General features: G+C 65.5%; 100 protein-coding genes and 2 tRNA genes (2 of these 102 running past the window's edge). 49 read left to right on the plus strand and 53 right to left on the minus strand.

What is annotated here, in order from left to right:
- Positions 1-661, plus strand: partial view of a hypothetical protein gene (locus AC1MEQ_RS02910; protein WP_479793774.1) — the 3' portion only. 425 nt of this gene lie to the left of the window's left edge; 661 of the gene's 1086 nt are visible here — the last part of the coding sequence; its start codon lies off the left edge, out of view; it ends in the stop codon at positions 659-661.
- A gap of 168 nt (positions 662-829) precedes the next feature.
- On the opposite strand, the gene AC1MEQ_RS02915 is transcribed toward AC1MEQ_RS02910, so the two are convergent.
- Positions 830-1921 carry a branched-chain amino acid aminotransferase gene (locus AC1MEQ_RS02915; protein ID WP_479793776.1) on the minus strand — a complete coding sequence of 364 codons (1092 nt, stop codon included), beginning with the start codon at positions 1919-1921 and terminating at the stop codon, positions 830-832.
- A 69-nt stretch (positions 1922-1990) separates the two neighbouring features.
- Positions 1991-3049 (minus strand): 3-isopropylmalate dehydrogenase, encoded by a 1059-nt coding sequence (locus AC1MEQ_RS02920; protein WP_479793777.1) that lies wholly within the window; start codon positions 3047-3049, stop codon positions 1991-1993.
- Positions 3050-3170: 121 nt separating this feature from the next.
- Between AC1MEQ_RS02920 and AC1MEQ_RS02925 the strand changes: the two genes are divergently transcribed.
- Entirely contained in the window at positions 3171-4358 is a 1188-nt protein-coding gene (locus AC1MEQ_RS02925; RefSeq protein ID WP_479793779.1) for a sensor histidine kinase, read from the plus strand.
- Complete coding sequence (locus tag AC1MEQ_RS02930; protein WP_479793781.1) at positions 4359-5045, plus strand: response regulator; 687 nt, start codon at positions 4359-4361, stop codon at positions 5043-5045.
- 29 nt (positions 5046-5074) lie between these two features.
- Here AC1MEQ_RS02930 and wecB read toward each other — a convergent pair whose 3' ends face one another.
- The 11 genes from wecB to AC1MEQ_RS02985 form a co-directional block, all read right to left on the minus strand.
- Positions 5075-6241 carry a non-hydrolyzing UDP-N-acetylglucosamine 2-epimerase gene (gene wecB, locus AC1MEQ_RS02935; RefSeq protein ID WP_479793783.1) on the minus strand — a complete coding sequence of 389 codons (1167 nt, stop codon included), beginning with the start codon at positions 6239-6241 and terminating at the stop codon, positions 5075-5077.
- A 45-nt stretch (positions 6242-6286) separates the two neighbouring features.
- The gene (wecC, locus tag AC1MEQ_RS02940) at positions 6287-7597 is read right to left on the minus strand and encodes a UDP-N-acetyl-D-mannosamine dehydrogenase (RefSeq protein ID WP_479793784.1); all 1311 of its coding nucleotides are present in this window, start codon (positions 7595-7597) and stop codon (positions 6287-6289) included.
- A 243-nt stretch (positions 7598-7840) separates the two neighbouring features.
- Entirely contained in the window at positions 7841-9028 is a 1188-nt protein-coding gene (locus AC1MEQ_RS02945; protein WP_479793786.1) for a glycosyltransferase family 4 protein, read from the minus strand.
- Positions 9029-9165: 137 nt separating this feature from the next.
- Positions 9166-9960, minus strand: a complete 795-nt coding sequence (locus tag AC1MEQ_RS02950) for a DUF6270 domain-containing protein (protein ID WP_479793788.1) — start codon at positions 9958-9960, stop codon at positions 9166-9168.
- 16 nt (positions 9961-9976) lie between these two features.
- Positions 9977-11572, minus strand: a complete 1596-nt coding sequence (locus AC1MEQ_RS02955; protein WP_479793790.1) for an NHL repeat-containing protein — start codon at positions 11570-11572, stop codon at positions 9977-9979.
- Positions 11573-12428: 856 nt separating this feature from the next.
- A complete protein-coding gene (locus AC1MEQ_RS02960) occupies positions 12429-16784 on the minus strand; it encodes a glycosyltransferase (RefSeq protein WP_479793792.1) in 4356 nt (1451 codons plus the stop codon).
- Between the two features lie 102 nt (positions 16785-16886).
- Positions 16887-17675: an ATP-binding cassette domain-containing protein gene (locus tag AC1MEQ_RS02965; RefSeq protein WP_479793794.1), complete on the minus strand. Its 789-nt coding sequence runs from the start codon at positions 17673-17675 to the stop codon at positions 16887-16889.
- Positions 17668-18555 carry an ABC transporter permease gene (locus tag AC1MEQ_RS02970; RefSeq protein ID WP_479793796.1) on the minus strand — a complete coding sequence of 296 codons (888 nt, stop codon included), beginning with the start codon at positions 18553-18555 and terminating at the stop codon, positions 17668-17670. Before AC1MEQ_RS02970 ends, AC1MEQ_RS02965 begins: the two co-directional genes overlap by 8 nt.
- Positions 18548-20233 carry a glycosyltransferase family 4 protein gene (locus AC1MEQ_RS02975; protein ID WP_479793798.1) on the minus strand — a complete coding sequence of 562 codons (1686 nt, stop codon included), beginning with the start codon at positions 20231-20233 and terminating at the stop codon, positions 18548-18550. Before AC1MEQ_RS02975 ends, AC1MEQ_RS02970 begins: the two co-directional genes overlap by 8 nt.
- A gap of 1171 nt (positions 20234-21404) precedes the next feature.
- Positions 21405-21746: a hypothetical protein gene (locus AC1MEQ_RS02980; RefSeq protein ID WP_479793800.1), complete on the minus strand. Its 342-nt coding sequence runs from the start codon at positions 21744-21746 to the stop codon at positions 21405-21407.
- Between the two features lie 836 nt (positions 21747-22582).
- Positions 22583-23746: an LCP family protein gene (locus AC1MEQ_RS02985; RefSeq protein ID WP_479793802.1), complete on the minus strand. Its 1164-nt coding sequence runs from the start codon at positions 23744-23746 to the stop codon at positions 22583-22585.
- Positions 23747-23908: 162 nt separating this feature from the next.
- Here AC1MEQ_RS02985 and AC1MEQ_RS02990 point away from each other — a divergent pair, with 162 nt between their 5' ends.
- Both AC1MEQ_RS02990 and AC1MEQ_RS02995 read left to right on the plus strand, forming a co-directional pair.
- Positions 23909-24658 carry an ABC transporter ATP-binding protein gene (locus tag AC1MEQ_RS02990; protein ID WP_479793804.1) on the plus strand — a complete coding sequence of 250 codons (750 nt, stop codon included), beginning with the start codon at positions 23909-23911 and terminating at the stop codon, positions 24656-24658.
- A 1-nt stretch (position 24659) separates the two neighbouring features.
- Positions 24660-27275, plus strand: a complete 2616-nt coding sequence (locus AC1MEQ_RS02995) for an ABC transporter permease (protein WP_479793806.1) — start codon at positions 24660-24662, stop codon at positions 27273-27275.
- An 85-nt stretch (positions 27276-27360) separates the two neighbouring features.
- Here the strand turns inward: AC1MEQ_RS02995 and AC1MEQ_RS03000 are convergent, their stop codons facing one another.
- Together AC1MEQ_RS03000 and AC1MEQ_RS03005 are read right to left on the minus strand one after the other, a co-directional pair.
- Positions 27361-30021 carry a hypothetical protein gene (locus AC1MEQ_RS03000; RefSeq protein ID WP_479793808.1) on the minus strand — a complete coding sequence of 887 codons (2661 nt, stop codon included), beginning with the start codon at positions 30019-30021 and terminating at the stop codon, positions 27361-27363.
- A 408-nt stretch (positions 30022-30429) separates the two neighbouring features.
- On the minus strand, positions 30430-31044 hold the full coding sequence (locus AC1MEQ_RS03005) for an ATP:cob(I)alamin adenosyltransferase (RefSeq protein WP_479793810.1): 615 nt from the start codon (positions 31042-31044) through the stop codon (positions 30430-30432).
- Positions 31045-31145: 101 nt separating this feature from the next.
- Here AC1MEQ_RS03005 and AC1MEQ_RS03010 point away from each other — a divergent pair, with 101 nt between their 5' ends.
- Positions 31146-32846 carry a BCCT family transporter gene (locus AC1MEQ_RS03010; protein ID WP_479793812.1) on the plus strand — a complete coding sequence of 567 codons (1701 nt, stop codon included), beginning with the start codon at positions 31146-31148 and terminating at the stop codon, positions 32844-32846.
- 70 nt (positions 32847-32916) lie between these two features.
- On the opposite strand, the gene AC1MEQ_RS03015 is transcribed toward AC1MEQ_RS03010, so the two are convergent.
- Both AC1MEQ_RS03015 and metG read right to left on the minus strand, forming a co-directional pair.
- Complete coding sequence (locus AC1MEQ_RS03015) at positions 32917-33456, minus strand: GrpB family protein (protein WP_479793814.1); 540 nt, start codon at positions 33454-33456, stop codon at positions 32917-32919.
- A 32-nt stretch (positions 33457-33488) separates the two neighbouring features.
- A complete protein-coding gene (metG, locus tag AC1MEQ_RS03020) occupies positions 33489-35048 on the minus strand; it encodes a methionine--tRNA ligase (protein WP_479793816.1) in 1560 nt (519 codons plus the stop codon).
- A 115-nt stretch (positions 35049-35163) separates the two neighbouring features.
- Here metG and AC1MEQ_RS03025 point away from each other — a divergent pair, with 115 nt between their 5' ends.
- Positions 35164-35889 (plus strand): GNAT family N-acetyltransferase, encoded by a 726-nt coding sequence (locus AC1MEQ_RS03025; RefSeq protein ID WP_479793818.1) that lies wholly within the window; start codon positions 35164-35166, stop codon positions 35887-35889.
- A gap of 312 nt (positions 35890-36201) precedes the next feature.
- On the opposite strand, the gene AC1MEQ_RS03030 is transcribed toward AC1MEQ_RS03025, so the two are convergent.
- The 6 genes from AC1MEQ_RS03030 to ilvD form a co-directional block, all read right to left on the minus strand.
- On the minus strand, positions 36202-37164 hold the full coding sequence (locus tag AC1MEQ_RS03030) for an alkaline phosphatase family protein (protein WP_479793820.1): 963 nt from the start codon (positions 37162-37164) through the stop codon (positions 36202-36204).
- Positions 37165-37303: 139 nt separating this feature from the next.
- Positions 37304-38899, minus strand: a complete 1596-nt coding sequence (gene serA / locus AC1MEQ_RS03035) for a phosphoglycerate dehydrogenase (protein ID WP_479793822.1) — start codon at positions 38897-38899, stop codon at positions 37304-37306.
- A gap of 291 nt (positions 38900-39190) precedes the next feature.
- Positions 39191-40216, minus strand: coding sequence for a ketol-acid reductoisomerase (gene ilvC / locus AC1MEQ_RS03040; protein ID WP_479793824.1), 1026 nt, complete (start codon positions 40214-40216; stop codon positions 39191-39193).
- 55 nt (positions 40217-40271) lie between these two features.
- Positions 40272-40790 (minus strand): acetolactate synthase small subunit, encoded by a 519-nt coding sequence (gene ilvN, locus AC1MEQ_RS03045; protein WP_479793826.1) that lies wholly within the window; start codon positions 40788-40790, stop codon positions 40272-40274.
- Positions 40791-40794: 4 nt separating this feature from the next.
- A complete protein-coding gene (locus tag AC1MEQ_RS03050; protein ID WP_479793827.1) occupies positions 40795-42675 on the minus strand; it encodes an acetolactate synthase large subunit in 1881 nt (626 codons plus the stop codon).
- A 271-nt stretch (positions 42676-42946) separates the two neighbouring features.
- Positions 42947-44650 (minus strand): dihydroxy-acid dehydratase, encoded by a 1704-nt coding sequence (ilvD, locus tag AC1MEQ_RS03055; RefSeq protein ID WP_479793829.1) that lies wholly within the window; start codon positions 44648-44650, stop codon positions 42947-42949.
- Between the two features lie 101 nt (positions 44651-44751).
- On the opposite strand from ilvD, the gene AC1MEQ_RS03060 reads away from it, so the two are divergent.
- From AC1MEQ_RS03060 to AC1MEQ_RS03070, 3 genes are all read left to right on the plus strand, one after another.
- The gene (locus tag AC1MEQ_RS03060) at positions 44752-45249 is read left to right on the plus strand and encodes a hypothetical protein (RefSeq protein ID WP_479793830.1); all 498 of its coding nucleotides are present in this window, start codon (positions 44752-44754) and stop codon (positions 45247-45249) included.
- 367 nt (positions 45250-45616) lie between these two features.
- On the plus strand, positions 45617-46033 hold the full coding sequence (locus AC1MEQ_RS03065; RefSeq protein ID WP_479796026.1) for a DUF6318 family protein: 417 nt from the start codon (positions 45617-45619) through the stop codon (positions 46031-46033).
- Between the two features lie 6 nt (positions 46034-46039).
- On the plus strand, positions 46040-47062 hold the full coding sequence (locus AC1MEQ_RS03070) for a hypothetical protein (RefSeq protein ID WP_479793832.1): 1023 nt from the start codon (positions 46040-46042) through the stop codon (positions 47060-47062).
- Between the two features lie 44 nt (positions 47063-47106).
- Here AC1MEQ_RS03070 and AC1MEQ_RS03075 read toward each other — a convergent pair whose 3' ends face one another.
- Positions 47107-48057 carry a 2-hydroxyacid dehydrogenase gene (locus AC1MEQ_RS03075; RefSeq protein WP_479793834.1) on the minus strand — a complete coding sequence of 317 codons (951 nt, stop codon included), beginning with the start codon at positions 48055-48057 and terminating at the stop codon, positions 47107-47109.
- Between the two features lie 173 nt (positions 48058-48230).
- On the opposite strand from AC1MEQ_RS03075, the gene AC1MEQ_RS03080 reads away from it, so the two are divergent.
- From AC1MEQ_RS03080 to AC1MEQ_RS03105, 6 genes are all read left to right on the plus strand, one after another.
- Positions 48231-48303, plus strand: a tRNA-Lys gene (locus AC1MEQ_RS03080).
- A gap of 67 nt (positions 48304-48370) precedes the next feature.
- Positions 48371-48856, plus strand: coding sequence for a thioredoxin-dependent thiol peroxidase (bcp, locus tag AC1MEQ_RS03085; protein ID WP_479793836.1), 486 nt, complete (start codon positions 48371-48373; stop codon positions 48854-48856).
- 79 nt (positions 48857-48935) lie between these two features.
- Positions 48936-49017: transfer RNA gene (locus AC1MEQ_RS03090), tRNA-Leu, on the plus strand.
- 109 nt (positions 49018-49126) lie between these two features.
- The gene (locus AC1MEQ_RS03095; protein ID WP_479793838.1) at positions 49127-50989 is read left to right on the plus strand and encodes an ABC transporter substrate-binding protein; all 1863 of its coding nucleotides are present in this window, start codon (positions 49127-49129) and stop codon (positions 50987-50989) included.
- A gap of 78 nt (positions 50990-51067) precedes the next feature.
- On the plus strand, positions 51068-52561 hold the full coding sequence (locus AC1MEQ_RS03100) for a malate:quinone oxidoreductase (RefSeq protein WP_479793840.1): 1494 nt from the start codon (positions 51068-51070) through the stop codon (positions 52559-52561).
- Between the two features lie 504 nt (positions 52562-53065).
- On the plus strand, positions 53066-53536 hold the full coding sequence (locus AC1MEQ_RS03105) for a hypothetical protein (RefSeq protein ID WP_479793842.1): 471 nt from the start codon (positions 53066-53068) through the stop codon (positions 53534-53536).
- 492 nt (positions 53537-54028) lie between these two features.
- On the opposite strand, the gene AC1MEQ_RS03110 is transcribed toward AC1MEQ_RS03105, so the two are convergent.
- Together AC1MEQ_RS03110 and AC1MEQ_RS03115 are read right to left on the minus strand one after the other, a co-directional pair.
- Positions 54029-54823, minus strand: coding sequence for an ABC transporter permease (locus tag AC1MEQ_RS03110; RefSeq protein WP_479793844.1), 795 nt, complete (start codon positions 54821-54823; stop codon positions 54029-54031).
- Entirely contained in the window at positions 54823-55779 is a 957-nt protein-coding gene (locus tag AC1MEQ_RS03115; RefSeq protein ID WP_479793846.1) for an ABC transporter ATP-binding protein, read from the minus strand. The genes AC1MEQ_RS03110 and AC1MEQ_RS03115 overlap by 1 nt, the downstream gene beginning before the upstream one ends.
- Positions 55780-55924: 145 nt before the next feature.
- On the opposite strand from AC1MEQ_RS03115, the gene AC1MEQ_RS03120 reads away from it, so the two are divergent.
- From AC1MEQ_RS03120 to AC1MEQ_RS03140, 5 genes are all read left to right on the plus strand, one after another.
- Positions 55925-57385, plus strand: a complete 1461-nt coding sequence (locus AC1MEQ_RS03120) for a sensor histidine kinase (protein WP_479793848.1) — start codon at positions 55925-55927, stop codon at positions 57383-57385.
- Entirely contained in the window at positions 57382-58080 is a 699-nt protein-coding gene (locus AC1MEQ_RS03125) for a response regulator (protein ID WP_479793849.1), read from the plus strand. Before AC1MEQ_RS03120 ends, AC1MEQ_RS03125 begins: the two co-directional genes overlap by 4 nt.
- A 126-nt stretch (positions 58081-58206) precedes the next feature.
- Positions 58207-59352: an LLM class flavin-dependent oxidoreductase gene (locus tag AC1MEQ_RS03130; RefSeq protein WP_479793851.1), complete on the plus strand. Its 1146-nt coding sequence runs from the start codon at positions 58207-58209 to the stop codon at positions 59350-59352.
- A complete protein-coding gene (locus tag AC1MEQ_RS03135) occupies positions 59345-59800 on the plus strand; it encodes a MarR family winged helix-turn-helix transcriptional regulator (protein ID WP_479793853.1) in 456 nt (151 codons plus the stop codon). Before AC1MEQ_RS03130 ends, AC1MEQ_RS03135 begins: the two co-directional genes overlap by 8 nt.
- Before the next feature lie 76 nt (positions 59801-59876).
- Positions 59877-61523: an ABC-F family ATP-binding cassette domain-containing protein gene (locus AC1MEQ_RS03140; protein WP_479793855.1), complete on the plus strand. Its 1647-nt coding sequence runs from the start codon at positions 59877-59879 to the stop codon at positions 61521-61523.
- Between the two features lie 79 nt (positions 61524-61602).
- On the opposite strand, the gene AC1MEQ_RS03145 is transcribed toward AC1MEQ_RS03140, so the two are convergent.
- Positions 61603-61959, minus strand: a complete 357-nt coding sequence (locus tag AC1MEQ_RS03145; protein ID WP_479793857.1) for an SPW repeat domain-containing protein — start codon at positions 61957-61959, stop codon at positions 61603-61605.
- 161 nt (positions 61960-62120) lie between these two features.
- Between AC1MEQ_RS03145 and AC1MEQ_RS03150 the strand changes: the two genes are divergently transcribed.
- Positions 62121-64019: a hypothetical protein gene (locus AC1MEQ_RS03150; protein ID WP_479793859.1), complete on the plus strand. Its 1899-nt coding sequence runs from the start codon at positions 62121-62123 to the stop codon at positions 64017-64019.
- A 108-nt stretch (positions 64020-64127) separates the two neighbouring features.
- Positions 64128-64841, plus strand: coding sequence for a response regulator (locus tag AC1MEQ_RS03155; RefSeq protein ID WP_479793861.1), 714 nt, complete (start codon positions 64128-64130; stop codon positions 64839-64841).
- A 57-nt stretch (positions 64842-64898) separates the two neighbouring features.
- Here the strand turns inward: AC1MEQ_RS03155 and AC1MEQ_RS03160 are convergent, their stop codons facing one another.
- Both AC1MEQ_RS03160 and AC1MEQ_RS03165 read right to left on the minus strand, forming a co-directional pair.
- Positions 64899-66053, minus strand: a complete 1155-nt coding sequence (locus AC1MEQ_RS03160) for a sensor histidine kinase (protein ID WP_479793863.1) — start codon at positions 66051-66053, stop codon at positions 64899-64901.
- 40 nt (positions 66054-66093) lie between these two features.
- On the minus strand, positions 66094-66330 hold the full coding sequence (locus AC1MEQ_RS03165) for a hypothetical protein (RefSeq protein WP_479793865.1): 237 nt from the start codon (positions 66328-66330) through the stop codon (positions 66094-66096).
- Positions 66331-66676: 346 nt separating this feature from the next.
- Between AC1MEQ_RS03165 and AC1MEQ_RS03170 the strand changes: the two genes are divergently transcribed.
- Positions 66677-68245, plus strand: a complete 1569-nt coding sequence (locus AC1MEQ_RS03170) for an NYN domain-containing protein (RefSeq protein ID WP_479793867.1) — start codon at positions 66677-66679, stop codon at positions 68243-68245.
- A gap of 79 nt (positions 68246-68324) precedes the next feature.
- Here AC1MEQ_RS03170 and AC1MEQ_RS03175 read toward each other — a convergent pair whose 3' ends face one another.
- The 5 genes from AC1MEQ_RS03175 to AC1MEQ_RS03195 are packed head-to-tail and all read right to left on the minus strand — an operon-like array spanning position 68325 to position 74313.
- The gene (locus AC1MEQ_RS03175) at positions 68325-69494 is read right to left on the minus strand and encodes a cysteine desulfurase family protein (protein ID WP_479793869.1); all 1170 of its coding nucleotides are present in this window, start codon (positions 69492-69494) and stop codon (positions 68325-68327) included.
- A complete protein-coding gene (nadC, locus tag AC1MEQ_RS03180) occupies positions 69491-70459 on the minus strand; it encodes a carboxylating nicotinate-nucleotide diphosphorylase (protein WP_479793871.1) in 969 nt (322 codons plus the stop codon). The genes AC1MEQ_RS03175 and nadC overlap by 4 nt, the downstream gene beginning before the upstream one ends.
- A gap of 8 nt (positions 70460-70467) precedes the next feature.
- Positions 70468-72204 (minus strand): L-aspartate oxidase, encoded by a 1737-nt coding sequence (locus AC1MEQ_RS03185; protein WP_479793872.1) that lies wholly within the window; start codon positions 72202-72204, stop codon positions 70468-70470.
- On the minus strand, positions 72201-73499 hold the full coding sequence (gene nadA, locus AC1MEQ_RS03190; protein WP_479793874.1) for a quinolinate synthase NadA: 1299 nt from the start codon (positions 73497-73499) through the stop codon (positions 72201-72203). Before nadA ends, AC1MEQ_RS03185 begins: the two co-directional genes overlap by 4 nt.
- A 52-nt stretch (positions 73500-73551) precedes the next feature.
- Positions 73552-74313 (minus strand): NUDIX hydrolase, encoded by a 762-nt coding sequence (locus AC1MEQ_RS03195; protein WP_479796028.1) that lies wholly within the window; start codon positions 74311-74313, stop codon positions 73552-73554.
- Positions 74314-74500: 187 nt separating this feature from the next.
- Here AC1MEQ_RS03195 and AC1MEQ_RS03200 point away from each other — a divergent pair, with 187 nt between their 5' ends.
- A complete protein-coding gene (locus tag AC1MEQ_RS03200; RefSeq protein ID WP_479793877.1) occupies positions 74501-74656 on the plus strand; it encodes a hypothetical protein in 156 nt (51 codons plus the stop codon).
- Between the two features lie 54 nt (positions 74657-74710).
- Here AC1MEQ_RS03200 and AC1MEQ_RS03205 read toward each other — a convergent pair whose 3' ends face one another.
- The gene (locus AC1MEQ_RS03205; RefSeq protein ID WP_479793879.1) at positions 74711-76012 is read right to left on the minus strand and encodes an MFS transporter; all 1302 of its coding nucleotides are present in this window, start codon (positions 76010-76012) and stop codon (positions 74711-74713) included.
- 104 nt (positions 76013-76116) lie between these two features.
- Here AC1MEQ_RS03205 and AC1MEQ_RS03210 point away from each other — a divergent pair, with 104 nt between their 5' ends.
- The gene (locus AC1MEQ_RS03210; RefSeq protein WP_479793881.1) at positions 76117-76515 is read left to right on the plus strand and encodes a VOC family protein; all 399 of its coding nucleotides are present in this window, start codon (positions 76117-76119) and stop codon (positions 76513-76515) included.
- Between the two features lie 1404 nt (positions 76516-77919).
- On the opposite strand, the gene AC1MEQ_RS03215 is transcribed toward AC1MEQ_RS03210, so the two are convergent.
- Positions 77920-78936 (minus strand): DUF6615 family protein, encoded by a 1017-nt coding sequence (locus AC1MEQ_RS03215; RefSeq protein ID WP_479793882.1) that lies wholly within the window; start codon positions 78934-78936, stop codon positions 77920-77922.
- A gap of 283 nt (positions 78937-79219) precedes the next feature.
- Between AC1MEQ_RS03215 and AC1MEQ_RS03220 the strand changes: the two genes are divergently transcribed.
- The gene (locus AC1MEQ_RS03220) at positions 79220-83350 is read left to right on the plus strand and encodes a hypothetical protein (RefSeq protein WP_479793884.1); all 4131 of its coding nucleotides are present in this window, start codon (positions 79220-79222) and stop codon (positions 83348-83350) included.
- 552 nt (positions 83351-83902) lie between these two features.
- Here the strand turns inward: AC1MEQ_RS03220 and AC1MEQ_RS03225 are convergent.
- Positions 83903-84424: an Lrp/AsnC family transcriptional regulator gene (locus AC1MEQ_RS03225; RefSeq protein WP_479793886.1), complete on the minus strand. Its 522-nt coding sequence runs from the start codon at positions 84422-84424 to the stop codon at positions 83903-83905.
- 108 nt (positions 84425-84532) lie between these two features.
- Between AC1MEQ_RS03225 and AC1MEQ_RS03230 the strand changes: the two genes are divergently transcribed.
- Genes AC1MEQ_RS03230 through AC1MEQ_RS03245 form a run of 4 tightly spaced genes read left to right on the plus strand, consistent with a single transcriptional unit; the run spans position 84533 to position 87803 of the window.
- On the plus strand, positions 84533-85588 hold the full coding sequence (locus AC1MEQ_RS03230) for a thiamine pyrophosphate-dependent enzyme (protein WP_479793888.1): 1056 nt from the start codon (positions 84533-84535) through the stop codon (positions 85586-85588).
- Complete coding sequence (locus AC1MEQ_RS03235; protein ID WP_479793890.1) at positions 85581-86648, plus strand: alpha-ketoacid dehydrogenase subunit beta; 1068 nt, start codon at positions 85581-85583, stop codon at positions 86646-86648. The genes AC1MEQ_RS03230 and AC1MEQ_RS03235 overlap by 8 nt, the downstream gene beginning before the upstream one ends.
- Entirely contained in the window at positions 86641-86970 is a 330-nt protein-coding gene (locus AC1MEQ_RS03240) for a biotin/lipoyl-containing protein (protein WP_479793892.1), read from the plus strand. Before AC1MEQ_RS03235 ends, AC1MEQ_RS03240 begins: the two co-directional genes overlap by 8 nt.
- A gap of 2 nt (positions 86971-86972) precedes the next feature.
- Complete coding sequence (locus tag AC1MEQ_RS03245) at positions 86973-87803, plus strand: alpha/beta fold hydrolase (RefSeq protein ID WP_479793894.1); 831 nt, start codon at positions 86973-86975, stop codon at positions 87801-87803.
- A 386-nt stretch (positions 87804-88189) separates the two neighbouring features.
- Here the strand turns inward: AC1MEQ_RS03245 and AC1MEQ_RS03250 are convergent, their stop codons facing one another.
- From AC1MEQ_RS03250 to AC1MEQ_RS03260, 3 genes are all read right to left on the minus strand, one after another.
- The gene (locus tag AC1MEQ_RS03250) at positions 88190-88696 is read right to left on the minus strand and encodes an RES family NAD+ phosphorylase (RefSeq protein WP_479793895.1); all 507 of its coding nucleotides are present in this window, start codon (positions 88694-88696) and stop codon (positions 88190-88192) included.
- Positions 88697-88806: 110 nt separating this feature from the next.
- Positions 88807-89418, minus strand: coding sequence for a hypothetical protein (locus tag AC1MEQ_RS03255; RefSeq protein ID WP_479793897.1), 612 nt, complete (start codon positions 89416-89418; stop codon positions 88807-88809).
- A 39-nt stretch (positions 89419-89457) separates the two neighbouring features.
- A complete protein-coding gene (locus AC1MEQ_RS03260) occupies positions 89458-89619 on the minus strand; it encodes a hypothetical protein (RefSeq protein ID WP_479793899.1) in 162 nt (53 codons plus the stop codon).
- A gap of 41 nt (positions 89620-89660) precedes the next feature.
- Between AC1MEQ_RS03260 and AC1MEQ_RS03265 the strand changes: the two genes are divergently transcribed.
- The 4 genes from AC1MEQ_RS03265 to AC1MEQ_RS03280 all read left to right on the plus strand — a co-directional run bounded on the left by AC1MEQ_RS03265 (position 89661) and on the right by AC1MEQ_RS03280 (position 93388).
- On the plus strand, positions 89661-90398 hold the full coding sequence (locus AC1MEQ_RS03265; RefSeq protein ID WP_479793901.1) for a mycothiol-dependent nitroreductase Rv2466c family protein: 738 nt from the start codon (positions 89661-89663) through the stop codon (positions 90396-90398).
- Positions 90399-90418: 20 nt separating this feature from the next.
- The gene (locus tag AC1MEQ_RS03270) at positions 90419-90892 is read left to right on the plus strand and encodes an SRPBCC family protein (protein ID WP_479793903.1); all 474 of its coding nucleotides are present in this window, start codon (positions 90419-90421) and stop codon (positions 90890-90892) included.
- A gap of 124 nt (positions 90893-91016) precedes the next feature.
- On the plus strand, positions 91017-91475 hold the full coding sequence (locus AC1MEQ_RS03275; protein ID WP_479793905.1) for a hypothetical protein: 459 nt from the start codon (positions 91017-91019) through the stop codon (positions 91473-91475).
- Positions 91472-93388: a M64 family metallopeptidase gene (locus tag AC1MEQ_RS03280; protein ID WP_479793907.1), complete on the plus strand. Its 1917-nt coding sequence runs from the start codon at positions 91472-91474 to the stop codon at positions 93386-93388. Before AC1MEQ_RS03275 ends, AC1MEQ_RS03280 begins: the two co-directional genes overlap by 4 nt.
- Before the next feature lie 75 nt (positions 93389-93463).
- On the opposite strand, the gene AC1MEQ_RS03285 is transcribed toward AC1MEQ_RS03280, so the two are convergent.
- Positions 93464-93724 carry a type II toxin-antitoxin system RelE family toxin gene (locus tag AC1MEQ_RS03285; protein WP_479793909.1) on the minus strand — a complete coding sequence of 87 codons (261 nt, stop codon included), beginning with the start codon at positions 93722-93724 and terminating at the stop codon, positions 93464-93466.
- Entirely contained in the window at positions 93721-93984 is a 264-nt protein-coding gene (locus AC1MEQ_RS03290) for a type II toxin-antitoxin system Phd/YefM family antitoxin (RefSeq protein WP_479793911.1), read from the minus strand. The genes AC1MEQ_RS03285 and AC1MEQ_RS03290 overlap by 4 nt, the downstream gene beginning before the upstream one ends.
- A gap of 238 nt (positions 93985-94222) precedes the next feature.
- Here AC1MEQ_RS03290 and AC1MEQ_RS03295 point away from each other — a divergent pair, with 238 nt between their 5' ends.
- From AC1MEQ_RS03295 to AC1MEQ_RS03325, 7 genes are all read left to right on the plus strand, one after another.
- Complete coding sequence (locus tag AC1MEQ_RS03295; protein WP_479793913.1) at positions 94223-95788, plus strand: fumarylacetoacetate hydrolase family protein; 1566 nt, start codon at positions 94223-94225, stop codon at positions 95786-95788.
- A 10-nt stretch (positions 95789-95798) separates the two neighbouring features.
- On the plus strand, positions 95799-96458 hold the full coding sequence (locus tag AC1MEQ_RS03300) for a GntR family transcriptional regulator (RefSeq protein WP_479796030.1): 660 nt from the start codon (positions 95799-95801) through the stop codon (positions 96456-96458).
- 58 nt (positions 96459-96516) lie between these two features.
- Positions 96517-98019 (plus strand): 5-carboxymethyl-2-hydroxymuconate semialdehyde dehydrogenase, encoded by a 1503-nt coding sequence (gene hpaE / locus AC1MEQ_RS03305; RefSeq protein ID WP_479793915.1) that lies wholly within the window; start codon positions 96517-96519, stop codon positions 98017-98019.
- 47 nt (positions 98020-98066) lie between these two features.
- Positions 98067-99164, plus strand: a complete 1098-nt coding sequence (gene hpaD / locus AC1MEQ_RS03310) for a 3,4-dihydroxyphenylacetate 2,3-dioxygenase (RefSeq protein ID WP_479793917.1) — start codon at positions 98067-98069, stop codon at positions 99162-99164.
- Positions 99165-99369: 205 nt separating this feature from the next.
- Positions 99370-99540 carry a hypothetical protein gene (locus AC1MEQ_RS03315; RefSeq protein WP_479793919.1) on the plus strand — a complete coding sequence of 57 codons (171 nt, stop codon included), beginning with the start codon at positions 99370-99372 and terminating at the stop codon, positions 99538-99540.
- 170 nt (positions 99541-99710) lie between these two features.
- The gene (locus AC1MEQ_RS03320; protein ID WP_479793921.1) at positions 99711-100091 is read left to right on the plus strand and encodes a hypothetical protein; all 381 of its coding nucleotides are present in this window, start codon (positions 99711-99713) and stop codon (positions 100089-100091) included.
- 519 nt (positions 100092-100610) lie between these two features.
- Positions 100611-100736, plus strand: a complete 126-nt coding sequence (locus AC1MEQ_RS03325; protein WP_479793923.1) for a hypothetical protein — start codon at positions 100611-100613, stop codon at positions 100734-100736.
- A 39-nt stretch (positions 100737-100775) separates the two neighbouring features.
- Here AC1MEQ_RS03325 and AC1MEQ_RS03330 read toward each other — a convergent pair whose 3' ends face one another.
- The 4 genes from AC1MEQ_RS03330 to AC1MEQ_RS03345 form a co-directional block, all read right to left on the minus strand.
- Positions 100776-102236, minus strand: coding sequence for an MFS transporter (locus AC1MEQ_RS03330; protein ID WP_479796032.1), 1461 nt, complete (start codon positions 102234-102236; stop codon positions 100776-100778).
- Between the two features lie 187 nt (positions 102237-102423).
- Positions 102424-103317, minus strand: a complete 894-nt coding sequence (locus tag AC1MEQ_RS03335; RefSeq protein WP_479793925.1) for a phosphotransferase — start codon at positions 103315-103317, stop codon at positions 102424-102426.
- Positions 103318-103347: 30 nt separating this feature from the next.
- Positions 103348-103956 (minus strand): TIGR03086 family metal-binding protein, encoded by a 609-nt coding sequence (locus AC1MEQ_RS03340; RefSeq protein WP_479793927.1) that lies wholly within the window; start codon positions 103954-103956, stop codon positions 103348-103350.
- Positions 103957-104097: 141 nt separating this feature from the next.
- Positions 104098-104556: an SRPBCC family protein gene (locus tag AC1MEQ_RS03345; protein WP_479793929.1), complete on the minus strand. Its 459-nt coding sequence runs from the start codon at positions 104554-104556 to the stop codon at positions 104098-104100.
- Positions 104557-104649: 93 nt separating this feature from the next.
- Between AC1MEQ_RS03345 and AC1MEQ_RS03350 the strand changes: the two genes are divergently transcribed.
- Positions 104650-105318, plus strand: coding sequence for a phosphoribosyltransferase (locus tag AC1MEQ_RS03350; RefSeq protein ID WP_479793931.1), 669 nt, complete (start codon positions 104650-104652; stop codon positions 105316-105318).
- On the opposite strand, the gene AC1MEQ_RS03355 is transcribed toward AC1MEQ_RS03350, so the two are convergent.
- Positions 105315-106178, minus strand: a complete 864-nt coding sequence (locus tag AC1MEQ_RS03355; protein ID WP_479793933.1) for a YflT domain-containing protein — start codon at positions 106176-106178, stop codon at positions 105315-105317. The two genes, AC1MEQ_RS03350 and AC1MEQ_RS03355, sit on opposite strands and share 4 nt — an antisense overlap.
- A gap of 116 nt (positions 106179-106294) precedes the next feature.
- Between AC1MEQ_RS03355 and AC1MEQ_RS03360 the strand changes: the two genes are divergently transcribed.
- From AC1MEQ_RS03360 to AC1MEQ_RS03370, 3 genes are read left to right on the plus strand one after another with little or no spacing between them, the layout of a single operon-like run.
- Positions 106295-107584, plus strand: coding sequence for a magnesium transporter MgtE N-terminal domain-containing protein (locus tag AC1MEQ_RS03360; protein ID WP_479793935.1), 1290 nt, complete (start codon positions 106295-106297; stop codon positions 107582-107584).
- Positions 107577-108206, plus strand: coding sequence for a DUF1003 domain-containing protein (locus AC1MEQ_RS03365; RefSeq protein WP_479793937.1), 630 nt, complete (start codon positions 107577-107579; stop codon positions 108204-108206). The genes AC1MEQ_RS03360 and AC1MEQ_RS03365 overlap by 8 nt, the downstream gene beginning before the upstream one ends.
- A 1-nt stretch (position 108207) precedes the next feature.
- Complete coding sequence (locus tag AC1MEQ_RS03370) at positions 108208-109341, plus strand: Mrp/NBP35 family ATP-binding protein (protein ID WP_479793939.1); 1134 nt, start codon at positions 108208-108210, stop codon at positions 109339-109341.
- Positions 109342-109392: 51 nt separating this feature from the next.
- Here AC1MEQ_RS03370 and AC1MEQ_RS03375 read toward each other — a convergent pair whose 3' ends face one another.
- From AC1MEQ_RS03375 to sigE, 3 genes are all read right to left on the minus strand, one after another.
- The gene (locus AC1MEQ_RS03375) at positions 109393-109782 is read right to left on the minus strand and encodes a sec-independent translocase (protein ID WP_479793941.1); all 390 of its coding nucleotides are present in this window, start codon (positions 109780-109782) and stop codon (positions 109393-109395) included.
- A 92-nt stretch (positions 109783-109874) separates the two neighbouring features.
- Positions 109875-110819 carry an anti-sigma factor family protein gene (locus AC1MEQ_RS03380; protein WP_479793943.1) on the minus strand — a complete coding sequence of 315 codons (945 nt, stop codon included), beginning with the start codon at positions 110817-110819 and terminating at the stop codon, positions 109875-109877.
- Positions 110819-111376 carry an RNA polymerase sigma factor SigE gene (gene sigE / locus AC1MEQ_RS03385; protein WP_479796034.1) on the minus strand — a complete coding sequence of 186 codons (558 nt, stop codon included), beginning with the start codon at positions 111374-111376 and terminating at the stop codon, positions 110819-110821. The genes AC1MEQ_RS03380 and sigE overlap by 1 nt, the downstream gene beginning before the upstream one ends.
- Before the next feature lie 217 nt (positions 111377-111593).
- Between sigE and AC1MEQ_RS03390 the strand changes: the two genes are divergently transcribed.
- Positions 111594-112229, plus strand: coding sequence for an O-methyltransferase (locus AC1MEQ_RS03390; protein ID WP_479793945.1), 636 nt, complete (start codon positions 111594-111596; stop codon positions 112227-112229).
- A 98-nt stretch (positions 112230-112327) separates the two neighbouring features.
- On the opposite strand, the gene AC1MEQ_RS03395 is transcribed toward AC1MEQ_RS03390, so the two are convergent.
- The 3 genes from AC1MEQ_RS03395 to AC1MEQ_RS03405 all read right to left on the minus strand — a co-directional run bounded on the left by AC1MEQ_RS03395 (position 112328) and on the right by AC1MEQ_RS03405 (position 113733).
- Positions 112328-112495, minus strand: a complete 168-nt coding sequence (locus AC1MEQ_RS03395) for a DUF3117 domain-containing protein (RefSeq protein ID WP_479793946.1) — start codon at positions 112493-112495, stop codon at positions 112328-112330.
- 105 nt (positions 112496-112600) lie between these two features.
- A complete protein-coding gene (locus AC1MEQ_RS03400; RefSeq protein ID WP_479793948.1) occupies positions 112601-112945 on the minus strand; it encodes a DivIVA domain-containing protein in 345 nt (114 codons plus the stop codon).
- A 2-nt stretch (positions 112946-112947) separates the two neighbouring features.
- Entirely contained in the window at positions 112948-113733 is a 786-nt protein-coding gene (locus AC1MEQ_RS03405) for an LOG family protein (RefSeq protein WP_479793950.1), read from the minus strand.
- 120 nt (positions 113734-113853) lie between these two features.
- Here AC1MEQ_RS03405 and AC1MEQ_RS03410 point away from each other — a divergent pair, with 120 nt between their 5' ends.
- The gene (locus AC1MEQ_RS03410; RefSeq protein WP_479793952.1) at positions 113854-114633 is read left to right on the plus strand and encodes an amino acid ABC transporter ATP-binding protein; all 780 of its coding nucleotides are present in this window, start codon (positions 113854-113856) and stop codon (positions 114631-114633) included.
- Positions 114634-114694: 61 nt separating this feature from the next.
- On the plus strand, positions 114695-115343 hold the 5' portion of the coding sequence (locus tag AC1MEQ_RS03415) for a glutamate ABC transporter substrate-binding protein (RefSeq protein ID WP_479793953.1). The gene runs 173 nt beyond the window's last position; only the first 649 of its 822 coding nucleotides appear in the window; it begins with the start codon at positions 114695-114697; the stop codon falls past the right edge of the window.

Raw genomic sequence — 115343 nt, forward strand, 5'->3', positions numbered from 1 at the left:
CGGGCATATCCAGTTCGCAACGGGTCGCCCATTATTCATCGATAGACGTCATTCCATTCGTGATTTTGGCGACAGCTGGCTCCTCAATGCCGTCGGTGTCTCCGTTCTCGGCATAACCACGGATGGCCAGTTTGTCGTGGTCATGCAGTCCATGAACAATGACAGCGCTCGAGGGCTTCTCGCGCCGACCGGCTCCGGTTCTTTGGAGCCGCAAGACTACCAAGGCGCCTCAGAACTGCCCGCTTCGACCCTTTTTGCCAACGGTGCACTGAGGGAAGCCAGAGAAGAAGCTGATATCAGAGCAGCAGACGTAGAAAAGGTCATCCTATTGGGTTTCGGTCGCTGGCTAGAAAAGGCCGCGAAGCCGGAAGTGTTTTTTGTTGCTTTCCTGACGATTGACTCCCACGAGATTAATCGGCGCCGTGTCCCGCAGGCAGACAAGGCCTTCACACAGTGGGCAAAACCTATGCGTTTCCACATCGACGACATTACTAATTGGAATCCCGAAAAGGTATCCGACCTTGTTGGTCAAGAGGTCGCAGATCGTTTATCGCTCCCGCTCGACGCCTGCCTCTACCTACTCGCAAAAGCAGTTCGCCGAGGTAGCGGTGGGGTGCCGGAAATGCTGAGGACCAGACTGTTGTCAACAACGCCCGAATAGTTTGCGGCTAGGATTCCGTGACCAACTAGCCGCTCGTCAACTGCCGTTCCTGCCAATCCGAAATGGGGTAATCAGTAGGTGCTCCATGCTGCACGACTCGCATTTCCCGAACGCAGTACTGCCGACGCACCATCACGGTGCGCCGGCCAGAGCCTTCGAGGGTTGCTACTACACCAGACGCGTCAACCAACCGCGGGTATCCTCGTTGGTGCCGGTCTGGATGCCCAGAAGCTGTGTGCGGATGCCCATGGCCACGGAATCCGGTCCCGGCTCCGGGCTCGTTATCGTTTCGTCTGCGGTCTTTAATTCCCCGATGGGGGTGATGACCGCAGCAGTCCCGCAGGCGAAGACCTCCGCCAGCGAGCCGTCTTCCGCTGTCTGCCGCCACTCATCGATCGTGATCTTCCGCTCCTGCACGGTCAAGCCTCGTTCCTGGGCCAGCTCAAGAACCGAGGAGCGCGTGACCCCGTGCAGGATGTTGCCATTGAGTTCGGGGGTGACCAACGTCCCGTCCTTGAAGACGAAGAAGACATTCATGCCCCCCAGTTCGTCGACGGCGTTGTCATTGGTTGGGTCCAGGAAGAGGACCTGCTTGCAGCCGTGGGCCTCGGCCTCGAGCTGGGCCGCCAGCGATGCGGCATAGTTGCCACCACACTTGGCTTCACCGGTGCCACCGTGTCCGGCACGTGCATAGTTCGTGGACAGCCAAATGGACACCGGCTTGAGCTCGCCACCGAAGTAGTTGCCGGCCGGTGAGGCGATGACCCGGTAGGAGACTTCACGCGAGGGGCGCACTCCGAGGAATGCCTCCGTCGCGATCATGAAGGGGCGCAGGTAAAGCGCTTCTCCGTCGCCCGAGGGGACCCACGCCTCATCAACGGCAGCCAAGCGCTTCAGGGAATCGATGAACACACTGGTCGGCAGTTCGGGGAGAGCCAGCCGACGCGCGGAGGCGTTGAACCGGGCCGCGTTGGCTTCCGGACGGAAGGTCCAGACGCTGCCATCGGCGTGACGGTAGGCCTTCAGCCCTTCGAAGATCTCCTGGCCATAGTGAAGCACTGCGGCAGCCGGATCCATCATGATCGGCCCGTACGGTTCGATCCGGGCGTCATGCCAGGTACCCCTGCCTGAGGCATCCTGGGTCCAGTCGACGACTGCCGTGTGGTCGGTGAAGTAGTCGCCAAACCCGGGATCTTCCAGGATCTTGGCGCGCTCTTCGGCGCTCTTCGGGTTGGTGGAGAGCTGTTGGGAGAATTCCATGGTGCCTGCGCACTTCCTCTGCAATGTGTTCGTGCCGCTCGTCACGCGCGGCGCTCTATCAAGCCCAGCTTATGACAGGGCCAGCGCGATCGCATCGCCGATCTCGGCCGTCGTTCGCGAATCAGTCAGCTCCGCGCGGGAATCGATGTCCTTCTCGACTGCAGCCGCAACGCGACGTGCCGCATCTGCCAAGCCCACGTGCTCGAGCAGAAGCGCTGCAGAGAGGATGGCGGCCGTCGGGTCGGCCTTCTGCTGCCCGGCGATGTCTGGGGCCGAGCCGTGGACGGGTTCGAACATGGATGGCCCCGTGCCCGCCATGTTGATGTTGCCCGACGCGGCGAGGCCGATGCCCCCCGTGACGGCTCCTGCCAAGTCCGTCAGGATGTCACCGAACAGGTTGTCGGTGACGATGACGTCGAAGCGCGCGGGGTCGGTGGTCATGAAGATCGTGGCGGCATCCACGTGCATGTAGTCATGGGTGACATCCGGGAACTCCGTGGCAACCGTTTGCACGGTGCGGCGCCAGAGGTGCCCCGCATGGACCAGTACGTTGTGTTTGTGGACCAGGGTGACATGGCGACGCGGACGTTCGGTGGCACGGCGGAACGCCTCGCGGACGACGCGCTCGACGCCGTATGCCGTGTTTACGGATACCTCGGTCGCGATTTCGTGCTCGGTGCCGACGCGTAACGCTCCCCCATTTCCGACGTACGGGCCCTCGGTGCCTTCGCGGACAACCAGGAAGTCGATGCTGCCAGGGGCTGCCAGCGGGCTGGGTACGCCTTCGTAGAGCTTGGCGGGGCGCAGGTTGACGTAGTGGTCGAGGCTGAAACGGAGCTTGAGCAGCAGCTCGCGTTCGATCAGCCCGGACGGTATGCGCGTGTCTCCTGGAGCGGCACCGACGGCCCCGAAGAGGATGACGTCGTGCGCGCGAAGAGCCTCCAGGGTCTCGTCGGTGAGCGTCTCCCCCGTGGCCAACCAGTGCCGGGCCCCGAGTTGGTAGTCCGTAATGCGAAGCGAGTGCTCGCCGTTCTCCGTCGCCTTCTTCAACACCTTGATGGCTTCCGCAATGACCTCCGGACCAATGCCGTCACCGGGGATTACCGCCATATCAATCACTTTGCTCATACAATCCAGATTAAGCCTGCGTCCACATCCCGGACAAACCGTCTCAACATTCAAGACGAGGGCGGTCGCGACATACCTGGGCATGACGCGTGGTCCTGGGATCAAAAAGTAGAGTGACACCATGACTCCGCACCGCGCCGTCGACCGCTGGCTTCGGGACAACCCCCGCAAGGTCGATACGATCACCGGCTTGATGGCGTGGCTGCTGTTTGGCATCGCCCCGGTCATCATGGCCGGCTTCGGACACGGTCCCATTGAATTCCTCTGCGTGACCCTGCAGCTCCTGCCGTTGATCTGGCGACGTTCGCATCCAGCGCGGAGTGCCGCTGTGATCGTCTTTGGCTGCCTGGTCCAGTTGGCCTTCATCCCGACATTCCTCGGTTCCCAAGTTGCCGTGATCATCACGGTCTATGGTCTGGCCAAGTACGGGAAGCGCTGGCAGTCCCTGGCCGTCCTGGCCGTCGGAATCGGCGGCGCGATACTAGCCACCCTTCGCTATGGCTCATCCGCTGGGCCCCCGAGCATCCAATCGTTCCTGATGAATTTCGTGGGGCTCTCGCTGCTCGTCCTGGTGTCCTGGACCTTTGGGGACCTTGCGCGGACCCGACGCTTGGCGTTCCAAGCCCTAGAAGACCGGGCCGCCCGGCTGGAAGTCGAGCGCCAACAGGAACGAGAGCTGGCAGCCTCTGATGAACGCGGCCGCATTGCGCGCGAGATGCACGACATCGTGGCCCATTCGCTGTCTGTCATCATCACGCAGGCCGACGGCGCCCGATACGCCGGTGAGAAGGACCCCGAGATTGCCAGGGCGACCCTTGGCACCATCTCAGAAACTGGGCGCAAATCCCTGCGGGAAATGCGCCGACTGCTGGGTGTCCTGCGTGGAGATGAGCAGGCTTCCACCCGCCCCCTGCCCACGTTGGAGGACGTGCCCGAACTGTTGGAAGCCACTCGGAAGGCCGGCCTTGAGGTCGGCTACTTAGTAAAGGGCTCCCGCCGGCGGGACGTGCCGCCAGGTGCCGAGCTCACGGGCTACCGCGCCGTCCAGGAGGCACTCACCAATACGATCAAGCACGCCGGTCCCGCGGCCCGGGCCGATGTCCGGCTGGAGTGGACCAGCACCGGGCTGGAGCTGGAAGTCGTCGACGATGGCCGGGGCGCGGCCGCAACAGAGGACAACGTCGGGGCCCAGCAGGGCCTGGTCGGCATGGCTGAACGTGTGGCGCTCTACGATGGACGTATCGAGACGGGGCCACGGCCCAATGGCGGATTTTCTGCCAGCATCTTCATCCCCTACACCGAGGACTAAGTGAATACCGAGAGCACCAACACGATCACCGTAGGCCTGGTCGACGACCAGCTCCTGGTCCGCAGCGGCTTCCGGATGTTGATCAACTCCCAGTCCGACCTCGAGGTGGTGGCCGAAGCTGCCAATGGGCGTGAGGCTCTGGCCTCACCCGCATTGGCGCACGCCGACGTCGTGCTCATGGACGTGCGCATGCCGGAGATGAACGGGATCGAGACGACGGGAAAACTGCTCGACGGCGGTTCTGGCGGGCCGCGTGTCATTGTCCTGACGACCTTCGACCTGGACGAGTATGCGCTGGCCGCCATTCAGGCCGGAGCGAGTGGTTTCCTGCTCAAGGACGCTCCGCCCGAGGAACTGCTCGAGGCCATTCGGACCGTGTACCGGGGTGATGCCGTGATCGCTCCGTCCACGACCCGCCGCCTGCTGAACCACGTGGCGCCGATGCTGCGCCGACCAGCGGCGGGCGCGTCCGTACACAAGGCGGCGGTGGCGTCACTGACGGCTCGCGAGAGGGAGGTCTTCGAGCTCATCGCCCTGGGCAAGTCCAACCCGGAGATCGCCGCCGGACTATTCCTCTCCGAGGCCACGGTCAAGACGCATGTGGGGCGCATCTTGGCCAAACTGCAGGCGCGCGATCGCGTCCACGCCGTCGTCATCGCCTACGCGACGGGGATCGTCTCGCCTTAGCAGCTTGACCAGAGCAGCCGGCCCTGCGCTTAGACGGGGTTGGAGGCCAGCTCCTCGACATCGAAGTCAGGCATTCTCGTGCCCACGCCGAGTAGTTCGGCAATGGCCGCCACAGTACGCTCGGCCGCATGGCCATCGCCATAGGGGTTCACCGCGTTGGCCATCTCGTCGTAGGCTGCCCGATCGTTCAGGAGGGTGCTGACCTCGCCAAAGATCCGATCCTCATCGGTGCCAATGAGCTTGACGGTTCCGGCGTGGACGGCTTCCGGCCGCTCAGTGTTATCGCGCATGACCAGGACGGGCTTACCGAGTCCCGGGGCCTCTTCCTGGACTCCGCCGGAGTCCGTCAGAACCACCTCCGCGGCAGCGAGCATGCGGGTGAACTCTCCATACGCGAGCGGCTCCGTGACCGTGACATTGGACTTGTCCTGGATCGCCGGAAGCAGCGCTTCGCGGACGGCTGGGTTCTTGTGCGCCGGAAGGATGAAGTGCACTTCAGGTTCGGCATCAGCCAACCGGGCCAGGGCGCGGCCAATACCGCGCATTGCCTCGCCCTGGTTTTCTCGGCGGTGGCTGGTAACCAGGACCAGACGCTTGCCCTCTTCCGTCAGATGTTCGAGGGTTTCATCCTTGAACGGAACCCTGCGCTCGACGACTTCGAGCAGAGCGTCGATGACGGTGTTCCCGGTGACTACGATGGTCGCAGGGTCGATGGCCTCCCGCATGAGGTTGTCCCGGCTGGTCGAGGTGGGTGCGAGATGAAGGCTTGACACCTGCGACGTGATCTTCCGGTTTGCCTCCTCCGGGAAGGGGGAAAAAATATTGAAGCTGCGAAGACCCGCTTCGACGTGGATCACCGGAATGCCCCGATTGAAGGCGGCCAAGGCGCCGGCGGTCACCGTCGTGGTGTCGCCCTGGACGATGACGGCGTCCGGCTGGTCCTCGGCGAAGAGGGCGTCCAAGCCCTCGATGGTTTTCGTCAGTACACTGTTCAGCGTTTGGCGAGGTTTGATGATGTTCAGGTCGTGTCTGGGGGTAATCCCGAACAGCTCATTCACTTGGTCCAACATTTCACGGTGCTGTCCCGTGACGGTCACGATGCATTCGAACTTCTCCGACGCTTCGAGAGCCTTCACGATGGGCGCCATTTTGATGGCTTCAGGACGCGTGCCATAAATGGGCATGATCTTCAGCATGTGGCTGCTTTCAGTGGGTGAGGACACGTTTGGCGCGACCTGCAGCTAGTGGGCCACGATGGCGTGGGCGGCCTTTTCCGGCATGCCCGGAATGACAGCGACATCGCCTGTGGTGCCGCCCGGACGGTCCCAGATGCCACGGGTATCGATCACTCGCTTACCGGCCAATGAAACTGTTGGAACCGTCTTGAACTGGTCATGGTCAACTAGGAGCAGCACAACGTCAGCCAGTTCCAATGCAGCGTCCAGCTCGGCCAGCTCGATGTTTGGCCTGCCATGAAGCGCCTTCGGCAGTTCCTCGATGTGCGGCTCGACGACAAGAATGCGCGCCGAGGCAAATTCCTCGGCTATCCGGGAAGCAATGCCAATGGCAGGCGACTCCCTCAGATCGTCAATGTTGGCCTTGAACGCAAGACCCAATACAGCCACGGTTGCTGCGGAACTCGTGTCCTCGAGGGCCTTCTCGACCTTGCGAACGACCCAGTTTGGTTTGCCATCGTTAGAATCACGCGCCTGCTTGATGAGCTTGGAGTCTTCCGGTGCAGCCGCGACAATGAACCAGGGATCGACGGCGATGCAATGGCCGCCGACACCCGGTCCGGGCTGCAGGATGTTGACGCGTGGATGGCGGTTGGCCAGTTCGATCAGTTCCCAGACATTGATGCCGAGCTTGTCGGAAATAATCGAGAGCTCGTTGGCAAACGCGATGTTGACGTCGCGGTAGGAGTTTTCTACCAGCTTGGCCATTTCAGCGGTTTTGGCGTCGGTGAGCAGAATGTCGGCATCGCAGAAATTCGAGTAAAGGTCCCGGGCCGCTTCGGCAGCTTCCGGAGTCAGGCCCCCGACGATGCGGTCGTTGGTGACCAGCTCGACCATGACACGACCGGGCAGGACACGCTCGGGGCAATGCGCCACCTTGAGCGTGTCAAGGCTGAGATCCGGGCGAGCTGCCAGGATGCGGTTCGCCATGTGCTCGGTGGCGCCGGGAGGGGAGGTGGACTCCAGGATCACGAGTTCATCGCCCTTGAGCTGCGGGGCGATCTTGTCGGCGGCAGCCTCAATGTAGGAAAGGTCTGCCGAATGGTCTGCATTGAACGGGGTGGGAACAGCAACGATGTATGCGTCGGCCTCTGGCGTTTCAAGGGAAGCCGAGAGAGTGCCTTGAGCGACTGCGCCAGCGACAAAAGCTCCCAAGTCCGGCTCGACGAAAGGCACCTGTCCCGCGTTGACGGCGTCCACGGTCCTCTGGCTAACATCAACCCCTTTGACGTTCAGACCATTCGCCGCCAGAATTGCCGCAGTCGGCAGCCCAATGTAGCCCAATCCAATGACTGCTACCTTATTGATTTCCGCCATAGTCCCTCATTCAACTTGATGCTTTGCAGGAGTAAGCGTTCTGTTCACTGTGCGAGTGTGAGGGACTACTCGTCCCTGTGTGGGTGCCTACTACTGCTGAAACTCTCCGCAGTGAGCCTACCATTTACCCATAAGGCGGACATATCGGGCGTAACCAATCGGGCTGAAAGCGGAAGATTTCAGCAGCAGAAGGCAGTTCGCGACTGCAGGATCGGCGATCTCAAGAGTGTTGCTTGAGCGGATTTATGAAGTCGTTTTCGTCGCGGCTTCGACGAGTGATTTCATGTATTGCTCGGCCAATAACTGCATGTCGGCATGGTTCAATACCCAGTCGCGGCCTCGGAGGTTGGTCGACAATCGATCAGGTTCGGCTGCAAGTTCCGACCACAAGGCTGCGACAGCTTCGGGTTCTGCCTCCACGACGTCTCCGCTGCCAGTCTCTTCGATGATTTTTGCCGCTTCCCCGCGAAGTATCGCTGTTATGTGACGGCCGGAAGCAAGGATTTCGAAGGTCTTCGACGGCACGGTCCAGGTGAAGCTGGGCCAATCTGCTCGAAGCGATACCACGCAGGTGTCCGCCCATTCATAGTGCCGCGCAATGCTTTCCCCATGGACCACAGTCCAAAAGTCGACATTGGCACCGGTCTTTCTCGAGATCTCCTCCAATCGTTCCTTGGCAGTGCCCGAACCAACGAAGCGGACGTCGGCGGCGGAGCCGGCAATTGCAGCCGCACGGACGACAACATCGAGCCCCTGGCTTTCCCCGTGGTTCCCCATATAGAGCACCCTGAGAGGGCCTCCATGTATCCGTCGAGGTGACACCGTGGGCAAACGCTCCTTACTGATCCCATTGGGAACAGTGACAGCTTTACGTACTCCCCGTGTCATCAATTGGAGGCGAAATCCCTCGGTGACCGTCACCACCAACTCGGCATTCCGCTGGATGCGGGTCATGACTGCGTCCAGGATCGAGGTAGCAGCGCTTGCGGCCACGCGAGAGTCATGCGCCAGATCCGGCCAAGCATCCCGCATTTCCACTACTAAGGGCTTCCTGCGCAAATGCGCGATCATCCACCCTGCTACGACGTGGGGAAGGCTGGGGATCGTCACGACCACGAGATCGGGGCTGGGCGCAAATAGCGCCCGCGGGACACTCAGAGCTGCTGTGATGCAGTGTCGCATCAAGCGACCGCTACGCGAATGGGGTTCCAGAAAGGCGGGGAACCGCCGAATGACTTCTCCAGAGGGGCCGACTTCGGAGGCGAAATCGAGAAGATGCGTTCGGCGTCTGTTTTCGGGGGCGTCGAAGGCCACAGGATGGGGCGCAACAACGTCGATGTCCCAACCATGCTCCCGAAAGACACGGGCAAAAGCGGTCCACCGACGTTGAGGTGGCGTGCTCTCCGGCCAATAGGAATGTGAGACCAACATGATCCTCACCAGAATGTCCCCCCAAAATTTCCTGCGGTGGTGGTTTTGCCGCCCTACGTTGATGTCGGCAAGTCGATCAGCATGCCTGGCCAACTTTACGACTGACAAGGACTACGGCCACTAAGGTTTCCTGCACGTCACTGGGACTGTGCGTGATTTCCGGTGCCAGGGCGGTGTATCGGCTTCGCCTGCCGCGGCGGTATTCCCCTCACTATTCCTGCCATCCATTCGTAGGCTTCCGGAATGTAGTGGTACGGGGCGGGACCCCATTGGTGGTTGTCGTCTGATAACACAACGGCGTCGGGGAAGCGTTCGACACGTATTCCCAGATCACGCAGATACTCGTAGTAAGGGCGATACAGGACATTCATTTCGTCGGGTGTGTGATTGCGGAACCCGGCCAGCTCGACGCCACTTCTCGTCCTACTCGCCCAAGGCGTTTCAAAGACAATAGTCCGTTCGAGAGCCTCTTCGCTCTGCAGTACTTTGAGCAATTGCCGAGCACCAAAACTCCACAATTTGAAATGTCTGTCCGTTGCAAAGCGGATGGTCGGCTGTTCCGACGTCAGGGAACGAGCCAGTTCGCTGCGCGCCAGCTCATTCGTCCGTGTCAGAAAGCCGTCTTGAAACTTACGGACGCCGAAACGCTCGACAACCAAGTCGAAAATAATGGCATCACATCGCGCCAATGACTCACGAAGCGATGGAAAAAGAGAAGATTCGACGTCGCCGCGAAGCTGTCGCTGTTGAAATTGCGAGTTCAGTTGAGTGGCTTTATGCGGAACCCTGATTGGTTTGTGGGCTGCGCTGACCAGCGATTGGCGGGCGACGTAGCCTTCCAATGTGTACTCAGACTTGAGTGCTTCATAGCTGTCCCGGGTAACGCACCCCCCGTAGGCGAATAGTCCCTTCATTCCGTCCTTTCGGGTCATCGAAGGCTTAGTAATACTACTTGGTGAATTGCTTCCCGAACGACCACCGGAAAACTGTCGACCCGCGAGAGTAGTAGAGCTCACCGTCCCCGCCTAGTACTAGATTGTTGCCCTTCGCTATGTTGCGACGCTTCAATGTGTCCTTGTCAATGAGGAAGATTTTTCCTCTGGCGCTGCCTGCCAGCCGATCTCCTAGATCGACGAGGTTGCGGCCCCGCGCGTATGACTTCATATCCTGGGCCTTTGAGTACCTTGCCTTCTGTTTGACGTTGAGGGTTCGCGGATTCATCTCAAATACCGCATCCACACTCCATCCCCACAAACGGCCCGTTCCGTCGATCAACAGTGACGAGACCGTGGCGTCTCCGGGCATCGGAGTCGTGGATCGAAGCGTTTTACCGGTCCGAACATCAAGAAGTAGCACTGTCCCTTCCCCTAGCTCAGCTTCGCTCCCCAACCCTCCCGTGCTCCCGGTGCCGACATACAGATATTCCTGCGTGTGGGCCAGTGTCAACGGAGTCCGTCCAGGACTCACCTCGGTCAGGACCTTTTCAATCCCCCCGTCGACCCTCAAGAGTGAAACTGCACCACCGGTCTTCCCGTAGACAGGCATGGTGGCAACCGCAAAACGGTCCTCGGTAAGCGGCTCGATAGCAAGAGGGCGGTCTTGGCCATGTCCGACTTCCCAATGTCTCATTGGCTGCTGGGGCACACGGAAATCACCCGGTACCATCTCTATCTCGGCCCCTGGATAGGTGCCAACTATGAGGTCCTCCCCTATGTGTCCAAACGACTCGACCTGGCCACGCAGCGGGTAATGTTCGGCTTCACCGCCCTCCAGTGGATAGCGGGCGAAAAACGGGGCGGTTCCCATGGCCCCGACCAGGATATTGCCAGCCGAATCTGTCCCGAGTGACCGGATCCTCAAGGCCGCCGGCAAACCACGACCCGGCAGCAACGTCAATTCTCCGGTTTCGGAATTCCAACGAATGACTTCCCCGCTGGCGTTAATGGATACCAAGGATTCGTTGCTGCCATTGGCGTCGGCATCCTGCCATGCATAACCCCTAATCTCCCCGAATGTCTTGTTGCCTCCCACCACGTGGTCACTACTCGAATGTGGATCGAAAGCATGCAGGCGGCCGTCCTGGCTGGTCCAGTACAGTCTCTCCGGCTCACCAGGTAGCGATGCAGCCAATCCCCTGACGGCACCGGAAACCACTTTCTTCCAGGTGCGGGTCCTTCCGTCGTAGCTATAAATCGCCTGCTCGGAGTCCACCCGGGCGAATATTCTGGTTCCTACGATGGCAGTGTCGTACACGAAGTCCCTGTCTACGTCCTTGTCGGGGCGGGGAAGTTCGATCTTGCGTTTGCTTCCTGTGTTCGTGTCGATTTGCCAAAGGGCTGGGTCCTTAGTGCCGGTCCCGACATAGGCCATCTCACGTATCGTGCTGATGCCCATCGCGTAGTTGTTTTCCGTCCCGAGGGGTCCGAAGTCCTGCCATTTGCGTCGTGACGGATCGAAGGCGAGCAGCCTCGCCTTGGGGTACGTCGAGAACAGTATCCGACCATCGTCCAAGGCGGCTGCGTTCCAGAATGAAGCCCGTTCCATGCCGGGAGCTTTCGGAAGTCGAGTGAGTTTTCTACCATCGACGTCGTAGGTAAATGCCCTGCCGTCGGCAAGACCGATATAGACCTGGTGATCTCGAACACTGGACGCTAGTGCGCGGGAGCTGACCATTTGGTTTGCCCCACCTTTGAGAGTCGCTGTACTCAAGAGTTCGCCTGTTCGGGTGCTGACGACATTGAGAGTGGCTGGAACGCCCGTGGCGACATACGCCGCTACCGGCTCCCCCGATGCGGTGGTGGTGAATGTTCCCTTCGCAGTATTGGTGGCGCGGATGGGTTGGCCCACCTGGTGCTCTCCCGGGGTCAGCGACTTTGGAGCTTTAGCGGGAGCCGATGAGGAGTTTGGCGTCCCCGAAGTTGTGGTCGAGTCCGGGGTACCAGGTCCCCGATCGCAGCTAGACACTGTCGCCAGAAGCAACACGGCCATGCAAGCAGTCAGGGCATATCGAGGCGAACGCACTAGTCGTTTTCGACGTTCATCCATCGGCAATTATTCCTACCCTCGTTCTTTCATGGACGGCTGCCCACGAAGTGGCCAAGTGTTCCGGCCCGCTCGCTCCCCTTTCGGCGGGTGCGAACCTAGTAGACTCAGTGCCGCATGCATTCCAGCCATGCCAACAGGAAGCGAGTTCAGGTGGGTCACCAGGAGATACCGGGGGCTCGGCATCAGCGGTCCACCGGTCAGCCGCACAATCGCACCCACCGGGTGCAATCACCGCCGACACCACTGCCCCAGCCCCCGTCTCCAATGGCTGGCCGTCAACAAAAGATCCGACGAGCGCGCATCATTATCATTTGTGCGATTTTCGCCCTCTTAGCCACTGTCACAGGTTTGATCATTACTGGTTAGGACCGAGAATCAGCGCACCTAGGGCGGGAAGGACGCGCTCGGGCGCGAACTCTTGCCGGGCAAAGTCGCGTGCCTCCGATGAATCCCTGACGAATAAATCCGGAGCCGAAGCATAGCTCTGCGCAGCTTGCGCCATGGAGCGAATGTCCGGATAGAGCCATTCCGCAGGATAGATATGCTCGGCGCCGGCCCAGGCCAAGGAGAGTGGTCGCGCCCCCGTCGCGGCTCCGTCGGCCAAGGTCAAATGGAATGATTCAAAATCACTGACCGATAATGCCAATCCGATGCCTTGGTACCACGAGGACATGTCGTTTCCGTGTGGGTCAAAGAAGACGGCGCCATTGAGGAGGGGGTCCTCCCGAATTCTGGCATCCAAGGCACGGTAATAGTTCATCTCGTGCTCGCGCGCCATCATCCATGGATAGTCCTCCGGGCGCCGTCCTTTGACCCGTAGGGTGTAGCGCCGGTCCGCGGTTCGTAGTTGTGCCAGCAGCTGCACGGCACGATCCAGGTGCTTCTGGCGGGGGACCGTGCCAACGATGCCCAGCGTAAATCGACGTTCGGGATCCGCGGGTTCGGTGCTGGGACTAACTCCCAATGCATTGGGCACGACGCTGGTCTTCGCCTCGTCGTATCCAAAACTTCGAATCGCTACTTGACGGACCAGTTCACCGACGAAGACTGTGTGGTCCACCAACCCCACGTCAAAACGGCGAAGGTGTGTCGTGAATAACTCTTGCGAGTGGAACCGGCTCGTCAGACGTTGGTTGGCCCGTCGGTGCTGCGCATACCACTCGACGTTGCCCAAGGACCATTCACAGAAAATCGAATCCGCTGTACTCAAGAGTTGAGCGCTGTGGACTGCATCATGGTGTGAGTGATCCGTCCACACATCGAGGTCAACTGAATGGCCTTGTGCATGCAGCCATTCAATGATGCCCCCTGCGAACTTGAGGTCATGCCCTGCTACAAGGACCCGTCTCGACTCGTGCCCAACACTCACTGCGGCAGCTGGTCGCCCCTGCGCTGTGGTTGTGCGATGAGTTTGAACTCGTCTCCGTAATGTCAGGGCTAGGCCGTTTTGGCCGCTTGATCCGAGCCGGGTCATGCGAGGCCCATCATCCACCGGCGCAGACCACTCCCACAATGTCTTGCCGGTCGATGAAACCTCGTTCTCACTGATCTGCGTGGACCCTTCATGGAACTCGATCGCTCGGCAGAGGTCCTCCGCGGTCGTGCGGTCATGGACCGCCTCACCGAGCCAACCCACTACCGCGGCTTCTCCAGGTGGGTCGTCGCCCCATACGGCCCTGATGCCAGCCTCTTCCAAGAGTCGTACGGCGTCTTGGCCATCTGCTTCAGGCTGATTTGAGAATAGGACGCTCTGCGGGCGGTGGGTTTGTTCGAGGATTGCGCTGGCGGTGTCCAGATCTAGTTTGGGGACCTTGAGGCAATATTGGGGGAGCTCCGGGCCGGCAACCTGGATTCCCGCGCTCCGCAGCATGTACGCCAGCCGATGCCCCGCCAAATGAGCGCGGAAGGAGTACCTGTGCAAGATCCAAGCGTCGGCGTTCCGCTCGGACTCATCGTCCATCCAGAGTTCGGCGATGAGCCCGGCATCGGTCTCACTCCGCGGAGTCGGCACCAGACCATCAAAAATTGTTTCGACGCCCTTGCCCGGCCCCGAGATGACCGGAGTACCGGTTGCCGCAAGCTCAACGACCCGCCGCGAGAACATCGTGGGTGATTCCGTTACGGAGTTCACATTCACATGGACAGGATGCGCCTTGTAGGCCTGCACCATCTCGGGGTATGCGAGGCCTCCCTGAACAAATTCAGCCAACTCGTCAGGGAACTGGTACGGCGATTCGGCGAGGTTGGCTTGACGGTCGTAGATCGTGAGCCCATGGGGCATGACCGAACGCAGGAGCGAAGCAAGCACCCGTGAACGTTCCTTATATCGGGCACCATAGTACGTACCACCATAGGCAATCGTGTGAACCGATGACCGTGTCCCCGGTAGGGGGTTGTGGATGCGTGGCTGCGCCCAAAACGGCAAGCTGGCAACGGAAGCTGTAGATGTGGCCCGTAACCCGAAGTATGCAGGGATCATGTCGGCGTCCGTCGTGAACACATGATCAAAGATCGCCGCGGTCTGGCGAAACCTGTTGAAGTGAATGGGATCTTCTTTGTTCCAGAAGATCGTTGGAATTCCCTTACCCCGGCAGTACTCCACCATGGACTTAAGATCGGCGAACGAATCTTCATCGTAGTATCCGACCTTGCCCCGCCATGCACCGCCATTGCCTTCCCATGCCGACTCGACAACGAGGGCATCAATCGAACAGTCCTCGAGTTGCCGATGCCATGCTTCCGGCCGCGGAAATATCATGTGACACTCCGGTTCCAGGGAACTGCGCGTGAATTCGTCGGAGACTAGCGCGAGTTTCATGTCGGCAATCCGACGCGCATCAGTTGGTCGACTCTCTCGCCATCCGGCGAGACGTTGATGACTGTCCTTCACCAGTTTCGCCATCGCTGCCCAACTGCGATTCGCCAGGACCCACTGACGCGCTGCACGTCCGAGATCGGACCTGAGCTCAGGGTCCGCCGCCAGCGCGATGATTTGCGTCGCGAATCCATCCCGGTCGCCTGCTGGGAATATACGTCCGCGTTGAGCGGATTTGCCGATTAGGTCCACGAGCGGCGCCACATCGGATACGAGGACGGATCGGCCGGCAGCCATCGCTTCCAACGGTTTAAGCGGCGACACCATTTCGGTGACTGCGTTGGATATGCGGGGACAGACGACGATGTCCATGGCCGAGAGGTATCGAGATACCTCGGCAGCAGCGACCCTCCCTGTAAAGATGATCCGCTGTTCCACTCCCAGCTCTTTCGCAAGGTCCTTTAGCCCCGGTAAGGCAGGGCCATCGCCAACTACCAGGAGACGCAGTTCCGGACGCGCTTCCAGCGCCGTTGCAAACGCCTCGACCAACAGTCCGAGGCCTTCATACTCAAGAATGCTTCCGGCGTATCCTAGGACGACGTCTGCGTCATCCAGAGCCAAACGTCTGGTGATCTCCCGATCTACCGGTAACGGAACAAATTCGTAGGGGTCCGCGGCGTTCGGCAGGAGATCAATTCGATCGCCATCGACTCCCCGCCGGACCAGTTCCTCTCGGACTTGTTCGGTGATAGCGAGTACTTGGTCAGCGCTCGTGGCAACGAGTGTCTCCATCGAGACGGCCAGCGCAAAACGCTCAGAGACGTCCCATCCCGGTTTCGTCGATGCTTCAGTGACTTCCCAGAGACCACGGACTTCGTAGACAAACGGCAATCCCAGCCTCCGTGCCGCGATGAGCGCAGGCAGGGCCGTCAGGTGGTTTGACGCTGCGTGAATGAGCGATGCCCGGTGGATGATGGCTTCCCGAGCGATGACGTCGGCCGCATGTTGGAGGTAGAGGTCGAGGGGCTGGTTTTTGATGGATGGCCCTGGATTGAAAACATGGGTCAGTCCATTGATTTCCCGCTCAAAGCGGGCCTCGGCGTCGGGCGCGACCGTCGTCTTCGCGTCCCAGGGATAGCCGGGGCGCGCTACGACCACCACATCCCCGGATTCGGCCATTGCCCTCGTCAGGCCACTAGTTCGGGTGGAGTAGCCGTTGGAGTTGAATTCACCGGTGCTGTGGGCACAATAGATAATCCGTCCCCGCTCGGTCATGTAGCCGGGATTAGGCTGGCGGGCGGGAATATGCGGAAGTGTGTGCAACAAGCGTGAGGCGCCGGATATTTGGCCTACAAAGAGTCGGTCGCCATCTTCGGGGAGCTGGTCCAAATCGGATATCATCCGCGCTGGCTCGGTAATCTGCCCGTCTTGGTAATAGAGTCTCTTCGCTTCGGCTATCCGTTCGGTTTGCTGCGAGTCTCCGTTTGCCACTCCCTGCAACGACGGGACCGTCGGTACGGCCCTCAGAACCTTTTCGTTTTGCCGCCGCGATCTACGTGTTTGGCCAAGCGCGAGGCGTTTAGCGCGGCGTGCTGGTGCAGAGGCTGCTCTGGCTAGGCGGTATTCCGGCGATGATTTCATCGCCTCGTAAGCTGACTTAAATTTCTCCACTCGTGCAGTTTGGCGCTCATACAAGTTCGCTTGGGATTGGAGCCCGCGTTCTGCCTGCGCGGCGCGTTGTGCGGCTTGGCGGTGGGCCTGCCTCAACGCATGAATTTCAGCGTCCTGTTTTTCAAGCAGGAGCTCTGATTTATACAGGGATTGCGCGAGCTCGTCGGCAGGGCGTCCTGCGTACCGTCCGGATTGCAACGCACGCAGGCGCATTGCACGTTCCAAGACCGGCACCTCTGGGGTTTCATCGGAATACCTCAACGCGACTTTTATCCTTTCCCAAACCAACATTCTCCGTACAACTTCCCCTGCCAAGGACCAAGCCTGTCAGGGGGACTGAGTAACAATGTTCAATCCCGGGTAGTGCCGCGCATAACGACGGTAGATTTGTTCGACTTTCGCCTTGTCCCCACGCTCCTTGTCGAGCCTGGCAAAGTTGCGGGCAACTTCAGCGCTTGGAGCGTCCATGATGACCCGCCCTCTGTGAAGCCAGATGATCCGGTGACATATCCGCCGCATGACGCGTGGTTCTCGTCCCGCAAGCACCATGGATCCTCCCAGCCGGAGATGCCGATCCACACGCTCGCGGCCGGATTCCTCCAGAAAAGCCCGCCCACGTTCTAGCGGCTCGTCAACCAACAGCAGGGACGGCCCCGCGTGCAATGTCGCTGCTAGCCGTACCCTTTCGACGTCGAGTGGATCGATGTCTACACAATAGGAGTCGGCTTCATCCTCCATGGCTACTTGGGCAAGGATCCTATTCACAGCGTTCTTGAGTTTTGAGCCGTTGAACTCGAGTGACATGGCCACCCGCTCGACGTTGGCCCGCAAGGTCTCATCCAGGTCGAACGCCGTACCCGCATCCATGACGGCAGCGCGGGGCCGGACGTAAACGTTGCCCGAATCGGGTGCAATCTTGCCCACCGCTGTGTGCAGGAGGACGGTAGTGCCGTCGGCTGTCCCCCCCAGGAGACCTACTGCCTCACCCTCGTTGACATAGAAAGAGAGATCTGTGACCTCTGTCTGTGGACCACGTCTTTCTCTGGCCTTGCCTCGATCTCTTGCCGAAACATTGTCGAAAACCAACGCCGTAGGACGTCCATCATATTCAGCCATCGGTGAGCTCATATTTGCCTTCCCCCCTCCAGATCAGCAGCAATCCGATAAAGACCAGAACCATGGACCACAGGGAAATGATGAGCCACGACCGCGCATCCGGGACGACTCCATAAAGCAGCACGTCGCGGGCAATGGTGAGTACGTGGTACATCGGATTCCAGTCTACAAATGGCTTGAAGATCGGATGCGCGTCGGTCAATCGGTCCACGGAAAACATCACTCCCGACGAGTACATCCATGCGCGCATGGCAACAGAGAGCAGGTTCTTCAAATCATGCACGTGGGCAACGACATGCGATGCGATCATGGAAAGTCCAGCCATCAGAACTGCCTGGAGCGCCAGCAGCGGAAAGAACAACAGGGATATCAAACTGAGGTTCTCGATTGGTGGAGCCACGACAATGATTAGCATCATCACGAGATACGAAGGGATGCCGGAGAGCCAGCTCTGAGCGTTGTTGATCAGGGGAAGGATAGCTACCGGCAAATTGTTCGAGGCCAGAAGCTTGCGCCCCGCAAATATGGAGTCCGAGCTCGACGTTATCGCGCTCGTAGTCATCTGGAACATGAAGACCCCAACGAGCAGATAGCCGATGAAGTTATCTATGCCCTTGCTTACTTGGAATATGAATCCGAAGATGACGTAGTAAATAAGCCCATTGAGTATTGGGTTGAGGATGAGCCACAGGCTACCGAGCTTATTGCGTTTATGACCGCTCAATACACTGGTCCGAGCCTCGTGAAAGGCCAACGTCCGGGCATCCCACAGCCGGACCAGGTACTCGGCCAAGCCACCCTTCGCTCCTGGCCGGCGCATCCCGGTAATGTCAATAAAGACGACGGGAGTCTGCTTTTCCTGATCCAAAGAATCACTCATCGGGAGTCCCTACTTTTTTGGTCAGTCGTGCATAGTGTTCCAAGCTGGCGCCCGCGCTCGCGCGCCACGTTCGCTTGGCCAGAACGAGTCGCCTCCCCGATGCGCCTAGAAACTCCCGGTGCCTCACATCGGTGATCAACAGCTCCAGAGCTCGAGCCAACGCATCGGGGTTGCCGCAAGGAACGATGACCCCAGTTTCACCCTCAATGACAATCTCCCTGAGCGCCGGAAGGTCGGTGGCGACGACCGGTCGTGCACAGGCCATGGCTTCGAAAGGCTTGAGTGGGGTCACGGAGCGTGTCACTTGATGGTCTTGCCGCGGAACGACGAAAATATCCAGTGCCTGGTGGTACTTATGCGCATCTTTCCGCGGAACACGACCGGGCAGTACCGCAGCTGGATCCAATCCAACTGCTGTCGCTTGGCGGCGGAGGCCGGCAACCGATTCGCCATCCCCGACGATCAGTAGTTTGATGTCACTTCGTCGTTTGGCGACGATCGCAAAAGCCTCTACGAGCGTATCGATTCCCTCATAGGGTACAAGGCTGCTCACCGTGCCAATGTGGATATCGTCGATCGGCAAGCCAAGTTCGGAGCGTACCTGCCGGGGCTCCACCGGTTCCTCCAAGAATTCCTCACCGACTCCGTTGGGTGCGAGGGTGACCTTTTGGGGGTCCACACCTGAGCGAACCAACCCGCGGCGCATTTCCTCACCCAGCGTGATGACTCCATCCGCTGCGGATGCAACTTCGGCCTCACGCCTTTGGAACGAGACGTAGCGCTCACTGCGCGAGGCCTCTGGGCCGCGCTTAGACGCCCATGTGTCGGCCAGCTGGCCCCGAACCTCGTAGATCCACGGAATCCCGGCTGCTTCGGCCACTGCTCGCACGGTCAAGGCATTCACGAAATGCGTCGTCGTATGGAGAACCGACGGACGCAATCGCAACACCAAGCCCAGGAGTTGCTCTGCTTCTTGCTGTTGCCGCTCGCGTAGGTCGCCTTGTCGACCCGTGGCAGGCAGTCGGTGGTAGTTCACTCCCTCGATGACATCAAGGTCGGACGCCCCGATGGCGCCGATGCTCTGCGGATAGCCGAGCCTGGTCGCCGCGTGTACGTGCCAGCCAGCAACTACTTGTTCCCGCAGGAGCGAATGCGTTCGCTGGGCGTACCCCGACCCCGTGTAGGGCAGCGAATTGGTGACCAAATGCAGAATGACGTTGGGCTCCGGCCGGTAGCTACCCAGCGTCCCAACCGTCGGCGTCCAATGGCCGAAGACATCCGCCTCCGCCCTGTACCTATCACGAAGCCGTCCAGCCCGGTCTCCTCCGGCACCTAGAGCCTCGATAGCGCCGGACATATCCCCCGCGTACCACAGCAGTTTGGCGCGCGTGATGGCGGCACCCGGGTCGCGATCAGGCATGGACACAGCAAATTGGGATGCAAGGTCGGGCAGGTCTCCCGCCAAGGCAATATCCGCAAACGTCTTTGCCGAACGACGGGAAATTCCCCTTTCCGCCTGGGCGAGGAGCCGCTTCTTCAACGCCGGTTGGTCGCCGCTCAACAAGGCGCTCAGGGCCGATAGCCTAGGGAGAGGGAGGACGTCGTGTCGGTTGAGTCCCTCCCACACCGCGGTGCTAGCCCTGGTGCCCCGGCGACGTTGAACGTTGAGCAGGAACATGACGGGGTCCTCGCGCCAATTCCGCCGAACCGTATGCCGCATGGCCAACAAGCGGCGCGCCGTCTGCGGTAGGTTGGTTGCCCCTTGGCGAAGCTGCCGTTGGAGGTCATCTAGCACGTTGTGGTGATCTTTCTGTCTGGGAAGCCGGGGCCATGGCCTGAGGAACGGAAGAGACGAGTGTGCCGACTATTTGCGGCCGCGGCGCTTCGGCCGGCGGAAGACGACAAAGTAGTACCACAGTCCCAACACGACGACGGCGACCCCGACGGCGGCATTGATGACCGGTTGGGACATTCTGCTCTGGGCTACCGCATCCGTGGTCTGCGGGCTGGCCGCAGCGGTCTGGGGTGGAATGTCGGCATCATTCGAGTTCCCAGGAGTCGGCGATGGACTCGATGATTTGGTGGGTTTGGACTTCGCGCTGGAACTTGCAGAACTGGATGGAGGCGCGGTTGATGGCTCCGCCGAGCTGGCTGCCGGTGTCGATTCAACGGGGGCCAACTTGACCAATCGGGCGTCGAAGTCATAGACAAAATCGCTGGGGGCCAGCGAGCCACGCACCACCATGGCACCCGTCGACGGGATGATCAATAGTCCGGTGCGCGGATGAACTGCGTATCCGGTAGTGGCGTCGAGGGGGAATCCCGTGCGGGGGTCATATTGGACCGAGGGCTCCCGTCTCTGCGGCGACGTCGGCTGGCGCTGTTGATCCGTACTGGTACCACTGCCACCGGTTTGCCCGCCGTTCACGCTGCCGGCCCCCATGTCGGCTGCTGGCGTAGATGCCGCCGATTTGGAGGGCTCAGGTGGCGGCTTCTTGGTGGGTTCGGACGGTTCGTTGTCCGCGGGGGGCTCCGGCGGCGGTGCTTCAGTCGGTTCAGCTACGTCCATCGGACTCGTTACCGTTTTGATGACCTCGCCCGATGAGGGCTGTGACGGCGATTGGACGATGCCGACGCTGTTGGGGACAACAAATGGAACGGCGGCAGATGCGGCGACGCTCCCCCCGGCCACGAGAGCCGACGCGGACAACAATCCAACGCCGAGGCGCAGAAAAGTCCTCACGTGCGTGTTCTGCGCCACCGTTACTTCCCTTCCCGCCTGGTCCGGTAGCTACGAGCCACCCAGATCATCCTACCCAATGTGCGACCTGCAGATGCCAAAGTAACCGTCAATCGCGGTGCTGCGGTTTCGGACTGGGCCGGTGTACGAAGACGAAGAAGTACCACAGTCCCCCGGCGACAATCAGCGATCCCAGGACAACGGCCATCGTCGACGGAGACATGCCGATGCTCGCAGTTGGCGATGTATCTGCCTGGCGTGCCTGTGGTCCGTCGCCGGTGTATCCGGCGGGAGCCTTCGTGCCGTTATTGCTCGAGGCGCCGCCGGTTGATACTGCGGTCTGCTTCGCCTCCGATCCGCCTTCGGCTTGATCTGGTGTGGCCAGTTGGATCTCGCCGGAAGCGAAGTCGTAGACGAAGTCGCTCGGTTGCAGTGATCCGCGCGTCAGCATTCGGCCATTCGACGGGTCGATCAGCAACCCGGTCTGGGGGTGGATCGGAAAGCCCGTGGCGGCATCGACGTGAAATCCGGTGCGCGCATCCCGATTTCCCCCCTGCTGCACCGCCCGGGGGCGGTTATTGCTGTATTGATAGGCGCCGGCTGCCGAGTTCCATCCCTGGCCGGCATCGGCGCCGCTGCTCGAGGACGTGCCACCGGCCGATGGGCGGGTGGTCGTTGTCCCTTGGTGCGGCGGAGTCGAGGGTCGCGAAGGTTGGCGTGTCGGTTCGGTCGATGTCGACGGCACTGGTGTGGGCTTCGATGACTCGGTGGGTGTAGGCGTGGGATCGGTAGACGGCGAGACCGAATCCGACGGTTCGCCGGTCGGCGCTGTCGGAGCCGGCGTCCCCGTAGGAGACGGGGCCGTGGGTTCGGTCGGAGGGGAAGGAATCGGCGGGGACGACGACGAGCCAGGGGTCGGGGTGTCATCGTTCGTCGGATGGGGTTCCGGAGATGCCGTCGAGCCGGCCGACGCCTGGCCCTGGGTGGGTTCGACGATGTTGCTGGCGACGCCCACGACGTCACCCAGTCCAATGGCGGCCCCTTCGGTGGCCTCGGGGCTGGACTCGCCGCCCGACGAGGGGGCCGCCGCGCTCGCACCGGAAACACCGAGCGAACCGGCCAAAAGGACGGTGCCGAGCAGGGCCGCGCAGCGCAGGGCAGAGCGCTGCGGGAACCGCGATATTGCGTGGCGCATCTGCCTCCCTGAGATGTCCGGGTGCCGGGTGGCACTTCCTCCATCATAACGAAAGAGTCACGATCCGGCATCGGCGAGGCATCGCCGCCGTGCTATTTGGGCAGGTTCCCGTCCTTGAAGTCCTTGAAGACCGACTCGGTGGCACCGGTGATCCGCAGGATCGATTGGCGGTCCGCGCTCCACCCGTAATCCGCGGTGGGGACTTGGTGGCCGACCTTCTTCAGGTCCGCCTGATAGGCCCATGCGCCGAAGGTCAGCGCCTGCTCCGCGCTCAGGTCGGTGAGGACATGCTTGTTGGCCGTGTCCAGCACGGTGGCGAGCCCGGCCGGCCCCTTGGCGATCGTGTACGCGCCGATGCCGGCGAGTGTGATGCCCTGGTTCGAGCTGCGGTCGAAGTCGCCGTTGGGCAGGGTCTTGCGTTCGCGGGAGAACCAGAAGGCGTCGTACCCGTCGACGTGGTGCTTGCCCTGGGGCACGGCGCGTACCTTCATGGGGGCGTTGATGGTGATGCCGCCGAGCTCGTCGATCATCTTCTGGAAGCCGGTGAACCCGGTCAGCACGTAGCCCTCGATCGGCAGGCCGGTGACGTTGGCGACGAGCTTCGCCTCGGCCGCTGGGCCACCGCGGGTCATGGCGTTGTTGATCTTGGCCTTCCCTCCGCCGGGTTGGGTGACCCAGAGGTCGCGCGGGATGCCCATCACCCCACCGCCGCCCTTGCCGTCGACCCCGACCACCTGCAGTGCATCGGCGCGCTCGGCGGTGATCTTCTCACCCTTCTTCTCCCGGGCGTCCGATCCCATCAACAGCACATGCCGCTTGCCGCCCAGGGCGGCGTCCTTGATGCCAAGCGAGGGCCACCAGCCGCCGACCGCGGTCCACTTCCCCTTCTTCTTCACCGCGAGGGTAACGTCCTTGCCGCTGGTCAGCACGGCGAAGTGCTCCTTGTTCCAGGTCCCCGCAGTGCCCTTGACCACCGGGGTGCCCTTCGCAGCATTGGCCTGCTTCAGCGCGGCGGTGGCCGGCCCGCTCGTGGGCACGGTCTTGCCGGTGTAGAGCGCCGTGGCGAACGAGGTGAGCTCCTTAGAGAGCCCCGACGACTTGATGGCGGGTTTTGGCGCCGCGGAGGAAGTGGGCGCCGCCGATGTGGACGGTGCCGGGCTCGGCGCGGGTTCGGCGGGCTTGGAGCAGCCTGTCAGCAGGGCCAGGGTCAGCACGGGTGCGAGCATGGCGGCAGCCGTCGTCGAGCGAAAGGTCATGTGCCCATTGTGTCGTGCACTACCGCCGCACGCGACGACCGCCACGCCCCGGCGTCCTCTCCCGAGAGCCCGCAGGTCATACCCCGGTATGACCCTGACCTGCGCAAAGACCCTCCGCCGGGCTGATGCCCCAGGGAGCACCCCCGCCATAGATTTGTCAGCATGACGATCACTCACACCCACTCCACCACCCAGGCCGTATCCGCCCGCGGTCTGACCAAGGTCTACGGCGCCGGCTCCACCGCCGTCCACGCACTGGCCGGCGTCGACGTGTCCTTTACGGCCGGACGCTTCACCGCCATCATGGGCCCCTCGGGCTCGGGCAAGTCCACCCTGATGCACTGCCTGGCCGGTCTGGACTCGGCCACCTCCGGCTCCATCACGATCGCCGGGCAGGACATCACGAAGCTCAACGACAACGAACTCACCCGCCTACGCCGCGACAAGGTCGGCTTCGTCTTCCAGTCCTTCAACCTGGTCCCCACCCTCACCGCCGAGCAAAACATCCTGCTGCCCCTGCAGCTCGCCGGCAGGAAGCACGACGCCGCCTGGCTGGCCCAGGTGGTCTCCACCCTGGGCCTCGGGGACCGGCTGGCGCACAAGCCGCACGAGCTCTCCGGCGGCCAGCAGCAGCGCGTGGCCGTGGCCCGTGCCCTGCTCACCCGTCCCGCCGTCGTCTTCGGCGATGAGCCCACCGGCAACCTGGACACCCGAACCGGCGCCGAGGTGCTGTCCCTGCTGCGCTCCTCGGTGAAGGAGATGGGCCAGACCATCATCATGGTCACCCACGACCCGGTCGCCGCCAGCTATGCCGATGAGGTGCTGTTGATGCGCGACGGTGAACTCGTCGGTCAGCTCTCCGATCCGACGCCGGAAGCCGTCACCGCGGCCTTGGCCTCGCTGGGGGCCTGACGTGCTCAAGCTTGCCCTGGCCAACATCCGCACCTATTCGCGCCGCTTCATCGCGGTCACCCTGGCCGTGATGATCGGCACCGCCTTCCTCTCAGCCACCCTGATGGTCAACTCCTCGGCCACCGCCTCGCTGGAGCGCAGCATCGGCGAGGCGTACCAGCACGCCGACCTGGTCGCCGGCATCGACCCCGACCAGCCCACCACCGACGGCGAAGTCCTCGGGACCAAACAGCTCGACGCCGTGGCCGCCGTCCCCGGGGTTGCCGCCGTCGAACCGCAGACGACGTCCGGGGCCCGGATTGCCACCGGCACCGGCGATTACAACGCCGTCGTGCAGCCCTACGCCGCCGACGCGCAGCTGCGCACCACCACCCTGGTCTCCGGGCACGCCCCCACCGGAGGGTCACAGGTCACCGTCGATGAGAAGCACGCCGAGCAGTACGGCCTGGACACCGGCGACACCGTCGGGGTCACCGGCTCCGCGCCCGATGGCACCGCGGTCGAATACGGCGCGACGATCACCGGCATCACCACCTCGTCCAACAGCCCGTTCCTGGGTTCGAACTTGCAGGTCGCCGTCTCACCCGATCGCTACACCTCCTTCGTCGGCTCCGACCCGGACTACCAGTCGCTGATGATCCGCCTGGACGACGGCGCCGACGCGGCAGGCGTCACCACGGCGGCAGCAAACGCGCTGAAGGCGGCCGGCATCTCCGCGCCGTCGGTGATGACCGCGCAGGAACGTACGGTGGCCGAACTGGCATCCTTCACCGGCGGGCAGGACCAGTTCACCGTCATCCTGCTGGTCTTCGCGCTCATCGCCCTGGTGGTGACCGGGCTGGTGGTCATGAACACGTTTGCCGTGCTGGTCGCCCAGCGCACCCGCGAGCTCGCCCTGCTGCGCACCCTCGGGGCCATGCGGGCCCAGCTGCGCCGCTCCGTCCTGGTCGAGGCGCTGGTCATCGGCGTGGTGTCCTCGGCGCTCGGCGTCCTGCTGGCCATCGGCGTCATGGCGGGACTGGTGGGCTACGTGTCCACGCTGCCCTCGGCGTCCTTCGCCGTGCTGTCCGTCTCGCCGATCTCGGTCGTTGCCGGGCTCGCCGTGGGCACCATCATGACGCTGATCGCCGCGTGGGCGCCGGCCCGGCGCGCCATGTCGGTGGCCCCGCTGGCCGCCCTTCGCCCGGCGGACGACGCGTCCGTGCACAACCGCATCGGCAAGTTGCGCCTGGTGTTCGGCGTGCTGCTGGCCCTCGGTGGCGGCGCGCTGCTCGCCTTCGGTGCCGTGTCGCACAACCTGCTTGTCGGCTTCGCCGGCGGTCTCCTCTCCTTCATCGGGATCCTCATGCTCGCCTCGCTGTTCCTGCCCGGCACCGTGCGCGGCGTCGGTCGACTGTTCGGCGGGTCGGGGGTGCCGGCGAAGCTGGCGTCGTTGAATGCGGTCCGCAACCCGGGACGCACCACGGCGACCGCCACCGCGCTGCTCATCGGCGTCACCCTGGTGTCGATGATGATGGTCGGCGCGCAGACCACCAAGCAGTCCTTCGGCGCCGAGCTGGGCCGGAACTATCTGGTCGACTTCACGGTCGACTCCCCTGCCGCGTTCGGCGAGACCTTCGGCGGCGCCCCGCTGCCGGGCTCCTCCGGCGACGCCGGCTCCGGAGCGAAGGCGCCCGACTCGGCCCAGCTCGGTCAGTCCCAAGCGAAGGCGGCCGCCGCTCTCGAATCGGTCTCCGCCGTCGCGCTCTTGACCCCGGTCGCCCAGGATGCGAACGGCAGCGTCCTCTACGCCGCCGACGCCGACGTGCTCGCCAAGGTGCTCAACGACCCGAAGCTCGTTCCCGCCGACGGCGAGGTCCTCGCCGGCCAAAGCGTGGAGGCCAAGCAGCTCACAGTCCACGCGTTGGAGGGTAAGGACACCAGCACGCTGGCGGTCAAGCGGTCGCAGTCGGACTTCTCGATGGCGATCATGACCACGCAGACCGCCAAGCAGCTGCAGGGCTACGCCCCGGGCGGATCGGTCGCGAACACCACCGCCGAGGACGGCTCGTACTCCATGGCCGCCTACCCGGTGCTATGGATCAAGGCAGCGCCTGGCCTGGACAGTGGCCAGTTGCAGGATCTCGGCAAGTCACTGGCGTCCGAACTGCGGGTGCCCGACTACCAGGTCACCGGCGGGGCGATGGAAAAGGCCCTGTTCACCCAGGTCATCGACACGCTGCTGCTCGTCGTCTCCGGCCTGCTCGCAGTCGCCGTGTTCATCGCGCTCATCGGGGTGGCGAACACGCTGAGCCTCTCGGTGCTCGAACGCACCCGGGAATCGGCACTGCTGCGGGCGCTCGGCCTGACCCGCGGGCAGCTGCGCGGCATGCTGGCGCTCGAGGCCGTGCTCATCGCCGGTGTCGCCGCCCTGCTGGGCATCGTACTCGGCACCACCTACGGGGTCCTCGGCGCGCAGTCGGCGGTCGGATCGTTCGCCACGGTGACTCTGTCACTGCCGTGGGGACAACTGCTGCTGGTCCTCGGGGTCAGCGTCCTGGCGGCCCTGGACGCCTCGATCGTCCCGGCCCGCCGTGCCGCACGCCTCTCCCCCGTGGAGGGCCTCGCCACCGAATAACCGGCTGGACGGTGGACATGGTTTGCAGATGAACCACGTCCACCGTCGTCGCGTGGGGGCGCGTGCCCGGCGCACCGGAGCGGCGTTAGTTGCTGGCCAGCTTGTGGTACTTGAGAACCGGCGTCGAATTGGCCGTCCGACCCACGGCGCTATAGGCGACATCGTTGTACCGCAGGTGGCCGAGGGTATCGATCCAAGCAATACCGTTCAACTGGGGTTTGTGTCCCATGACCGGACTCATCGCCACCAGGCTTCCGAAGCCGGTGGCAATCCGCTTTCCGGACGTTGCCGGCTTTCCTGTGGACCCCAGTGCATAGCGATAGAGGGAGCTGCCTACTTTGGCCACCAAAACCGGGGATGAGGTGCGCGAGGGCACGACCAGTGCGATGCTCCGGCCTTTCCACCCACTGGCCACCTTCCGCGATGACGAAAGGGTGCCGTTGGACAGCAGGTCCCGGACCCGTAGGACGCCTGTCGCCCGGTCCAAGTAGAAAATAGACCTCCTACTTCCCCTCCGGCCAGCGGCAACGTTCAGCTTCGACCACCCGCTTTTGCCGATGACCTGCGCAGCCTCGAACCCGCCGGTCTTGACCGCGCGGTGGAGCATCAGGCGTCCGTCCGAATGAGTGGTCAGTACGTCCAAGCTGCCATCGTTGTTCCAGTCGACGATGTTTGCGGTGCGCACGTAGCCGCCGAACCCGGAATCTCCTCGCAAGGGGGCCGCATACGTGCCGCGGCGATTTGACCGGCTCACGTAGAGCCAACCGTTGGGCCCCACGGTCACCAGGTCAGCGGAACTGCGGATCGTCGCCCGTTGGGTGGGGTCCACCTCGACGATGTCGCGTCCGTTGGCGACATAAAACAAGCGGCCGGTCGGCGTGAGGACTGGGTACTTGTAGTCGCCGTTGAGCATGATCTTCTGGGTGTTCCTGATGACGTCGACCACGGTGGTGACCCCGCCGGCGACATGCAGGATCTTATCCGCGGTCTGGTGATGGGCAATGGTGCTGGTCCGGTAACCGGTCGCAGCCGTCCGATCCAAGACCTTCCAGGTCTTGACCGCGGAACCGGATGTCTTGTTCAGCCGGATGACTCCGTTGTTGGTGGACACATACAGCACACCACGCACCAGAATGGGCGAGTTGATCTCGTTCTCGTTCGGGAATTCCCTGGCCCAGATGCGCCGCCGGGTCCTCACGTTGTAGGCAAAGACGTGCGCCGATTTGGCGTCCAGCTTGGCACCATGGCCGCCCATTCGGGAGGTCGTGCCGTAGACCAGGTCCCCCTCACCGACAAGGCCCACGACGGATTGCCCGGAGACCGGGCAGCCAACTACGCGGACATCGGCGTCGTTCGAGGGGTTCAGGATGGCCAAGGCTCCCGAGTTGAGCCCGTTCTTGGCCACCGTTCCCGCGACCACACGTCCCGCAGCCGTGGCCCAAGCCAAGGGCCGGGACTGGTTCTGGCTTTCCATGTCGGTGATGCGCCTGACGCTTCCAGATGAGGCTCTGAACCGGTATATCTCGGCCCCGGTGTAGGAACCGACATAGAGGTCACCGCCGTAGCTGTGCATTCCCTCGATCTGGCCAATACCGGTTCCCGGATCCGACCTCCACGTTTTTCCGGTGTCGGGGTCCAGGGAACCGATGCCATCGCCGAGGTAGGCGCCGAAGTAGAGTTTCGCTCCGTGGGACGTGAGGGCCTGTGCCTGTCGGGTCAAGCGGGAAAACTGAGGCCTGGCTCCGGCCGTGGCCAGACGGGTTGCCAAGGCCACGCGGGTGTAGGCCGGCCGCGATCCCGGTCCGAGCAGATGTACCGTCGAGCCTTCAACATGGATCGCCTCGATCGGTTCCGGCACATTGCAGACGACGGATGCGGCGAGGCTGCGCGTATCAATCGCCATGAGCTTGTGCGTCTTGACGCCCTGCACGGTCGTGTCCCACACCGCATAGGCCTTGTCGCTGCCGGGCAGCGAAGCCATTTGCTGGGACGACGGCGCCCAATTCCAGGACCTGTCTACCCAGGCATTCTTCGCGGGGTGCCAGACGTTGAAGGTCAGTCTGCCAGTGGCGCCACTGTAGTACACGAAAACGAAGTCACCGTGGGCCTCGATGCGTGAGACAAAACCCGTCGCCGCGGCGTCAGGTAGCGGGATTTCCGTGACCCGGCCGGGACTGTCCGTATGCCACGTGAACATCGTCGGGTGCTGCGCTCCCGTGCCGGCATAGACATTGTCGTTTTCATCGATGGCCAGGGCCCTCACGTATTGGGCCGTGGGTGCGAGGCGGGCCGTCTGGACCCTCTGCCCGGTGGCCGGGTCGAACCGGGTCGCCTGCCCCTGAGGGTAGGTTCCCACCCAGATGCGGCCCCGTGAGTCCCGGCACGGCTGGTAGGCGGCAGTCGTGGTACCCGACGCAGCGGTGAAGGCCTTGGACGCGGTCCCCGTTGCGGATACGCGCATGATGGAAGGGCTTCCACCAAAGGCCAACAGAGCTCCACCACTCTTTTCCTGCAGTACCGAGGAAACGCCACCGCCTGAACCGGGGAATGGTGTAGCGGTGACGACCAGTTTTCCCGTGGCTGCATCGACAACCTGTAATTGCTCGTCCAAGGCCGCGCAGGCGGCGACGATCCGCAGGCGACCCGAGGCATCGCGCAGGAAGGACGCCGTGAGTCTTGGCTCGGATGTAAAGACCGATGCATGTCGGCGCAGCACCTTGGCTGGTTCAACCCCGATGATGCGCATGGGCGCCTTGGCCCCCTGAACTCTGTCCAGTGATGCGGATGGCACTCCAGACGGAAGTGCATTCGCTGCCGCAGGCTGGACTTCCAACGCTGCGAGGACGCCGCAACTCAGCGCGACCCCCAAAAGAGAACGCCGGCTAAGGGCAGATGGGCTCGAAGGCATGGTGGTTTCCGATCCGTCACGAGCTGAGGTTGCCCCGCTCCGCCCCCAAAGCGCGCAGACGATCGGCTACCAGTGGCCCATCCATGTGCGGGCCACTTGGACCATTAAACCGCGACGGAGGGACAAATGCAGCGTGTTTTGCGCTTCTTCGGCTCAGGATTCGCGCAGGAAAGGCCCCGCATACCGCGGGGCCTCCAGAAAACACGCCACGACGACTGGTGCCGGTGACCCAGCTCGGTAGGGAGGCTACTCAGAGTCCTCCACGAACGCCTGCACCGATGCCTCGGGAACCCATTCAACGTCGCCATGCTCAACGTTGGCAACGCGGGCCAGCACGAACAACAGGGTCGAGAGGTGGTTCAGGTACCGTCCCGTCTGTTCGTTCACCAGTTCCGGGTAGGTCTCGATGGCACGCCAGACAGCCAGTTCGGCACGGCGGACCGCCGCGCGTGCCTGGTAGAGCATCGCCGCGGTCATGGTGCCGCCCGGCAGGATCTTGCCGCTGAGGTCCCTTGCCTTGTCGCGGAAGTGCTCGATCGCCCGGTCGATCCGCTCGATGTGGCCGGGGATGATGCGTGCCGCGGCCGGACGGTCCGAGTTGGTGGGTTCCAACAAGTCGGACACCAAGTCATACAGGTCATTCTGGATGCTGATCAGCGTAGCGCTGGCTTCCGGCGGCATTCCGCCGACAGCCATGGCCAGGGCAACCGATGCATTAGCCGCGTCACACTCGCTGTAGGCGATGACCATCGCATCCGTTTTCGCGAGCTCTCCGTGCCCGCCAAACACGGTGCGGCCGTTGTCGCCACCGTGCTGGTCGTAGGAAATTTCATTGGTTGCGGATTCGCCATTCGCATTCATGGGTGCAACTATACTGACTGCACTATTGCAGAGACGAAAGACGAACGCGGAGACGACGACCGTCTCCGCAAATGCCTCCAACATACGTAGCGAGGATCTTGATGAGTACACAATCGAACGAGTCCGTGGTCAGTGCGCCACCGGACGACGAAGAGGAAATAACTTCCGCGAAAGCCGGATGGGCGACCGTGGACAAGACGGTCTTCGGTGTCGCCTTCGGCATCATTGCCGCCTTGTGCATCTTCGGCGCGGTCTTCACCGATGTTATGGGCGATGGAGCTGCCGCCGCGCTCAGCTGGGTCACCACCAACGTGGGCTGGCTGTTCATCTTGTCGGCCACGGGATTCGTGGTCTTCTCCCTGGTTCTGGCCTTCGGCCGCTATGGCAGCATCCCGCTGTCCCAGCATGGCGAGAAGCCCGAATTCTCCACGCTCTCCTGGATCGCCATGATGTTCAGCGCGGGCATGGGTATCGGCCTGATGTTCTTCGGCGTCTACGAGCCGGTCTCCCATCTGGCGTCGCCGCCGCCGTTCGTCGACGCTGCCCCCGGATCCCAGGAAGCAGCGAGCACGGCCATGGCCTACACGCTCTTCCACTGGGGCCTTCACCCCTGGGCCATCTATTCTGTGGTCGGTCTGGCGCTGGCCTACTCGACCTACCGCATGGGCCGCGGCAACCTGATGAGTGCTCCGTTCCAGGCCCTCTTCGGCAAGGACCGGATCGAGAACAAGGGCTGGGGCAAGCCCATCGACATCCTGGCCATCATCTGCACCAAGTTCGGCTCCGCCACCTCCCTGGGCCTCGGTGCCCTGCAGGTCGCGTCGGGCCTGGCCTTGCTGAAAACCGGCAAGTTCGAGGAAAACCCCTCCGCTGCGGCACCGATCATCATCATCTGCGTGCTGACGATCGGCGTCATCTTCTCCGCGGCCAGCGGCGTCTCCAAGGGCATCAAGTGGCTCTCCAACGCCAACATGATCCTGGCAGCCGTCCTGCTGGTCTTCGTGTTCGTCGTCGGTCCGACCGTCTTCATCCTGGACCTGGTCCCCGACGCCATCGGCGCCTACCTGAGCCAACTCGTTCCGATGAGCTTCCACTCGGCCGTCTTCGGCGGATCCGAATGGCTGGCCTCCTGGACCATCTTCTACTGGGCCTGGTGGATTTCCTGGACGCCGTTCGTCGGCACGTTCATCGCAAAAATCTCCAAGGGCCGCACGATCAAGGAATTCGTCCTCGGCGTGCTCCTGGTCCCCACCGCAGTCAGCGTCATCTGGTTCGCGATCTTCGGCGGCGCGGGCATCCACCTGCAGCTGAACGGAGTCGACATTGCCGGAAGCGGCAACGAGGCCGCAGGATTCTTCGCAGCGCTGCAGAACTACCCGTTCTTCACCGCCGCGGCCATCGTCGTGATGGTCCTGACGGCGATCTTCTTCGTCAGTGGCGCCGACGCCGGCGCGCTGGTACTCGGCACCCTGTCCTCCCGCGGACGCAAGGAACCGTGGAAGCCGCTGGTCATCATGTGGGCTATCCTCACCGGTGCCGTGGCAGCCGTGCTGCTGTACGTCGGCGGGCTGGATGCCTTGCAAACGTTCACCATCCTGGCCGCCACACCGTTCGTGCTGATCATTATCGGCCTCTGCGTCGCCCTCTATGCCGACCTGCGGCGTGACCCGCTGCGCAAGCGCCGGCAGGGCCCGGTCCGCGGAGCGGTCGAGGTCCCCGCCATGGTGCCGTTCGCGGTACCGACCACGACAGAGAACGACGTCGTGGATTCCGATGAGGGCGAGAACCCACCCAAGGTGTAGTCGATCCTCGTCACCGGAAAAGCTCCGGCCGGATCCAGCTTGGATCCGGCCGGAGCTTTTCTCTGCCCGCTCAGCTGTCGGTGTTGAGCTCGAAGATCTGCCGCTTCTCTTCCGCTGTCAGGTCGGAGGCGGCGAGGACATCCTGGAGCACCGCGGATTTCCCTGCAAGATATCGGCCCATGTCCATGTCGGGGTCACCCGACAACTCCAGTTTCACGGAAGCGTAGCGATCACGCAGCCCGGGATTGGTCCGGAGGACGTCTCTGACCGCCAGATGGTTGCGAACGTGCAGTGTCCCCGCGACACATACGTAGACGTTGCGCGCAGGATCCTCGTCTGGGGCGGTGAACGCCTCACGATCGGTGAAACCGAGATCGCCGCGGTGCACATATCCAACCCGTTCCAAGGCTTCGATGGCTGGCACGAGTTGCGCACGCGCAACGATGATGTCCACATCGATGACGGGCTTGGCAGCCAGTCCCGGAACCGCCGTCGACCCGACATGCTCTATCTGGGCAGGGATACCCGGCAGCGCACGGCGCAGCTGGTCGGCAAGGATCCCGAACAACAGCGGCCACTCGCCGGACGAAGGAACCACGATGACGGCCATGCCGGTCCCCTCCTCGCCGGGTGCCGGGCGGACTACTCGGCTGGTTCCTCGTACTTCGGGAAGATCGGCGTCGGTGCCGGAAGCGCGTGTCCGGATTCGATGGCGGAGTCGAAGGCGGCGAAGGTGCGTGCCGCTCCCCCATCCTGGCCCAGGACATCCAACAGTTGGCTGGCCGAGGTGGGCATGGCCGGCTGCACCAGCAGTGCGACCCGGCGCAGTACCTCGAGGGTCACGTACAAAACGGTCTCCATGCGGGCCGCGTCCGTCTTACGTAGCACCCAGGGGGCCTGCTCAGCGAAGTAGGCGTTGGTGTCGCCCAGGACGTGCCAGATGGCCTCGAGGGCCTTGCTGAACTCCTGACGGTCATAGGCGGCCCGCGAGTGATCCAGCAGGCCAGTTGCCGCGTCGAGCAGCCCGCGGTCGGCCTCGGTGAAGGCGCCCGGGGTCGGGACCTTGCCCTCGCAGTTCTTGGCAACCATCGACAGCGACCGCTGGGCGAGGTTGCCCAAGTTGTTGGCGAGATCCGAATTCATGCGCCCGACGATCGCCTCGTGGCTGTAGTTGCCATCAGCGCCGAAGGGGACCTCGCGCAGCAGGAAGTACCGGATCTGGTCCAGCCCGTAGCTTTCCACCCAGTCGGCCGGGGAGACGGTGTTGCCCAGCGACTTGGACATTTTCACGCCGTTGTTGTGCAGGTGGCCGTGGATCATGACGCGCCGCGGCACCTCGAGCCCGGCGGACATGAGGAACGCAGGCCAATAGATGGCGTGGAACCGGGAGATGTCCTTCCCGATCACGTGTACGTCCGCGGGCCAGTATTTGCGGAAGGACGGCGAATTCGTGTCGGGGAATCCGATGCCGGTGAGGTAGTTGGTCAGTGCGTCGACCCACACGTACATCACGTGCTTCGGATTGCCGGGGACCGGGATGCCCCAGTCGAAGCTGGTCCGTGAGATGGACAGGTCGTTCAGGCCGCCCTCGACGAAGCGGATGACCTCGTTGAAACGGTATTGCGGCGCGCCGAACTCGGGCTGGCTGCGGTAAAGCTCCAGGAGCTTGTCCTGGTAGGCGGAGAGCCGGAAGAAATACGACTCCTCCTCGGTCCAGGCCACCTCGGTGTCGGACACGGTGGAGTAGCGCACGCCGTCCTCGCGGACCTCGGTCTCATCTTCACCATAGAAGGCCTCGTCGCGCACGGAGTACCAGCCGGCGTACTTGTCCAGGTAGATGTCCCCGGTGGCTTCCATGCGCCGCCAGATGGCCTGCGCCGCGTCGTGGTGGTCGGCGTCGGTGGTGCGGATGAAGCGGTCGTAGCTGATGCCCAGCTCGTCCTGCGCCTCCTGGAAGACGTCCGAGTTGCGCTGGGCGAGCTGGCGGGGGGTGATGCCCTCCTTCTCGGCCGTCTGCAGCATCTTCTGGCCGTGCTCATCCGTACCGGTCAGGAAGAAGACGTCACCACCGTCCAGGCGTTTGAAGCGGGCCATCGCATCCGTGGCAATAAACTCATAGGCATGCCCGATGTGCGGGAGGCCGTTGGGGTATGAGATGGCAGTGGTGATGTAAAACGGGGTTTGGTCCTGGGATGAAGTCACCAGAGAAATCTACCGTACCGGGGCAGTTGGCCGCCCATCCGGGTAGCCACGCGTCCGGTTCCTCGTGCACCTGGACCTGGCCGTGGCCAGCCCATCCACCCTCGAAGGAGACCCCTTGTTTTCACCCGAAATCACAGCGTTCTGGCAGGAGCCCTTCGGCAGCGAAGAAACCGTATGCGGTGCCGATGGGTTGAGTATCACCATCAACCCGCAGCTGTCCCCGGAGCGCCTCGTCGAGATCCTGACCCGGAGTGATGGAACCGTGGCGGCAGTGGTCAGCACCGAGGTCGCCGTCCGGCTCGGACTTCCCAGCGGGGCGCAACTGGACGCCGGCACCTTCCGCGAGCGGTTGTCCCATGCAGGCCTGGAACTGCATGACCCGGATTGCCTGTTCTACTTCATCGACGAGGCGGCCGCAGCCCTCATGGATGAGCCGACGCCAGCTGCCGTCCGGCGGTTGACTCCGGCCGATGCCGACTTGTTCTCCCGGTTTGCGGCAAGCGCCTCCGCTGAGGACCTCGACGAAGCGTACGTGGAGCTCGATCATTGGGCCGTCTTCGGGGCCCTGGCGGAGAACCAGCTGGCCTGCGCCGCCAGCGCCTATCCCTGGCGCGAGGGCACACTGGCGGACATCGGGGTGCTGACCTTGCCGCCGTTCCGGGGCCGCGGGATGGCCCGGGATGTCGTGCGAACGATCAGCCGCCACGCGTATTCCCGCGGCCATACTCCGCAATATCGTTGCCAGCCCGGCAACATCGGTTCCCGGTCGGTGGCAGCGACGGCGGGCTTGACGTACTTCGGGCTGTGGGAGGTAGTCCTCCAGCCCTCCGAGGATGCCTGACGCCAGCCGTCCTCCCTGCCCGGATACGCCAAGGGCGTGTGGGGCGCAGCATCATGATTTGGGGGCGCAGTCCGCCCGGCCATCTCCCGGATAGGCCGACGTGCTCCTCCAGTGATCATGCCTTCTCGCGCAGGAACCCACCGCACCGGCCACTCCCCTGATGTAGATCCCCGGAGCTTCAGCCAGTCGCTGGATCCAGTCCGTCCGGGCGAGCTCCTGGGCCAGGTCACCGGCGGCGGTAACCGTCACTAGGCCCGACCTTCGGTTTCGAACCAAACGAATGGCCCGTGGTTTGCGCACGGGACACGAACGCTACTTCAGCATGTCGTCCATGGTGGGCGCATTCTTGTCGTTCGTGGTCAGGGGAGGCAACTCCCAAAGTTCTTCCACGGTGTGCAACAGCGAATAGTGGCCGTAGTTCCGGGTGGACGTGTAGTCCTTGCGCGCTGCCGGACCGGCGAACACCGTTGCCACTCTGTTGCCGGCATCGTGATCGTCTTCGTCCCAGGTGAGCACCAGAAGGGAATTCTGTTTGGTGAACGCAGGGGATTCCAGGATCTTCGGCACCTCACGCGAGAGCCAGGCATCACCGGTGGCCACTGGGCAGTCATGCATGTCGTTGCACGTGTTTGGACTGATGAAGACGTAGTCGGGCAGGCTCCCGGTGGTTTCCAGATCAGCGGCGAGACGCGTGAGCGGGACCACATGCTCGGCGCAGGAGCCCTCGTCATCGGTCACGCTGGGATAATACATGAACGGATTGTGCCGAACCGCGTAGTCGCCGGAGTCCCTGTCAGCACACGGGGCGGGCATGTTCTCGGCGTACATTTTCCAGGATCGCCCGGATTCCTCAAGGGCGTCGGTGATGTTCGGCGCCTGGGCCATGCAGTCGCCACCGGGGTTGCAGTCGGTGGTGATGCCCGCGGTGGTGCCGCTGGTCAGGGCGAGGTAGTTCGGGAGGCTCGGGTGGGCCACGGCGTGGTAATTGGTCGCCAGCGCGTTCTTGGAGGCCAACTTGTTGATGTAGGGGGCGGCATCGTTTCCGAGGACGGTGGAGGCGGAGTGGTTCTCCTCGACAATGATGACGACGTGGTCGACGCCGGTTCGCGGCGCCCCCTGAGGCGCTGAACTTCGCGCCGAAGGAACCGGGCTGGATATCTCCACATTTGGTGCCGTGCCCCCGCCCGGGCTGGGGGCGGAGCACCCCGTCGCCGACAGCGCCAACGCGGCGCACACGGCCATGACGCCACGGCGGAATGCCTGCGCCCATTTCATAGCCCGATCCTAGCTGCCGCGGTTATCGCTTCGACAGAATTCTTCGGGCACCTCAGGAAGGTCGCTTCAACCACAGGAAGGACTCGACTCGCGGAGTTGGGCCCGGTCGAATACCGGGCCCAACCCCAACGGGCCCGGATCAGTCGGCCAGGTTGACCTCGCGTGCGGTGGTGGCCCCGATGGAGTCGCGGACGATGTCCAGGACGCCGGCCGGCAGCGCGGTGTCGACGGCGAGGACGGCCAACGCCGGCCCGCCTTCCTCCTTGCGGGCAACCTGCATGGCGGCGATGTTCACGTCGTGCTCCCCCAACGTGCTGCCCAGGGTGCCGATGACGCCGGCGCGGTCCTGGTAGACGAGCACGATCATGTGCTCGGCGATCGGGATCTCGAGCTCGTATCCCCCGATGCCGACGAGCTTCTCGATCTGCTTCGGGCCGGTGAGCGTGCCGGTGACGGAGATCTGCTGCCCATCGGACAACGCACCCTTCAGCGTCAGTGCGTTGCGGTACTCCGGCGATTCGGCGGTGGTCACTAGCCGGGTGGTGATGCCGCGTTGTTCGGCGAGCACCGGGGCGTTCACGTAGGAGACCTGGTCGGAGACGATGTCGCGGAATACGCCCTTCAGCGCCGAGAGTTCCAGGACCTTCACATCCAGTTCGGCGATCTCCCCGGCGATCTCAACGTCCAGCGACGTCAGCGAATCGACGGTCAGGGCGGTGAAGATGCGGCCGAGCTTCTCGATCAGGGGGATACCCGGGCGGACGGCCTCGGCGATGACACCGCCGGCGACATTCACCGCGTCCGGTACCAGTTCGCCGGACAGCGCCAGCCGCACTGACTTGGCGACGGAGACCCCGGCCTTCTCCTGGGCCTCGTCGGTGGAGGCGCCAAGGTGCGGGGTGACGGTGACGTTCTCGAATTCGAAGAACGGCAGGTCGGTGCTCGGCTCGGTGACGTACACGTCGATCCCGGCGCCGGCGATCTGCTTTTCCTTCAGCGCGGTGTAGAGCGCGTCCTCGTCGACCAGGCCGCCGCGGGCGACGTTGATGACGTAGGCGCTGTCCTTCATCTTCCCGAACGCCTCGGCGCCGAGCATGCCCAGCGTCTCGGGGGTCTTGGGCATGTGGATGGTGACGAAGTCCGAGGTGGCCAGCAGCTCGTCGAGCTCGAGCAGGCGGACGCCCATCTGCTGTGCCCGGGCGCTGGTGACGTACGGGTCGTACGCGACGACGTCCATGCCGAAGCCCTGCAGGCGGGCGGCGACCAGCGCGCCGATGCGGCCGAGGCCGATGATACCGGCGGTCTTCTCGAAGAGTTCGACGCCGGTGTAGGCCGAGCGCTTCCAGGCACCGGACTTCAGGGAGGCGTTGGCTGCGGGGATACGGCGGGCCAGGGACACGATGTGGCCGACGGTCAGCTCGGCGGCGGAGATGATGTTCGAGGTCGGGGCGTTCACGACCATGACGCCGGCCTGGGTGGCTGCCTTGATGTCGACGTTGTCCAGCCCGACGCCGGCGCGGGCGATGATCTTCAGGTTCTTGGCCGCGGCGATGGCCTCCTCATCGACCTTGGTGGCCGACCGGACCAGGATCGCGTCCACATCGGCGATGGCCGAGAGCAGCTGGGAGCGGTCGGAACCATCGGTGCTGCGGATCTCGAAGTCAGGACCCAACGCCTGGACGGTGGCTGGCGAAAGTTCCTCGGCAAGGAGAACGACGGGCTTGGTTTCTGACACTGAGGTGGCACCTTTGCGATCGACGGATGCTGGTTCGGGGCCGGGGTTGCTCCGGTCCCCCGCCGCCAGAATATCGCCAGTGAGCCCGGGTCCACCTGTCGGCGCCCGGATATTACGGGCCGGTACGGGCCCCAAGACACCCTCCACGTCGCCTGCGTCACAGATGACGCGAAGATGACTCGGTCCAGACATGGCAGCCGACAGGACACAGCAATGGCCCGCACCGTCGAAACAATGCGGGCCATCGCCGTCGTGCTGGATGGGGTTTCCCCCGGAACTTACCGGCGCGGGTTAGCGCGCGGTGACGCCCTCGGTGTAGTCGTCGTCGTTCTTGATCCAGGAGAACAGCTTGCGCAGTTCGCGGCCGGTCGACTCGATCGGGTGGTCCTCGCCCTTCTTGCGCAGCTCGAGGAATTCCTTGGCGCCGTTGGCCTGGTCGTCCATGAACCGCTTGGCGAACGCGCCGGACTGGATGTCGGCGAGAACGGCCTTCATGTTCTCCTTGACGTCCGGGGTGATGACGCGCGGGCCGGAGACGTAGTCGCCGTACTCGGCGGTGTCGGAGACGGACCAGCGCTGCTTGGCGATGCCGCCTTCGACCATGAGGTCAACGATGAGCTTGAGCTCGTGCAGGACCTCGAAGTAGGCGATCTCCGGCTTGTAGCCGGCCTCGGTCAGGGTCTCGAAGCCATACTGCACCAGCTGCGAGGCGCCGCCGCAGAGCACTGCCTGCTCGCCGAACAGGTCGGTCTCGGTCTCCTCGGTGAAGGTGGTCTCGATGACGCCGGCGCGGGTGCCGCCGATGCCCTTGGCATAGGACAGCGCGAGCTCCTTGGCCTTGCCGGAGGGGTTCTGCTCCACGGCGATCAGGTCCGGTACTCCGCGGCCGGCCTCGAATTCGCGGCGCACGATGTGGCCCGGGCCCTTGGGGGCAACCATGGCGACGTCGACATCGGCCGGGGCCTTGATGTAGCCGAAGCGGATGTTGAAGCCGTGGCCGAAGAACAGCGCGTCGCCGGCCTTCAGGTGGGAGGCGATCTCGTCCTGGTAGACCTTGGCCTGGACCTGGTCCGGGGTCAGGATCATGATGACGTCGGCTTCCTCGGCGGCCTCGGCCACGGAGACGACGCGCAGGCCCTCGGCCTCGGCCTTGGCGCGGGACTTCGAGCCCTCCTTGAGGCCGACGCGGACGTCGACGCCGGAGTCGCGCAGGCTCAGCGAGTGGGCGTGGCCCTGCGAGCCGTAGCCGATGACGGCCACCTTGCGGCCCTGGATGATCGAGAGGTCTGCGTCGTCGTCGTAGTACATATCGGTCACGGTGATAACTCCTTGGTTTTCGTGTGTGAGGTGTGTTGGGTCTGGTGGGTGCAGCTCAGGCGGAGACGGAGCGCAGGGCGCGGTCAGACATCGACTTGGAACCGCGGCCGACGGCCAGGGTTCCGGACTGGACGATTTCGCGGATGCCGAAGGGTTCGAGGACGGCGAGCAGCGCGTCCAGCTTGTCCGCGGTTCCGGTGGCCTCGATGATCAGTGCATCGGTGGAGACGTCCACCACCGAGGCCCTGAAGAGGTCGGCTGCCTGGGTGACCTGCAGACGGGTTGCCGCGTCCGCGCGCACCTTGACCAGGATGTGGTCACGCTGCACGGACGTATCGGGGGTCAGTTCCACGATCTTGATGACGTTGATCAGCTTGTTGAGCTGCTTGGTCACCTGTTCCAGCAAGTCTCCTTCGGCGTCGACCACCACGGTCACCCGGGACATCCCGGGGATTTCAGTGGGGCCGACGGCGAGTGAATGAATGTTGAACGCCCTGCGGGCGAACAGGCCGGCCACGCGGGTCAGAACGCCGGGGACGTCCTCCACGAGCACCGAAAGGGTATGGCGTGCCATGGTCCTAATCCTCCTCTTCCCAATCGGGGGTCATGCCGCGCGCGATCTGGATGGCGTCGTTGCCCACGCCGGAGGGGACCATCGGCCACACCATCGCGTCGCGGCTGACGACGAAGTCGATCACGACCGGGCGGTCGTTGATCTCGAGCGCCTGCTGGATGGTGGCGTCGATGTCCTCGTCGCGTTCGCAGCGCAGTCCGACGCAGCCGTAGGCGTCGGCGAGCTTGACGAAGTCCGGCACGCGGGCGGTTCCGTGGCCGGTGTTCAGGTCGGTGTTGGAGTAGCGGGAGTCGTAGAACAGCGTCTGCCACTGCCGCACCATGCCCAGCGACGAGTTGTTGATGATCGCGACCTTGATCGGGATGTTGTTGATCACGCAAGTCGCGAGTTCCTGGTTGGTCATCTGGAAGCAGCCGTCTCCGTCGATGGACCAGACCACGCGGTCGGGGTTGCCGACCTTCGCGCCCATGGCCGCCGGGACGGAGTAGCCCATGGTGCCCAGGCCGCCGGAGTTCAGCCACTGGTGGGGGCGTTCGTACTTGATGAACTGGGCGGCCCACATCTGGTGCTGTCCGACGCCGGCGACGTAGACGCCCTCGGGCCCGGTCAGGGCGCCGATGCGTTCGATGACGCGCTGCGGGGCGGTGAGCCCGTCCTCGGTCTCGGTATAGCCGATCGGGTAGGTGTCCCGCAGCCGGTTCAGGGTGGACCACCACGGCGCCAGGTCCGGGCGGCCGTCCTCGGCGAAGCGGGTTCTGCAGGCCTCGGTGAGTTCGGGCAGGATCTCCTTGACTGATCCGACAATCGGCACATCGGCCGTCCGGTTCTTGGAGATCTCCGCCGGATCGATGTCCGCGTGGATGACCTTGGCATTCGGCGCGAACGTGGAGAGCACGCCGGTGACCCGGTCATCGAAGCGGGCGCCCAGCGTGATCAGCAGGTCGGACTGCTGCAGTGCGGTGACCGCGGAGACGGCACCGTGCATGCCGGGCATGCCCACGTGCTGCTCGTGCGAGTCCGGGAACGCGCCACGTGCCTGGAGCGTCGTGGCAACGGGTGCGCCGACGAGTTCGGCCAGTTCCATCAGCTCGGCCGAGGCGTGGCCCTTGATGACACCACCGCCGACGTAGAACACCGGGCGCTGGGCGGCGGCGATGAGCTTGGCCGCCTCGCGGACCTGCTTGGCGTGGCCGCGTGTCACGGTGCGGTAGCCGGGCAGGTCGATCTTCGGCGGCCAGGCGAAGGTCCCCTTGCCCTGCTGGCAATCCTTGGTGATGTCCACCAGGACCGGGCCGGGACGGCCGGTGCCGGCGATGTGGAAGGCCTCGGCCATGACCCGCGGGATGTCGTTGGGGTCGGTGACCAGGAACGAGTGCTTGGTGATCGGCATGGTGATGCCGACGATGTCAGCTTCCTGGAAGGCGTCGGTGCCGATGAAGGCCGAGTGGACCTGGCCGGTGATGGCCACCAGGGGCACTGAGTCCATGTGGGCGTCGGCGATGGCGGTGACCAGGTTGGTGGCTCCGGGGCCGGAGGTGGCGATGCATACCCCGACTTCTCCGGTGACCATGGCGTAGCCCTGTGCTGCGTGGCCGGAGCCCTGTTCGTGGCGGACCAGGATGTGGTTGATCTTGGTCGAATCCATCAGTGGGTCGTAGAGGGGCAGGATGGCCCCTCCCGGCAACCCGAAGACGTCTTTGACGCCCAGTTCTTCCAGCGAGCGGACGATGGCTTGTGAGCCAGTCATCTCTGTGGGTGCCACGGTGTGGTTCGGACCCTGGACAGGGTTCGAGGCATCCACGGTGGAGGAGACAGGAGCTTGATCCTTGGCACGGCCGGCGGCCTTGGCCACCAGCGACGGGCTGATGGGTGTTCCGTTACTCATCGGATATTCCTTCTCTTCTCTAGTTCTGCGCATAAAAATACCCCGCTGGCCTTTTGGCTTCAGTGGGGTTCGCGCGTCACCGTGTCCTACAAACGAGGGCTAGGCTCCGCGCTGGGTAACTAGTAGGACTTCGGTTCGGATCTGCATGTCTTCAGTTTCCCCGGCGGCGGGGAGACTGTCAACGGACCACACTGGCCGTCTCAGCATATGGACACGGCGTCCGGCCTTTGGACATTTCTGTCTCGTCGGACGCCGCGTCCCGCAGTGTCAGCTAGCCACAGTAGGCCCCCGTGCTGGCGGAGTTGACGAGCTTGGCGTACTTGCCGAGCACGCCGGTGGTGAACTTGGCCGGCAACGGCTCCCAGCCTTCACGGCGGGATTCCAGTTCGGCTTCGTCGACCAGCAGGTCGAAGGAGCGGGCGGCGATGTCCACGCGGATCCGGTCTCCGTCCTTCACGAACGCAATCGGGCCACCGTCGACGGCCTCGGGGGCCACGTGCCCGATGCACAGGCCGGTGGTGCCTCCGGAGAAGCGCCCATCGGTGAGCAGCAGGACGTCCTTGCCCAGGCCGGCACCCTTGATGGCACCGGTGATGGCGAGCATCTCGCGCATGCCGGGGCCGCCCTTGGGGCCCTCGTAGCGGATGACGACGACGTCGCCGGCGTGGATCGCGCCCTGGTCCAGCGCATCCAGGGCGCCCTGCTCTCGCTCGAAGACGCGGGCGGTTCCCTCGAAGACGTCGGCGTCGAACCCGGCGCTCTTCACGACGGCACCCTCGGGGGCCATCGAACCCATGAGCACCGTGATGCCGCCGGTGGCGTGGATGGGGTTGTCCAGCGCGCGGACGACCTTGCCGTCCAACGCAGGCGGGTTGATGTCGGCGAGGTTCTCGGCGACGGTCTTTCCGGTGACGGTGAGGCAGTCGCCGTGGATGAGTCCGGCGTCGAGCAGCGCCTTCATGACCACCGGCACGCCGCCGATCTTGTCGACGTCGTACATGACGTAGTCGCCGAAGGGCTTCAGGTTGCCCAGGTGCGGGATCTTGTCGCCGATGCGGTTGAAGTCCTCGAGCTTGAGGTCGACGTTCGCCTCGCGGGCGATGGCCAGCAGGTGCAGCACCGCGTTGGTGGAGCCGCCGAAGGCCATGGTCACGGCGATGGCGTTCTCGAAGGCCTTACGGGTCATGATGTCGCGGGCGGTGATGCCCTTGCGCAGCATTTCCACCACGGCTTCACCGGACTTGCGGGCGAACATGTCGCGGCGGCGGTCCGCGGACGGCGGGGCGGCCGAGCCGGGCAGTGACATGCCCAGGGCCTCGCCGATGCAGGCCATGGTATTCGCGGTGTACATGCCGCCGCAGGCGCCTTCGCCCGGGCAGATGGCACGTTCGATGGTGTCCAGGTCCTTGGCGCTCATCTTGCCGGCGGCACAGGCCCCGACGGCCTCGAAGGCGTCGATCAGGGTGACTTCCTTCTCGGTGCCGTCCTCGAGCTTGGCGACGCCGGGCATGATCGATCCGGCGTAGACGAAGACGCTGGCCAGGTCCAGGCGGGCCGCGGCCATCAGCATGCCGGGCAGCGACTTATCGCAACCGGCCAGCAGGACGGAACCGTCGATGCGTTCGGCCATCATGACGGTTTCGACGGAGTCGGCGATGACCTCACGGGAGACGAGGGAGAAGTGCATGCCCTCGTGGCCCATGGAGATGCCGTCGGACACCGAGATGGTGCCGAACTGCATGGGGAACCCGCCTCCGGCGTGGACGCCCTCTTTGGAGGCCTGCGCCAACCGGTTCAGGGAAAGGTTGCAGGGGGTGATTTCGTTCCACGAGCTGGCGACGCCGATCTGCGGCTTCGCAAAGTCGTCGTCCCCCATGCCGACCGCGCGGAACATGCCGCGGGCCGGGGCAGCGTGGATGCCGTCGGTGACGGCGCGGCTGCGTGGCTTGATGTCAATGGTGCTGTCCTGGCTCATAGACCAGAGTCTAGAACTCCGTGCCAAACGCAACGAACCCGTGACCTGCATCTGAAACATTTGTCCTGAACTATCGGGGGGCTCCCCCTAGACTGGAGCCCATGGGAATAGCAGACAACGGCGTCAGCGTGCCCAAAGCGGGGGACACCACACTGAAGGCGCATCTGCACCGCGCCTTCGACCACCAGATCCCCAACTTCGGCAGCTACAACCTCGTCTACGCGACCGGTCGCGCAGGTGAAGGGGGCAAGTACATCGTGGGGTACCGACGGCAGCCGATGGAGATCATCGTTGCCCCACTGCATGCCGGAACGTTGGCAGCGCTCGAGCCCGCGACGTCCATCAACCTCACCAACCTCAGCCACTTGGCAGAGGACCGCACCGGTGGCCACGAGGTGGGAACCAGTACCGGTCGGGTCTTCCGGTTCGAGGTGGCGTCCGAGACGACGATCGATGCCCCACCATCGGCAACCAGCCATCCAGAGACGCGTGTACGCCTTGAACAGCACGACGACGCGAGTGACTTCAACGCGTTCTTCGACGAGTTCCTGACCCTGGTGGCCAGCTTCAGCGATGCGGAAGACTCCCCCGCCGAATAGCAGTTCTTCCCTCACGTCATGTTGAAGTTTGGCCTGTGGATAACTATTCAACCGGGTTGATTTTCGGGTTAGGGTGTTTCAACGCCCGCAATTCACAGTCGAACCCGGAGGCCCCATGCCGGTCACGATCGCTCGCAAAACCCGTGCCGGCTTCGCCGTTGCTGGAGTACTTGCCCTCGCCCTCAGCGCATGTTCCCCTTCCAACGGATCTGATGAACCGAGCCCTTCGAGTTCCGGTTCGCCATCCACTAGTTCGTCATCTGCGGTAGCCGGCGGAAGTGCCACAGCCTCCGCGTCGAAGAGCGCTTCGCCGACACCAGTTCCCGCCAGTTCCGACGGGCCCGCCAAGAATTGGCCCGTGCCGAAGATGCCTGAGACAGCAAAGAAGAAGTCTCCTGAGGGAGTAAAGGCCTTCACGGAGTACTACTTCCAAGTTGTCGAGTACGCAACAGTGACGAACGATCCTCGGCCGCTCCAAGAAATAACTGATAAAAGCTGCGAATTCTGCAAGAAGAACGTTATTGGTCCGGCGAACATGAATCGCAAGAATGGAACTTGGAACGTAGGTGGCGCCTACAAGGTTCGTGTATCTTCGGCCGAATTGGAAAGCGGCAGTCAAGCACTTGCAGTATTTAGCTTCAAACAAGCGGAACTAAAGGCCTACACATCAGACGGCAATTTGTACGCGACCCAGCGTCCGTCGAAAAAGCCCGTCATCGGGTCCATGTCAATGACGTTCAACGACGGGTGGCATACGACCTTCATAAATATCGCGAAGTCGTAGGAACCCGTGGCCATGCGCAGGATTCTTTCAAGCATTCTCGTGCTTTCCCTGTCGACGGTGGCGCTAGCGGTCCCTATCACAGCCGCCAGTGCCCTCCCCTTATGCCCGGTCATTACCAGCATGGGCGGCAGCACTGTTGACTATGAAAGCGAGGAATGTGAAAAGGCAACCCAGGACGAGAGACCATCTTCTCCAGCAGCTGAAAAGCCGAGTGAAGACAGTCCTGTTAAAGCGGCTCAGAAGACTGCAAACGCGGGACCGCGTCTTCGCTACATCGCAAAATACTCAACCCATTGCCAAGCCCAACAATCCGGGAAGAACTTATGCATCGACTTCGACGAGCCACCCTGCCCAAACGGTGATCCGCTTATTACTCGTTCGATCGTGGCACTCGACGGCCCTCAACAAGGGCAAACAGTTGCAATGGATTCGTATTGCACACGCGAGCCCAAGGCTGTTGTTCCAGGGTCAACGGACGCGGGACCTGAACAAATTTCACTTGAGCAACGGCCGATTGTCATCACTCCCGCTCAGTTCGGTTCATTTCCAATCAAGCCGTCCGCGCTGAAGAGCCAACCCGCTGGCTTTTCTCTAAGGAACGGAAATGCGCATATGTATGCGGTTTCTGACACTCAAGAATTCCGAACCGAGCTACAAAATCGACGGGTGGCGGTCAGGGCAGTCCCCGATTCATACTCTTGGAATTACGGCGATGGCAATCACAGGAAAACTATGAGTCCGGGAAAACCGATGCCGAACCATACCTTCGATGAGCCTACGGAAACCAGCCATATATATGCAGAGACGGGAGATTTCCAAATCCGACTCAGTACCGCCTATCGCGGCGAATTTTCTGTCGAGGGCGGCCCGTGGATCCCGATCCCAGGCACCGCGAACGTACCCAGCGAACCGATGCCGATGAGTGTCTGGCGAACCAAGAAGCTCTTGGTCGATCAGAATTGCGCCGAGGACCCTGACGGCCCGGCTTGCGATTCGCCGTTCCTCAAGGAGAAGTCAACCTCGAAGTAGCGACACCACGCCGGTGCGTGATGGATAAGTGTGCAAAGTCCCGACTACAGCAGCCGTTCACCCTCATGGACCAGGTTCTTGGGCTTCTCCCCCGCCGCCAAAGTGGCGAACTGCCCACGGATCAGCTTGGCGATGCGCGGAGGGAAGGCCTCGGTATTGCCACCGACATGCGGGGTGATCAGTGCGTTGGGCAGCCTCCACAGTGGGTGATCACTGGGCAACGGCTCCGGATCGGTGACGTCCAGTGCGCAGAACAGGCGGCCCGTTTCGACTTCGGCGGTCAGGGCCTCGGTATCGACGACGGGGCCGCGGGCGACATTGACGATGACGGCGCCGTCTGGAAGGGCGGCAAGGAATTCCTTGCCAACGATGTGGCGCGTCGAGTCGTTCAGCGGGACGATCGCGATGACCACTTCGAGTCCCGGCGCCAAGTCCATCAGCTCGTCCATGCCGTGGACCTCACCGTGCTCGTCGGCGCGGGCGCGGGTGCCGATGCGCACAAGGTCGATCTCGAAGGGATCCAGCCGGCGGCGGATCTCCTCTCCGATGCCGCCGACACCGAGCAGTCCGACGCGACGATCGGCCAGGCCCGGCCAGCGCTTCGAATCCCAGGTGCCGGTGAGCTGGTTCTGCGCTGCTTGGCCCATGCCGCGCAGGGCTCCCAGCGCGAGCCCGACGGCAAGTTCGGCGGTCGCCGCGGCGTGCACACCGTGAGCAGAGGCAATGGCGATGTCATCGCCGACCCGCTCGCGGACGCCGTCGTACCCCGTTGACTGCGTGTGCACCAGCCGCAGGTTCGGCGCCCGGCGCACATTCGGCAGCACATCATGTGAGTGCATCGCGTAGGGAAGGACCACGGCCTGGATCTCGTCGAGGCCGATCCCCTGCGGGTCGCCCTCCAAATCCCAAATGCCGCAACGCACGCCCTCGGGCAGGGGCGAACAAGCATCGAGAAGGGTCTGGTCAGGGACGGTAAATGCGGTGATGGGCTCCATTCACCCAGCTTAGGATTCCCGCCCGCAGACCGGGCGAATCGGGTACGGAATCCGACCGAAATGTGACGTCAACCGCAATCCCTCATCCGGTTTTGCGCGGTCGGAAAAGTGCTGGTAATGTTTCATGTCGTTGCAAAGCCCGGTCCCGAAAGGGATCGGATGGAAACAACAATGCACCTCTAGCTCAATTGGCAGAGCAACTGACTCTTAATCAGTAGGTTCCGGGTTCAAGTCCCGGGGGGTGCACACCAGAAGAAGGAGGCCGGCCGTCAGGCTGGCCTCCTTCTGTATATCCGGACACTTGGAGGAAGCCATGACCACCACTGCCCAGCGCCTCGCCGTCGGCGACACCGCCCCCGCGTTCACGCTCACGGCCGCCGATGGCAGCAGCGTCTCGCTCTCCGACTACGCCGGCCGCAAGGTCGTCGTCTACTTCTACCCCGCCGCGATGACGCCGGGCTGCACCAAGCAGGCCTGCGACTTCCGCGATTCGCTGGACTCGTTGGCCGCGGCCGGGTACCAGGTGCTCGGCGTCTCCCCCGACTCCCCGGCGAAGCTGGCCAAGTTCACCGACAAGGAAACGCTGAACTTTCCACTGCTGGCCGACGAGGACCACTCGGTCGCCGCCGCCTACGGTGCGTGGGGCGAGAAGAAGAACTACGGACGCACCTACGAGGGACTGATCCGCTCGACGATCGTGGTCGGCGAGGACGGCGCCGTCGAACAGGCACAGTACAACGTCCGCGCCACGGGCCACGTGGCCAAGCTGCGCCGCGATCTGGGGCTTGACGCCGCGTAATTCCGGACCAGCCGGTTCCACGGGTGGTGCATCCGGTTCCGCTACACTGGTTGAGGTCTTCCGTGCGCGGATGGCGCTAGCGAGCGTGGCGGAATTGGTAGACGCGCTGGATTTAGGTTCCAGTGTCTTCGGACGTGGGGGTTCAAGTCCCCCCGCTCGCACTATGTGATGGGGCCTGCAGACGACACATACTGTCGGTCTGCGCGTTGCACGAACTATGACCGACCCGCAATATCCCGCGGGAGCCCCGCAGGCAAGGAGCACACGAGCGTGGAGTCCACCGACTTCCCCCAGGACGCCGCAGGCCGACGGGTCCCAGCCCAGATGGGCCTCGACGGCAATGCCCGCCCTTCGCGGCGCATGGTGTTGGGGCTTGGATCGCTGGCCGTGGCCGGCCTGGCGGGCTGCACGAAGGCCACGACTCCCGAGGAACTCCCCAGCAGTGCCGCTCCGTCCGCCACCATCGTGAAGGACCTGGAGTTCCGCTTCGGAACCCCGGCGTCCCCGGCGACCCTGGACCCCGCACTAGCGGCGGACAACGAGTCGTTCCGCATCACCCGGCAGGTCTTCGAATCGCTCGTGGGCGTGGACCCGAATACGGGCGCACCCACCCCCGGCCTGGCCACCGCGTGGAAAGTGGGCAACAACGGCCTGACCTACACCTTCACGCTGCGTGAGGGCGTCACCTTCCACGACGGGACGGAATTCAACGCCCAGGCCGTGGTCCACAACTTCAAACGCTGGGCCGAGCTCCCCGCCGTTCTCGGCGGACAGCCGGGGCAGGCCTTTGAATCGGTGTTCCACCACCATGAGGTGCAGCCCGCCACGGACACCAGCGTGGCACCCGATACCAAGTCGGCCACCGAGTCCGAAGCCCCCGGCAGCACTGCCAAGGACACGGGCACAAAGGCCGATGCCGGTAACGACCTCGGCCCGTCCGCGAAGGTCAAGACCGTGAGCGCGAGCTACTACGAGACGTGCCGGGCCGCGGACAAGCACACTTTCGTGTTGACCATCACGAAGCCGATCACGGGACTGATCGAGGCGCTGACCCTGCCCGGATTCGGGATCGCCTCCCCGTCCGCGCTGCGCAAGTACAAGGCGGACGAGGCCATCCGCGACGATGCCGGACAGATCGCGACCCGCTTCGGGAAGCACCCCGTCGGCACCGGCCCCTACAAATACCGTAGGGGAGACGGGAACTCCTCCGAACTCGTCGCCAACACGGACCACTGGCGTCACCGCACCCAGATCGCCAAGGCCAGCTTCCACGTCCTGCGCGACCCCGCATCCCGGCTGCTGGCTCTGCGCCGGGGCATGGTCGCCGCCTACGACATGGTCACCGTCGGCGAACTGCGAGATCTCGTCCGCGAGGGCCAGCAGGTCCTGCAGCGGGACCCGTTCTCCGTGTTGTACCTGGGGGTCAACCGCGCGAACCCCCTGCTGAAGGAGGACGCGATCCGCCGGGCCATGGCCCACGCCGTCGACCGCCAGAAACTCATCGACACGTACTTCATCGCGGGGACCAAGGAAGCGAAGAGCTTCGTGCCACCCAGCCTCGGTGTCCCGGACGGGCCGACCTACTACGGATACGACCCCGGCAAGGCCCGCGAGCTGCTCAAGGGATCCACCTACGACGGCGAATCGATCCCGTTCTCGTATCCGCTGAACGTCACCCGCGCTTACCTGCCGCTGCCCGAGCAAATCTATGCGACCCTCAGCGCCCAGCTCACCGCCGTCGGATTCAACATCGAGCCGCATCCCATCGACTGGGAAGACGGCTACCTGGACAGTGTCACGAAGGGACGCATCCCTGGGTTCCACCTGCTCGGCTGGAACGGCGGCTACCGGGATCCGGACAACTTCATCGGCACCCTCTTCGGCACCACGTCCGCGGAGTTCACCTACGCGGCTCCCGCCCTGCGCGCAAAGATCGTCACCGCCCGCTCGATGCCCAACGGGGACGCCCGTGCCGCCGTTTACCAGGAGATCGGCGAGCAGCTGACCAAGGACATCCCGGCCCTGCCGCTGGCCTACCCGATTTCCGCCGTGGCCGCGAACGAAACGGTGTTGCGCTACCCCACGAGCCCGACCCTGGACGAGTCCTTCGACCGCGTGACGCTCGCCACCTGAGTCCTCCGGAGGCGCCCGCTGATTTCATCGGGATGAACCGACCGCGCTAACCTTGGCTTAAGCCACCAGAGTCGTCGGATGGAGAATCCTGTGCCCAGCCCAACCCCCTCAATGAACGTCGATGTCGCACTGATCGGCGGTGGGGTCATGAGTGCAACGCTGGGCACGCTCATCAAGGAACTGGAGCCCAGCTGGAGCATCGCCCTGTTCGAGAATCTCGACCAGGCCGGCACCGAGTCCTCCGACCCCTGGAACAACGCCGGAACCGGGCACTCCGCCCTGTGCGAGCTGAACTACTCGCCGATGGGCAAGGACGGCAAGGTCGACCCGGCCAAGGCCGTCGGCATCAACGAACAGTGGCAGGTCTCCCGCCAGTTCTACACCCACCTGGTGAACCGGAAGCGCATCACCAACCCCAGCTCGTTCATCAACCCGCTGCCGCACATGAGCTTCGTCCTCGGAGACACCCACGCCGACTACCTCAGGACCCGCTTCGAATCGCTGCGCGCCCAGCCGCTGTTCGAGACCATGGAGCACACCGAGGACCTGGACACCATCGCCGAGTGGGCCCCACTGGTCGCCGAGGGGCGCAATCCGGCACAGCGCGTGGCCGCATCCCGCGTGGTCGGGGGGACCGACGTCGACTTCGGTTCCCTGACCCGGCAGCTGACCAGCAACCTGGGCGAGGACGGCGTCGACGTGAGCTTCGGCCACAAGGTCACCGGCCTGGACCGCAATGGCACCGGTTGGACGCTTACGGTGAAGAACAACGCCACCGGCGAGAAGCGGACCGTCAACGCCAAGTTCGTCTTCGTCGGTGCCGGCGGCGGCGCCCTTCACCTGCTGCAGGCGGCGGGCATCCCCGAGGCCAGGGGCTTCGGCGGCTTCCCGGTATCGGGCCAGTTCCTGCGCAGCACCAACGAGGACGTCATCGCCCGCCACCATGCCAAGGTCTACGGCCAGGCGTCGGTGGGCGCCCCGCCCATGTCGGTCCCCCACCTTGACACGCGCTTCGTCAACGGCAAGCGCTCGCTCATGTTCGGCCCCTACGGCGGCTTCTCGCCGAAGTTCCTGAAGTCGGGTTCCTACCTCGATCTCGTGACCTCGGTCCGTCCCGGCAACCTCATCCCGATGCTTGCCGTCGCCAAGGACAACATGGGCCTGGTCAAGTACCTGGTCACCGAGGTCCTGAAGAGCCGCGAGGCCAAGAACACGGCCATGCGCGATTACTACCCGAATGCGAACGGTGCCGACTTCGAGCTCATCACAGCCGGCCAGCGCGTCCAGGTCATAAAGAAGGACAAGCAGCGCGGCGGTGTCCTGCAGTTCGGCACCGAGGTCATCACCAGTGCTGACGGTTCGATCTCCGGCCTCCTGGGTGCGTCCCCGGGCGCCTCGACGGCCGCCCCGATCATGATCGAGGTCCTGCGCCGCTGCTTCCCGCAGAGCTTTGCCGGTTGGGAGTCCAAGCTGACCGAGATCATCCCGAGTTTCGGCACCAAGCTCAATGAGAACCCGTCGTTGCTGGCCGACGTCACCGCCGCCACCAACCAGGCACTCGATCTGAAGTAGCCGCCGGCCGGACGCATCGGGACCGTAAAAGTCTGCACGCGTTGCGACAGAGGGGCCGGCGACGGCCATAGCGGTAGTTCGTTGCTTTGCCCGTTCGCTACCGTAGGCGGGACTATCCTTGGAATGCTTTGGCCAATAAACAATTGGCGTACATCAAGCCGACGCCCGCCGGTTGTCCGACAGCGGTGTCCTATTGACTCGCGCCTCTAAACTAAGGTGTTGCATCCGATGCCCACCGCCGAAGGGAAATGCACTGTAGTGATAGTGAATCCTGCGCGAGAGCTCCATAGCCTCTTTTTAAAGTGGAAAAGTGACCCCACTCAGAGTGCACATATAGTTCGTGGACTTTATTCCAAAAGCACGAATCCGGCAGCTGCCTTTGACGAACACATTTTTGCAATGAGACTAATAACTGAGTGCCAGACGGCAATTCAAGAGCTCGAAAACGCGGGTATAGGCGTTGACACTTACAGGCGGACCCTTCGGAAGTGGGCGGCCGCCGTTATGAACTACCCCAACAACTGGTTGGGGGCGGTGGCTAAAGATAGGCCTGAAAGTCCGTTTGAAAATGAAGTGATAGACACGTTAGATGGTTTTGCCATCTTCTTGGAAGCCCGAGGTCCCGCTGTCAATCCTGCGGGCATTGCCCAGGTAAAAAGACTGCTTCAAAACGTCAGCGACTTATTGACGACGGATACTTCGATCAGTGACGACATGCGAGGACATGTCTTCAGAGTTGTACAGACCCTCCGGACATATCTCGAAGACACAGAGGTGTATGGGCAAGCTGATCTAAAAAAGGCGATCTTTGATTTGTGGGTCGCTCTAAACGCAGCGGCCGGTCAATCTGATAACGTTCACCGGCCCAAGTGGCAGAAGTTCGTACGCGACATATGGACACCAGCGGCAGGAACGATATTGGGCAGTATGCCTACGCTCGCACTAGGGATTGCTCAAGTATCAGCAAGCCAATAAAGGGCCCGGAAGCCTGAACGCCGGAGGTTGTAGAGAAGCCCCGTCTACCTGCGCGGTTGTCTTACACGACTAGCTTCCCCGGCTGCCGTGCTGGCACACCACTTCGCCTTCGTACATCTTCTACGGGGTCTATTGCGGCAAAGGCTAGTCGTTGGGAGCCCTCAAAAGGGGTCGCTGTTTGCGATAACACAATCCATACCTAAAGCGACTGCCTATCACAAAAACCGAGTAACTGGACTCTCTCCCTCGAAAACGATTCCTTCGAATCTGAAACGCCAAACGGTCCCATCAGGCATCGACGAATGGAACGATTAACCGTCGGCGGCAGATTGCTACCCAGCCACGTGTCCGAAGGATAGGCGACGCTCGATTGCTCATCCCCGGAAGGGCCCGCGTCTCCCTGTCAATATTAGGCGATGCATATCAGGCCGACCCCACGCCCCAGCGGGGACGACACAGCAGTGGGTAGACAGTTTGCCTGCACCATGCGGCTCAGGCGTCCCTCCGGGTGAGGGCCACGTATCCGGCAGCCAGGCACCCGGCTGCCCAGGCCACGAGAACCAGCACGGCGACTCCCATCCCGTAGGGGCCGGGATCGGCGCTGGCCAGGACGAGTGCCGCGTTCGTCGGCAGGTAGTCGATCGCGTGCTGGAGCCACGCCAGGCTGAACAGTGGCAGGACCTGCGGCAGCGCAAAAAGCAGGATGAAGGCCGTCGTGATGGTGCCGGCGGAGCTGCGCAGGAGCGTCCCGATACCCAGCATCATCACCATCAGCATGGCCAGGTAGTAGGCGGACCCCGCTGCCGCGGCGACGAAATCGCCGGCCGTGAAGGCCCCGAAATCCGCGGCACTGGGGCCGGCCACCGCGGTGCCGCACGCGACGAGGACGACACCCGAGATGCCGCCAAGACCGGCCAGGACGGTCGCCTTGGCACCGAGCAGCCGACCGCGCACCGGCACTGCCTGCAGCGACGTCGTGATGGTCCCCGAGGCATACTCCGCGGTGATGCACAGTGCGGCCACCACGACTAGGAGCAGTTGCGAGACCTGCAGGGAGGAGAACGCGATCTCCGGGGCCGGCATGAACGTGTCGTAGCCGTTGTCGCCGCTCGCCTTGGCCGACGCCCCGATCAGCCACGAAAAGCCGACGGTGGCGACCACGGCCAGCGCAAGGCTGATCCAGGTGGAGCGCACGCTGGCGAGCTTGGTCCATTCGAAGGCCACTGCGTGGCCATATCCGATGGCGGGGGGACGACGTGTTGCGTGTCCGGTGGCGGTGGCGCTCATTAGGGGTTTCCTTTCGAAGTAGTCGCCGAGCTGTATTCGACGCTGGAACCTGTCAGTTCCTCGTAGGCCTGCTCAAGGGAGGCGCGCTTGACGGACAACTCGTGCAGTTGCAGCCCGTGGGTGAAGGCAATGGCTCCGACCTGTTCCATCGTTCCGCCCGTGACCGCAAGGGATGGCGTCGGGTCCGGCCCGGCGCCTGCCCTCTCGACACCGCCGGTGCGCTGTACGGTCAGGCCGGCTGCTTCCAAGGCAGAGCGCAGCGCACCGGCCTGCGGGCTGCGGACGGTGATGGAGTTCAGCGCGCTGCCCGAGATGACGTTGTCGATGGAGTCGTCGGCGATCAGCTTCCCGCGTCCGATGACCACGAGGTGGTCTGCCGTCGATTGCATTTCGCTCATCAGGTGGCTGGAGACGAAGACCGTCCGCCCCTCGGCCGCCTGGGAACGCATGAGCCTCCGGATCCAGGCCACGCCATCGGGGTCGAGCCCGTTGACGGGTTCGTCGAAGAGCAGGACCTCCGGTTCGCCCAGGAGGGCCGCGGCGATCCCCAACCGCTGGCGCATGCCCAGCGAGTACGTCCCGATGCGTCGGCCGCCCATCTCGGCCAACCCGACTTCGGCGAGGACCTCGTCCACCCGCCGTTCGGGGATGCCGTTGCTGCGGGCCATGCCGAGCAGGTGGCTACTGGCCCGTTGGCCCGGCATGCCGGTCCGCGGATCGAGCAGAGCCCCCACGGTACGCAGGGGCGTGGCAAGCTCCGCATAGCACTGTCCGCCGATGAGGGCCGTGCCGGCCGTGGGGCGGTCGAGCCCGAGCAGCATCCGCATGGTGCTCGTTTTCCCGGCACCGTTGGGCCCCAGGAACCCGGTCACCAGGCCGGGCCGGATCGTGACCGAGAGGCCGTCGACCGCACGTTTGTCGCCGAATTGTTTGGTGAGTCCGTCCAGGACGATCATGGTTTATGCTCCTTCTGTCGTCGTTGTCTTCAACGCTACGGACGCCGGGCGCCGTCCACATCCGCCGATCGTCGGTGATCCCGCGGGGCCACCCCTGACTTTCGTCGGGTGTCCGCCGGCCGGCTGCTCGGTAGCATGGACAGTCATGAACCGCCGGTGGAATGACATCAACTGGGCCGTCGTCCTCGTCGTGGCGACGGTGGCCACCGGTGTATCCGAAGGGACGGCCGGCTTCTTCCTGGGGCTGCTAGCAGTGATTGGCGCCTACCTGGCCGGCCGCAGGATGTCCTCGCTACCGTCGGCGCTCACCGCCTTCGGCGTCGGCGCCGGGCTCAATCTGCTGCTCTCGTTCTTCATGGCCCCGGGCAACGCACTGTCCCTGTGGCTCACGACCGTCCTCCTCCAGTTCTTCGTGTGTGTGTTGCCGTGGTGGTGGGGCCGATACCGCAGGCTTCGCGTCGGGCGGGCTGCCCACGAGCGCCAGCTCATCGCCGACCATGCCCGGCTGCGGGAGCGTGCCCGCATCGCCGAGGACATGCATGACCAGCTCGGCCATGACCTGGCCCTGATCGCCCTGGGCAGCGGGGCGCTGCAGGTTGCAGCTGGGGCAACGGAGCAGCAACGGCAGACGGCCGCAGCCGTGCGCGAACAGGCAGCGGCGGCCATTGAACGACTGCATGACATCGTGTCGGTCCTGCGCGAGGAGGGCGCCGCCGCGGCGCGGCAACCGGCGGACGAGTCCGTCGAAGAGCTCATCGAGCGCGCACGGCGTTCCGGGGCGACCATCCGGCTGGACCGAACGCCGCCGCCACCGAGGATCCCCGAACCGAGTCCACAGGCCCGGCAGGCGGTCTACCGGGTCGTCCAGGAAGCGTTGACCAATGCCGCCAAGTACGCCCTCGGCGGCACGGTGGACGTGCGGTACGACGAGTCATCCGATCCCGTCACGGTGTCGGTGCACAACGCCCCCGCGTCGCCTGGCTCCGATGCCGGGCAACGCCAGGACAGCCGGGCGGGCCAGGGCCTCACCGGCTTGGACGAACGACTGTCCGTTCTGGGCGGGACCTTCCAGGCCGGACCGGACGCCCGGGGCTTCACCGTCGTCGCACGCCTGCCCCGCGCCGCCACCGTCGGCGGTGCAGCTGCGCCTCCGGGAGCCCGCCCGGACGGGGTCCACCTGCCCGTGCCGGGCTCCGTGAATCGTGATGCCGGGGTGCCGGCAGCGGACCTGCGTGAAGCCCGGCGCACGGCGCGTTCCCTCCAATGGCGCAGCGCCGCCCTCCCGATCGCCCTGGCCGTGATGTTGGCGCTTGTCATGCTGGTCCTCCAGCTGGTGACGGTACGGATGACCGGACTGCCGCCCGGCGACTATGCCGCGATCGAACCGGGCCAGACCCGCGGGCAGCTCGAAACGGTGCTGCCCAGCAGCAGCATCAAGGAGGCCTCCCCCATGCTGGGCGAGCCGGCCGCTCCCACGGGGTCCCGCTGCGAGTACTTCGCGGCGCGGGCCAACGTGTTCGATGTCAGTTCGGACATGTTCCGGCTCTGTTTCAGGGGAGACGTCCTCGTCTCCAAGGACCGGCTCACCGCCCAGGAGGGACCATGAGCACACCCGCCGAATCCTTGGACGCTGCCGGCCGGAGGATCTCCGTGGTGCTCGCCGATGACGAGGCCCTGGTCCGGGCCGGAGTCCGGGCCATCCTGGGGACGGATCCGGTAATCGAGGTGGTGGCGGAAGCGGCGGACGGCCGGGAAGCCGTGGATGCCGTCGCCCGGTTCCGTCCCGACGTCGTTCTCCTGGACATCCGCATGCCCCTCCTTGACGGCTTGGGAGCCGCCCGGGAACTGGTGACGCGGGTTCCGGAGACCAGGATCATCATGCTGACCACCTTCGGCGAGGACGACTACATCGACGAGGCACTGGGCATCGGAGCCGGAGGATTCCTGCTCAAGGTCGCCGACCCGCGGGAGTTGATCGCCGGGGTGCGTGCGGTGGCCTCCGGTGCCGCCTTCCTGTCTCCGGCTGTCGCCCTTCGCGCGGTGAACCGCCTGCGCAGGGACAGCTCAGCGATCCCGCGGGAGGCCGAGGCCGCTGTGGAGCGTCTGACGGAACGGGAACGCGATGTCCTGGCGCTACTCGGTGCAGGATACTCAAATGCCGAGATCGGGAAGCGGTTGTTCCTGACCGAGGGAACGGTCAAGGGACACGTCAGCTCCCTCCTCACCAAGCTGGACGCACGCAATCGCGTGCAGGCGGCCATTACCGCTTACCAGGCCGGTCTGGTCGCACCGGGCGCCTGATCAGCCGGCGCGGGTGAGCGACCTCACCCGAGCCAGCGGGAATGATTGCCACCCCACAAACGCTCTTATATGCAAATGCATATAAAGTCTGGCATACTGGAGGCCAGAGGAACGAAGGAGCACAGCATGGAAATCGGCGTCTTTTCGGTCAGTGACATCACCACCGACCCCACCACCGGGCACACCCCCAGCGAGAACGAGCGCATCAAGGCGGAAATCGCCATCGCGAAGAAGGTCGAAGAGATCGGGATGGACGTCTTCGCCATCGGCGAGCACCACAACCGGCCCTTCTTCTCGTCCTCCCCCACCACCACGCTGGCCTACATCGCCGCCCAGACCGAGCACATCACGCTCTCTACCGCGACCACGCTGATCACCACGAACGACCCGGTGAAGATCGCCGAGGACTTCGCCATGCTCCAGCACGTCTCCGACGGTCGTGCCGACCTGGTGCTCGGCCGCGGGAACACCGCGCCGGTCTACCCCTGGTTCGGCAAGAACCCGCAGGACTCGGTTGAGTTGACCATCGAGAACTACAACCTGCTGCGCCGGCTCTGGGACGAGGACAGCGTGAGCTGGGACGGCAAGCACCGCACGCCGTTGCAGAACTTCACCTCCACCCCGCGCCCGCTCGACGACGTCGCCCCCTTCGTCTGGCACGGTTCCATCCGCACGCCCCAGGTCGCCGAGATCGCCGCCTACTACGGGGACGGGTTCTTCGCGAACAACATCTTCTGGCCCAAGGAGCACTACCAGCAGCTGATCGAGCTGTACCGCCAGCGCTTCGAGCACTATGGGCACGGCCGCGCCGACCAGGCATACGTCGGCCTCGGCGGGCAGTTCTACATGGCCAGGAACTCACAGGACGCGGTCAACGAGTTCCGCCCCTACTTCGACAACGCCCCGGTCTACGGCCACGGGCCGACGATGGAGGACTTCACCTCGCAGACCCCGCTGACCGTCGGCAGCCCGCAGCAGGTCATCGAGAAGACGCTCTCGTTCCAAGAGTTCTTCGGCGACTACCACCGTCAGCTGTTCCTGGTCGACCACGCGGGCTTGCCGCTGAAGACCGTGCTGAACCAGCTGGATCTGTTCGGCGAACTGGTCCTGCCCGAGCTGCGCGCCGAGTATGCCAAGCGCAAGCCGGCCGACCACCCGGAGCCGCCGACCCACGCCAACCTCGTCGCCGCGCGCCGCGCCGGCATCAAGCCCGCCACTGCCCGGAACGAGGTTCCGGTGCCCCTCGCTGCCGCCGAGGTGTCCCATGCCTAGGGCCGCCTCACTGCGTGAGACGACGCAGGCCTGGGAGTCGCTGTTCAACGCGCAGGTAACCATCATGCGCCGCCTGCAGCGCCACCCGGCGTTCAAGCGGCTGACGATGCGCGAGTACGACGTGCTGGTGACGCTGGGCAAGTGCCCCAACGACGGGATCCGCCTCGGCGCCCTGAACGAAAACGTGTTGCTGAGCCAGCCGAGCCTGAGCCGCATGGTGGACCGGCTGGAGGCCAAGGGGTTCATCAGCCGCTGCGGCGACCCGTTGGACCAGCGAGCCGTGCTGCTGACGCTGACCGATGAGGGCCGCACGATCCAGCGCGAGATCGGCCGCGAGCACGTCCGCCACATCCACGAGCTGCTCGACTCGGGGCTGGACGCCGAGGAGTTCGCCGAACTCACCCGGCTCACCCGCAAGCTCGGCGCCGCGGTGCAGGCCCAGGGCTGACGCCACCGCTCCCCCGGCCCGCTCCGGACCGCCCCGGCGGTCCGGAACGGGCCGTTCGCTTCCCTAGAATGGGAGGATGAGCGCCCACCTCGTGGCCAAGGACCTCTCCGGAGGCCATGCCCACCGCACCCTGTTTTCGGATCTGAGCTTCACCGTCGCCCCCGGCGACGTGGTCGGCGTCGTCGGCATCAACGGGGCGGGCAAGTCCACGTTGCTGAAGCTGCTGGCCGGCATCGACACCCCGCAGGCCGGATCTGTCGCCGCCTCCCCGCAGGGCGCGTTCATCGGCTGGCTCCCCCAGGAACACGAACGCCTTCCCGGCGAGACCATCGCCGCCTACCTGGCCCGGCGCACCGGCTGTGCCGCGGCGACCACCGCCATGGAGTCCAGCGCCGACGCGCTCGGTTCCGGTGCGCCCGGTTCCGACGATGCCTACGCCGACGCGTTCGAGCACTGGATGGCCTCCGGCGCCGCGGACCTCGAGGACCGGATCCCCGCCACCCTGGCCGAACTCGGGCTCGACCTCGAACCCGCCACCGAGATGACCGCACTCTCCGGCGGGCAGGCAGCCCGGGTCGCGCTGGCCGCCCTACTGCTGAGCCGGTTCGACCTGGTGCTGCTCGACGAACCCACCAACGACCTGGACCTGGCCGGCCTGGAGCGGCTGGAGACCTTCGTGCGGGGGCTGCGCACCGGCGTCGTGCTGGTCTCCCACGACCGCGAATTCCTGGCCCGCTGCGTGACGCGGATCGTGGAGCTGGATCTGCCACAGAAGAAGGTCGCGGTGTATGACGGCGGGTACGACGCCTATCTGGCCGAACGCGACGTGGCCCGACGTCACGCGCGGGAGGCGTACGACGAGTTCGCGGACAAGAAGGCCGACCTCGTTTCGCGGGCCCGCACCCAGCGCGAGTGGTCATCCCAGGGGGTGCGCAACGCGATGAAGAAGGCGCCGGACAACGACAAGATCCGGCGCAAGGCCAGCTCCGAGTCCTCGGAGAAGCAGGCGCAGAAGGTCCGGCAGATGGAGTCACGGATCGCCCGGCTGGACGAGGTGGAGGAGCCCCGCAAGGAGTGGGTGCTGCAGTTCTCCATCGGCTCTGCGCCGCGGTCGTCCTCAGTGGTGGCCACGCTGAACGAGGCGATGCTGCGGCAGGGATCCTTCACACTCGGCCCGGTATCCGTGCAGGTCAACGCGGGCGATCGGATCGGGATCACCGGGCCGAACGGTGCCGGCAAATCCACGCTGTTGCGACTGCTATTGGGCCGGGCCACCCCCGATACCGGCACCGCCTCGATGGGTACCAGCGTGGCCGTCGGCGAGATCGACCAGGCCCGCGGTCAGTTGGCGGCGGAGTCACCGCTGGGCGACGCGTTCGAGTCCGTGGTGCCGGAGATGGCGTCGGGCGAGGTGCGAACCCTGTTGGCGAAGTTCGGGCTCAAGGCCGATCAGACGGCCAGCCGGGTCGGGGACCTCTCCCCCGGTGAACGAACGCGTGCCGGGCTGGCGCTACTTCAGGCCCGTGGGGTGAACCTGCTGGTCCTCGACGAGCCGACCAACCACCTGGACCTCACCGCGATCGAACAGCTCGAGGAGGCGCTGGAGTCCTACACTGGCGCCCTGCTGCTAGTCACCCACGACCGCCGGCTGCTTCAGAACGTGCGGCTGGACCAGCGCTGGAGCGTGGAGGCCGGGCGGGTTGCGGTCGACGTCGTCCGGTAGCCGGACTCACACGTCGAGACGCCGGGGCCAGCCACCCCTGCTGGGGTGGCGTGCTCCGGCGTCGTGCGGTTGAGTCCGGTCAGTGGGCGACCACGTGGTGGTGGTGCTCCGCGGTGCTCGGCCTGATGGCCAGCGCGGTGACCACCAGGGCGACGATGCCCGGGATCCAGCTGCTCCAGGCCACGCCCATGGCGTCGTAGTAGCCGCCCATCCATGGTGCTGCGACCACGAGCAGGGCGATCAGGGCCTGCACCCATTCGGCGGCGGGCATGCCCGGCATCGACAGGTTGACCAGGCCGACGACGATCAGCAGGATGCCCCCGACGATCATGAACGACATCGATGCTCCCGCGGGCTCGGTCCAGCTCGTGGAGAGCGCGACATAGAGACCGGCGACAACTGCCACCCAGTCCTGCCAGCGAGTCCATTTCTTCATGGCACTTCTCCTCTTCCTTGTCTTGCGGGGTGTCCGCGGTGTCTCCGCGATCCGCCCTGCAACCAGCGTGCACCCGGGGGCAAGGGGTCGCTAGGGCCGAAAGTCCCACCGGCGCGCCCGGCAACGACCGGGGATCCTCCCCCACCGACTATCATGAACGAGTGACTTCCCCAGCCGCAGGTTCGCGCCATCGGGTAGCCGACCCAGAATCCGTGCTGGGATACCCGGAGACCCACGGCCTCCGCGCACCAGTGCTCCTGAGCGGCCGCATCCCCGAACTGCCACACCTCACCCGTGCCGGCGATTCACTCGGGATGCTCAGCGTCCATCCCACCACCAAGATCGGCACACGCCACTTCATCCTCGACGGCACGGCCATCTGCGGGGGTCGGGTCGTCACCAGGAAGTCCGAGCTGGCGACCGTCATCCCGGACCAGGTGTTGACGTCCAGCTTGGGGGCGCTGGCCAACTGGTGGGCCGAGCACGTATCCAATCCGAGCTGCCTCTTCGTTCTGGACGAGGACCGGAACGAAGCGGTCTGCCTTCCCGACCCCCTCGGCGGTTCGCTGGTGTTCCGCTACTCCGCCGGCGGAACGGACTTCATCTCCAGCGACATCGTCTCGCTCGTCCAGGCGGCGGAGCTGGCCGGTTGTGCCCCGCAGAAGTCGGTTGATTTCCAATTGGAGCGCCTGATCCTGGGCAACGGCGGGCTGACCCCCGCCAGCTATGCGGGCGTCGAACGACTTGATCTGTTCGAGTACTGGGAATCGTCGTCCATAGGGACGCAACCGCGCGAATACGACCTGGCCGCCAGGGTGCGTTCCGAGGAGCTGTCGTATGTGGACGCCCTGAACCGGATTCGCGCCGAGATCCTGGAGTCGGTGGCGGCGATCTCCACGGCACCCAGCGAGTTCCGGGTAGCCCACCTGACGGGCGGCTTCGATTCGCGCCTCGTGCTAGCGGCCATGGTGGAGGCGGACTGCACGGACCGGTTCAATTTCTTCTGCTCTGGCCCCCCGGGCACCAACGACCGGCATGTCGCGGACGGCCTATCAGGCATTTTCGGGCTCCAGCGCACCCAAAGCGGTGGGCTCTCCCCCACCCCGACGCCGCACGTCCACGAACGGCTGTTGGCCCCCGTTTTCCATAGCGGCGGCATGACGTCAACAGGCCCCACCGGACGCGAACTGGAAACGACGGTCGTGGCTGCCGGCGGCGGCTACGGCGAAATCCTCCGCACCTTCTACAGCTCGCGGTTCAAGGACCTCGACTACCAAGCCTTCACCAGCGCGGACCTGATGAAGCACATGGTGCCCCCGCTTGACGGCCGGGAAACGATCCATACACCTGTGGCCCGGGAACGGATCGGCGACCAGCTGGATGCGGAATGGCGCAAGTTGTCGGCCCGCGGCGCACCGGACGACTTCGTTGGCGATGCGATGTACTCCCAGATCCGCAACCGTTACCACATCGGCCAGAACTCGATGCTGTGGAGCCGAATCGGGTCCCGTTTGGATCCGCTGTATTCGGTGACTGCCTTCCAACTGGCGCGGGCGCTGCCCCTCGAAACACGCGAGGCCAACATCATCGGTTTCGACCTCATGGATTCCTTCGCGGGCGACCTCAAGTCGTACCCGTTCGACAAGAACAGGTTCTCCGCAACGTATGCGTCCATGCGGCGCCTGCCCACCGAGAAGCCGCTGGCCCCCGAACCGGACCCCCGGAACCCCAGCACGTTTTCGGCACCCCACCGCACCATCGATCTCCTGCCGGAACGGTTGTCCGACCTGCACGTCGACGAACCACAGGTCAGCGTCTCCCAACGCCAGGAGTTCGTCAAGATCGCAAACTCCCTCGGCGTCAACTACTGGCAGGTCTCGACCCTCCCCGCCGCCCAGGCCGCCTTGCGGACGGCCCTGGAAGCCGTCGACGTCTCCCCCTTTGCCGATTCCCTCAACGTGGCATATCTCAAGCGGCTGTCCCAGACGAAGCTGTCTCGGCGACAGGAGATCCGGGACGTCTACTCGGCGTTTGGGCTCCTGGCCTGGTTGGGGAACTAACCAGTCCGACACCAAGGGTGTGACCCAGCCCGCCCCACCCGAGTACAGTGCCACACACCGGGCCGAAGGGCCCTTGTCGGCCCGGTCCGGCGGGTCCATGCTGGGGGCATGAGCACGCAATCCCTTCCCGCTGCGGTGCCCGGGGACGGCCCGGATGCCGCAGGCGCCGAGCCGCCGATCACGGTCTACATCGTGGACGACCATGAGCTGGTCCGGCGCGGATTGCGCGAGCTGCTCGAGGGCGAGGGGTTCGACGTCATCGGCGATTCCGGCACCGCCGGGGAGGCCCGTCGCCGGATCCCCGCGCTGCGCCCCGACGTCTCGGTGCTCGACGCGCGCCTGCCCGACGGCACGGGGATCGAAGTCTGCCGCGATGTCCGCTCCATCGACCCCACGCTGAACTGCCTGATCCTGACCAGCTACGACGACGAGGCCGCCGTCCGCGGCGCCGTGCTCGCCGGGGCGCTGGGCTACGTGCTCAAGCAGATCAAGGGCTCCGAACTGCTCGAGGCCCTGCGCCGGGCCGCCCGCGGCGAATCGTTGTTCTCCCCGGGGCTGAAGACCGCGATCCTGCACGGACTGGCCCACCCACAGCGCACCGATCCGCGCATCTCCTCGCTCACCACCCAGGAGCGCCGCGTGCTCGAACTCATTGGCGAGGGCCTGAGCAACCGCCAGATCGGCACCCGGTTGCACCTGGCGGAGAAGACCGTGAAGAACTACGTCTCCGCCGTGCTCGCCAAGCTCGGTTTCGAGCGCCGCACCCAGGCCGCCGTCTACATCTCGCGGCCCGCGGGCCCCGGGTACGACGGCGGCACCTGAGTCCGCGGGCAGGGCCGACACCGCGGCACGCAGCTGATGGGGCTCACCTGACGGGGCTCATCTGACGGGGACGCTCCATTGCACGCGGGTCCCGCGGCGGTTGCTGTCCACATGGCAGGTCCCACCGAGTTCGGCGGCGCGCTGGTCCATGTTGGCCAGACCGCTGCGCAGGACATCACGGGGGAAGCCGTGGCCGTTGTCCTTCACCCGCAGCCGCAGTTCATGCTCGGCCACTGTGACGGTGATGGCGATGCGGCTGGCGTGGGCGTGGCGTACCGCGTTGCTCAGCGCCTCGGTCAGCACGGCCAGCAGGTTGGCGATGGTGTGTTCGTCGTGCACGTCTTCCAGCGGGCCGGCCAGCCGCAGTCGTGGGGTGAACGGCAAGGGCTCACACGCCGTCCGCACCGCACGCAGGACCGAGGTGCCCAGTTGTTCGCCTTCGCCGACGCTGCGGCGCAGGGCGTAGATGGTGTCCCGCAGTTCCCCGATGGTGGCGTCGAGTTCACCGGTGATCTCCTCGGCACGGGCGCGGCCCGCGGGGTCGGTGATGTACCGGGAGAGCGCCCGGATGCCCAGGCCGGCGGCGAAGAGGCGTTGGATGACGACGTCGTGCAAATCGCGGGCGATGCGGTCGCGTTCGCCGAACACCGCCAGTTGCTCGTGCAGCACCCGGATGTGGGCCCTGCCGATGCCCTGTTCCACCTGGGCCGCCAGCAGTCCGGCCAGTTGCCGGTCGGTGGCACTGAAGTCGGGTGCCCCGGACGCGCGGGCCAGCACCAAGAGGCGTTCATGTCCCCCGTGCTGCCCGAGTCCGGCCACCAGCAACCGGGCCTGCCGCAGCCAGTCCACCAGGCTGGAGTTGGGCGGAAGCGTTGTCTCGCCGGTGTCGACGGCGGCCGCGAATTCGTCGCCCGGGTGGACCTGTACGCGCTGCCCGGGATCCGCGGTATCGGGGACGCGGGCACGCAGCGCCGGGGGCGTGGCGAAGACGTCACCGCGGATCACGGTCGCCGCCTCTCCGGCGGCTCCGGCCACCCGATGGTGGTGCTCGCCGACGGGCAGCAGGACCAGCGCCAGCGCCGCATCGGCCGCGTTGAGGGCTATGTGGGCGATGCGGTCGAACCCGTCGTCGTCGGGTTCCCCCTCACCCAGCAAGCTGCCGACGCTGGTGCAGGCGCGCAGCCACCGGCCGAGGTCATCGTCCTCAGCCATCGGGAGCGTCCATGATCAGGGCCCGGTTACCGCGTGCTCGTCACTCATGTCCGGGGTGGCGGCGCTTGGTCATCCCGATGATCCCGAAGACGATCATGACAAACCCGATGATGACGCCGAACCAGAGCCCCGAAAGGGAATCGCCTAGGGTCGGGTGCTGCCCGAACACGGCAAAGAGGCTGAACACCACGATCATGAGGATGCCGAGGCTCAACCATCCGACGCCGGTGTGGTCCTTGTGTTCCTGAGGAGTCTGGGTCGTTGTCCTGCGTGCCATGTCGGCTCCCATCATTCGTGCGGGGCGGGTGGCAATAGGCGGCCTGTCCCGTCATGCGTATTCGCGGCGGACCCCGGCCCTCCCCCGGGGAACCGCCGCTTCTTTCAACTTACGCCCGTGGGGCGCCCATCACAATGTGACCGGGCCGGCACCGCAACTGGCGGCCGCCCCCTGGCCACAGCCGATTGCTACCATCTTCGTCCTCTTGGCGAATACGGATTGTTGGTACGGCAGGTCCGCGCCGGTCCTCCAACGCACTGCCGCCACCGATCACCTCTATGTTCACGAGCCGGGCATCAAGCTAGCATCTTGAAAATAGCCTCGACTCGAGCAAGGAGAACCGGGAATGCCAGATGTGGTCAGACACCGGAATATGGCTGTCTTCATCGACCTGGAGAACTTGTTCGGTGGGTACGGAGGAAACGTCAGCGGTGTACCGATATCCCAGCTCATCCGGGGAATCCGGAAGGAAGTAACGGCCCTGGGCATCAGCACCGGATCCGCGACGACGAAAGCGTATGCGAACTGGAGCCATCCCGGCATGTCTACGTACCGACGCGAGTTGACCGAGAGCAAAGTCGAACCCGTCCAGGTGTGGTCGAATTCCGGTCCTTCCAAAGACGGACGCGTCGGGCGAAAGAAGAACGCAGCAGACATCCAACTCGTCGTCGACGCCCTGACAGTGGCCGGTGAAGCGCCTTGGATCGACGTCTTCACGGTCGTCAGTGGCGATGGTGACTTCATCCCATTGATCCGGCGCCTGCAATACCTGGGAAAAATCGTCGTCGGCGTATCGACCAGTACCGCTCGAGCAGGCGGGGTGAGCCAGGATCTCCGCTCTACCGTCGACCATTTTATTGACCTTCGACTCGGCGATGGACTCAGTCCGGACCCCCACACCGTTTCAGCCACGGAGGTCTCGGCTGGCAATGCCAGCACGTCCGTCGACCGCCCCGTTGCCAAGGACATCCCCTCGAACAAAAAGCCGTCAAAAGACGAATACGTGGAAACCACGCTCAGGTTCGTCCACGAATACCCGCAGACGCTTAAGGGTGGAGACGTGGATGGCGCGGTGATGAATCCGTTGCTCCGACGCCAGTGGCCACGGGTCTCGTACTCAGATTTCGGATTCAAGTCCTTTGGGGCATTCATCCAAGAAGGTTGCGGGCTCTCGATTTACCATCCGCCGGTGCCGCCAGAGAAGAAAGCCTCCCCGGATTCCGCCGACCTCGGCGGAGATTCCGCAGCGGAACATTACATTTCAGCTGTGCACGGCCTTCTCGAAAACGATGGCGCACTAGCCGGGTCCATCAAAAGTCGAGGGAGCACCGGATATCCCCTTCAAGAGCTTGAAGCGCAACTCCAAGCACTCCTGCCAGAACCGCGGAGAACTGAGTGGGGACTCGCCAATACCCTGATGTTGTTGCAGCTCACCCTTCCGGGCACGTCGTTGGTACTCCGGGGAGACGGGTCTCAGGCGCGGGTGCTCCACCGCGATGATGCAGTCCTAAGCGACCAACTGCCTATCCTGCTGAATGACGAATCCGAGTTACGTGCGGTCCTTGAGAACATTTCTCCTCAAGTTACCTATCCACCGCTTCAGGCCCTCACCGATGTCCTCACAGAATTGACCTTGCAAATGATGCCGTTGGCACCTGAAGAACTGCTGGATTTCGTGGGAGATAAACTGCCGGAGGTATCAGCGGAGCAAATACGGCACGCCTTCAGCCTTCTCTTCACGGCCGGCGCCTTTCGAGAAGGCGAAAGGGACGGTGCGATCACCCTCAGCTCCGACATTTCTTCCGTGGATGAAGGTGTGAAGTTGGTTTTGCAGGACGCAGAACGGCGGGCGGAATCGGCGGGGGTAGATACGACGCCAACCGCCATTCGCGCTGCTCTCTTCCCCGATTCATAGGATTTCCGACCCATGACGCAGATTCAGCGGTGCGTCATCCCAGCAGCTCATGGCTGCACCAACACCCCTGCTGGCGTGCCTACGCCGACCGCGTCTCCACGGCCACGGCCTTCACCGATGCGACCACGGCACGTGCCGCCGTCGTCAGCTGTACCTCGGTGGCCTCCGCGGTGAAACTCAACCGGACCGCCGTCAGGGCAACGTCGGGTTCGTACCCCATGGCCAGCAGGACCGGCGAGGGATCGGTGGACCCGGCGGCGCAGGCGGAGCCGGAGGAGCAGACGATCCCGCGGCGCTCGAGTTCGAGCAGCACCGCCTCCCCATGCGTTCCCGGGAAGGCGAAGGAGACGATGCCCGGCACCCGGTGCACCGGATCCCCGGTGAGCAGCGCCGTCGTCGTGCCCTGCCCGGCGTTACCGGCGAGTCCGGTGAGGACCGTGTCGATGAGGTAGGCGGAGCGGCGCTGGACGACGTCGAACTGCCCGGCTCCCGCACCGGCGAGGCGCAGGGCGGTGGCGGTGGAGACGGCACCGGCGACGTTCTCGGTGCCGGAGCGGCGCCCGCGTTCCTGTCCGCCGCCGTGCAGCAACGGTTCCAGCGGCAAGCGCCCACGGATCATCGCGAGCCCGGCGCCCTTCATGCCGCCGAGCTTGTGCCCGGAGATGGACAGGGCGTCGACGTGGGCGGCCCGATCCGCGGCGTCGAGCCACCCGGCGGCCTGGACCGCGTCGGTGTGCACCAGCGCACCGACCGCGCGGGCCGCAGCGGCGACCTCGGCGACGGGCTGGATGGTGCCAACCTCGTTGTTGACCGCCATGACGGACACGAGGGTGGTGTCGGGGCGCAGCAGGGTGGCCAGTTCGTCGGGGTCGACCCGGCCGTTGCGGTCCACGGGGGTGACGTCGACGGTGAATCCGTGGTGGCGGACCAGGTAGTCGCAGGCTTCGCGGACGGAGGAATGTTCGACGGCGGAGCGCACCAGGTGCCGGCCGCGCGGGTTGGCCAGGGCCAGGCCGATGATGGCGAGGTTGTTGGATTCGGTGCCGCCGGAGGTGAAGACGACGTCGCCGGTGCGCACGCGTAGGGTGGAGGCCGCCGTCGTGCGGGCGTAGTCCAGCGCGCGGGCCGCGGTCTCGCCGGGGCCGTGGTGGCTGGAGGGGTTGCCGAAGTCCCGGGCCATCAGCGGCCAGACCAGGTCGAGGATCTCCTGTTTGACCGGCGTGGTGGCGGCGGCGTCGAGATAGATCACCGCGCCTCCCCCGTTCCGGTGCGACCGCCCACGCGCGCCCGGCCTTCGGCGATCCGCACGTCGAGCCCCAGGTCCAGCGCGCGGACCGAGTGCGTCAGCGCGCCGGAGGAGATGACGTCCACGCCGGTGGCTGCAATGTCGGCGACGGTGTCCAGGCGGACATTGCCCGAGGCCTCCACCAGCGCGGCACCCGCGATGCGGCGGACGCCCTCGGTGAGGCCGGCCAGGGAGAAGTTATCGAGCATGATGGTGTCGACCCCGGCGGCCAGGACGGCGTCGAGCTGGTCCAGCGAGTCGATCTCCACCTCGAAGTGCACGGTATGGCCAAGCCGGTCGCGGGCGGCGCGCAGGGCGGCGGTCAGTTCGTCACCGGTGCCGAGGAGGGCCAGGTGGTTGTCCTTCGCCATGACCGCCTCCGACAGCGTGCCGCGGTGGTTGTGCCCGCCGCCGCAGCGCACCGCATAGCGTTCCAGGGCGCGCAGGCCCGGAGTGGTCTTGCGGGTATCGGCGACACGGGTGCCCGTGCCGGCGGCTGCATCGACGAAGGCCCGGGTGGCGGTGGCGATCCCGGAGAGGCGCTGGAGCAGGTTCAGCCCGACGCGTTCACCGGCCAGCACGGCCCGGGCGGGGCCGGTGACCGTGGCCAGCACGTCCCCGGCGGCGAAGGGCCGGCCATCGGCGAGCGCGGAGGCGACGGTGGTGGCCGGATCGGTCAGCACCATGGCGGCCTCGAAGACGGCGAGCCCGCTGAGGATGCCGGGTTCGCGGGCGATGACGTCTGCGGTCGCGGTGGCGTCGGCCGGGATCAGCACGTTGCCGGTCAGGTCGCCGGTGGGGTTGTCCTCGGCGAGCGCCGCTTCGACGATGTCGCGGATGACACGGTACGGGACGGGCAGCGGGTCGACGGCGAGCAATGGAGCGTCCGCACCAACCGTCGCCTGGGGTGAATGGGTCTGCGTGGTCATGTCGGTCCTCATCGGTGGGTGCTCCCCGTCAGGAGCAGGTCGGACTGCAGAGCCGCAGCAGCGGTATCGGCGGCCGTATCGGTGGTTCCCCGGGTGGCGGAGCGGACGAAGCCGACGCGGCCACCCGGTTCTCCCACCGCGTCAGCCGGTGCGTCGAGCCGGTAGTGGGCGCCGATGGACCCGGTACGGGCGAGTGCGGCCTCGGCGATGAGGCGCCCGACAGTGGTGAGGTTGCGCAGTTCGGCCTCCGCACGCGTCGCGGGCACCTGCCCCTCCCCGGCAGCCAGCGCACCGGCGAGCGCGGAGGCCGCGAGGGCCAACCCCTCCCCGGTCCGCTCGACCCCCAGATGGGCGGTGGCCAGTTCCCGGACGGCCTCCAGCGTCAGGGGAACGCCGGACGGTCCAGACTGGGTGTCCCGCGCCGTTCCACCGGAAGTCGGCCCATCTTCGAACAATTCGAACACGTGTTCGAGATCTACAGATTCCCCCGCGAGGAGGGCATCGTCGTCGTGCAGGGTACTGGCGGCACGGAAGCCATGCACGAGCGCCTCGAGCAGCGAGTTGGACGCCAGCCGGTTGGCCCCGTGCGTGCCGGTGCAGGCGGTCTCCCCGGCGACGCGCAACCCGGGGACGGTGGTGCGCCCGCACGCGTCGGCGAACACGCCGCCCATCCAGTAGTGCTGCGCCGGGGCGACGGGCACGGGTGCGGTGGCCAGGTCCATCCCGTCGCGCGCCAGTCGTGCGGTGATGGCCGGGAAACGGCGGGTCAGGAATCCGGCGCCGCGGTGCGCTTCCACGGCGCGGGCGTCGAGGTACGCCTCTCCCCCGGAGGCACGCAGGCGGTGGATGGCGCGGGCAACGACGTCGCGGGGTGCCAGTTCGGCATCCGGGTGGACGCCCTGCATGAAGCGCCGCCCGTTCCCGTCGATGAGCACCGCACCCTCCCCGCGGACGGCCTCGGAGACCATGAAACGCCCGGCCGGCACGAGCGTGGGGTGGAACTGCACGAACTCGGCGTCGGCCACCAGCGCCCCGGCGCGCCAGGCCAGTGCGGCCCCGTCTGCGGTGGCGCCGGCGGGGTTGGTGGTCCACGTGTACAGGGAGCCGATGCCCCCGGTGGCCAGGAGCACGACGTCGGCACGCAGGCGGGTGCGCTGCCCGGCTTCCCCGGTGAGGACGTCAACCCCGGTGACCCGTCCGGCATCGCACACCAGGTCGGTGGCGAACGCGTGCTCGCGAATGGCCAGGCACCCCGCGGCTTCGAGCCGGCGGACGACCGCGATCAGCGCGGAGGCGACGACGCGGCCGGTGGAGTCCCCGCCGGCGTGCACGATCCGGGCATGCGCGTGCGCGGCTTCCAACCCCAGGGCCGGGCCGTCACCGGTGGCGGACGGATCGAACACGGCGCCGAGGACGGCGAGCGCCTCGATGTGCCCCCAGGCGGAGGAGCAGACGTCGCGCACCGCGGCCACATTGTTCAGCCGGGCCCCGGCGATGAGCGTGTCCTCGATGTGGCTGGCGACGCTGTCACCCGCAGCCACCCCGGCGGGGCCGACGCCTGAGATCCCGCCCTGGGCGTACCAGCTGTTCGAATCGGCCAACGCATCCTTGGTCAGCAGCGTGACCCGGTGCCCGCGCTCGACGGCGGTGATCGCCGCATACAGGCCGGCCACCCCGGAACCGACGATGGCCAGGTCACGGACCGTGCGCTCGCTGGCCGCTCCGGCCGTCAGGACGCCACTCACGGGCGGGCCGCCAGCATCCGCTCCAACGCCACCTTCGCGGAGGCGGCATCGCGTTCGGGCACGGAGATCTGGTTGACCACGCGCCCGGCAACCAGTTCCTCCAGCACCCACGCGAGGTAGCCGGGGTGGATCCGGTACATCGTCGAGCAGGGGCAGATCACCGGGTCCAGGCAGAAGATGGTGTGCTGCGGGTACTGGGCGGCGAGGCGGTTGACCATGTTGATCTCGGTCCCGATCGCGAACGTGGTCGGTTCGGTGGCGGCGGCGATGGCCTTCTGGATAAAGTCGGTCGATCCTGCGGAGTCGGCGGCGTCGACGACCTCCATCGGGCATTCGGGGTGCACGATGACGTTCACGCCCGGGTAGTCGACGCGGGCCTTGTCGATCTGCGCGGTGGTGAACCGGCGGTGCACGGAGCAGAATCCATGCCAGAGGATGACCTTCGCATTGGCGAGCGCCTCGGGCGTGTTCCCGCCCAGTGGCTTGCGGGGGGACCACATGGGCATCTGCTCCAGGCCGATGCCCATGGCCTTGGCGGTGTTGCGGCCCAGGTGCTGGTCGGGGAAGAACAGCACCCGCTGGCCACGCTCGAACGCCCATTCCAGCACGGTCGCCGCATTCGAGGACGTGCACACGATCCCGCCGTGCCGTCCCACGAACGACTTCAGCGCCGCCGAGGAGTTCATGTAGGTCACGGGGATGACCGGAACGCGGCCTTCGGCGTCGGCCTCGGTGCCGTAGAGCTCCACCAGCTGCTCCCAGCACTCCTCGACGGAGGACTCGTCAGCCATGTCCGCCATCGAGCAGCCGGCCGCGAGGTTCGGCAGGATGACCGCCTGGTCGGGCGTCGAGAGGATGTCGGCGGTTTCGGCCATGAAGTGCACGCCGCAGAAGACGATGTATTCGGCCGTATCGCGGCTCTGGGCGGCGTTGGCCAGCTGGAACGAGTCGCCCACGAAGTCGGCGTACTGCACCACCTCGTCGCGCTGGTAGAAATGCCCGAGCACCACCACACGCTCGCCGAGCGTTTCCTTCGCCGCCCGGATGCGCCCGTCCAGCTCCTCATCGCTCGCGAGCCGGTACTCCTCGGGGATCACCCCCTGCTGCGGCGTGCTGGCCGGTGCGACGTCGTCCATCGAGGAGCCCGGCCCGTAGGAGGGCAGCCCGGTGTCCAGGTCCCACGGGGACTTCACCAGGTCGGTGGTGCAGACGCCGTCGGCGGTCTCGCCGGCCGGAGTGCCGACGCCAAACGGGGTGAGGGTGAGGCGGGTGATCGTGTTGCTGACACTGGTCATGATGTGGTCCGTTGTTCTTCCGTGGGGGTGGTTGCGTTGCGAGCGGGTCTTGCTAGGCGGTGTTGCCAGCTGGCGCCTTGCGGGCCGTGCTGGCTGGATCCGGTACGACGGCGGTGTCCCCCGTATACCGGTAGAGGCGCGGTGGGCGGTGCTTGCCTCCGAGCAGGTACTCGTCGGTTGGCTCGATGTCGGCGGTGCCGCGCAGGTGGCGGCGGAAGTTCGCGGCGTCGAGCCGGCGGTCCAGGACGGCCTCGTAGACCTCCTGCACCTGGGCCAGGGTGAAGCGCTCGCCGAGGAAGCGGTGGGCGATCGAGCCGTATTCGACCTTGTTGCCCAGCCGCCACAACGCATACCTGACGATTTCGGCGTGGTCGAACGCCAGGGCGTCGAGGACCGCGTCGTCGCGGGCTGGGAACCAGGCCACGTTCGGGTCCTCGATCAGCCGGGCCGCTTCCGGGTGTTCCTCGCGGACGAGCGCCCAGTAGACGATCGAGACCACGCGCTGCGACGGCGAGCGGTCCAGCCCACCGAAAGCGTAGAGCTGTTCCAGGTGGCTGGGCACCAACCCGGTGGTGGCGCGCAGGTTGGCGGCAGCAGCATCCTGTAGCGTCTGGCGGGCGTTGAGCGGACCGCCCGGAAGTGCCCACTGGTCGCGGAACGGCTGGCGGGTCCGCCGGACCAGCGGCAGCCACAGGGATTTTCGGCCGGTCGGCTGCCCGTCGACGAGTTCGTCGCGCAGCGAGAAGATCACGGTGGAGACGGCCAGCTCGGGGCTCAGCGCCTGGCGTTCGGAGACGTTGGCGAACTCCACGATCACTCCTTCCGGCCGGACAGATTAGTTATAGTCATTTCGACAAGAACTAATAGTACTCCTGTGTCCGGTCCGATTCCAAGCATGTGTCGAACGAGGACAGCCCGCCCTGCTTCTCCCGGTCCATGGGCCTTCGACGGACCTGGAACCCACGAATAAGATGGAATCCCACCCACGCCTGGAGGCCAACGTGCGAACTACACGCCAACTCGGCCAAGCAGTCGAGACATGGCTGCGTGACGAGGTAGCGACCGCCTACGACGCGCTCATCACCAACCCCGACAATCTCGCCACGGCCGACGAAGTCCGAGCCCGCTTAGCCACAAGGCAGGCAGCCCGCGAGTGAAGGAATACCGCGTCACATTCCGGCGCGAAGCATTGCCCAGTTCGTTCTCGCCGGCTACCCGGCGGCCGCCTCGTCGTCGAGCATCGCGTCCTCGATCCGCACGCCGCGGAACGGGGAAACCGCCAGCAACACCATTCCCACAGCCACGAGCCCGGCGGCCACCCACAGGGCGACCGCGATGCCGGCACCGGTCGCGATCCATCCACCCAGCGGCGCGCCGAGCACGATCATCCCGCGGTTGGCCGAGCGCCGCACCGAACTCATCCGGGCGATCATCGCCTCCGGGGTCAGGGCCTGCCAGAAGCCCATCTCCAGGGGGCTCTCCGCACCCATCGCCATCCCCCACACCAGCTGTGCCGCGCCCAGGCACGCGACGAGCAATACCGGCCCCGCCCCGGCGTCGTGCATCCACGGCAGCAGTGCTGCCACCGCGGCCAGCAGCGCCACGGACACGGCCTCGGCGCCCCGGGCCACGATGATCACCCGGCCGGTCCCCCAGCGTTCCCCGCAGCGGCCCGACACGCTGGTGCCCACCACAGCCCCCACCCCGGCGCAGCTGAGCACGATCCCGAGCGCGATCGCGCCCAGGCCGGCGTCGTGCAGCACCAGCACCGGCAGCACGGTGCCCAGCATGGCCGAGCCGATGAACCAGACGTGGGTGCCCCACGCCAGCGGGCCCAGGTACCGGTGGCCGTAGATCCAGCGCAGCGATTCACCGATCCGCGTGGAGAGCTTCCGCCGTCCGCCCACCTGTTCCGGAGCACGACGGCGGGGCAGGCTGGCGATGGTGGCACCCGAGAGGAAGTAGGTCGCGGCGTCGAGCAGCAGCGCGAACGGCGCGGTGAGCAGGGCGACGAGACCGCCGGCCACGGCACCGCCGACGGTCTGCGCCACGGTGTCGCTCTGCTGCAGCCGCGCGTTCGCCCGCACCAGCAGCGGCCGGGGCACCAGCTGCGGGATGAACGACTGGTAGGCGGCGTCCCCGAGCATCGACAACAGCCCGAACGCGAAGATCACGACGACGACGCCGAGCAGCGTCAGCCACCCGGACACCCCGCCCACGCAGAGCAACGCCAGCAGGATCCCCCGCCCCAGGTCGGCGGCGACCAGTACGGTGCGCCGGCTGAACCGGTCGACCCAGATGCCAGCAACCAGGCCGAACAGCAGGTAGGGGGCCCATCGTGCCGCGCTGACCAGGCCTTGGTCCTGGGCGGTGCCGTCGAGGGTGACTAGGACCAGGACGGCGAGCGCGACGGAGGTGATGTAGGTGCCGAAGTCGGAGACCGTGGATGCCGTCCAGAACCGAACGAAGGGCGCATTGCGGCGTAATCCTCCGCCCGCGCGCCTGGCTCCCATGGTTTCGAGCGTAGTCCACGGGCATTTTCGCGCCCGCCGGTGCGCCCGGCAATTCACGTCCCCGACAGTATCCAGCCGCGTTCCTGCTCTGTATGCTCAGCGTCATGGCCTCACCGATGATCTACGTCAGCTTTCCCGGAACTGCCCGCGAAGCGCTCGGCATCTACGCCGAGGTCTTTGGCGGAAACCTCTCCCTTTTCACGAACAAGGAGTTCGGCAACGGCGGACCGCCGGACGCCATCGCCCACGGTGAGCTTCAAGGCGTCGTCTCCGTGGCGGGCTCGGATACGTCACCGGGCGATAAAAGCGTCAAGTTCGAGGGGCTCATGCTGTCCCTCCTCGGTACCGCCGAACCAAAGGTGCTCCATGAATGGTTTGACCAGCTCGCCGTCGGCGGCCGGGTGGAGGACCCGCTGGCCCCCAAGCCCTGGGGAGCGTCGGACGGCCAGGTCATCGACCGGTACGGTCTCCACTGGCTCATCGGCTACGAACCGACGTCCTGAATATGACGCTGCGGCCGACCGCAAAGCGCGCTACACACACGCATTGGTGCTGCCTTACCCCGCTCAACGGAGTAACCTGCGCCGATGCCGGAGCTCGCCACCGCGCGTTCCAGGTGTAATTGCCGCGCGCGTTCGGCCTACCAACGATGAGCACGAGCCTCCCGGGGTTAGCGGCTTCCGCGAGTTCGCGCACTGCGACGGCGGAGAGGTCGTGGGCGTCGTCGACGAACAGGACCTTCCGGTATAGAAAGCCAACCAGATCCGTTAGCCATCAGCGCAACCGTCCTTGCGCGCATTATCGCGCAGTCGGAGCGAGCCTGTGGGATCGTTCACGACCATTGAGTGATCATGCTGAAGCGATCGGTTGATGGTTTGGAGCGCGTCAAGTTCCGGGCACGAGTCCACGTCCTGCAGGCCGGGCGCTGAGCAGCCAGCCGGGAATGCAGCCAGCCGGGAAACGAGAAGGGCAACCCCCGCTACAAGCCCTACTCATCCTCGATCCCGGCGTGACAAACGGACCGATCACGACCGTGCTCGCATGACGAGCAGCTTCGAGGCCAGGGCTGTCGGCAGGACAGGCATCTGCCTCTCGGTACGAGCGAACCGGTCCGTAGCCGGCGACTGTCGAACGTCGAGTCGAAGAAACTTAATATGTCTCATATTGGTCCACTTGCAGGCGAGGAGGATCGTGGACAGTAGGCACAAAGTAGCTTGTGCGGGCAGAGTAGCGTCGGTGCATGAATACTGCTCCGCTGGCCCTTGTGGAGGTCAATCCGTGAAGAAGCGCGCACCGGTACGCTTTTGAGCCATCAGATCAGTTCGGGAAGCCTTGATGGGGGCTGAACTAGTGGTCCACGAGTCCAACCGCTGGCTGTCGATTCAGCGCGGTGCCGCGGAGATGGCCAGCTGCAAGTTCGTCCTCGACGATCGACCGCAGTCTCATCCGGTCCTCAAAGAAGTGCCGAACGGGCAGTTGTACATCCTCGCGCTCGAGGTGGCAATGTCGGCTCCACGGTGCGGCAATGGCTGTGAAACACTTCGCGCGATTCGAGAGACGTACCCGCTCGTCAGGTAATGGCGCTCGATGACGGTGCCGGGTTGCGTGGGTTTTGGGACAGCATGGGTGCGTCCGCCACGAATCACCGAATCTCTTGCTTCGCGCCGAGATAGTCACGTACTCCGAAAGTTGAGCGCCGCGCAGCGCGCCGCCTACTGTCGACGACCCCCTCCGTGCCTCCTCGCTCCAACTGGCTTCAACACCCTCGGCTGCTCAGTCCGGTTGGCCGTTGACGGATGTTCCTGAGGACTGGTCGTTGCCTCCCCGGGCGTCGGTCATGTGGAGCTTCGACAGCGATACGTCCTTGGCGAATTTGAATGAGGCCCGCGACGCCGAAACCGCCAGCTTCACTGACCTGACACCTCAGGCAGACGGTCAATGTCGATGACGGAAACAAAGCTCGGAAGGGATGCGATTGAACGCTCAGAGGTCGACCGGTCAAGAACAAGTGATCGGGACGGAAGGAGGGCGGAAGAATCGTCTTCGTTGAATCTGCGAGGGAGATCCAGTCGCGGAGCATCGTCGGTGATAATACGTTGGTCGGAACGTTCTTCCCCGAGCGGTGCTGACGCCGTAACTTCGAGCCGCGTCAACGGTGCTCCATCGAAGTCGTCGGTTTCTCGCCGGACGATCTGCTGCACATAGGAAGGCATGGGTCTGTAACACGTGCCGTCAGTCTTGTTCATGTCCCAGAAATCGCTGATGTGATTGGGATGCGCTGGCATCGGGCGAGTCGCCAAGTTCGCCACGATCTCGGCCAGCGAAAGCCCCAACTGCAATTGTGCGACTAAGCCATCGAACACGCTCGACCACGGAATGCTCCCAGGGAGATGCGCCGCCGACGTTAGTCGGGCACGACCGGCCGGCGGTTTGCCGTAGGTGTCACGTACTTGGGTGGCCAGCTGCGCGCTGCAGCCCGCATTGCGCGGCACTGGGGTGCCCGCGCCGGGCTCCGCGGTGTAGAAGACGTAGAGAGGCATCCATCTACAGGTGACATCTTCGATAGCTGGGTTGATCAGCCGATCCAACTGCTGGCCGGTACTGTGCGGGTGGCCGAGTTCCGCGAACCGGCCGTTCCGATTCATGATCTTTGCCTGCACACGAATCTGGACCCAGTTATTGCCGTGTCCAATGAGCCATTCCCAGTCCGCGCCGGTGGCGGTCTCATCCGGCTCGTTAGTCACGATGTAAACGCGTTTGGTCCAATACTTGCGAAGGCGAAAGAAACTGTGCTCAGTTGCTGTTACCTCGCCCAAACGAAGGCGATATCCCTGAGTTCGGGAGTGATGAACCATGTCCCAGATGTCCTCCGCCTGGGCGTCCATTGCACGCTGCATGCTCTGAAAGAAGTCGAGTTCGGTCATGAAGTTCAGCTTGTCATAATCGACACAGTGCGTCCTCGTGGAACGTGTATGCGACTGCTGGCCCAAATAACTCCCTGAATGGGCTGCAGCTGTTCCCCCTGAGACGTCGGCCACCCGTGATTCTATTGACTGGGAGTCCGGTTTTGCGTCGCGTGTGTACGGCGGAGACCCCTTCTGAAAGAGTGTTCAAGCAAAGTAACCTGCCACCGACGTTGAGGCTCTCCACGCGCGGCGGGTGCCCGTGATTCGCTGGGCGACACGCAATTGACGGAGAGGAACGAGGATGCCGCAGAATCGTCGGCGAGGTAGCGACAGAGAGGCGGCGCGTCGGGCGGCGCGACGCACGCAGACCGCCGCGCCTGCAACGCCAGAGGCCACGCCAGCAGACCTATTCGCCCAACTGCGGCAGGGCGCGCGCAATGTCGCCGGGGTGACCTACCAGATCGGCCTGTCCGCGGCCCTACTGGTTCGCTCAGGAGCAGACGGCTGGCCAGACATAACTGCGGTACGCCCCGAAGGTTTCGAAGATATCGACTGTCGTCTGGAGGACGTCGGCTGGCTGTTCGTGCAATCAAAAGAACGCTCCCCTGGGAACGCGCTGGGCGCATCGGGTGTCGCCGATGCCATCACGCACGCGCTTGAGCTTCGTTCAGCGACCGCGAGCGACGGACCGCGACGGGTCGCCGTGGTGACGAACGAGAGGTTCGCGTCGAACGTGCCCGTGACCGGCTGGAGCTCCACCCTGTCCTGCCAACCGGGACTCGACGATCTATGCGCGGCGCTGATAGCCCAAGGAATGGACGCGGGCGAGGTGGAACGCGCCCTCTCTCGTACTTCGACCGTTGTCGTTCCAGACCCACTTAAACCGGACATCGTGCGCGGTGTGCTGGACGGCTACGGGGTCGCGGATGCCGTCGGGCTCTCCGTGCATGCGCACTTGGTGAACGAACTCGCGCGGATGGCCGGCGAGCAGCGTTCACGTCAGCTGCATGACGCGTTCGTGTTCGAGCGGACGCGGCTGGACCGTCTCGTCGAGGACGTGCAGCGCGCGACAGACCTCACGCGTCTCTCGCGCGCCGTCGATGCCGGCGTGTGCGAGTTCGCCGATTTCGCACACGGGACTCCCGACGACTTGACTACGTTCTTCAGTGGCGTCGCGGTCCAGCCCGCACACATCGCTTCAGGGCTCGACGTCCCCCGAGTAGGCGAAACCGAGCAGGCTCTCGAAGCGCTGAGCCGTTCTCGTCAAGCGCTGATCGTTGGTCCCAGCGGCACCGGCAAGTCCGCACTGCTGTGGCGGACCGCGTCGATGATCGCGGACGGCTCTCGCGTCATTAGAGTCACGCGCGTATCCTCCGATGCCGACGTCGCGCTACTCGTGGACCATATCGCCGCTCTCGTTCCAGAAGCCTCGCGTCCGGTGATTGTGTGCATCGACGACCTGGGTCGCGCGCGGACCGCCGCCTGGCCGGCTGCTCGCGACGAGCTTCTCGCCATGACTGGCGTCTCGGTGCTCGGTGGCTGCCGTCAAGAGGACCTGACTCCGGAGATCGGGCGCCGTGCAGCGCTCGTCGACTCCCGGCTGGCCGGGGAGTCTGCCAACGCGGTGATCCAGGCCCTGCAGGACTCCGGGATCAGCGTCGTGGTCGAGCCCGAGGAGGCAATCAAACACGGCGAAGGGCTCATGATGGAGATGATCGCCTTTGCGACCACAGGCCATCACCTCCACGAGGTGCTCTCGGAGCAAGTGGCGAGTCTCTCGACACGGGATGTGCTCGCAGTCGAGGCCCTCCGCTACATCGCGGCGTTGCACACTCTCGGCCACGCCCTGCCTGCCGAAAATCTCGACCGCATGTGTACTCAGGACGGCGGCTTGTCGCGCTCATTGCGGCTGCTTCAGGACGAGCACCTCATCTCGATTGAGGACGCGACTGCATGGCGAGCTCTGCATGATCTCCGCGCCGAGGTGCTGGTGGAGGCGCTCCACGCATCCCCGCCGCCCACCCTCGGTGCCACCTATGCCCGCGCCATCGCGGGCGTTCAGCCACGCCTGCGCCCGGAACTCATCCGCCGGGCTGCCACACGCCTCACGAGACGGTCGTTAAGCGCCCTCGGCCTCAGCCGTGAGCTTGGTGCCCTCGCCGATATGATCCGCGACCAAGTCCATTGTGAAATCGAAGACCCGAGCGAGGCGACGGCGGGCCGGGTCGCTGAATGGGTCCAAGTCGCGGAAAGACTCGATGCGCTGACCTATGTGCACGCCGCGCTCCCGATCGTGAGCAAGTCTGTCTCGGACACCGCCGACCCAACCGACGTCCTGCTTCTGGCATACTCACAGCAGGCGTCCAACGTGTTCGCCGAGATGGACTCCCTACAGGACATCCGCGACCTCGCGACCCGGCTGCCCCAATGGACACCGTGCTCCATCGAGACCGTCCTCGACGTGCTCGACCCCGGAGGAGTCGCCACCGCTCTCGTCACTGCAGACCTCGAATCGGCGATCGCGCTCGCGGAGGCCATCGAGGGCCGGATACCGGTATCCGGTAGCAGCGTCGCCCGCGTCCTGGAATCCCACCCGGTCGAACCTGGAAGCCTGAGAAGCGTTGGCCTTCGTGCTCGGCTCGTGGCAGCCCTGTTCTCCGCGAACGATCCAACGTCCCACGAGGTCAACGGCCTCTTCGGTCCGGTCTCGAACCGCGCAAGCCTCGCCGTCGCAGCAGATCTCTTCGCATACGAAGCAGTCGTCACTACAATTGCGGCCGCATCCCTGCCTGACTCCCCAAGTGCGCTCGCCAGGCCGCCCCGCTCGGAAATCGCGACCGTAGCGACCGCAAAGGCATTCGCGCGCACAGAACTGCGCCAAGAAAGCGATAGTTACCTGGATCAGCCCGGGACCGATCCCGCGTCGGTCAATGCCCAGGCGATGCGGTTCGTTCGGCGACTATTTGACATGTGCCCCGAACTCGACCTCGTCACGGTTGATGTCGTGCAGGCCGACGGCGAAACGGAGATGATGGGTGTGCCCTCCGACGGGCACAAGTCGATCCGTGCCGGGGTGGTCCCGAGGGCAGTCGAACAGCGGCGAAACATCGCAGTTCAGACCGCTGCGATGTCGACACGGAACAACGAGCGCTGGTCTGATCGATGCCGAGAGCAAGCCGCGATCGCGAACGATCTCGCCACGCTCCTTGACGAACTCCCGCGCCGCCTCTTACCCCACGACAACGCAACTCGTCGACGCGACTGGTCAGACAGAGCGCGCCAAATTGCCGCACGCGCAGCCCGAATGCCAGGAATTCCATCCCCTCGGCCGTTCCTCGACGAAGTAGCGACTCTTCTTGGCTCGAACGCGGCCGACCTTGAGCAGCGCGTTAGAGAGTCCGATAGGGCCAGGAAGTTCTATGACGCTGTCACCGGGTCGCTGTTGCAGGTGGTCCAGTCCGGGTTCCATCAGCCCGCTATACACGGCGCCGGACTCCGGCTGACGGACACCCTCAAAGTGTTTGACGAAGCCGCAGCTGGGCCCCAGCTCCCGGTATACGCGGCAATCGGTCCCACATTGCCAAGCGCCCTCCGCGATTCGGTCTTAGTCGCCTCGCGGATGCTGACCTGTTTCGAACGCCTGCCTGCTAGCGCACTTCGCGTCGACACCGTAGGCGACCGCACGCTGGCGAACGCGCTTGACCAGCTGGCAATCGGACAGGCGACCACGACCGCGGATGCAGTCGTGGCGCGGCTCGAGGCGGCGGGAGTGTCGGATGTGACCGTGGCAACGTATGAGGCCGCCGCGCCGGTGCCCGCATGGAATCACCTGGGCGTCAGCGTGGCCGTGGCGCTGGACTACTGGGCTGCAACCGAGCGAGCGCTCCGCGAATGGGTCGTCGAGGCCCGTGTCGACGCCGGGTTTGACAGTGTCGTCGTCGCATCGGTCCGCGACGGCAGACTGGCGATCCCAATCGGCATCGTGCTCTTCGGGTCCGGCTCACGAGGAACCCCCGCGACAGACGAATACCTCCAGGTGGCTCGAGTCGCGCAGGCACTCGACGAGGTCCCCCACGTCTACCGCGCCAGGATGGGCACTTACCTCGACCAAGTCATTTCGATCTCGCAGGCCAAGAATCTGAGCCTTCACCGGCCCGCGCACTGGCCGGCGATTCCCGCTCCGCCCCCGCTTCCCGCGCCCCTGACCGTCGACGAAGACGACCCCGCAGCATGGAGTGCGGCGGCAGAGCGGGCGACCACGCTTTCAACCGAGGTCAGCGCCGACGATTACCATGGTGCTCAACTCGCCGTCGAGTTAGCCCGGCTCGACCTCTACCAGGCGAATTCCGCCCCCAACCAGATCGCGGGGCTCGTGCTCGAGGCGGGCCTCCTGTCGCTGGAAGCCGATATCCATGTTGCTCGATCGAACTAGCAGGCGGACGTGACGCCGCAGCGTGGTCCGAGCTCGGATATCGCTCTGCCGGCGTCCGATCCGCAATCGCCAGCAGCGGTGCGATTCCATACATCGGCCCGACCCAGCTTGATTCGCTCGAGATTCGACAGTGTATTCTCAACGCCGTCGCAGGACAGTCGTCCTATCCGTGGCTCAAGTAGCTCTCGCTCGACTTGCTCTCGGCCGACACCGAGGGCGCTTCCACTTGGGTTGCTTCGGCTCCGACAAAACGCCTGGGACCGGGACGTCGGCACAGCGAGCGTTCACCACGGCTCCCCAACCTGAGTCTGCTCGAACTCCCGTACAGGGGCGTTCCATCGCCCCTTTGTGCTTCCTGCCGCGTCGTGCCGAGGGCGATAGACGGGGTCGCCGCCTCAGTGCCTTGTGAGAGGAGTAAAAGGTTTTGTGATGGGGTAGTCAAATCTCTTAACCAAGAAGGTCCCGAAAACCCTTGAGTTTCCGGGACATTCGGTCGGGCTGACAGATTTGAACCTGCGACGCACTCGCCGCGGAAACGAACGAGGTCTGAAATTAGTCACGTCCGGCCGCCGCCTGTGCCAACGGCAGCAACCGCAGCGGAATCGGCGAGTTCAGCACCACCAGCGATGACGTCCGCAGCACGGTCCGGGTCGCGATGACGGCGTCGAGCACGCGCTGCAGATCATCGTTGGACTTGGCCACGACGCACGCCATCAGATCACTCTCCCCCGACACCGTATGCAGCTCCAGCACCTCGGGCACTTCCGATAATGCGGCAGCCACGCCGTCGTGCCCAGCGTCCTGATCGATGACCAGCGCACAGTAGGCCCGTACGGGGTAACCCAGACCCTCGGCGGACAGGTGTGGCCCCCAGCCGTTCACCACACCCTCACGCGTCATCTTGTCCAAACGTGACTGCACGGTTGCCCGAGCCACACCGAGAACCCGCGACGCCTCCAGGACCGACATCCGAGGGTCCGAGGAGAACTCGTCCAGGATCTTGGCGTCCAACTCGTCGATTTTCATGCCGCCCTCAATGCTTTGCAGTTTGTATGGTGTTCTGTCGTTCAGCATAGGCACAATGTGCAGATTGCAGCACTCTTCGAACGTAGATTGCGCAGGTGCCGGCGGGTAACTACCGTCACATCCAGACGATCCATCCGCAACTACCGGGAGCCGAACATGACCGAAGCACCACGGCTTGAGCCACACTCGACGGTGCTGCCCGCCGACGAGCTGGTCGAGTTGTACCGACTCATGACGAAGGTCCGCCACCTGGATACCTCCGCCATCGCCTGGCAGCGCCAGGGCATCCTGCCCGGCTACGCCCCCATGCAGGGGCAGGAGGCCGCCCAGGTCGGCAGCGTCCGCGCGATGGACATGGACCGCGATTTCGTCTTCCCTACCTACCGCGAAATGGGTGCCGCCCTTGCAGCCGGCGTGGACATGCCCGAGTTCATGGCCACCCACAAGGCCATCTGGAACGGCGGCCTCTACGACGCGACGAAATACCGCTTCACCCCGATCCAAACCGTCATCGCGGGCTCCGCCCTGCACGCCGTCGGTTGGGGCCACGGCCAGCGGCTCGACGCGATCCGCGAAGGCCGCCCGGAGACCGACCTGCCGACCGCCCTGATCTTCCTCGGCGACGGTGCCTCCTCCCAGGGCGACATCCACGAGGCCATGAACTTCGCCGGCATCTTCAAGACGCCCGTCGTCTTCTTCGTGCAGAACAACGGCTGGGCCATCTCGGTGCCCACCGAAGCCCAGGTCGCCGGCGGCTCCGTCGCCGCCCGCGGCGCCGGCTACGGCATCCCCGCCATCAAGTTGGACGGCAACGACGTCGAGGCGGTGGTCCGCGGGACCCGCGCCGCCGTCGAACACGCCCGTTCCGGCAACGGCCCGGCCATCGTCGAGGCGATGACCTACCGCCGCGGACCGCACTCCACCTCAGATGACCCGGGCCGCTACCGCACGCTCGAGGACGAGCGCCGCGACGCAGGAGCCGACCCGATCGAGTCCCTGCGCGACCGTCTGCTCGCCGACGGCACACTGGACGCAGCCGCCGTGGAGTCCATCCAGGCCGAGGCCGCCGAGTTCGAGGAAGCCACCCGATTGGCCGTCCAGGCCCAAGGCCCGCGCCCGGGAGCCGAGATGTTCGAGTACGTCTACCAGGAGCAGACCGAGGCACTGAAGCAGCAGGCCACGCAGTGGCGGGAGGAGTCCGAGCATGTCTAACCTGAGCGCAACCATCGAACCCACGGGGCGCACCGCCCCAACCAGCGAGGACGCCATGGACACCGTGACGCGCACCGGCAGCGAGACGCTGTCAATGAACAAGGCCATCAACGCGGCCCTGGCCGACGTGCTGGCGGAGAACCCCCGCGCCCTGGTGCTCGGCGAAGATGTCGGCCAGCTCGGCGGCGTCTTCCGCATCACCGACGGCCTGCAGAAGCGCTTCGGCGCCGAGCGCGTCTTCGACACCCCGCTGGCCGAATCCGGCATCCTGGGCATGTCGGTGGGCCTGGCCATGGCCGGCTACCACCCGATCCCCGAGGTGCAGTTCGACGGGTTCACCTATCCGGCCATCAACCAGATCGTCACCCAGATGGCCCGGATGAACTTCCGCACCCGCGGCGCCCTGCCGATGCCGATCACCCTGCGCATCCCCAGCTTCGGCGGCATCCAGTCCCCCGAGCTGCACTCCGAATCGCTGGAGTACATCTTCGCCCACGTGGCCGGCCTGAAGGTCGTCTCCCCGTCGAACCCGCACCAGGCGTACCACCTGATGCGCCACGCGGCGACGCGGCCGGACCCGGTGGTCTTCATGGAGCCGAAGTCCCGCTACTGGCAGAAGGACACCGTCGACTTCGACACCCCCGGCAGCATGGAGGGCTCCGTCGTCGTGCGCCCCGGCAGGCACCTGACCCTGGTGGCCTGGGGCGGCATGGTCGCCCGCTGCCTCCAGGTGGCCGAGCTGGCCGCCGAGGACGGCATCGACGTCGAGGTGCTGGACTTGCGCTGGCTCAAGCCCATCGATGCCGCGGGTTTGGCGGCTTCAGTGTCCAAGACGCGCCGCGCCGTCGTCGTGCATGAGGCACCGCGCTCCGCCGGCCTCGGCGCGGAGGTCGCCCAGACCATCACCGAGGCGTGCTTCGGCACGCTGAAGGCACCGGTCGAGCGGGTGACGGGCTTCGATGTGCCGTTCCCCTCCGGTAGCCTCGAGGCAGAGTACCTGCCGAACATCGACCGCATTCTCTTTGGGATTCAACGAGTATTGGAGTACCGACGTGGCTGAACTGTCTTTTCCGCTTCCCGACCTCGGTGAGGGCCTGATCGACGCCACCGTGCTCGAATGGCTCGTCGCCGTAGGCGACCAGGTCGAGCGCAACCAGCCGCTCGTCGAGGTCGAGACCACCAAGAGCTCGCTCGAGCTGCCGTCGCCGCAGGCCGGCAAGGTGCTGCGCGTCAACGGCGAACCGGGCGAGACCATCAACGTGGGAGACGAGCTGATCGTCTTCGAGGTCGCCGATGACAGCGCCGGCATCGTCGGCACCGTGCCGCAGGACACCGCCCCGAAGCGCCGCGTGCGCCTCTCCGCCAACCTGGACGACGAGTAACCATGGAGACCGCGCACCACGAAGCCGAACACCGCGTCGAGGGAACCGCGAACTCGCTGGCCGTGCGGGTCTTCTCCGCGCAGAACGACGCCGATGCCCGCCCGGTGCTGCTCATCCACGGGTTCGCGTCCTCCTCGGAGCTGAACTGGGTGTCGACCGGCTGGATCACCGCACTGAACGACGCCGGCCGGAAGGTCATCGCCGTCGACCTCCCCGGGCATGGACTCAGCCCTGCCCCGGAGGATCTGGACGCCTACACGCCGAGCCGGATCCGCGCCGAACTGCTGCAGATCCTGCAGGACCACCACGTGCGCCCGCTGACCGAAGGCGATGCGGCCTCCGGCGTGGACGTGCTCGGCTACTCGCTGGGTGCCCGGCTGGCGTGGGAGTTCGCCGGAACGCAGCCGCAGCTGGTGCACCGCGTCGTGTTGGGCGGGCCGGCGAGCATCGACCCGCTGGCCACCTTCGACCTGGAAGCAGCGCAGGCCCAACTCTCCGGCGGGGGCGCCATCGCCGACCCGACGACGGCAGAGCTGGTGCGCATGGCGCAGCTGGTGCCGACGAACAACATGTTCTCGCTGCTGTCGATGGTCGAGGCGATCAAGACCGAACCGTTCGCCCCGGAGGAGGCCGTGCCCTCGATGCCTGTCCTGCTGGTCGCCGGTGAGCGCGACGAGCTGGCCGAGACGCTGCCGACGCTGATGGAGCTGGCACGCGGACACCAGGGTTCGGATGCGCACGTCCGCGAGCTCATCCTGCCGGCCCGAACGCATGCCAACGCGGTGACCTCGCGCGCGTACAAGCAGGCTGCGGTGGAGTTCATCAACGGCTGACGCTGTCCACCGCTTTCGATAGGCCGCCCGGTTTTCCGGGCGGCCTTCGTCGTAGTGCACCCGGCCCACGACAACCATCACCGGCGTTCCGGAAGCTACTCAGGCGACCCTTGATCGTCGAGCCACGAGTGCCAGGCGGTCATCACTTCGCCGTGGCCGATGGCGTCGTGTGCTCGCGCACGCGGGCCGTCTCGACGTGGGGCCGTCCTGCATGCCGGCCGGGTGAAGTCCAGGTTTACAGCACCTGGTGGAACGGCGCCGGAGGTTGAGCCGGTTGGTTCCGGCTCGGCATGACCTGACCAGCCCATCGCGAGCCTCTCGGTGGGGCACGGCAGGCAACCTGGTCGCGGCCATCGACGGTGTAGACCTGCAGTGGCCCACCCCAGTCAGCGGATGGGCCACTGCAATGTCTCCGACGCCTTGAGCACCAGTTGTTCAATCGAAATATGGGTCAACGGCCGCGACAACATTGGAGCGATCGGAAATGCATGAGCAGCCCGGGAGAACAACACCACCATCGGATCGCCCGTCAGCGTTGAGGGGACGCATAGTCCGTCGATCCGACTTCCCAGACCGGCATGGGTGACTGAAGCCCAATTGCGGCATGTGCTTTTTGGCGCTCCGGGTAATGAAGCCGAAGCGCCATGGTGCATGGCCCAGTCCCCGGTGAGGTCCAGCAACTCGAGGGGCCTCGACGGAATCCACGCGGTCAGTACCAGCTGTTCAGTTGGCGTGATGCAGCGACGGTCCTGGAACACCTCGGCGAAGGTGGTGGTGTAATCGGTCGCGGCATAGGAGACGCCCGCACCGGGGTGATGTTGCATCGGCAGGGGCTGCGGTTCCCACCGAGACTTCTGGAGTGGGCCAAACTCGCGAAGTTCGTTCCACGCCATTCGGTGCGTGCCACCTACACGGTGGATCCGCCAGAGCGGTCCGGAATACTGGTGGAGGTCCGCCGCATCGTCTACCAACGGCTTGGTTGGTCGATGCGGGTTCTTAGCCGTCACACCCAACCCAGCTCGTCCGCGATCTCCACGACGATTTCAACGTCACCGCCGTCTGTTAGCCACGAAACCGGCGACCGTCCCCGAAGATGCTCGTGGCCACCGACCATGAAATCCTCGATGTCGAGTGGGTGGTAGTCGGCGGGCAGGGCTTCGACGACTTGTCGCAATCCTGGCAAGATCCGACCATCCTCGGTGAACTGCCACTGGGGGAAGAGTCGCTCCCTGTTCGTTGATGCGGAACCCACGCTGTAGAGGTTTCCCGTCGACAGGGACCGCCGGACATTCGACGGCGCCCGCCCCAGGAAGCTAGCGACCTCGGACGTCGTCCAGGCCGAACTCCGCGCCTGCCTTGCGGAAGCCGCCTGGCGTTTGGTGATTTCCATACGCGTGAGGTTCTCCGCTTCAACGGTGAAGTCGCCCCTGGTCGCTCCAGCGTATTTGATGAGGAATTCCTGCTCGCCAGCCGTCAGTGTCTCGGATGTACCCACCGCCTCGTCGAGAACCTCGAGGACCACGTCGGCGGAGATCGAAATGTGCCGGTGCTCGAGCGCCCGGGTGATCCGTTCCCGCACGAATTCGATGCCGTTCTCCGCGCCTGTGGCCTTCATGAATCGATGATACGTCCAGTACAATCGCATCACAACGCATCATTGCTGCTTGTTCTGCCCGCCAAGACCCGGCACCACGGTCTCGACGTGGTCGATGGCGTCGTCGGCCTCTCGCACGCTGGCCGGTTCGCGGTAGGGGCCGTCCTGGATGCCGGTGCACCGGTCGGGGGCATCGCCCGCGGTCACCAGGGCACGCGCCATTCGCTGGTCGTGGGTAGCCCATCGGGTGTAAAGGTGGATCCATGGATGCCGACATCAACTTCTATTTCGACCCGGTCTGCCCGTTCGCCTGGATGACGAGCAAATGGGTACGACAAGTGCAGGCTCAGCGCGGCTACACGGTGGACTGGCGGTTCATCTCGTTGCGCCTGGTCAATTCCGAGGTTGACTACGACGCCCAATTTCCACCCGAGTACGAGGCCGGACACACCGCGGGCCTCCGGCTTCTGCGGGTGGCTGCCCGGGCACGTGCGGAGCATGGCCGGGAGGCGATGGCGGGACTGTATGCAGCGTTCGGCGCGCACATCTTCGATGCCGCCCCGGACCCGGACAGCCAATATACCGAGGGCGAGGTACGTGAGCGGCGGGGAACGCGTGCGTTCCTGGAGCCGATCCTCGACGACGCCGGCCTGCCCCTGGAGCTGGCAAATGCGCTGGACGACGAGTCCTGGGACCGGGAAATCCGCCGGGAAACAGACGAGGCGCTCGCACTAACCGGAAAGGACGTGGGAACGCCCATCATCCACTTCGAGCCGCCCACCGGCGTGGCCTTCTTCGGGCCGGTGATCAGCCGGCTGCCCAGCGCGGAAGCGGCCGCCGAACTCTGGGACCACGTGGTCGGGCTGGCGCGCTTCCCGGGTTTCGCGGAGCTCAAACGGAGCCTGCGCGAGCAGCCGCAGCTGGCGGCCCTCGGAGTCGACGTCGAAACGGTCGGCCGGCAGGAGGACTGGCATGGGGGCAGCCGGCGGCAGAAGAAGTGACGATCGGTGAGGATGGACCCATGACTGATACAAACATCCGCCATCACCAGGAATCCGTCACGGTCCACGCCTCGGCCGAGGCGCTCTACGATCTGGTCTCCGACATCACCCGCACCGGCGAGTGGAGCCCGATCTGCACGTCGTGCTGGTGGGACGACGATGACTCCGCGGGCCAACCCGGTGCCTGGTTCACCGGGCGGAACGAACTCCCGGATCGCACTTGGGAGACCCGGTCACTCGTCGTGGCCGCCGAGCGCGGTCGCGAATTCGCCTGGGTGGTGGGTGGCCACTACGTCCGCTGGGGCTTCACCCTGACCCCCACGGATCACGGGACGGTCCTGGGCGAATCGTGGGACTTCCTGCCGGAGGGCATCGCCATGTTCGAAGGGAAATACGGCGAAGCGGCACCCGGCCAGATCGCCGATAGGACCCAGCAGGCGCTCGACGGCATCCCGCAAACACTCGCTGCCATCAAGCGCATCACCGAATCTTGACCGTCTGCGGCGCCCTGTAGCCGTCCCGACATTGACATGCCCGCACCCCGCGCGTCTACTGGTTTCCACCGACGACATCCAGCCGCTGATGGACCTCCACTCGCCCTGAGGATCCGTGATCGACATGCCCGACACCGACCAGCCCGCCGACTCGTCCGGAGCAGTCCGGCTCATCTTCGAATACGACGGCGACGACGTGCGCCTGATCCACCAACAGCCCGTCGATGTCCTGGTCCCCGGGTTCGACGCCGCCCCCGATATCCGCACCGGACGCTTCGCCGAGGTCCGCGACGCCGACGACCGTGCCCTGGCCCGGGTGGCCATCCGCCATGACGCCTCCAGTCGCGAGGTCTTCCCCGAGGATCCGGGCGACCCCATCACCCGGGTGGAGCTCGAGCATCCCAGCGGGGCCTTCACCGTCGTCGTCCCGGCCTCCGACGCGGCCAGCCAGGTCGCCCTGCTCGACGTCGACGTGCCGCCACCCCCGCTGCCCGGGGAACGGGGAGTTGCCCCGGCCCCGGCGCAACCGCGCGAAAACGTCCTAGGTGTCTTCGACCTCGAAGTCGGGGAGGCGGGGAAATGACTACCGCCGACGGTTCCGTCACGGGAACCACGCAGATCAATGGCTCTGCACCCCGCAACCGGGCATTCAACATCGTCCTGCTCGGCGACGGCTTCCAGGCCGGGCAGCAGGCGGCCTTCAATTCCGCCTGCACGGCCTTCGCCACCGCGTTGTTGGCAACGCCGCCGTTCGACGAGCTGGCCCCGGCGATCAACATCTTCCGGACCAACGTGAACTCCACCGATGCCGGAGCCGACGACCCGGTCTCGGGCGGAGGGACCGGGGCCACGGTCCGCACCTACTTCGATTCCAGTTTCGGCGGGAATGGCATCCGCCGCCTGCTGGTCTGCAACGCCGGCACCGTGCTCACCACGGCAGCGGGCCAGGTTCCGGAGTTCACGCTCGCCCTCCTGGTCGTCAACTCGACGATCTACGGAGGATCCGGCGGATCGGTGGGCACGTTCTCGCTGGCCGCCGGTGCCTCGGAGATCGCCATCCACGAATCCGGGCACACCGCGTTCGGCCTGGCCGACGAGTACCCCTACTACGCCGGTGGCGCCGAGACCGGGCATGACCACCATCCGGCCGGTGAGCCCGGCGAACCGAACGTCACGCTGAACACCAACCGGGCCACGCTGAAGTGGGGGTGGGCCGTCAACGCGGCCACCGCACTGCCAACCATGTCCAATCCAAACTGCGCGGCGGTCGATTCCCGGGCCAGCACGGTCCCGGCCGGCACCGTGGGTGCGTTCGAGGGGGCGCACTACTACCACTGCGGCGCCTTCCGCCCCGAGTACGACTGCAAGATGCGCAACCTGGGGGTGCCGTTCTGCCGGATCTGCCGCCAGGTGATCTGGAATCGCATCGGGCCGCTGGCGGATCTGCAGGCCCGCGCCCGGACCCCGATCAGCGTGATCGCGCGCTACCCGGAGCACCTGGACGTCTTCGCCGTGGACGCGTCCGGGCGGACGATGTCCGACTGGTGGGATGCCTCCAGCGGCTGGGCCGGCTGGTTCCACCTCTCCGGCGGCATCTCCTCCGCCGGTGGCCGCGGGGCAGCCGGTTCACCGGTCACGAGCGTCTCGCGGTACTCCGGTCATTTGGACGTGTTCACCGTGGGCACCGACAACCGGGTCTACAGCGCCTGGTGGGACCGCAACGGCGGCTGGTCCGGCTGGTTCGCCCTGGGCAACCTGGTGGCCCGTCCGGGATCGACCGTCAACGTCGTCTCCCGCACCAACGACCATCTGGACGTCTTCACGATCGGCTCGGACGGCAAGGTCATGTCCTGCTGGTGGGATGCCTCCGGCGGCTGGTCGGGCTGGTTCAACGTTTCCGGTGGCGTCGCGGCCAACGGGGCGCAGGTCACCGCCATCGCCCGCTACCCGTTCCACCTCGACCTCTTCGTCGTGGGCACCGACAACCGGGTCTGGAGTTGCTGGTGGGATGACCGCAGTGGCTGGTCGTCCTGGTTCCAGATCGGTGGTCAGAAGGCCCGCAGCGACTCCACCGTCAATGTGGTCGCACGGCACCACGACCAGCTGGACCTGTTCACCACGGCGGAGGACGGCAAGATCGTCAGCACGTGGTGGAACGCCACCGGAGGATGGGGCAGCTGGTTCCAGGTCTCCGGCGGGGTTGCCTCGCCCGGGTCGCAGGTGACGGCGGTGGCCCGCTACAGCAACCACCTGGACCTGTTCACCGTGGGCACCGACAACCGGATCTACAGCACCTGGTGGCACGACACCACCGGTTGGGCCGGCTGGTTCAACGTCTCCGGCGGCGTGGCCGCACCGGGAAGCACCGTCACCGCGCTCTCGCGGGTGATGGAGCAGCTGGACGTGTTCGTCGTCGGGTCCGACGGCAAGGCCTACAGCACCTGGTGGAACGGCGCCGGAGGCTGGGCCGGGTGGTTCCGGCTCGGCATCACCTGAGCCGGATCCATCGATGTGGCGGTTCCCCTTTCCGCGCTTGCTGGCCGGCAGGTGCGGACGGGCGGTGCCGCGCGGCTACAAACTTCGATAAACATCTCTTCGGTCGCCCACACGCAACACCACGACAACAAGTTCGGAATCGACTACCTCGTAAATGATCCGATGGGTGCCGACACGAATACGCCATGCCTGTTGCCCGGATAGCTTCCGGCAACCGTCAGGCCTCGGATCGCTTCCCAGCGCTTCCGCCGCATCAAGGAGCCTCAGCTGTGTTTGCCGGTCAAGCTTCTTCAGTTGCCGACGTGCGGCGCTGCTGAAGGTGACCGTGTGGGTCACAGGCCGAGCTCGGTCCGAAGTTCGTCAACGCTGAAGCGGACTCCATCGTCGTCGCGCTTGGCCTCGCGGAAGGCCTTCAGATCGGCCGCATCCTCCAAGGATTCCAGGAGCTCATAGTCCTCGACGCTGACCATGACCACCGACGGCTTTCCGTTCCGGGAAACTCCTATGCGCTCGCCCCCATACGTCACCCTGCTGACGACGTCGGAAAGATTGCTGCGCAAATCACGCACGCTGACCAGTTTCAACGGGTGTCCCATGTGTACATAATAGCAACAACGAACACCGGCGTCTTCATCATTTTCGCCCCGTGGGCCACTCGACCTCTGGCGGGGCCTCGGCATCCCACCGAAGCAGCCTCCATGCCCCCATCATCCGCATCTGCACGATGGACCACAACGAACCCCCCGGGACCTGTGGACGGCCCCTTGACGTGACCGGCTCCACACGGCATGATGGATCGTATACGATTTCGTACATCACATGAGGAGCCGTGGCATGGAGCCGAACACAGCAACGAGCACGACACCGGTCGACCAGAACGTCCTCGACGCCGCCGGCAAGGTGCTGGCCGTCCACCTCAGCTACGCCTCGCGCGCCGCCCAGCGCGGCCGCACCCCGGAGCACCCGTCCTACTTCATGAAGGCCGCCTCCTCCCTCTCGGTCTCCGGAACGCCGGTCGAGCGCCCCGCCGGGACCCGCGCGCTGGCCTTCGAGGGCGAGGTCGCCCTGGTCATCGGCACCACCGCCCGCCGCGTCTCCCCCGCGGACGCCTGGTCCCACGTCGGCTGGGTCACCGCCTCCAACGACCTGGGCGTCTACGACCTGAAATACGCCGACAAGGGATCGAACATCCGCTCCAAATCCGGCGACGGCTTCACCCCGATGGGCCCGGCCCTGCTGCCGGCGGCCTCCGTGGACCCGGCCGGGCTGCGCCTGCGCACCTGGGTCAACGGCGAACTCGTCCAGGACGACACCACCGCGGGGCTGATCTTCGACTTCTCCCGCATCGTCGCTGACCTCTCCCAGCTGATGACCCTGCAGCCCGGCGACGTCATCCTCACCGGCACCCCGGCCGGTTCCTCGGTCATCGTCCCCGGCGACACCGTCGAGGTCGAGGTCCACGACACCGCCTCCGGCCTGACCACCGGACGCCTGTCCACCCCGGTCACCCAGGGCACGACGGCGATGGCCGCCTTCGGGAACCAGCCCCGCCTGACCGACGCGGACCTCATCGACGCCTACGGTTCCGAGGAGGCTGCCTCCGCTGCAGGTGCCCTCGCCCCCGCGGCAGGTGCCGATGCCGCCCCGGCGGGCCCCGCCGTCGTGCTTACCGACGAGCTCAAGGCAAAGCTGAACGCGGTGGCGACCGCCACCATCTCCGCCACGCTGCGCAAGCACGGGCTGAACAACGTCTCCATCGACGGACTGAAGGGCACCAAGTCCGGCCGCAAGGTCATCGGCACCGCCCGCACGCTGCGCTTCGTGCCCAACCGCGAGGACCTCTTCAAGTCCCACGGCGGCGGGTTCAATGCCCAGAAGCAGGCGATCGACTCGATCAACGAGGGCGAGATCCTGGTCATGGAGGCCCGCGGCGAGAAGGGCTCGGGCACGCTTGGCGACATCCTGGGCCTGCGCGCCCAGGTCCGCGGCGCGGTGGCGGTCATCACCGACGGCGGCGTGCGCGATTTGACCGCCGTGTCCGGACTGGAGATCCCCGCGTACTACAGCGGATCGCACCCGGCGGTACTGGGGCGCAAGCACGTGCCGTGGGATACCGACATCACCATTGCCTGCGGTGGGACCACCGTGCAGCCGGGCGACATCATCGTCGCCGACGACGACGGCATCCTGGTCATCCCGCCGGTGATGGCCGAGCAGGTCGCCGAGGAGGCCCTGGAGCAGGAGCGCATGGACGAGTACGTCTTCGAGCAGGTCCGCCTGGGCAACGCCGTCGACGGGCTGTTCCCGATGAACGCGGCCTGGAAGGCCAAGTACGCCGAGTGGATCGCGGCCGGCAACTCGACCGTCGGCATCTCCCCCGCCACCCAGGACCAGCAGTAGGCACCCCATGATGGCCACCAGTAAATCCGAGCAGGCGTACATGCTGCTCAGCGACCGGATCGCCTCCGGGGCCCTGGTCCCGGGGTACCGGCTCGTGCTCGGGACCATCGCCGCCGAGCTCGGCTGCAGCGTGGTCCCGGTCCGGGAGGCGATCCGCAAGCTCGAGGCCGAGGGCCTGGTCCTGTTCGAACGCAACGTCGGGGCCACCGTGGCCTCCGTGGACACCGAACTGTATCTTCACACCATGCAGACGCTCTCGGTGATCGAGGGTGCGGCCACCGCCCTGGCCGCCCCGTTGCTCACGGCCGAGGACCTGGGCCGGGCGCGGGTGATCAACGAGTCGCTGCGCCGCACGCTGACGGATTTCGACCCGCGCCGCTTCACCGAGCTGAACAACCAGTTCCACGCGGCCCTGTACGAGAACTGCCCCAACCCCCACATCCTGGACCTCGTCCACCGCGGCTGGGCGCGGCTGGCGGCGATGAGGACCTCCTCGTTCGACCACGTCCCCGGCCGGGCCCACCACTCGGTCGCCGAACACGACGGCCTGCTGGACCTGCTGGCCACCCGCGCCCCGGCCGAGCAGATCGAACGGGCAGCCCGACAGCACCGCACCAACACCCTCAACGCCTACCTCGCGGCCGCGGGCCAACCGCCCTCGGCCATCTGAAACCCCTGAACCCCCTGAACCACGCATCCTCGGTTTGAACCACCACGAAAGGACCACCATGAGCAAGCACTTCGTGCCGGAGAACCTGCCCACCCACCTGCAGCACTACATCGGGGGCCAGCTCGTCGACTCCATCGACGGCGACACCTTCGACGTGCTGGACCCGGTCACCAACCAGTCCTACATCAAGGCCGCCTCCGGAAAGGTCGCCGACGTCGACGCCGCCGTCGCCGCCGCCAAGGACGCCTTCCAGAACGGCCCGTGGCCTTCGATGCTGCCGCGCGAACGCTCCCGCGTGCTGCACAAGATCGCCGACATCGTCGAGACCCGCGGCCAGGAACTGGCCGAGATGGAGTGCTACGACACCGGCCTGCCCATCACGCAGGCGCTCGGCCAGGCCCGCCGTGCCGCGGAGAACTTCCGCTTCTTCGCCGACCTGATCGTCGCCCAGCACGACGACGCGTTCAAGGTCCCGGGCCGGCAGGCCAACTACGTCAACCGCAAGCCGATCGGCGTCGCCGGGCTCATCACCCCCTGGAACACCCCGTTCATGCTCGAGTCCTGGAAGCTCGGACCCGCGCTGGCCTCCGGCAACACCGTGGTGCTCAAGCCGGCCGAGTTCACCCCGCTGTCCGCGTCGCTGTGGCCGGGCATCTTCGAGGAGGCCGGACTGCCGGCGGGCGTGTTCAACATCGTCCACGGCTACGGCGAGGAGGGCTTCGCCGGCGACTCGCTGGTCAAGCACCCCGACGTGCCGCTGATCTCCTTCACCGGCGAGTCGGGCACCGGCCAGCTGATCTTCGCCAACGCGGCACCGTACCTGAAGGGGCTGTCGATGGAGCTGGGCGGCAAGTCCCCCGCCGTCGTCTTCGCCGATGCCGACCTGGACGCCGCCATCGATGCGACCATCTTCGGGGTCTTCTCGCTCAACGGCGAACGCTGCACCGCCGGATCGCGCATCCTGGTCGAGCGCGGCATCTACGACGAGTTCGTCGAGCGCTACGCCGCCCAGGCGAAGCGCGTGAAGGTCGGCCTGCCGCACGATCCGGCCACCGAGGTCGGCGCCCTGGTCCACCCCGAGCACTACGAGAAGGTCATGTCCTACGTGGAGATCGGCAAGACCGAGGCCCGCCTGGTCGCCGGCGGCGGACGCCCGGACGAGTTCCCGGAAGGCAACTTCATCCAGCCGACCGTCTTCGCCGACGTCGCCCCCGAGGCACGGATCTTCCAGGAGGAGATCTTCGGCCCGGTCGTCGCCATCACCCCGTTCGATTCGGACGAGGAGGCGCTCGCCCTGGCCAACAACACCAAGTACGGCCTGGCCGCCTACATCTGGACCAACGACCTGAAGCGGGCGCACAATTTCTCGCAGGACGTCGAGGCCGGCATGGTGTGGCTGAACTCCAACAACGTCCGCGACCTGCGCACCCCCTTCGGCGGCGTGAAGGCCTCCGGGCTGGGCCACGAGGGCGGCTACCGCTCCATCGACTTCTACACCGACCAGCAGGCAGTGCACATCAACCTCGGCGAGGTCCACAACCCCGTCTTCGGCAAGGCCTAGGCCGCCGGCCCCCAGCCCCTCCCCTCCCTCCGCACTAAGGAAGCATCATGACCATCAAGACCACCACCACCTCGGTTGCCGCACCGGACATCGTCCGCTGCGCCTACATGGAGATCGTCGTCACCGACCTGGCGAAATCCCGCGAGTTCTACGTCGACCTGCTCGGCCTGCACGTGACCTTCGAGGACGAGGAGGCCATCTACCTGCGCTCCTTCGAGGAGTTCATCCACCACAACCTGGTGCTGCGCAAGGGCCCGGTCGCCGCCGTCGCCGCCTTCTCCTACCGGGTCAAGTCCCCCGCAGAGGTCGACGCCGCGGAGGCGTACTTCAAGGAACTCGGCTGCCGCACCGAACGCCGCAAGGAGGGCTTCGTGCGCGGCATCGGCGACTCCGTCCGCGTCGAGGACCCGCTGGGCTTCCCCTACGAGTTCTTCTACGACGTCGAGCACGTCGAACGCCTGCACCAGCGCTACGACCTCTACTCCGCCGGCGAACTGGTCCGCCTGGACCACTTCAACCAGGTCACCCCCGACGTGCCGCGCGGCCGCGAATACCTCGAGGGCCTGGGCTTCCGCGTCTCCGAGGACATCCAGGACTCCGACGGCGTCACGTACGCCGCGTGGATGCACCGCAAGCAGACCGTGCACGACACCGCCCTGACCGGCGGCGACGGCCCGCGCATGCACCACGTCGCCTTCGCCACCCACGAGAAGCACAACATCATCCAGATCTGCGACAAGATGGGCGCCCTGCGCATCTCCGACCGGATCGAACGCGGCCCCGGACGCCACGGCGTCTCCAACGCGTTCTACCTGTACATCCTGGATCCGGACGACCACCGCATCGAGATCTACACGCAGGACTACTACACCGGCGACCCGGACAACCCCACGATCACCTGGGACGTCCACGACAACCAGCGCCGCGACTGGTGGGGCAACGCCGTCGTTCCGTCCTGGTACACCGAGGCCTCCCTGGTCCTGGACCTGGACGGCAACCCGCAGCAGGTGAACGTTCGCGAGGACAAGTCGGAGATGGCCGTCACGGTCGGTGCCGACGGCTTCTCCTACACCCGCGCCCCGGGCGACGCCCTCAAGGACGAGCCCGGCGAAGAGGTCGGCTTCAAGATGGGCCACCAGCTCTAGGCACACCCGCCCTGCGCACCACGCAGGTCACCGCGTACGACGGCGGCGCCGCAGGTCATTGCCTGCGGCGCCGCCGTTCGTCTGCCAGGGCCACCACCAGGGTCACCGGCGCGATGCCGAATCTCCCACCTATGGGTTCCTCTTGCCACCCCGTCCCACCGCGCAGTAGATTTCATCCATCCAGCGGGTGGACCATGGGGGCGGCATGCATTACTTGATCAACTACCCGGGCGGGCCGACTGCTTCCATCGGCGGCAGGACCGCGAACCCATCCACTGTGCGCATCGATGCGGGGCCCGGCGACCGGCGGGAACGCCGGCACTACGACCACGCCGCTGACAATGGCACCCATGCCGCCAACAAGGTTTCCAGATGAACCGTCTCTTGGCAGCCTCGTGCGTCGCCGTGGTGTGCATCGCCCTCCCTTCGTGTGCTGGTTCCCCCGGCCCGATCCAGCCCGACCAGTCCGGGCCGCTGGACTTTGGAAATGCCGGAGGCCCGCCGGGGAATACCTACTGTTCACGACTGCTGGAGCCTGGCTCCGAGGTGGGGTTCGCCGACATCATCATGAACCCGACCAAGGAACGCGCGGAAATCAAGGCAGTCGAACTGGTCGACGCGGTCAACCTCCACGTCGACGGCGGCCGCGCGTGGGATGTGCGCACGGCGGGTGCCCTGTATTTCTGGACGTACCAGGAGGAAGGAAACAAGTATTTCAAAGGGCCTCTCAAGGCCATGCAGGCGGCCGGCGGGTACATCGTCGAACCGGGCGCCGATGTTGGTGTGGCCGTACCCGCAGTAATCGCCGAGCCGGACAAGGACGTCGCGGTGGGACGGATCCTGGTCCGGTACGACCTGGGCGGCAAGGAGTATGCCGAAGTGTCGAACACGGAATATGAAATGGTTCCTGGTGGATGCGGCCCTTAAGCCAGTCCGTCGTCCGTCATGGCCATGGACGCACCCGCTGCCGCCTGTCATGTCGATCCCGGCGGAAATTGAGGATCACCACGTGACCCGCCTCGGATTCCACGTGGCGGCCGCCGCCACGGCGATGCTGTTGCTCGCGGCATGCACAGCCGGAGATGCGGCCCCCGGGCAAACCAGGACGGGCCACTGACGATCGGCAGCGACGAAAATGGCCCCGCCGGGAACCACATCTGCGGTCCACTGCCGGAAAATGGTTCGGAGGTGAATTTTGCCGGCGTTGCCCTAAACCACACCGGGCAGGCCGCGACACTCCACTCCGTGGAACTTCTCGATCCCGTCAACGTCAAGGCAGTGGATGCGCGCGCCTGGGACCTGAGGAAGAGCGAGGGAAAGTTATATTGGTCCGCCGAATCAGTGGATGGCGATAGGCACTAAAGGAAACTGTTCTCGGTCCTGGAACCCGCGGTCGGATACGTGGTGGACCCCGGCCAGGAAGCTGGAGTGGCCGTACGAGGCACGGTGACATCAACCGGGGCCCACGTCACTGTGGGCAGGCTGCAGGTCAGGTACAGCGTGGACGGCAAGGACTACGCAGAGCTCTCCGACGTCGGCTACATCTTGAAGCCCGGCGGGTGCGGCCCCTAGGCCGGTCCGTCGCAGGAGTCCAGGCGTCGGCCCCGCAGGTCATTGCCTGCGGCGCCGCCGTTCGTCGGCCAGGGCCACACCGAGCGTCACCAGCACGACGGCGGCGATCACCGCGAACCCGGTGGTGAAGGCCCCCTCCCAGTCGCTGGCGGCCTGCGTGGCGAAGAAGATGGCGGTCACCAAGGCCAGGCCGACGGCGGTGCCGATGCGCTGGCCGGTCTGCAGCACCCCGCCGGCGCTGCCGGAGTAGCGCAACGGCACGTCGGTGAGCGTCAACGTCTGGTTCGGGGAGATGACGGCCCCCTGCGCGACCCCGATGAACAGCAGTGCCAACGCCAGCCACCAGATCGAGAACCCGGTGTGGGCGTGCAGCTGGATGACCAGGATGCTCAACCCCAGGCCGAGCAGGGAGGCCAGGATGCCGCCGATGACGATCTTCCGGCCGTAGTCCATGACGCGTTTTCCGGCCCAGTTGGAGACGACGGCGGAGGTCAGCGCGGCCGGCAAGCCCATCAGCCCGGTTTCCAGGGCGGTCATCTGCAACCCGTTCTGCAGGTACAGCGCCACCAGCACCCAGACGCTGGTCACACCGAGGAAATACAGTCCGGCGATCAGCGTGCCGTAGGTGAAGCTCCCGGTTCGGAACAGGTCCAGGTCGACCATGGGGCTGCGGCCACGGGCCCGGTAGCGCTTCTCCCACGCCACCCACGCGGCCATGAGCGCCAGGCCCGCCGGCAGCAACAGCCACGTGAAGATCGTCGGCTCCCCCTGCACGAACGGCAGCAGCAGGGCCAACACCGCCACCCCGAGCAGGACGGCGCCGACCGGGTCCAGGTCGCGGTCCCGGGCACCCCGTCGTCGTGCCTTGCCGGTGCTCGCCACGTCCGGTTCCACCAGCACCTCTGCCTCGACCGGGGCGTCGGCCCGGGTGCGTTCGTCAGGGTGGGCCGCCGGGGACGCGGGCCGCCGGGTCAGCAGCGGGCGGGGGAACCACATCAGGGCCAGGATGACCACGACGATGCCGACGGGAACGTTGACCAGGAAGGTCCAGCGCCATCCGGTCTCGGCACCGAAGAGCTGGATGATGACCCCGCCGAGCAGGGGGCCGATGGCCACCGAGACCCCGACGACGCTGCCCAGCGCCCCGTACGCCCGCCCGCGTTCGCGGCCGCGGAAGTTGTGCTGGATCATCCCGACGACCTGCGGGTTCAGCAGTCCGGAGCCCAGTCCCTGGATGAAGCGGGCGATGTTCAGGGTCAGTGGATCCGGGGCGAGGCCCGCACCCACCGACGAGAGTGTGAAGATCACGACGCCGGCCAGGAAGATCGGGGCGCGGCCCACGATGTCCCCGGCACGTCCGGCGGCCACCAGCACCACGCCGAAGGTCAACGCGTACCCGGAGAGCACCCATTGGATGTCCGTGTCGTCCGCATGCAGCCCGGTCTGGATGGAGGGCAGCACGACGTTGACGATGCTCACCCCGACCAGGGACATGAACATGGTGGCCAGCAGGACGGCGAGGATGCGCCAGCGGCCGGGATCCGGCGCGTCGGCGGCTTCTGGGGCGGAAGAAGTGGGTGTCACCTGCCCATTCAAACACCGGGCACCCGGATTCGTTGCCCGCGGAAACCAAACCGTCGGTGGTGGCCACTCGTCAGGCGGGTCGCGGCCCGGCCACGGCAGGAGTCTACGACACCGGGTCAACGAGGATGCGGGCGAGGGTCGTCCGCCCGAGCTCGGCCATTCCCGGGTTGCTGTCCCGGTAGTACCAGACCAGTCCCATCGCCTGCTGGAATGCCCAGGCGGCTCCGCGCGCCCACTCGAGGTCGCTGCAGCCCAGCAGGCGGCGCAGCAGGTCCCGCCGTCGGCCATCGAGCAGGTGCCACGCGGCCACCAGATCCAGCGACGGGTCGGCGGGTGCGAAGCCCCCGCCGTCCAGGACCCCGACGAGCCGGCCACCACCGACCAGGAGGTTCGCCGGAGTGAGATCGCCGTGGGTCATCGCCGCGGGACCGCCGGGTGGCAGGCGGCGAAAGCCCGCCCACACCCCTCCCAGCCGCTCCACCGGGAGCAGTCCGGTGCTTTCGCGCAGGCAGGTTTCCATCCACTCGTCGGAGTCCCGGAGGTCCCCGCCGCGGCCGCCGCCCGCGAAATGCCGCCCCTGTGTATCCGCGGCGCGCAGGGCAGCGATGAGCCCGGCCAGATCGCGGGCGAAGGGGGCGGACCGCTCCAGTCCGCGCGGTGTGGCGACAGTCCCGGGCAGCCACGTCTGCACGGACCACGGCAGCGGATAACCGTGCCTCGGTTCGCCCACGACGACCGGAGTCGGCGTGGCGACGGGACTGGCCGCGGCCAACGCGTCCATGGCGGCGGCCTGCCGGTCGAGCACCGCGCGCATGCCGGCCGGGTCGGCGGGCCGGAGCGGAAACCGGGCGGCCCATTCACCTCCGATCCTGAAGATCGCGTTGTCGGTCCCGTCCGTGGTGATGCGCCGGATTCGTTGTTGCCGCCACCGGGGAAACTGGTCGTCGACCAGGTGGCGAACGGTGTCCGCGTCGAGGTGCAGCTCGTCGTCGTGCATGGGCAGGTGGCTGACCCTGGCGGAGGTCGGCTACTTCCCTGCCGACGATCCCGGGCGGTCATCGCCACTCCCGACGGGCCGCCCCAGGAAGGCGACCAGCCGGATCAGCGCGGGGGCATCGTCGGGAACGGGCTGCGGTGGACCGAACCGTCCGTCCCTGGCCCGCTGGGAGAGCTGGGCGCGCGCGAAAAGCAAGGAGTCCGCGGCCAGTTCCTCGGACACACCGAGGGATTGGCCGGTGGCCTTCGCCAGGTCCCACCCGTGGGCCAGCAGGTCGTAGAGGCGGATCTGCAGCCGAGCGGCACCCGTGGCGTCGCCGAGCGGGCTGCTGAAGGCCCGCTCGAGGGTGCCGGGCCGTTCGAAGGCGGCCAGCAGCGCGGAGGCAGACTCGACGTAGGCGGCCACCGGGTCATCCCCCAGCGGGTCCTGTGACCGTTCGGGTGGTTTCCGGTCACCGAGCATGGCCGCGAAGACCAGGTTCATGCCCACCACATGGGCGAGCACGTCGCGCACGTTCCAGTCGGTACAGGGTGTCGGCGCAGTCCACTGGTCGGAACGGATGCCCCGGACCAGCACGGCGACATCGTCGAGCGCGCCGGCAAGCTGGCCGGTGGTGGGTGGGTGCGGTGACGTCGGCATGGAGCCTCCCGGCAGTTGTCGCTGGATGGGATCCGCCCCTGGCACATCGACACCCGATACAACCGTCATCTTCCGTCGGCCAGCGTCCGATTGTCCAGCGGCGTGGTGGACGCCGGCGGTCGGCCACCGGCACCGCACGGTTCAGGCTGGATAGTCGCCGACGAGGTACCTGTTGCGCTGCTCGATCAAGTGCCGGAGGTAGCGGGCCAGGACCAGTTTCTCGACGAGGCGTCCGAGCGGTCCGCAGGGCGCCGTGAATTCGATCCGGTCGATCATCGTGGTGTCGTGGGTTTCGGCGTCCCAGGAGAATTCATGGACGTGGCGGAATCGCCGGAATGGCCCCCTGACCTGCTCGTCGACGAAGGAGTCGGGGGCATCCAGGTGGGTCACCCGGCTGGTCATCCGCAGGGGGAACCCGAAGTGCCACGCCCGCCACGTCACGTCCTCACCGAGTGATATGAGACCGGAACGGACACCGGAGACCGCCTTTTCGCGGGAGTGGGCCATCGATTCCTGGTGGGCATCGATGCTGCGCGCCAGGTCGAAGAGCTGCGCCTTCGGCATCCTGGTTGACGTGGTGCACTCGAAGTAGACGGTCATGGTGACAGCTTCGCAGATGGAGGCCATCGCGCCGTCCCGCCGACGCCACGCCCGGGACTGGCCTCCCGCAGTGATCGCGGTCACACTGGGGCCATGGGACCTTCATTCGGGGCACCACGGCCCTTCACCGATCGGCATTACGCAGGGCAGCAGCTGGCCGGCCAGTTCACCGCGTACCAGGGACGTCGCGACGTCGTCGTCCTCGGGCTGGCGCGCGGCGGGGTGCCCATCGCGGCGGAGGTTGCGCGGTCCATCGGCGCACCGTTCGACGCGCTCATCGTCCGCAAGCTCGGCGTCCCGGGGCATGAGGAACTGGCCTTCGGCGCGCTGGCCGCCCACGGCCCGCACCAGGCCGAGGTCAGGATGGACCACGTCCTGGCCTCGATCCCGGCGGAAAAACGCACCCGCGAGGTCCTGGACGACGTCCGGAACCAGGAATCGGTGGAACTCGTCCGCCGCCAGGGTTCCTACCTGCGCGGGCGCGGCATCGATCTGTCCGGGCGGACGGTGATCCTCTGCGACGACGGGTTGGCGACCGGGGCCTCCATGCGGGCGGCCATCCAGGTGGTGCGCCAGAGCCATCCGGAGCGGGTCGTCGTCGCGGCCCCCGTCGGACCGCCGGAGGTCTGCGCGGAGTTGGCGGGCTTCGCCGACGAGGTCATCTGCCCGCGCCAGCCCGAACAGTTCGGTGCGGTGGGAGCGTTCTACGCGGGGTACGAGCAGCTCACCGACGAGGACGTGCTGCGCATCCTGGGCGGTTAGGGGCGCGGGTTGTCGCCGTCGTGCGGCGGGTCGTCCTGCCGTGCCGGGTCCTGCCCGTCCTCGGGCCCGCGGGGCGCCGGGGCGGGGGCGGGAACCGTCGGGTGCTGTTCGGGGGCGACCCGGATGCCGTATTGCGGCCTGCCATCGGGCAGGTCCGAATAAGCTGCCGGGGCGGGTTGCGCAGCCGCCGGTTCGACGGCGTCGTCACCGGACCGCTCCGGTCCGGCCGCCTGCTGGGGCTGGGCAGCGGGTGCCGGGGCCGGGGAGGCACCGGCGTCGTGCCCGGGGTTGTCCTGGGGGGCACCCGTGGAGGCCGGTCCCTGGTGGCGTGCCGGGGCCCAGGCGGGATTGACCTGTTGGGCTCCGACGCGGCTCATCGGCAGCTTGGAGGCCAACTCGCGGGCGGCGGCGGCGTGCTCGAAGGCGACAACGACGTCGTAGTTGGTGGCCATGACCTGGCTGGAGGAGGAGAAGTCGCGCTTGCCCTTGCGGAACGAGTAGCTCACCACGCCGACGATCATCCAGATGGCCATGCCCAGGCCGACGGAGGAGAGGATCTGCGTGATCCCGCCGTTCGGCCCGAAGATGCTCAGGATCAGTCCGACGAAGATGCCGAACATGGCGCCCTGGGCGGCGCCGGCCATGGCGACCTTCGGATAGCTCAGTTTGGCGGTGACGCGTTCGACGGTCTTGAGGTCGTTGCCGATGATGCTCACCCCGGCGACGGGGAAGTCGTGGTCGGCCAGATAGTCGACCACCTTCTGCGCGTCCAGGTAGGAATCATAACGGCCCAGGATCTCGCCGCGGGGCAGCGAGAGGTGGGCGGAGGCGTTCGGGGTGGCGCCGATCGGTGAACTCATGTACCCATTCTGCCTTGTCGAGGCGCAGGGGTGGGTCGTTATCGCTGCTGGTGAACCGGGAATCACCCGTCGCGTCGGCCCGTCCGCCGCGAGGGCACAGGCAGTAGCCTAGGAGGGTGAGCAGCTCATCCAACAAGGTATTCATTGCCCGCCTGCTCGGCCTCGATGTCTTCGACCCCCTGGGCGACCGTCTCGGCCGGCTGCGGGATGTCGTCGTGTTCGACCGCGGACCGCAAAAACAGGCCCTCGGCGTCGGCCTGGTCGTGGAGGTGCCCGGGAAGAAACGCGTGTTCGTCCCGATGACGCGCGTCCAGGCGATGGAATCGAGCCAGATCATCTGTTCCGGCCTGGTGAACCTGCGCCGTTTCCAGCAGCGCGGGGCCGAGACCCTCGTCGTCGCCGAGCTCTTCGACCGCGCGGTGGCCTTCACCGACGGCTCCGGATCGGGCGTGGTGGAGGACATCGGGCTGCAGCAGCTGCGCAACGGGGACTGGGCCCTGTCCGACTACTACATCCGCCGTGGCGAACCCACAGGTGGGTTCCGGGCGCTGCGCCGACTGGCCCGCGGGCACCGGGTGCTGGTCGCGTGGGACGAGATCCAGCACGACAGCCGCGATGCCCCGCAGGCCGCCACCCAGTTCGTCGCCGCCCACGAGGAACTCAAGCCGGCCGACTTCGCCGAGGCGCTGCATGAGATGAGCGGCAAGCGCCGCGTCGAGGTCGCCACCGAACTGACGGATGACCGGCTGGCCGACGTCCTCCAGGAACTGCCCGACGACGAACAGGTGCAGATCCTCTCCTCCCTCGACATGGAGCGCGCCGCCGTCGTGCTGGAGGAGATGGACCCCGACGACGCCGCCGACCTGCTCAACGAGCTCGACGAGGGCCAACAGGAGGCCCTGTTGCAGCTCATGGAGCCCGAGGAAGCCAAGGACGTCCGCCGCCTGCTCGAATACGAGGAAAACACCGCGGGGTCGATGATGACCCCGGTGCCGATCGTCCTGGCCCCCGAGACCACGGTCGCCGAGGCGCTGGCCAACGTGCGCCAGGAGGAAATCAGCCCGGCCCTGGCCTCCAGCGTGTTCGTGTGCCGTCCGCCCCTGGAAACACCCACGGGACGATACCTGGGCATGGTCCACATCCAGGCCCTGCTGCGCTATCCGCCGCCGGAACAGGTCGGGAACATCCTGGACACCGACCTGGAACCGGTCCTGGACGTGGCCGACATCAGCGAGGTCTCCCGCATGCTGGCCGCCTACAACCTGACCTCGTTGCCGGTGGTGAACCGCGATGGCCGGCTGGTCGGGGCGGTCACCGTCGATGACGTCCTGGACCACATCCTGCCCGAGGACTGGCGAACACACGACGACGAGACAGAAGTGAAGGGGACTACGAGCCATGGCTGAGCAGAAGAGCACGGGATCCGGTCTGGACACCCCGTTGGGGGCCCGGGCCCGGCTGTGGCCGCGGGTCTCGCCGAACCCGGACGCGTTCGGCAAGGCCACCGAGGGGTTTGCCCGCTTCATGGGCACCCCGGCGTTTCTGGTCTACATGTCGATCTTCTGCGTGTTCTGGCTGGCCTGGAACACGTGGGGCCCGCAATCGCTGCGCTTCGATTCGGCGGCGCTGGGCTTCACCGCCCTGACGCTCATGCTCTCGCTGCAGGCCTCCTACGCGGCCCCGCTGCTGCTGCTGGCCCAGAACCGGCAGGACGACCGGGACAAGGTCTCCTTCACGGAGGACCGCAACCGGGCCGAACGGAACCTCTACGACACCGAATACCTCACCCGCGAGCTGGCCGCCCTGCGCATCGTCCTGCGCGATGTGGCCACCCGCGACTACGTGCGCAGCGAACTGCGCTCCGCCCTGGAGGAACTCGTGGAATCCAACGACGGCGAGGACATCCGGCTGCGCGGCAAGGCGCCCAAGCGGCGGGAAAAGGTCTCCGAGGCCACCACCTCACTGCCCCGCGTGCGGCCGGCCCGCCGGGGCCCGCCCGCTTCCGGCACCGAAGGGAGCGTCGAGTAGCTTGGCCACCAGCAGTACCGCCGGATCCCTCGAGGCGGCCGTCCGCGACGCGCTGGGCACGGTGCAGGATCCCGAACTACGGCGCCCGATCACCGAGCTCGGCATGGTCGACGACGTGCGCGTCGCGGCGGATGGCACCGCCCACGTGCGCGTCCTGCTCACCATTTCCGGGTGTCCGCTGCGCAATACGATCGAGGCGGACACTGCCGCCGCCGTGGCCTCCGTCGCGGGCATCACCGCCGTGGAGGTCGAACTCGGCGTCATGACACCGCAGCAACGGGCCACCCTGAAGGACGGGCTCAAACGCACCACCATCCCGTTCACCGAGCCGGGATCGCTGACCCGGGTCATCGCCGTGGCCAGCGGCAAGGGCGGTGTGGGCAAGTCGAGCCTGACCGTGAACCTGGCGTGTGCCATGGCCGCCGACGGGATGCGGGTGGGCATCATCGACGCCGATGTCCACGGATTCTCGGTCCCGGGGCTCATGGGCATCACCCAGGCCCCGACCCGGGTGGACGAGATGATCCTGCCGCCCGTCGCCCACGGGGTGAAGGTCATCTCGATCGGCATGTTCGTCGAGGGGAACCAGCCGGTCATCTGGCGCGGACCCATGCTGCACCGCGCCCTGGAGCAGTTCCTCACCGACGTGCACTTCGGTGACCTGGACGTCCTGCTGCTGGATCTGCCCCCCGGGACCGGGGATGTGGCGATCTCCGTGGGCCAGCTGCTGCCCGGCTCCTCGATCCTCGTGGCGACCACCCCGCAGGCCTCGGCCGCGGCGATCGCCGAGCGTGCCGGGGCGCTGGCCGCGCAGACCGGCCAACAGGTCATCGGGGTGGTGGAGAACATGTCCTGGCTGGAGTTGCCCGACGGCGAACGGATGTACCCGTTCGGTACCGGAGGCGGGGCCCTGTTGGCCGAACGGCTGACCGCATCGCTGGGCACCGAGGTCTCGCTGCTGGGCGAGATCCCCCTGGACCCGCGCCTGCGGGAGTCCGCGGATGCCGGGACCCCGGTGGTCATCGCGGCGCCGCAGACGGCGTCCGCCCGTCACATCACGGCGATCGCCCGCGCCCTGTCCCATCGTCCGCGCGGGTTGGCGGGGCTCAGCCTGGGCGTGACGCCGACACACTGACCGCTGCCTAGGGGTGGGGCCCCGTCCACCGGTACAGCGGGGGCCAGCGGCTCAGGTGGCTTCGAGGTCGAACGGCGCCCGTTCGCCGGCCGTGAGCACCGCACCGCCGGTGCGCACCGGGGCCGGTGCCGCCAGGGCCTTCTGCTTCTCCGCGGCAGGCCGTGGTCCAGCGGGCGCATCGTCGTCATCGTCGTCGAGCAGGGCTTCCTTGATGATCTTGCGGGGGTCGTACTGCCGCGGGTCCAGCTTGCGCCAGTCGATGTCCGCGATCTCGTCGCCGACCTCCTCGCGGAGCTGCTCCTTGGCACCGGTGGCCATGCGGCGTACTTCCTTGACCAGGCGCGCCAATTGCTGCGCATAGACCGGGAGCTTGTCGGGGCCCAGCACGAAGACCGCCAACACCGCGAGAATGAGGAACTCGCCACCGTTAATTCCGAACACGTCTAGAGATTACCTGTTCCGCGACGCTGGCCCGAACTCCGTGGACCCGCCCCGGTGCGTCGTCCCGAGCCAACCGCTGCACTGCTTCGCATCTAGTGGTCCGTGTCCAGGACCAGCAGCCGGGACATGCCCCGGCCCAACCGGCCCAGCACGCCGTCGCTGCTGCGGGTCTGCGGGGCGAGGCGTGCGTGCTCGGTAGCCACGACGCGGTCCACGACGGCCTCGGTGGCGCTGCCCTTCAAGGACGAGTGCACTGCATAGGTGGCCGTGTGCATGTCGAGCTGGGTTCCGCCGTCGAGGGGGGCCACCCCGACGGTCTCGCCGTCGATGTTGCGCAGGTGCGGTGCCTGCGTGCCGACGATGTGCGATGCCGTCTGCTTCACGTCGCCACCGGTGCGGGAGAACGGTGCCTGCAGCAACGCCACGCCCGGGGTCCGCGATTCGGTCAGTGCCAGCCGTCCGTCGTTACCGGAAAATTCCAGGGTGACATGGTCGACCCCGTTGACGCGGCTGCCGGTCGCGCGGACCAGTTCCAGGCCGGCCGAGCGCATGGTGGGGCAGTTCCAACCGGAGGCGCGCAGGGCACTGAGGTCGGCGGCGCCGAGCTCGGTCGCGGATTCGGACCAGGACTCGGCCAGGGGGCCGTCCCCCGAACCGGACACCGATCCGCCGAGCATCCAGGCGGCACACAGCACCGCGGCGAGCATGGCGACCACCGCGGCGGAAGCCAGGGTCGGGGCCATGGCGCGCAATCGCGCAGCATGCCCGTGGTCATCCAATGCCGCGGAGAACACCGTGGGCGAACTCGGGGTCCACGGGCTCTCTCGCAGCCTTCCGAGCAGGGCATCGTCGGGCAGGCCCTGCTCGTGCGTGGCGGAGTTCAGCGATTGCAGGCGCCGTTTGAGCCGACGCCGGTCCTCCAGCTGGAGCCGGCAATCGGCGCACTCGCCCACATGCCGTTCCAATGCTGCGCGCTGGTGCGCGTCCAGCTCGCCGTCGAGGTAGTCCTCGATGCGCCGGGCGTGTCGATGGAACATCAGCCCGCCTCGGAAACCGCGGGCCCCACCTTGGTTCGGTTGCGGCTTGCGGCTGGATGCGGGTCGCGGTGGGAGAGCTTGACGCGCAGCTGCGAGCGGCCGCGGTGGATCCGCGAGCGGACGGTGCCGAGCTTGACGCCGAGCGTCTCGGACACCTCCTCGTAGGAGAGCCCCTCCAGATCGCAGAGGACGACGGCGGCGCGGAAGTCCGGGGCGAGCTCGTCCAGGGCCCCCTGGATGTCGATGTCGAGGTTGTTGTACTCGAAGGTGCGCTCCGGGCCCGGATCCTTGCCGGGCAGGCGCGTCTCGGCGTCCTCGGCGAAGGCATCGAAGCGGATGCGGTTCCGCCGTCGGGCCTGGTCGAGGAAGAGGTTGGTGGTGATGCGGTGCAGCCAGCCGTCGATGGTTCCGGGGGTGAAGTTGTGCAGGGACCGGAACACGCGGACGAAGGTCTCCTGGGTCAGGTCCTCGGCGTCGAAGCGGTTGCCGGTGAGGCGGTAGGCCAGCCGGAAGACCTTCGCGGAGTGGTTCTTCACGATTTCATCCCAGGAGGGCACGCCGTCGTCCTGTCCGGTGCGCTCGACAGCGTCACCGGCTTCGGGGTTCCTATTGACAATCACGTTGTCGATTGTTCCGGATCATCCTGTGAAGATCCTGTAGAACCACTGGGCGGATGCCTCCATATCAGGGCACCCGAATGCGGCGCTAAGATGGATCGGGGCCGTCACGGCCCCCAGGCACCGCACCCCCGATCCCGAGGAAACATCCCACCCCATGAGCTCCGACAAGCACAGCAGCTGGTCCTACACCGAGGCCTTGCCCGTCGAGGACGACGTGATCACCCGGGCGCGCGAACGCGCCTACGAACTCGGCGTCGAACCAGTCGGCCCCGGCATCGCGTCGCTGCTCCAGGTCCTGGCCGCCAACTCGAAGGCGCGCACCGTGGTCGAGGTCGGTTCCGGGGTCGGCGTCTCGGGCGTCAGCCTGCTGCGCGGGCTCTCGCCACAGGCGGTGTTCACGACCATCGACATCGACGTGGACCACCTGAATGCGGCGCGCCAGGCCTACCTCGATGCGGGCATCCCCGCCAACCGCACGCGCACCATCGGCGGCCGCGCCCGGGACGTGCTCCCCCGCCTGACCGACGGCGCCTACGACCTGGTGTTCATCGACGCGGACAAGCCCAACCTCGTGGACTACGCCGAGCACGGCGTCCGGCTCCTGCGCGTGGGCGGGATGCTGATCATCAACGACGCGCTCGACGGCGACCGGGTCCCGCAACCGGCGGTCCGCGAGCGCAGTACCGTCGCCGCCCGGCAGATCGGACGGATGCTGCGCGAGAACGAGGACCTGGCGGTCACCACGGTGCCCACCGGCAGTGGCCTGCTCCTGGCGGTGCGCACCGCCTGACCCGCCTGCCGGGCCGCATCCCGGGCACGCAAAAGGCAGGAACCCGGCCGCTGCCGCCGTTCCTGCCTTCTACCTTGTTCCGGTTCTCGCGGAGACGATCAGCCGGTGACGCCCACCAGGCAGGCCTTCAGCTCCGCTGCCTCGTCCGCGTTCAATTCAACGACCAGGCGCCCCCCACCGTCAATGGGAACCCGCATGATGAGGCTACGGCCTTCCTTGGTAACCTCCATGGGGCCATCCCCGGTACGCGGTTTCATCGCAGCCATTAATGCTGACTTCCTTCCTGGATGTCACGGTCCCACCCGGGCCCGCGGATCGTCTGTGACGAGGGCGAGGTTCGACGCCCCCATCTTTTCAACCTGCACTTCACATTATTCCGGAGAATGGTTCGTGGTGCTAATCACAGGTCCACGCCGTGTCGCATCGAGCTCCTCCTGGAGCCGGTCGATTTCACCGGCCAACACCGCCAGCACCTCGTCGACCTGGTCGCAACGGTAGCCACGCAGGCCCACACCCAGGCGCATCCGCGCAATGTCCTCCGCCGCCGGCCGCTCGGGGAGCAGTACCGGAGGCAGCGACGGCACCGATTCGGCCAGGCCAAGGATCGGCCCGCCTGAGGACGGCTCGGGCCCGTTCCCGGCCCGTCGTTTGCCCACGGCCAGGAAGACCACCGCGCCGATCAGCACGACGCCGGCGAACACCAGCAGGTATTGCATGGCTAGGCCTGCCCGGTGGACAGGTCGTGGCCCCGGGTGGCCCACTGCACGGCCTCGACCGGGTCGTCGGTGAGGCGGATGAGATCCAGGTCCGCGGTGGAGATCGCCCCCTCCTGTGCCACGGTGTCGCGCAACCAGTCGATCAGCGGGCTCCAGTAGCTCACGCCCAACAGCACGATCGGGAAACTGGTGACCTTCTGCGTCTGGACCAGCGTGAGCGCCTCGAAGAGCTCGTCGAGCGTCCCGAAGCCACCGGGCAGGACGACGAAGCCCTGCGAGTACTTCACGAACATCGTCTTGCGGGCGAAGAAATAGCGGAAATTGACCCCGAGGTCGACCCACTCGTTCATGCCGGTCTCGAAGGGCAGTTCGATCCCCAGCCCGACCGATACGGCGTCCGACGCAAAGGCGCCCTGGTTGGCCGCCTCCATCGCCCCCGGCCCGCCCCCGGTGATCACGGCGTAGCCGGCCTCGCCCAGCAGCCTGCCGACGGCGACGGCCTGCTCGTAGCTCGCGGATCCCCGCGGGGTCCGGGCGGACCCGAACACGGCGATCGCGGGCCCGAGATCGGCCAGCGTGCCGAACCCCTCAACGAACTCGCTCTGGATGCGCAGCACGCGCCAGGGGTCCGTGTGGGTGAAGTCCTCACCGGACGGACCGGATTGCAGGAGCTGTTGGTCCGACTGCGCGACCTTGGCCTGGTCCCGGCGCAGGATGACCGCCCCCTTGCGCCGGGCCCGTTCCTGGAGCGCTTCCGACGTCTGACGTGGGTCTGGGGAGTCTGGCATGGTTTCAGCCTAGTCCCGCGGGCGCATTTCCTGCTGACAGTGGAAAGTTTTGTAAAGATTTGGTCACCAACCCCTTCAGGCTCCATTGTGTCGCCCATTACATCGACTACGCTTCACTCCATGAGCAATTCATCGCGCACCGGCACCGAGTCGACGGCAGGGGCGCCCGTCGTCCTGCTTGAGAAGGTCAACAAGCACTACGGCGCCCTCCACGTACTGCAGGACATCGACCTGGAGGTCGCGCGCGGCGAGGTGGTGGTCGTGCTGGGTCCTTCAGGATCCGGGAAGTCCACGCTGTGCCGGGCCATCAACCGGTTGGAGACCATCGACGACGGTTCCATCCACATCGACGGCAAGGAACTGCCCGAGGAGGGCAAGGCACTGGCCAAGCTCCGCGCCGATGTGGGCATGGTCTTCCAGTCCTTCAACCTCTTTGCCCACAAGTCGATCCTGGAGAATGTCTCGCTGGGACCCATCAAGGTCAAGGGCGTGCGGAAGGCCGAAGCCGAGAAACTCGCCATGGAGCTGCTCGAACGCGTCGGCGTGGCCAACCAGAAGGACAAGCTGCCGGCCCAGCTCTCGGGCGGACAGCAGCAGCGGGTAGCCATTGCCCGGGCCCTGGCGATGCGGCCGAAGGTCATGCTCTTCGATGAGCCCACCTCGGCGCTTGACCCGGAAATGATCCAAGAGGTCCTGGACACCATGGTCGGCCTGGCCAAGGAGGGCATGACCATGATCGTGGTGACCCACGAGATGGGTTTTGCCCGCAAGGCAGCCGACCGCGTCGTCTTCATGGCCGATGGCCAAATCGTCGAACAGGCCACCCCCACGGAATTCTTCACCAACCCGCAAAGCGACCGGGCGAAGGACTTCCTGGGCAAGCTCATCACCAACCACTAACCACCAACTACGCACCTGCGTCCGGGTCTCACTCCCCGGAACACAACACAAGGAGAAGCACATGCGCAAGACCGGTTATGCATTCGCCGCCATGGCGGCGGCCGCGGCCCTGACACTGACGGCCTGTGGCGGTGGATCCGGCGATGACGGCGGAGACAAGGTCAAGATCGGCATCAAGTTCGACCAGCCCGGGCTCGGCTTCAAGGACGGCGACACCTACAAGGGTTTCGACGTCGACGTTGCCAAGTATGTTGCCAACGAGCTCGGCTTCCCGGAGGACAAGATCGAGTTCGTCTCGGCCCCCTCGGCCAACCGCGAGACGATGCTGCAGAACAACCAGGTCGACATGATCTTTGCGACCTATTCCATTACCGATGAGCGCAAGAAGGTCGTCGACTTCGCCGGACCATATTTCGTCGCCGGCCAGGACCTGCTGGTGAAGAAGGGCAGCGACATCACCTCGCCGGAGGACCTCAACGGCAAGAACCTCTGCTCCGTCACCGGCTCGACGTCGGCGCGCAAGGTCAAGGACAAGTACGCTTCCAAGGTCAACCTGCAGGAACTGCCCGGTTATGCCGAGTGCGTGACCCAGATGGCCGGCGGCACGATCGACGCCGTCACCACCGACGACATCATCCTTGCCGGTCTGGCCGCCCAGCCGGCCTACCAGGGCAAGTTCGAGCTGGTCGGCAAGCCGTTCTCCGAGGAGA

It is taken from the genome of Arthrobacter sp. ASL1, assembly GCF_056680475.1.

Bases quoted from the DNA above. Each gene is read 5' to 3' on its own strand.
- AC1MEQ_RS03255 (WP_479793897.1), bottom strand. From the start codon at position 89,418: ATGAAGGCCACAGGCGCGGAGAACGGCATCGAATTCGTGCGGGAACGG.
- AC1MEQ_RS02965 (WP_479793794.1), bottom strand. From the start codon at position 17,675: ATGGCTGAATATGATGGACGTCCTACGGCGTTGGTTTTCGACAATGTT.
- ilvN (WP_479793826.1), bottom strand. From the start codon at position 40,790: ATGGCACGCCATACCCTTTCGGTGCTCGTGGAGGACGTCCCCGGCGTT.
- AC1MEQ_RS03160 (WP_479793863.1), bottom strand. From the start codon at position 66,053: ATGGCTGAGGACGATGACCTCGGCCGGTGGCTGCGCGCCTGCACCAGC.
- AC1MEQ_RS03140 (WP_479793855.1), top strand. From the start codon at position 59,877: ATGAGCGCCCACCTCGTGGCCAAGGACCTCTCCGGAGGCCATGCCCAC.
- AC1MEQ_RS03330 (WP_479796032.1), bottom strand. From the start codon at position 102,236: ATGTTCATGTCCCTGGTCGGGGTGAGCATCGTCAACGTCGTGCTGCCC.
- AC1MEQ_RS03345 (WP_479793929.1), bottom strand. From the start codon at position 104,556: ATGACCGTCTACTTCGAGTGCACCACGTCAACCAGGATGCCGAAGGCG.
- AC1MEQ_RS03395 (WP_479793946.1), bottom strand. From the start codon at position 112,495: ATGGCTGCGATGAAACCGCGTACCGGGGATGGCCCCATGGAGGTTACC.
- AC1MEQ_RS03260 (WP_479793899.1), bottom strand. From the start codon at position 89,619: ATGGCGCGTGCCCTGGTGACCGCGGGCGATGCCCCCGACCGGTGCACC.
- AC1MEQ_RS02925 (WP_479793779.1), top strand. From the start codon at position 3,171: ATGACTCCGCACCGCGCCGTCGACCGCTGGCTTCGGGACAACCCCCGC.
- AC1MEQ_RS03030 (WP_479793820.1), bottom strand. From the start codon at position 37,164: ATGAAATGGGCGCAGGCATTCCGCCGTGGCGTCATGGCCGTGTGCGCC.
- AC1MEQ_RS03170 (WP_479793867.1), top strand. From the start codon at position 66,677: ATGCCAGATGTGGTCAGACACCGGAATATGGCTGTCTTCATCGACCTG.
- nadA (WP_479793874.1), bottom strand. From the start codon at position 73,499: ATGACCAGTGTCAGCAACACGATCACCCGCCTCACCCTCACCCCGTTT.
- AC1MEQ_RS03110 (WP_479793844.1), bottom strand. From the start codon at position 54,823: ATGAGCGCCACCGCCACCGGACACGCAACACGTCGTCCCCCCGCCATC.
- AC1MEQ_RS03265 (WP_479793901.1), top strand. From the start codon at position 89,661: ATGGATGCCGACATCAACTTCTATTTCGACCCGGTCTGCCCGTTCGCC.
- AC1MEQ_RS03270 (WP_479793903.1), top strand. From the start codon at position 90,419: ATGACTGATACAAACATCCGCCATCACCAGGAATCCGTCACGGTCCAC.
- AC1MEQ_RS03125 (WP_479793849.1), top strand. From the start codon at position 57,382: ATGAGCACACCCGCCGAATCCTTGGACGCTGCCGGCCGGAGGATCTCC.
- AC1MEQ_RS03120 (WP_479793848.1), top strand. From the start codon at position 55,925: ATGAACCGCCGGTGGAATGACATCAACTGGGCCGTCGTCCTCGTCGTG.
- wecB (WP_479793783.1), bottom strand. From the start codon at position 6,241: ATGCTGAAGATCATGCCCATTTATGGCACGCGTCCTGAAGCCATCAAA.
- bcp (WP_479793836.1), top strand. From the start codon at position 48,371: ATGACCACCACTGCCCAGCGCCTCGCCGTCGGCGACACCGCCCCCGCG.
- AC1MEQ_RS03215 (WP_479793882.1), bottom strand. From the start codon at position 78,936: ATGACCGAACTCGACTTCTTTCAGAGCATGCAGCGTGCAATGGACGCC.
- AC1MEQ_RS03000 (WP_479793808.1), bottom strand. From the start codon at position 30,021: ATGCGCATCATCGGGGTTGAACCAGCCAAGGTGCTGCGCCGACATGCA.
- AC1MEQ_RS03245 (WP_479793894.1), top strand. From the start codon at position 86,973: ATGGAGACCGCGCACCACGAAGCCGAACACCGCGTCGAGGGAACCGCG.
- hpaE (WP_479793915.1), top strand. From the start codon at position 96,517: ATGAGCAAGCACTTCGTGCCGGAGAACCTGCCCACCCACCTGCAGCAC.
- AC1MEQ_RS03355 (WP_479793933.1), bottom strand. From the start codon at position 106,178: ATGAGTTCACCGATCGGCGCCACCCCGAACGCCTCCGCCCACCTCTCG.
- AC1MEQ_RS02920 (WP_479793777.1), bottom strand. From the start codon at position 3,049: ATGAGCAAAGTGATTGATATGGCGGTAATCCCCGGTGACGGCATTGGT.
- AC1MEQ_RS02970 (WP_479793796.1), bottom strand. From the start codon at position 18,555: ATGAGTGATTCTTTGGATCAGGAAAAGCAGACTCCCGTCGTCTTTATT.
- AC1MEQ_RS03335 (WP_479793925.1), bottom strand. From the start codon at position 103,317: ATGCACGACGACGAGCTGCACCTCGACGCGGACACCGTTCGCCACCTG.
- AC1MEQ_RS03005 (WP_479793810.1), bottom strand. From the start codon at position 31,044: ATGAATGCGAATGGCGAATCCGCAACCAATGAAATTTCCTACGACCAG.
- AC1MEQ_RS02915 (WP_479793776.1), bottom strand. From the start codon at position 1,921: ATGGAATTCTCCCAACAGCTCTCCACCAACCCGAAGAGCGCCGAAGAG.
- AC1MEQ_RS02990 (WP_479793804.1), top strand. From the start codon at position 23,909: ATGACGATCACTCACACCCACTCCACCACCCAGGCCGTATCCGCCCGC.
- AC1MEQ_RS03130 (WP_479793851.1), top strand. From the start codon at position 58,207: ATGGAAATCGGCGTCTTTTCGGTCAGTGACATCACCACCGACCCCACC.
- AC1MEQ_RS03050 (WP_479793827.1), bottom strand. From the start codon at position 42,675: ATGAGTAACGGAACACCCATCAGCCCGTCGCTGGTGGCCAAGGCCGCC.
- AC1MEQ_RS03210 (WP_479793881.1), top strand. From the start codon at position 76,117: ATGGCCTCACCGATGATCTACGTCAGCTTTCCCGGAACTGCCCGCGAA.
- AC1MEQ_RS03100 (WP_479793840.1), top strand. From the start codon at position 51,068: ATGGAGAATCCTGTGCCCAGCCCAACCCCCTCAATGAACGTCGATGTC.
- AC1MEQ_RS03350 (WP_479793931.1), top strand. From the start codon at position 104,650: ATGGGACCTTCATTCGGGGCACCACGGCCCTTCACCGATCGGCATTAC.
- AC1MEQ_RS03315 (WP_479793919.1), top strand. From the start codon at position 99,370: ATGCATTACTTGATCAACTACCCGGGCGGGCCGACTGCTTCCATCGGC.
- AC1MEQ_RS03065 (WP_479796026.1), top strand. From the start codon at position 45,617: ATGCCTGAGACAGCAAAGAAGAAGTCTCCTGAGGGAGTAAAGGCCTTC.
- AC1MEQ_RS03275 (WP_479793905.1), top strand. From the start codon at position 91,017: ATGCCCGACACCGACCAGCCCGCCGACTCGTCCGGAGCAGTCCGGCTC.
- AC1MEQ_RS02985 (WP_479793802.1), bottom strand. From the start codon at position 23,746: ATGACCTTTCGCTCGACGACGGCTGCCGCCATGCTCGCACCCGTGCTG.
- AC1MEQ_RS03225 (WP_479793886.1), bottom strand. From the start codon at position 84,424: ATGCTGAACGACAGAACACCATACAAACTGCAAAGCATTGAGGGCGGC.
- AC1MEQ_RS03220 (WP_479793884.1), top strand. From the start codon at position 79,220: ATGCCGCAGAATCGTCGGCGAGGTAGCGACAGAGAGGCGGCGCGTCGG.
- AC1MEQ_RS02945 (WP_479793786.1), bottom strand. From the start codon at position 9,028: ATGTTGGTCTCACATTCCTATTGGCCGGAGAGCACGCCACCTCAACGT.
- AC1MEQ_RS03230 (WP_479793888.1), top strand. From the start codon at position 84,533: ATGACCGAAGCACCACGGCTTGAGCCACACTCGACGGTGCTGCCCGCC.
- AC1MEQ_RS03060 (WP_479793830.1), top strand. From the start codon at position 44,752: ATGGGAATAGCAGACAACGGCGTCAGCGTGCCCAAAGCGGGGGACACC.
- AC1MEQ_RS03390 (WP_479793945.1), top strand. From the start codon at position 111,594: ATGAGCTCCGACAAGCACAGCAGCTGGTCCTACACCGAGGCCTTGCCC.
- AC1MEQ_RS03280 (WP_479793907.1), top strand. From the start codon at position 91,472: ATGACTACCGCCGACGGTTCCGTCACGGGAACCACGCAGATCAATGGC.
- AC1MEQ_RS03235 (WP_479793890.1), top strand. From the start codon at position 85,581: ATGTCTAACCTGAGCGCAACCATCGAACCCACGGGGCGCACCGCCCCA.
- AC1MEQ_RS02980 (WP_479793800.1), bottom strand. From the start codon at position 21,746: ATGCTGACGCGCGGATCACTGCAACCGAGCGACTTCGTCTACGACTTC.
- AC1MEQ_RS03400 (WP_479793948.1), bottom strand. From the start codon at position 112,945: ATGCAATACCTGCTGGTGTTCGCCGGCGTCGTGCTGATCGGCGCGGTG.
- AC1MEQ_RS03405 (WP_479793950.1), bottom strand. From the start codon at position 113,733: ATGCCAGACTCCCCAGACCCACGTCAGACGTCGGAAGCGCTCCAGGAA.
- AC1MEQ_RS03410 (WP_479793952.1), top strand. From the start codon at position 113,854: ATGAGCAATTCATCGCGCACCGGCACCGAGTCGACGGCAGGGGCGCCC.
- AC1MEQ_RS02975 (WP_479793798.1), bottom strand. From the start codon at position 20,233: ATGTTCCTGCTCAACGTTCAACGTCGCCGGGGCACCAGGGCTAGCACC.
- AC1MEQ_RS03365 (WP_479793937.1), top strand. From the start codon at position 107,577: ATGGCTGAGCAGAAGAGCACGGGATCCGGTCTGGACACCCCGTTGGGG.
- AC1MEQ_RS02955 (WP_479793790.1), bottom strand. From the start codon at position 11,572: ATGGAACGGGCTTCATTCTGGAACGCAGCCGCCTTGGACGATGGTCGG.
- AC1MEQ_RS03380 (WP_479793943.1), bottom strand. From the start codon at position 110,819: ATGTTCCATCGACACGCCCGGCGCATCGAGGACTACCTCGACGGCGAG.
- AC1MEQ_RS03010 (WP_479793812.1), top strand. From the start codon at position 31,146: ATGAGTACACAATCGAACGAGTCCGTGGTCAGTGCGCCACCGGACGAC.
- AC1MEQ_RS03165 (WP_479793865.1), bottom strand. From the start codon at position 66,330: ATGGCACGCAGGACAACGACCCAGACTCCTCAGGAACACAAGGACCAC.
- nadC (WP_479793871.1), bottom strand. From the start codon at position 70,459: ATGACCACGCAGACCCATTCACCCCAGGCGACGGTTGGTGCGGACGCT.
- AC1MEQ_RS03340 (WP_479793927.1), bottom strand. From the start codon at position 103,956: ATGCCGACGTCACCGCACCCACCCACCACCGGCCAGCTTGCCGGCGCG.
- AC1MEQ_RS03155 (WP_479793861.1), top strand. From the start codon at position 64,128: ATGAGCACGCAATCCCTTCCCGCTGCGGTGCCCGGGGACGGCCCGGAT.
- ilvD (WP_479793829.1), bottom strand. From the start codon at position 44,650: ATGAGCCAGGACAGCACCATTGACATCAAGCCACGCAGCCGCGCCGTC.
- AC1MEQ_RS03290 (WP_479793911.1), bottom strand. From the start codon at position 93,984: ATGGGACACCCGTTGAAACTGGTCAGCGTGCGTGATTTGCGCAGCAAT.
- AC1MEQ_RS03075 (WP_479793834.1), bottom strand. From the start codon at position 48,057: ATGGAGCCCATCACCGCATTTACCGTCCCTGACCAGACCCTTCTCGAT.
- AC1MEQ_RS03135 (WP_479793853.1), top strand. From the start codon at position 59,345: ATGCCTAGGGCCGCCTCACTGCGTGAGACGACGCAGGCCTGGGAGTCG.
- AC1MEQ_RS03015 (WP_479793814.1), bottom strand. From the start codon at position 33,456: ATGGCCGTCATCGTGGTTCCTTCGTCCGGCGAGTGGCCGCTGTTGTTC.
- wecC (WP_479793784.1), bottom strand. From the start codon at position 7,597: ATGGCGGAAATCAATAAGGTAGCAGTCATTGGATTGGGCTACATTGGG.
- AC1MEQ_RS02950 (WP_479793788.1), bottom strand. From the start codon at position 9,960: ATGACCCGAAAGGACGGAATGAAGGGACTATTCGCCTACGGGGGGTGC.
- AC1MEQ_RS03250 (WP_479793895.1), bottom strand. From the start codon at position 88,696: ATGGCGTGGAACGAACTTCGCGAGTTTGGCCCACTCCAGAAGTCTCGG.
- AC1MEQ_RS03105 (WP_479793842.1), top strand. From the start codon at position 53,066: ATGAACTACCCCAACAACTGGTTGGGGGCGGTGGCTAAAGATAGGCCT.
- AC1MEQ_RS03205 (WP_479793879.1), bottom strand. From the start codon at position 76,012: ATGGGAGCCAGGCGCGCGGGCGGAGGATTACGCCGCAATGCGCCCTTC.
- AC1MEQ_RS03300 (WP_479796030.1), top strand. From the start codon at position 95,799: ATGGCCACCAGTAAATCCGAGCAGGCGTACATGCTGCTCAGCGACCGG.
- AC1MEQ_RS03115 (WP_479793846.1), bottom strand. From the start codon at position 55,779: ATGATCGTCCTGGACGGACTCACCAAACAATTCGGCGACAAACGTGCG.
- AC1MEQ_RS03295 (WP_479793913.1), top strand. From the start codon at position 94,223: ATGGAGCCGAACACAGCAACGAGCACGACACCGGTCGACCAGAACGTC.
- hpaD (WP_479793917.1), top strand. From the start codon at position 98,067: ATGACCATCAAGACCACCACCACCTCGGTTGCCGCACCGGACATCGTC.
- AC1MEQ_RS03145 (WP_479793857.1), bottom strand. From the start codon at position 61,959: ATGAAGAAATGGACTCGCTGGCAGGACTGGGTGGCAGTTGTCGCCGGT.